Here is a 115,343-nt window from a genome sequence, read left to right on the forward strand (position 1 = left end):
AAATTGTAGACAGGTTAATCCAAGGAATTAAGAAAGTAGATGAAGGAGAAGGCGTATTAATGCTTGTGGACATGGGCTCGCTTGCCATGTTAGAAAGCAAGTTGGAACAAAAAACAGGGACTAAAATTAAAACCATCAGCAATGTGACGACGTCTATGGTGTTAGACACCGTTAGAAAAGTAAATTATTTAGATTTAAATTTATATGCCATATTTGATTCGGTGCAAAAAGACTTTATGGAATTTATAGATAAGCAGCAGCACGTGTTTGGAAAAAAGAAAGCACTTGTTTCTATTTGTACAACAGGAAGCGGTACAGCAAAACAATTAGAAAAAATCTTAACGATTATTTCACGCAAAGTATCTCAAGAACCTATTAAAATTCTAACCGTTTCTTCTATTAAATTAGCAGCAAACATTCGAGAAATTCAAAAAGAATATGAAATTGTTGCAACAGCAGGTACTAAAAATCCAAGGATTGATGCGCCTCATGTATCATTAGAAGTCCTCATTGAAGGGCAGGGAGAGCGAATACTTCAACAGGCAATTACAAAAGAAACGATACGCTATGATGACGAGAAAACCGAAGCGAATATTGTGGTGCGCGAACTTTGCGAAGAAAACTTGCGAAAGTACCTTCTATTTATTAATCCGTACCTCATAAGTGAGATTCTGTTAGAGTGGTTAAGTCATGTACAAGATGAGTTAGAAATGGAATTAAGCAACACTGTTATGATTCGAATTGTGATGCATACAGCCTTTGCTTTAGAAAGAATGATAAAAAATGAACCTCTTACTTTTCCAGAGGATGAAGAAATCACTCATCAGTTAGAAAATATTTATCAAAAAACGGAAAAAACATTACAAGCCGTCGAAAAAAAGCTGAAACTTACCTTAACAAGAGATGAAAAATTATTTATTGCCACCATTTTTGCGGATGAAATGTAAAAATCATATTATAATTCTGAGAAACTAGTTTGATTTATATGCCACTAGTTTCTTTTTTTATCCCACTTTTTAAATAACAGAAAAACCTGTATTAAAACGCATGACGTTTTGATACAGGTTTGTTTATTTTAAGAAACCTGTATCAACAACACAGAAAAAGGTATTGAAAAATAAATGAAAGCGCTTAATACTCTTTGTTGGCACGATACTTGCAATAAATAAGTGTAGAACGTAAAAGAGAGGAGCAAGTGTACATGATTTCAGTCATTATTAGTGGACATGGTGATTTCGCGCCAGCGTTAGAGGGGTCTTCCAAAATGATATTTGGTGAAGAGAATCACGTAGTAGCCGTACCTTTTCTAAAAGGAGAGGGTATCCAAACCCTTGAAGAAAAATATAAACAGGCACTAGAGGAAATGCCCTTAGAAAATGAAGTGCTTTTTTTAGTCGATATTTTCGGAGGTACACCCTACAATGCGGCTACTCCATATATCCTTAAAAATAAAACAGCGGATATGGTATCCGGAGTTAACTTGCCTATGCTATTAGAAGTGTTAGCCATGAGGGAACACGTTACATTAAAAGAGATGCTAGGAAGATTAAAGCAAGTGAATGAAGAAAGTTTTCAAGTGTGCAGTGAACATTTGGAGAAAATCCAGCAAGCAAACCAAATCGGAGAGGATGGATTATTATGAAAATCGTTTTAGCAAGAATTGATGACCGCTTTATTCACGGGCAGGTATTAACAAGATGGATCAAAACAAATGCAGCAGATCGAATTATCATTGTTTCAGATGAGGTGGCAGCGGATGAAATGCGAAAAACGCTTATTCTTTCTGTGGCCCCTTCGAATGTAAAAGCGAGCGCTGTCTCGATTTCTAAAATGACAAAAGCATTTCACAGCCCTCGTTATCAGGATACAACAGCCATGCTGCTGTTTGAAAATCCCGCAGACATTGTCGCTCTTGTTCAAGCGGGCGTACCTATTGAGACAGTAAACGTAGGCGGCATGCGTTTTGCTAATGACCGAAAACAAATCACTAAATCTGTAAGCGTTACCGAAAAAGATATCGATGCTTTTGAGAAACTGCAGGAACTAGGCGTAAAGCTTGAGCTGCGCCAATTACCTTCAGATTCTAGTGAAAATTTTATTCAACTACTGAGAAATGAAACAAAAATCAAATAAGGAGATGAGTTTATGTCTTCCATACAAATTATTTTATTATTAGTCATTGCAGCGGTAACTGGCATCGCAAGCGTGTTGGACGAAGGGCAATCCCATCGTCCTCTCATTGCCTGCACATTAGTAGGCTTGGTGCTTGGAGATTTAAAAACCGGCATTATTTTAGGTGGAACACTGGAATTAATGGCTCTTGGATGGATGAATGTTGGATTGGCGATGGCACCTGATACGGCTGTTGCTTCTGTTATTTCAACTATTTTAGTTATCACAGCTGGTCAGGGTATTGGTGAAGGCATTGCGGTAGCCATAGCTTTAGCAGCTGCAGGGCAAGTGCTCACCATTTTTGTTCGTACCATTACAGTATTTTTAATTCATCGAGCTGATAAGTATGCGGAAGAAGGAAATTTTAAAGGAATTGAAATTATGCATATTACTGCTATGGGTTTTCAAGCTCTCCGCGTTATGATTCCAACTTTAATTGTTACATTAATCAGCGTAAGCGCCGTGCAAACTTTCCTCGGAAATATTCCGGAAGTTATTACAAAAGGCCTGCAAATTGGAGGAGGAATTATCGTGGTCGTAGGATACGCCATGGTTATCAATATGATGAACATTCCTCATTTAAAGCCCTTTTTCTATATCGGGTTCTTATTGGCGGCATTTACAGGGTTTAACCTGGTAGGATTTGGAGCGCTGGGTCTTTGTTTAGCACTTCTTTATCAGCAAGTAATGCAGCAGCGAAATCAAATGCAGCCGGCAGGCGTTCCCGCAGCTACAGGGAGCGAACAAGTATATGATGATGACGATGATTTAGATGCCTAAACGGCGAACTTAAGGGAGGGATAGAGATGGAAAATGAAAAAAGATTAACGAAAAAAGATATCTTTAGCATGTTCATTCGTTCGAATTTTTTACTCGGTTCATTTAACTTTGAGCGTGTTCAAGCAATGGGCTACTGTTATGTTATGATTCCAGCAATCAAGCGCTTATATGGACCAGGAGCTCAGCGAAATGCAGCATTAAAACGTCATTTAGAATGGTTCAATACACACCCATGGATTTCCGCACCTATATTCGGCGTCACGGCAGCAATGGAAGAAGAAATGGCAAACAAAAAAGATTTTGATGAAAAAGCTATCAGCGGAATGAAAATTGGATTAATGGGCCCGCTTGCTGGTGTAGGAGACCCTATTTTCTGGGGAACGCTTCGACCAGTTCTCGCAGCCCTAGGCGCATCGCTTGCGTTAGGAGGGAATATTGCCGGGCCACTGCTGTTTTTCATCTTAATTAATGCAATTCGATTAAGTACAAAATATTATGGATTAAAATATGGCTACTTAAAAGGAACAGAAATTTTAAAAGATTTAGTAGGCAATCGAATTCAAAAACTGACAGAAGGTGCATCCATTTTAGGACTCTTCGTAATGGGAGCGTTGGTTTCGAAATGGACCACTATTAATATACCAGTGGTTGTTTCTAGGATCAAAGATGATTCTGGTAAAGTTGTGGTAAAAACCGTGCAAGACGTACTTGATAGTATTCTACCGGGGCTACTTCCTTTAGCGCTAACTTTATTAGTAGCATGGATGCTTCGAAAAGGTACAAATCCGCTGCTTATTATTTTCGGTATTTTCTTAATTGGTATAGGAGGTTATTGGATAGGCTTTTTAGGTTGATAAATAAGAGGAGTCATCTATTCTTCTAACATCTGCTGGTGAAAATGTTTTATATAACCAGTATGCAAATAAAGGAGGAAAGGAAGATGAAAAGAACCGTTAAAAAGTTATTGATGATTGGAGTCGCTTGTTCTATAAGCTTGTTTTCTGCATACCCTGTATTAGCTGATAATACAGGGTATTATCAAGAAAAATACCGGAATCAATTTCATTTTTCTCCAGAAGCGAACTGGATGAACGATCCAAATGGAATGGTTTATTATAACGGAGAGTATCACCTTTTTTATCAGTATTATCCTTACGGTACCACTTGGGGACCTATGCACTGGGGGCATGCGGTTAGTACAGACTTGGTGAAATGGAAACACCTGCCGATTGCTCTTTCTCCAGACGAGAACGGAGAGATCTTTTCAGGAAGTGCCGTTATCGATTGGAATAATACCGCAGGGTTTGGAAAAGAAGCAATGGTAGCTATCTTTACACACTCGGGCAATAAAGGACAAGTGCAAAGTCTAGTATACAGCACGGACAGCGGAAGAACGTGGACCAAATATGAAGGAAATCCTGTTATGCCGAATCCCCCAGTTCCTGACTGGCGCGACCCAAAAGTGTTTTGGCACGACCAAACCAAGCAGTGGGTGATGTCTTTAGCTGCTAAAGATAAAATTATGTTTTATACATCACCTGACTTGAAAAATTGGAAATACGCAAGTGAGTTTGGACCTGATGGAGGCATCCAAGCAAACGGTCAAAGTAGTGCCTACTCATATACTTTATCCGAACAAAAAGGTCAATCCTTTACTCTAGAGGGAGAAATTACGCTTGTAGAAAAGAATGGACGCGCAGGCGCAGGCGGTCTTGTTTTTCGTTCTAATAAAGACGCAACAAACGCATATACCGTCAATTTAGATGCTGAAAAGAACCTCTTAACACTTAACAAAGTAGAGAAAGGAAACGTAACAACCGTTGTTTCAAAGTCGATGAGGCTTGATACATCACAAGCATATCATGTAAAAGTAGAAGCAAACAGTCACTACTTTAAGGTATTGCTAAACGGCAAACAGGTTCTAGAAGGCAGTGATGCATCTTTTGAAAATGGTCAGTTTGGATTAACAGCATGGAATTCCACAGCTGTCTTTCGTCATGTTAAATTTACGAATCAATCTAATTTTATAACCAATCTATCTAACTGGAAACCTATTACTGGAACGTGGAATGATACTGCTGCTGGAAAACTTGGTAAATCTGACAGCGATGGATATATCATAAGTGAAGAACAGGGAGATCAGTTCATTTTCAAGTCAAATATGACATTTTTAGATGCAAATGGTTCAGGTGCACTACTCTTTCGAGCAGACGCGGAAGCCAAAAACGGATATATAGCTAGCGTGGATGCTTCTAAAGATACAGTCAAACTAGTAAAGCTTCAAAATGGCATTTCAACTGTCCTTGCCGAAACAAACGAAAAAATTGATACGAGCAAATCACATCAAGTAAAAGTAACTGCATCGGGAAATAAACTTGATTTGCATATAGACGATAACTTCACCCTTACTGCAAAAGATGAAACTTTTTCAAAAGGATTGTTTGGACTACACGTTAATCAATCTTCAGTCCAGTTTCAAGACGTTAATATGACTAAGTTTATTGATACGGATGAAAAAGAAATTAAAAATAAAAGTTTTGAAACAGGAGATCTCACCGGCTGGAAAACGATAAAGGGAAATGCATTCACAAACGATCATGTAACGGATGCAACCGCAAATTGGAGCGGTCTTTTTGAACAAAAAGGAAAGTATCATTTATGGGGTTTTTCTGATAAGCAAGATGGCGATAATGCCACTGGAGAATTACATTCGTCTTATTTTAAATTGAGCGGCTCAGGTGAAATCAATTTGTTAATGGGAGGCGGAAACGACTCCACAAACCGCTATGTCTCCTTAGTCAGAGCATCTGACGATAAAGAATTGATTCGTCAAGCGAATACAAAGTTTGCAGATGAAAAGTATCAGCCCTACGTGTGGGATGCTTCTAAGTATATAGGAGAAGTACTGTACATTAAAGCCGTTGATCAAGCTGTAGGCGGATGGGGGCATATTAATCTAGATGATGTTAATGTATTTAATACAGAAAAAATGCCGGATAAAGTAGACAGTGTAGCAAAAGAACCGGAGGAAGTTAAACAAAGGGAAGGCGGAGAGCTTTCAGATTGGAATACTGTGTCAGGAGAATGGGTGAAATCAACTCATGGAAGCAACGGAGGGATTTGGGAGTGTCCTACTTTACTTGAACTGCCGGTTGATGGAGACAGCACAAAGAAAAAATGGGTGCTGCAGGTCAGCATCAATGATGGAGCGTCAGCTGGAGGTTCAGGTATGCAGTACTTTGTTGGTGATTTTGACGGAAAAACATTTAAAAATGAAAACCCGCCAGAGGAAGTGCTTTGGACAGATTATGGTGCCGACTTTTATGCTGCTGTAGATTGGAGCGGAGTTGAAGGAGATAACGGAGAAAAGTATTGGCTAGGCTGGATGAGCAACTGGCAATATGCCAACAATACCCCAACTACTACTTGGAGAAGCTCTATGTCAATCCCAAGAAAAATAGAACTCACCAACACAGCAAAAGGGCTTCGTTTAAAACAAATACCTGTTTCAATTGATTCAATTCGCAATAAGCAAGAAAAAAAGGTGTTGAAGAATCTGATGGTTACTGAAAACAAAAATCTTCTTTCAGGCATACAGGAAAACAAATATGAAATCATTGCAGAATTCGATGTTTCAAATACAGATGCACAAGAATTTGGTTTTCAAATTCAAAAAGAAGGCAGTGAAAATACAAAAGTCAGCTATAACGTAAACAAGCAGCGATTATTTGTTGACCGAACAAACTCTGGAAGTTTTGATTTTGGTGAAAATGTGAAAGACAAACACTCTGTTTCCATGCTTCCAAAAGACGGAAAGGTTAAGCTTCATATGTTTGTAGACCAGTCATCTGTAGAAGTATTTGGTAATGACGGCACTGAAGTAATAACAGATCAGCTCTTTCCAAAGCTTTCAAGCAATAAAATAAGGCTTTATAGCAAAGGAGGAGGTGTAAAATTGAATTCTCTAAAGATGTATCCATTAAAATCTATTTGGAATAAAAGTCCTGTTGATACAAACTTATCAGGGTGGAAAAGCATTAGCGGACTATGGGCCGATACGATTAATGGAAAACAAGGACGAAGCAAAGAAGATGCCTTTGCTTTATCATCAGAAAAAGCAAAGAATTTTATATATGAGGCAAAGATAAAGGTGTTAGCCGATTCTGTTTCAAATTCTACAGGAGCAGGAGCGCTAGTATTCCGTTCGGATGAACAGGCAAATAACGCTTATGCTGCGAATGTAGATGTGCTTAATAATCAAGTAAAACTCATTGCGTTTAGAGACGGAATAGGCAAGGATCTCATTATTTACGATGATGGGGGAAAGTTGGATTTAAAGACAAATACGGATTATCGCTTGAAAGTAACGGCTGAAGGAGAACACATTCAAGTTTATCTCGATGATAAGCTTGTGATTGATGCAGTGGACCATACCTTTTCAGAAGGCTATGCGGGGTTGAATGTGTGGAATTCTACTAGTTTGTTTAATGAAGTGAAGCTTGAAATAGTGGATTAAGGGATTGTGAAAGCTGCCGTTTACTAAGGCAGCTTTCTTGATCAGTTTATAGTAATTTTTCTAGGGGGCCTAAGAAGCTGAACGCACTTCTTCTCTTAATTCATAATAACTAAGCTTTTTCTCAATGACTACAAACAGCCTTTCAAAGAAAAAGCAAAGAATCCAGTAAATAAGTGAAGCGACCAGATACATTTCTAAATATCTATACCCATCATTGGCGATGACCTTAGATATCGCCATAATTTCAACTACTTTTACCGCAAAAGCAAGAGAAGTGGCTTTAATTAAACTAATAAAAATGTTTCCAAGGTTAGGAATAGCGGCTACTAAAGATTGGGGGAAGATAATTCTTTTAATAGCTTGAAAAGTAGTCATTCCTATTGAATATGCAGCTTCAAATTGACCACGGTCAATGGTTTGAATAGAAGAACGGAATACCTCTGATTGATAAGCAGAGGTATTTAATGTGTACGCAATTAAAGCATAAATTAAAGGTGAAATAGTATCCCCACCTAAGTGCCATCCTTGAGTCTCGTTTAGAAATTCTATAAAAATAGGGATTCCGTAGAAAAATACATAGAGCTGTACGAGCAATGGAGTGCCTCTCATAAATGAGACGTATATAACAGCTATTTGCTTTAACAGTGGAATTTTATATATTCTGCATCCCGCAATGAAAAGACCAAAAATACTTCCTAACGCCATTGAAATGATCGATATTGTTAGTGTTAAAGGCACACCTTTTAAGACTTCAGGAGTTTGCTCCAAAGCAAATCGCAAATCAATAATAGGCAATCATGTTCACTCCTTTACTAGTGCAGGTTATTTAGAGATGCTGACCCTGCCTTTTTTAAGATGTTTCTCTAAATAACTGACTATGATTTCAATTACGATACACATGCTCCAATAAACAAGTGAAATCGTAACATAAATTTCAAACATTCCTATTCCATAGTTGTTGCCCAAAATAAGGCGAACTTGCCCCATAATATCAATAATCCCAATGCTAAAAGCAAGTGCAGTATCTTTTAATAATGAAATCGTAGCATTTCCTAAATTAGGTAGTGCTGCTACAAACGCTTGAGGAAGGATAATTCTTCTTAAGGATTGAAAATAGTTCATGCCTATACTATACGCTGCTTCGAACTGCCCTTTATCAATCGAGAGATATGCTGAACGAATAACTTCTGATAAAGGAGCGGCAGTATGTAAGGAAAAAGCAATCACCAAGAAAGTGATGCGACTCCAGCTGTTAATGTCGATATGGACAAGGAGCAGCAGCTGAGGAAGGCCAAAGTATACAAGAAACAGCTGAACAAGCAGCGGTGTACAGCGCATAAAAGATAAATAGATGGTAGCCATTTTAGAAAGAACAGGCTTTTTTTGAATGCGTATCAGGGCAATCACGAAACCTAAAAGCAACGAAAAAAGTAGAGAAAGGCCTAACATAAATAGTGTTAAAGGAAGTTTATCTACCACTTGCCACAATAGTTTTAACCAATCATGAAAATCAGTACTAATCATATCTCACCCCGCCTTAATGATGAATTCTTATACTCATTTAATCTTGGAAATTGAAGTTTTGCTGATTAATATACTTTAAGTCTTTAAAGAAATTTACTTTAAACCATTTTTCAGCCAAGTTTTCTAGCGTCCCGTCATTTTTTAATTTGACTGTCGCTTTATCAATTTCATCAGCAAGTTTTTGATTATTTTTATTAAAGACTAACCAAGTTGGTTCTTTTGATACAATGCCTCCTACTTTTAAATTTAATTTGAGCTGTTTTTGTACTTCGTTAAATGTTGTTACGTTTAAAAAAATAGCATCCGCTTTACCTTTATCCACTAACTTTAAGTTTTCTGCCGTAGAAGGGTTATCAATGCTTTCTAATGTTAAAGGCTTAGTGGCATGTTCTTTGTTATAAGCATTCAAAATAGCGCGCAATCCACCTGTAGCAGATACGGGTGGAAACTTTTTATCTACCATATCGTCAAGTGTTTTGATATCATTCCGTGATTTTTGTGTCACTAAGGCCGTTAAAGAATAACCATATTCATGTGCAGGATAAAGAAACTTTTCTTCACGTTCAGGGTTTTTAAAGAACCAATTGATGGCGAAATCATATTTTCCTGTCGAGACACCTACCAAATTTGTTTCTTCTTCCCCAAGCGTATATTCAAATTTGTATTCCGGAAGCTTTTTTTCAAGCTGTTTTAAATAATCCATATCATATCCAACAGGCTCATTCTGGTCGTTCGTAAATAGAAAAGGCGGATTTACTTCATCACTCAAAGCAACTTTGACTACTTTTTTATCGCTATTTTCTGAGCTAGAGCTTTGAGAGCATCCTCCTAAAGCCATAATAAGTCCAATTGCAAAAGCTAAAGTAAAGTATAATTTTTTCATCGTTTTATTCCTCCCGATACTAATTTCTGTGTGACGAATAATAAAAAAGCACCGAAAAAGCTGCTAAAAAGCTTTTTCGGTGCCATTGGTGATCCAGTAGGCAGTGAACATATACTTACTACTACAATAGAGGAAGTATATTCTAACAGTAAAAAATTTTTAAATAAGATTTGGAATTCCACAAACTATATATTACCGATAGAATTAATATGAATTATATCGATGTATTCCTGTTTTTGTCAATGTCATAAATGCAAAGAAAAGTATTCTTGCTTAAGTAATAGAAAGCTATTCACTATATAAGAATAAGAAAAGAGAAATCATAAGTTATACAAATCATCTTTTAATTGAGTTTTCTTATATAAATCTTTTATTATTCCTATACTGAAAATTATATTAAAAATAAACATTGACAATTTTCGGATAATAAAGTTAAATTAATGTAAATAAAACTTTATAAAAACAACTCTTATCAAGAGCGGTGGAGGGACTGGCCCTTTGAAGCCCGGCAACCCAACAATACACGTATTGTTTTGGTGCTAAATCCAGCAATGTGCATATTATGTGCATTGGAAGATAAGAGAACCGATCGTAAACTATCGCTTCTCTTAATCTTTAAGGGAGGCGTTTTTTTATGGAGAAAATAAAGGAGAGAATAAAAACATGAAAAAAGTAACAAAAGCAATTGGACTTACTTTAGTGGCAGCATCGCTGTTGGTGTCAGCAGCCTGCAGTAAAACAGAAGCACAAGCATTAGATTCGAAAAAGATTACAATCGGTGTAACGGGTGGACCTCACCAGCAAATTGCAGATCAGGTGAAAAAATTAGCCAAGAAAGATGGTATTGATATTACGGTAAAAGTCTTTAATGACTATAACACTCCTAATACAGCATTAGATCAACATGATTTAGATAGTAATAACTATCAAACCCTGCCTTTTCTAAAGCAGCAAGTGGAAGATAAAAATTATAAGATTACAGATGTGTTCAAAACAGTAGCATTCCCGATGGGTATTTATGCAAATAGCTTAAAAAATGTTAGTGAGCTCAAAAAAGGAGACAAAATTGCAGTACCAAACGACCCAAGCAACGAATACCGCGCGCTCAAACTATTTGAATCTGCAGGAGTTATTAAATTAAAAGATGGTGTGAAAACAACGGCTACTAAAAAAGATGTTGCTGAAAATAAGCTTGATCTTCAAATCGTAGAACTAGAGGCGTCTCAACTTCCTTCTCAGTTGGATGAGGTAGCTGCAGCAGCCATTAATACAAACTTTGCAATGGGAGCGGGTTTATCGATTAATGATGATGCAATCTATCATGAAAAAATAAAAAATAATCCATATCCAAACTATTTTGTTGTCCGTACAGAGAATAAACAAGATAAAATTATTGATAAACTAGAAAAATATTATCATTCAGATACAATTCGTACATACATAGAAAAAGAATTTAAAGGTTCTGTTGTACCGGCATTTTAAGGAGGGGCTAGAATGATTGAACTGAAGAAAACTTCTAAAACCTATAAAGTGAACGGAAAAGCGGTAGAAGCTGTTAAAGATGTTTCGTTAACGATTAATAAAGGTGAAGTATTCGGTGTTATTGGATATAGCGGAGCTGGAAAGAGCACATTAATTCGCTGCATTAATTTATTGGAAAAACCGACTTCTGGAGAGGTCATCATTGATGGAAAAAATCTATCAAAGCTAAGTAAGCAAGAGCTGCAGAAAACGAGAAGGAAAATCGGCATGATTTTTCAAGGCTACAATTTATTAAAAACGGCAACAGTTTACGACAACATAGCGATTCCATTAAAGCTAGAAGGCGTAAACAAAAAATTAATTCAGGAGCGCGTAGAAAAATATTTATCAATCGTAGGACTTTTAGATAAACAAAATCATTATCCTTCACAACTTTCCGGCGGACAGAAGCAGCGTGTTGCTATTGCTCGTGCGCTAGCGCATGAACCTGAGATTTTATTAAGCGATGAAGCAACTAGTGCACTTGATCCCGAAACGACCGAAGCCATTTTGAGCTTACTGTTAAAGATTAATAAAGAGCTTGGATTAACAATCTTTTTAATCACGCATGAGTTAAAGGTGGTACAACGCATTTGTGACCGAATTGCAGTTATGGAAAATGGATACGTCGTAGAACAAGGTACAGTCGTTTCCCTTTTTACTAACCCTAAGCATCCGACAACAAAGCGCTTTGTAGAATCTGAAAATACTTTCACTATTCCGTCTGAAATAATGGCGTCTTATCGCAGTACCGGTAAGCTGGTTTCTTTGCACTTTGTTGGAAATGAGCTTTCAGAAGAACCAGCTTTAGCTTTAGTTTCTCGGAAATTTAATGTATTGCCAAGCATATTAGCAGGGGGAATTGAACAGCTAAAAAACCACACTCTTGGTAAGTTACTCGTTCATTTACGTGGTGAAAAGGAAGAATATGAACAAGCGATTACATACTTAACAAATCAAGGCGTAATTGTAGAGGAGGTAAACTAAATGGCTGCTTTCTTTAATGAGTGGGGAAGTGTAATTTGGGAAGGTTTATTACAAACCGCTACGATGACCATTATCTCGTTAATTATTGCCATCATCATTGGTTTACCAATGGGAATTTTTTTAGTAATGACAAGACCAGGTGGGCAAGCTGAAAATGTGTGGGTATATCGAACGTGCAACTGGATTATTAATATTATTCGATCCATTCCTTTTATCATTTTATTATTTTTCATCCTTCCATTCACTAAACTAGTTGCAGGTACTACAATTGGCGTACAAGGTGTTATTGTCCCTTTAGTTGTGTATACAGCCCCTTATATAGCTAGGTTAATGGAATCTGCATTACTTGAAGTAGATAAAGGTATTATAGAAGCTTATCAATCAATGGGAATCTCAACACTAAAAATTATTTGGTATGTTGTTGTTAGAGAAGCACGTTCAGGTATTATTCTTGGGCTGACAATAGCTACTATTGGTCTTATTGGGGCGACGGCGATGGCAGGGCTTGTTGGAGCAGGAGGGCTTGGAGACATTGCTTTTCAATACGGACACTTACGTTTTGAGCCCACTGTTATGTATACAACCATTTTAATTTTGATTGTTATTGTTCAGTTGATACAGTCCTTGGGGAATTATTCAGCAAGGAAATTAAAAAAAGACAGCTGACTATAAAAATAAGAAGCTCACGCATTCTAGGTGCGTGAGCTTCTTATTTAAATGGAACAAATCTTTAGTTCTTCTATAACTAACGGGTGAATGACAGATAATTGTTCATCACTATTTCCGTTGAGTGCTGAATGGTTCTAATGGATTTATAGCAGAAGCTTTAGAATTTCCTTTTCTTACTTTAAACCACGAGTAAATTAAACTGACTATACATACTGCTAATATTGCCCAAGGAAAGTAACCCGTTGGGAGCGGCTGACCAGGTTGAACCATAGCCCAAATAGGAAGGCTAATACTTACTAATCCTAAAATTGGAAAGATAAATTTACGATGAAATGGCCATCTTTCTTTTTTATTAAATATAACAGCTAAGTTAAGCATTAAATAAATTAGTAGAATAGGGATGGTACCTAGCGTGCTTACGTAACCAAATCCAACGACCCAATTTTCACTGAATATACCGAAGAGGATTGCTAGCACTAAACCTATTCCCATAATTAATGTTAAAGTTCCAATCGGCGTTCCCCATTTAGATACCTTTGAAAATTTGGTAGAAATTAACCCTTCTTTAGAAGAATTAAAAGCAATTCTTGAAAAGGCATTTAAGCAAGTAATGGACATCCCCACAATGCTAGTAAACCCAGCGATAATCGCAAAGATAGCAAGTTCATTTAAATACCTGTTTGCCAATTCCATAAATGGATTTGAACTTTTGCTTAGAGCAGAAGCACTATTAGAAAACCCTTGAATCACACAATATGTGACAAATATATAGAAGATAGCCATAATTGCAATACTGGCTAAAACAGCTCGAGATGTATTACGTTCTGGATTTTCTGTTTCTTCTGCCAGTGCTACAGAGTTTTCGAATCCAATAAATAGATAAACAGCTAAAGGGAAACCTAAACCAATTCCCGCGAGTCCACCTTTAATAGAAGATAAATGAAATGGTTCTAAAGATAGTGGTTCAGGAGGATAGAATAAAATCAAGATAGAAACAACTAATAGAACAATAACTTCTATTATTAATGCTACAGAAGCAATTTTTGTAGAACGATCTATTCCGACTATTGTCAATCCCCATATGAATAAAGTTAAAAGAATCGTAGGAATAATCCAGTGAATATGAATTCCGTATAGCGCTAGCGAATCGGCTGTCCAACCACCTAATTCAATAAATGCTGAAGCGGCAAGAAAAAATGTTCCAACTATAAATATGATTGCTGAGGCAGTTCCAACTACGCTGCCAAACGTCATACCAATATATTTTACAAGTGACCCGCTCGAGGGATACTTCTTAGAGAAGTTCGTTAGACTTAACCCGACCATTGCTACTGCTAATGCGGCAATTAATAATGTGAGGGGAGAGCCGGTACCTGTCGCTAGAAAAATAACTGGTAATCCATAATAAATGGCTGCTGCTGGAGCAATTTGAGCCAATGTAGAGTTTACTGCATCAAATAATGTTAGTCTTTTTTTCGGAGCTAATTGTGACGTTATCTTAGTACTCATATTTTTCCTCCACCGTATAATAAAAAGGATTTATCTACAATAAGAGGCTCTTTCTCAATGAATAAGAGAGTAGGAGCCTCAGGTTGACCATTTAGCCAATATTTTAAGTCTGAATTTTTTATGTTTTAGACGTAGCGGTTTCCTTTGAAAAGTAATGATGATACTGACGTCCCGGGTGATGATCCGGCAGCTGATCGTATCCGAATAAATTTTTCCGAAAAGAACCTGATTCATATTCTTTCCGTACAAGGCCGCGTTCTTGCAGTAGAGGAACAACATATTCAACAAAGTCTTCAAACGTACCAGGAGATACAGCATAAGCAATGTTAAACCCATCTACATCCGTTTCATCAATCCACTTTTCCATCTCGTCTGCAATTTGAGCCGGTGTTCCAACGGCTACTGGACCAAGGCCGCCTATTCCTACGAAATCAGCCACTTCCCGTATGGTCCACTGCTTGTTTGGATCAATTTTTGTAAAGGTCTCAATAACAGATTGAATTGCATCGCTTTGTATATACTCTATTTTTTCATCAGGAGCATACTCGTCAAAATTGATGCCAGTCCATCCTCCTAAAAGTGCCAAACTGCCTTCATAGCTAGTATGCTGTACGTAATCATGGAATTTGGCTTTTGCTGCTTCTTCAGTTAGCCCAATAATGGGTGTAAATACAGAAAGGACTTTAACTGTCTCAGGGTCCCGCCCGCTGATTTTGGCTTCTTCACGTATTTTTCGAACATAGTTTTTTGCAATCGAAGCTGTCGGCACGCTAATAAACATGAGTTCAGCGTGTTTCAAAGCAAATGCTCGCCCTTTTTTAGAAGCGCCCGCTTGAAAAAGAACAGGGGTTCTTTGCGGAGATGGTTCGCATAAATGAGCTCCTGGAACTTTATAATATAAACCATTATGTTGAATATCATGAACTTTATTAGGATCTGTATATACCTTGTTAATTTTGTCTACAGATACAGCATCGTCTTCCCAACTTCCTTCCCATAGCTTATATACCACTTCTAAATATTCATCCGCTATTTCATAGCGTTCATCATGGCTTGTTTGTTGATTCAATCCAGTGTTAACAGCGGCACTGTTTAGATAAGAAGTAACAATGTTCCATCCTATACGTCCTTTTGTTAAATGATCCAAAGTAGACATACGTCGTGCAAATATATAAGGATGTTCATAACTTGTGGACACTGTTAACCCGAAACCTAGATGTTTTGTTGCTTGTGCCATAATGGGAATTAAAAATGCAGGGTCATTAACTGGAAGTTGTGCTCCCTGGCGTACAGCAGGATCGCGTGAACCTTGATACACATCATAGGTTCCTAACACATCAGCAAGAAAAATGGCATCAAAGTGTCCTTTTTCTAATACTTTAGCTAAATGCGTCCAATATTCAGCATCTTTATAAGTAGAGGATCTATCATCAGGATGTGTCCATAGTCCAGGAGAATAATGTCCGGCGCAATTCATTTCAAAAGCATTAAGGTATATTCGTTTTTTAGTCATATCCATTTCTCCTTATTGTTTTTGTCTTTTAAAATTTATAGAGTTATTAAGAATAATCAGTAGGTGTCGGGTATTCTCCTGTTAACACCCAACGTCCAATGTTCTTTCTTTTATACTCAATTGGATTATGGAGAGAATGAGTACGTACATTACGCCAAAACCTGTCAAAATTATTTTTTCTTGTAGCCGAGCGGGCACCCATTACCTCGAACATACTGCTTGTAACGTGTAAAGCAACCTTTGTTCCGAATACATTTGCTGCCCCTGTAGCAAGAACCACTTCTCCACGCTCTTCTGCAGATACGGCTTTGTCTTTGGCCCAAGCTTCATCCAGTTTTTCTCCTGCTCTTTCTACCAAGGTGACAGCAGCTTGAATATCAACCCAAAAATCACCATAGCGACGCTGAATAAAAGGATCTTCAACAGCTTGTTCATAATCACTCAAATACCAGGGACGAGACTTTTCTCGTGTATAACGACGGGCTTCTTCCAATGCCCCTTCAGCACTTCCAACAAAAACATTTGCTAATACAATTTGAGATATAATAGCGTCAAATGTAGAGAATGCAGTCCGTTCTGAATCTGTTAAGTTGATAATTTCTTCAGCATGTATGATTACATTTTTAAAAGTAACTGAGCCGCTATCTGTTTGTCTTTGACCCATACCGTCCCAGTCGTCGTTTATCGTTATGCCTGAACGTTTAGTTGGAACTATACCTACGTATGGTTGACCATTCTCTTCCCATAGAATTAACAGACGGTCAGAATCTTGGGACCCTGTACTAAAGGTATTACGTCCGTTTAAAATGACTGTATCTCCTTCTGTTTTTCCTTGCAAAGTAGGTTCAATTGGATTAAATGAATTTCCCCAAAACCAATTATGGGCAGCAGATTCTGTATAATAATAATTCTTTTGCTCATGAGATCCGCAAAAGTGAGGAGTTGTTAAGTGAAGAAAGTGATACCCATATAAATGTGCTAATGCAGCATCGGTTTTGGCTAGTTCCCGAACAATGCGAAGCACAACAGACCAGCTTTGACCTTCGCCTCCGTATTTAATAGGAATTAAAACCTTAAGTAAGCCGCTGTTACGAATGGCATCTTTTTGTGCTTTTGCCGTTCCGCCTGCTTTATCGCGTTCAGCGGCATCTTTAGCAAACCCTTCAGCGAGTAAAGAAGCTTTTTTTATGTAGTAAGAAGATTCTTGTACAGTTGCATTTGTCATTTGTTTTCCTCATTTCATTTTTAAAATTTTAATACTTGTCTACAAAACAAAAGAGGCTCCTCAAACGCTATGGATACGTTTGAAGAGCCTCCGGTTGACCAGACGGCCTGATTAATATGAAGTCTATATTAAGTTAATTATTCCTATTTGTAAAGTCAGTTTTTTGGGTAACATAAACATTTTGGTTAGGTTTTTTAGACTTTCTATCTAATGCTCGATTGAGGCACTCAAGTACAGCCAGCACAAATAAAATATGTAATCTCAAGGTTTAAAAATACTAAATTGACAGTCAAAAAGATGTTTGGTATATTTTTCAAAAGATTTAAAATTCTTATTGGAATTATCGGATTTAAAAATGTTTGTTAAACCTATAGCGGAAATAGAACAGTCGACCAGACGAATGGAGACAAAAATGACGGGGATTACCTCAGATTTTTTGTCTTTTTTAGTGGCCGCAGATTAACGCCATATGTTTAATACATCACAAATGATGGAGGTAGAGAGAGAAATGAAGAAATTTGTATGGCTTTTTGCATTATTAGCAGTGATTACTGTTGTGGGAGGGTGTGGAAATAAAGAAAAAGCATCTGGCCAAAATAGTGACAAGAAAGAAGATATAGTTCTTAAAGTGGGAGCAGCTTCCACGCCGCATGCCGAAATTTTAAAGTATGTGGAACCCGATTTGAAAAAAGAAGGTATAAAGTTGGACATTGTAAATATTAAAGACGGCATACAGACAAATGAACAAACAGCAAATGGAGAATTAGATGCCAACTATTTTCAGCATACGCCATACTTAAAGCAAACGAATAAAGACAGTGGATTAAATCTTGTCAACGTGACAAACGTTCATATTGAACCGTTTGGAGTGTATTCTAAAAAAATAAAATCAATTGATGATTTATCCAAAGGAGCAAAGGTTGCTGTTCCTAATGACCCGGTGAATTTTTCACGTGCACTAGAGCTATTCCAGGCTAATGGAATCATTGAATTAAACAAGAAACCTAGTGGTAGTTCTTATACGGTTGAAGATATTTCAAAGAATAAAAAGAAGCTAGACTTTGTTGCAGTAGATGGTCCGCTCCTTGTCCGCTCTCTTGATGATGTAGAAGCTTCAGCTATCAATACGAATTACGCTCTTGAAGGCGGATTTAAACCAACTAAAGATGCGTTAATTATTGAAAAGAAAGAGTCTCCTTACGTGAATATTTTAGTGACTACGAAAGAGAAAAAAGATGATAAAAATATTCAACGTTTAGCAAAAGCACTTACGACAGACAAGGTTAAAAAGTTTATTAATGACAAATATGATGGCGCAGTCGTTCCAGCTTTCTAAGTATAGGAGTAAAAGAGAAATAGGAATGACAGTTTGAAAGAAAAGGAGGGGTTCTTTTGATAAAGTTTCAACGTGTTTCAAAAATATTTGAGAGTGGTTCAAAGAAAGTTGAAGCCCTCAAAGACATTGAATTAACGATACAAAAAGGAGACATATTTGGGGTAATTGGATTAAGCGGGGCGGGGAAGAGCACACTGCTTCGAACGATTAATCTGCTGGAGTACCCGACGTCAGGTGAAGTGATCGTAGATGGAGAAAACTTAGCAACGTTGTCTGAAACGGAGCTAAGAAAAAACAAAAAAAGAATCGGCATGATCTTTCAACACTTTAATCTATTAAATTCAAAAACAGTGTTTGAAAATATAGCAATGCCCCTTATATTAAGTGGAAAACCAAAAAAAGACATAAAGCTACGTGTAGAAGAACTTCTTCATTTTGTAGGTTTAGAAGACAAAGCTGGTGTATATCCTGATCATCTATCAGGAGGTCAAAAACAGAGAGTGGGCATTGCGCGTGCATTAGCAACGAACCCTTCTATTTTATTATGTGATGAAGCAACTTCGGCATTAGATCCGCATACAACAGAATCTATTTTGAAATTACTGAAAAGAGTTAATGAAGAATATCAAATTACGATAGTAATAATTACACACGAAATGGAAGTCATTAAGCAAATTTGTAATCGTGTCGCTGTGATGAAGGACGGGAAGATTATTGAAACAGGAAATGTATTTGATATTTTTTCAAGTCCACGTACTGAAATTGCTAAAAATTTTGTCCAGTCGGTTGTTCGAGATGACATTCCACAAAACGTGTATGAATTAGTTCAAACTACAAATTCAAATCAGAAGATTTTTAAGATTAACTTTCTCGGCAGTAATTCGGGTCAATCTGTAATTTCAACTTTATCTAAGCGCTTTAATGTACAGGTGAATATTTTACTTGGAAATATTACAGAGTTACAGGGGATTCCATTTGGTCATTTAATTATTGAATTAATTGGCACACAAGAAGAAATAGATCGAGCTGAACTATATGCACTGCAGCAAAATATAAAAATAGAAGAGGTGGTTGAGAATGTTAGAAGTAAGCCAAGAGTTGATATTAGCGGCTTTGTGGGAAACACTGTACATGGTTAGTGCTTCCCTGCTTTTCGGGGCTTTAATTGGAATTCCTTTAGGAATTCTACTTGTTGTAACACGCAAGGGTCATATTCTTGAAAATCGAGTTATTTTTTCAATTTTAAATCCTATTGTAAATATTCTTCGTTCGATTCCGTTCATTATTTTACTTGTAGCGATCATCCCATTTACAAGGTTCATCGTCGGAACGACTATCGGTACAACGGCGGCTATTGTTCCGCTTGTTTTACATATTGGACCTTATATGGCTAGACTCGTTGAAAATTCTTTGCTTGAAGTAAATGAAGGTATTATTGAAGCAGCGCAAGCGATGGGTGCTTCTAAAACTCAAATTGTATTCCGTTTTTTAATTCCAGAGGCCTTTCCCTCTCTTATTTTAAGCTTAACAACTGTCACAATTGGGTTAATTGGAGCAACGGCAATGGCCGGTGCTATCGGAGGCGGAGGGCTTGGCGATTTAGCTATTACTTACGGCTATCAGCGCTTCAGCACGATTACTATTGTAGTCACCGTCGTGCTTCTTATCATTATTGTTCAAGGTATTCAATCTTTAGGGAACATCATAGAACGCAAGATTAGAAGAGTGTAAAAACGTATTAGAAGCAAGCTTTTTAAAAGGGGAGTTATAAATGAAAAAACCGATATTTCTGCTTCTGCTGTTGTTCATCCTCGTCATAACAGGATGTTCTAATTCCTCATCCAGTGCCAATAGTAAAGAAGCTAAAATTAAAGTAGGCATTCGAAGTTCTGAACTTAGGACGTGGGAATTTATAAAAGAGAAAGCAAAAAAACAAGGCCTGGATATAGAACTTGTGAATTTTTCTTCAGCTTACGATCCTAATCAAGCCTTAGCTGAAGGAGAAATAGATGTAAATGCGTTTCAGCACGTTGCTTATTTAGACTCATTTAATCAAAAGAACGGAACGGATATTGTGCCAATTGGAACGACCATCATTGCCCCTCTAGGTCTTTATTCTGAAAAATATAAATCATTAAAAGACATTCCAAACGGTGCTCAAATTGCTGTTCCAAATGATCCTTCCAACTGGGGAAGAGCACTAGTTTTACTGCAAGAAGCGGATTTAATTACAGTGGTCGAAGGCTTTGACGGTAACGGAGGAGAGGATAAAATTAAAAGCAACCCTAAAAATTTAAAGATTGTTCCCGTCGATTCTGCAAGCACTCCCCGCGTTATGCAAGATACGGCGGCTTCCATTATTAACAACGGTGTAGCTGTGGAAGCGGGTCTAAGTTTAAAGGACGCACTCATTCATGAAAATAAAACAGCGAAGCCCTATATTAATGTCATCGCTGCAAGAAAAAAAGATCAGGATAAAGTGTATTTAAAGAAGCTAGTAAAAGTGTATCAATCCAAAAGTACGGCTGCCTTTATTAAAAAAACATACAAAGGAAATTATATTCCGACGTTTATTAGTTTGAAAGAATTGAATGCGTACAAAGACACGTATAAAACAAAATAAGTACAAAATAGGAGTGGGAAAATGGCCAAGGAACGAAAAATGAAACTTGCAGCATATTTGATTGGCACAGGTATGCATGTAGCTTCATGGCGTCATCCTGATTCAAAGCCTGACGCAAGCATCGATGTTTCTGTGTATCAAAAGCTTGCACAAACCGCTGAAAGAGGAAAATTTGATATCGCCTTTATTGCCGACAGTTTAGCAGTAAATGCAGAGTCGCACCCTCAGATTTTAAATCGATTTGACCCTATTGTAATCATTACAGCAATGGCAGCAGCTACTGAAAAAATTGGCATTGTTGCCACATCTTCAACTACTTACAATGAACCTTATACACTAGCGCGTCAGTTCGCCTCTGTCGATCATGTAAGTGGAGGAAGGGCGGGCTGGAATGTTGTGACGACAGCAGATGCAACAGGTGAAACGGCGTTAAACTTTAACCGTGATACTCATTGGGAACACGATCACCGTTATGAACGTGCGGAAGAATTTATTGATGTTGTTCAAGGGTTATGGGATTCGTGGGAAGATGCTGCCTTTTTATATGATAAAGAAAACGGAGCGTTTTTTGATGCTAAAAAGGTACATGAACTTAACTATAAAGGTAAGTATTTTTCTGTAAAAGGGCCGTTAAATATCGCTCGTTCCGTCCAAGGACAGCCCGTTATCGTTCAGGCCGGTTCTTCTGAGCCGGGACAGCGCTTAGCGGCAAGAACGGCAGAAGTGGTATTTGCTCACCTAGATAACATAGAAGAAGCCAAAAGCTTTTATAAATCCCTTAAATCAAGGCTTTCTGAATACAATAGAACAGAAGCGGATTTACATATTCTTCACGGTATTTCCCCTATTGTAGGAGGAACAGAAGAAGAAGCGGTTCAAAAATACAGCGATTTACAAAAGCTAGTGAATCCATATGAAGGATTAAAGTTCGTTTCTGGGTATATGGGGAACGTGGATTTTACCAAGTATGCCCTAAATACTCCTGCATCAGAGGTGGAATTTCCAGTCGTGAATGGCATTCAAAGTCAGTTTGATGAGATGCTAAGAATTATAGCAAGGGAAAAACTTACGGTAGGAGATCTTTATACGCGATTTTTCGGTGCTGCAAGGAAAGATAACTTTGTAGGAACCCCCATTCAAATTGCGGACGAAATGGAAAGATGGTTTCAGGAAAAAGCAGCGGACGGATTTATGCTGCAGTTTCCTTTGCTTCCATCTGGCTTAGATGATTTTGTAAATCTTGTTGTACCAATCTTACAAGAGAGAGGTTTGTTTCGGTTAGACTATGAAGGAAGCACATTAAGAGACCATTTGGAGCTTAAAAAACCTGGAAATAAGTTTGTTGATGAAGGTGTAAGGCCGATCATGTAGAAAGAAGCAAAATTATTTTGTTTAAAGGTAAATCCGAACGATTAATAAATTTTATTAATCGTTCGGATTTTTTGTTGTTGTGGTGAACGCAGGTTTCATGTATGTAGGTGCTTCTAGCTGTTGATTGGAGGGCAAGGCTCATCGGCTGCCCGCGGAAAGCGAAGTCTTGCACGGAAATCCACAGCGGTGTAACAAGCGGTTCAGCTCATGTATCCAATTTGTCCGTCTTTAGATTCGTTTGATTTAGGTATGTCTCAACCTCTTTTTTTGTGGATTTAATTGGTTAAGAAACAAAAGTTTAGCATATGATAAATATCTTACTAGTCTAATTAATCGTACATTTTAGTTCTTAAAAGGTCTTTTGAAAAATCCTCATAAAAATATGATAAAATCGGATAGGATATATATTTCGAGGAAGGAAAGTGTTTTTTATGATTATTGGTAACGAACAAGATTTAGAAAGTTTACGCAAAATTGGACGCATTGTTGCACTTGCGCGCGAAGAGATGAAAAACCAAGCAAAAGCAGGCATGACAACAAAAGAGCTTGATATGATCGGTAAAAAAATATTGGATGAACACGGTGCTATTTCTGCACCTGAAAAAGAATATAATTTCCCAGGTGTAACGTGCATTAGTGTAAACGAAGAAGTGGCTCACGGTATTCCCGGAGACCGAGTATTAAAAGATGGCGATTTAGTCAATGTGGATGTATCTGCCGTACTTGATGGCTATTATTCAGATACGGGTATTTCATTTGTTATTGGGCAAGACGAAGAAAAAGAAAAGTTGTGCCAAGCTGCAGTAGATGCATTTTGGGCAGCCATGAAAAAAGTAAAAGCTGGTTCAAAACAAAACCAAATTGGTCGTGCTGTATCTAACTTTGCACATCAAAACGGATATGCTGTTATTGAAAACTTAACGGGTCACGGTGTGGGCCGCAGCTTGCATGACGCTCCTAACCATATTTTAAACTATTATGATCCAATGGATAAAGCCCTTTTGAAAAAAGGCCTTGTTATTGCTGTAGAGCCGTTTATCTCTATGAAAGCTGATCATATCATTGAACGCGGAGACGACGGCTGGACGTTTGTTACACCTGATAATAGTCTTGTAGCACAATGTGAACATACGATTGTTGTAACAAACGGTGAACCGATTATTTTAACTGAACTATGAGGGTGCAGCATATTACCCCACGCACCTGCTAATTTCTAAAGATTTTATTAGCAAAAGCTACCTCACTGCAATGATCGTTCATTGCAGTGAGGTGGCTTTTTTCAGGAAAACTTAAAATGTAACTTCTTATTCAAGTGGTCTGCTCCGCATCAAGTAGACACTAGTAAAAAACTACACAGATATTTCGATGTTCATTAATCAATAAAACTCCCTTCGTTCGAATAATAGACAGATATTATATACTTTGTTCTCGGAACCTGTGTTTACACGTTACCTGTTAAATAACGATGGATAGAAGTAAACACTTTTTCTCTTATCAGCTCTTTTTCATTAAATAAATGATGTTTTCCATTCTCTATAAGTTCAATATCTATATTTGGAAACTTCTTCAGTAAGAAACCAACATTATACCTCCAATCCACTGTTGTATCTTTTTTTCCTTGAAGGATGAGAATAGGAATAGGACTAGGGCTCCCTTCCTTAATTAATTCATTCCATCTTATCAAGGCTTCTACCCAACCGAGGGGGAGCTGATCATACTGTAACGGATCATTCTTCACAAAATGCAAAAACTTTGAATCTGATGAATTGTTTCGAATTATCCTTTTCAAATTCGTGGTGAACACTTTTAAGAACTTTATACAAATGGTGATTGCATTCCAGTGATAAGGACGAACGAGGGGACAGACAAGGACCGCCTTTCGAACCTGAGATGCTTCATGGTTATTCAGTATATAATCGACTGCAGCAGCAGCGCCAGTACTATGAGCTACAATATAGATAGGTAGAGAGCTTGAAGACAGGTGTCTACGCATGACTTCTCGAATACTTTCTACATAGAGAGAAAACTCCGATACGGCTCCTCGTTCTCCTGTTGACAATCCATGTCCTGGTAAATCAAATGTCAACACATGAAACCCTTTTTGAATCAAAAAACGAATAACCGTACTTAGTACTCCAGCATGATCATAATAGCCATGAAGAAGGAGTATATGAGCTTTTATCTGTAAGGGACGAAAAGATTGGATAAACAACCGTTCATGAGCAACCGTTTCAAATCCGTAGCGATACATTAGCCCCTCTGTTGGAAGATTGTAAAACTCACTGTAACGTTTCATATTTTCAGCCATGGGGCGTGAATCGTATGTAAAAGGAAAATGCTGATCGTTTTGAATATTTTTAATAACTTGTTTCATATTCCACCTCTGTATCTCAGTAATTTATCTCATCGAATAATATTATATTCCCCATTTAATAACAGAAAATGAAGAACCAAATGATTGTATTAGAGAATAAAAAGTTTAAGTAAGTTTGAAAAGCCCCTAGATTTAACAAAAATCTAGGGGCTTTTATTTTTTGTAATCAGCATGGTGAACTATTAATACAGATGTACATTAAATATATTGTTCCCATAATTAAACTGATCGTTAGTCTTTAATTTATATATCGTAGAGAAAGTATGCGTGTCTATTATTGGTTAGATAAACCGTTTTTCATTTGGCTTCTACTCTTCATTGTTTGCATGGTTGGAGATGCGATTTTGTTCCCCGTCCCTCTTATTAGCCAAATGGCCAAAGTCCCAATTCCTACACCTAAAAGTGAAAGTAGTATGACTCTGTTATTATTTCTCTTTCCAAACATTCCATTAAAATTAAATAAAGAAGTTAGCCCCTGTAAGTTGTTCATTATGCAAATCCCTCTTTGATAGTTGTTTGAAAGAAACCGTTCTTCCAACGGCTTTATTTTTTGACGATGTTACTTATATATACGCGGAAAATGATACTATCCCTATTTGGGATTTTAAATTATTACCTGTAATTATTAAAAGAATAATGTGGATCTTAATAGATATACGACTACTGTAAGGGGTGAAGAATAAGTGAAGAAAAGAAAATATTTATTTGGTCTCCTATCAACCATTTTATCAGTAGGGTTTCTTTTTGGTTGTAATGATAAAAAGGATGAAGCTGAACCTGATCCAACTTTATTAATACGTTGATTAAATGTTTTTATTTTAAGCCTCGTCCATTTATGGAGCGCCGTGTCGGTATACTCATTCCTTCAAAGATGGATTCTTCATTCTTAAGTAAACATACGTTGCTTGCTTTTGCTGTATCCACTTCTATCTTTCTCCATAAACGTATTCTTGGGTCAGTTATGTTGGGATTGTCCTTGTTAACGGGATTCTCAAGGATTTGGCTAGGACATCATTATCCTTCTGATAGTCTTCATTGGTAGCTTGACAAGCACTATCGTTGACAAATTCCCAGGTGCTTTAAAGGTAATGAAACGAAAAATAAAAGTATCATCATGTTCCAATATATAAATGAAGCGTTTTGAATATCTAATTGTGGTAGACTCGGTTCTGGATTAGCTTTATAAGTCACATTGTTTATCCTTTTAGTGATTATTATATAGTTGTTATGGTGGAGACTTTTGTGGATAGTGATGATAATAAGCTAAAGCAGCTAAGGGATTTTCCGAAGCGTCTTATTTTTAATTGTGAAATATATATTCAGACTGATGAGCTGAGCAACCTTATCAGTCTTCGTAGTTTATCATCCGTTCTTATACATATGGGATTTTAGGATTCTTCATTTTTCAAGTGCCTTTTAGCTTTATAAACTGGATTTATTTAAGACAAACCCTGTAATTAGTTCATTAAACTGAATCCCTTTTTTTGTAGGCAGTTGGTGACCCTGCTGTGTAAAAATAAAGAATTCAGCATGTTTACATTTATTTTTATACTCTTTCATATAGCGGATAGTCCAATCCTTTTTTCCACCATACATAAACAACAAAGGTACTGTTAAACGATGAAGTTTGTCTAAACAGTTATATTGTAATGAATGATTATAATACTGATACCATGATTCTTGATCGGCTTTTTTCATATAATTAACTAGGTTTCTTCTTAGTGTCTTGTCTCTGGTATGACTTCTAGCAATGCTTGTTATTAATATATTTAGGTGTTCTCTTACCATATATAATCCTATTTTATGTAATAATTGTCCAGGCATATCTCTTACTATAGGATATGCTCCTGAGAAAATTAATAATTCTATTCTATCGGAATGATAAATAGCAAGCTCTTGAGCAATTAGACAGCCAGCAGAATAGCCACATATAATGGCCTTGTTTAAATGTAATGCATCCATAAAGCGTAATATTTCGTTTGCGTAGAAGGGAATTGATACAGTTTGTGCAGCTTTTGGGCTTTGTCCATGACCACTTAAATCAGGAAAGATGACTCTCATATGCTTGGATAAATCGTATTGATAGTAAAACACTTTATTTCCCATCCCAGGTGGATGAATAAAGATGATAGGTATACCCTGTCCATACTCTTCATAGTACAAATATTGATTAGTGTCTATTTCAACAAAAGGCATGCTTATTTCTCACTCCAAAATCGATTAATAACTACTTTTTAGTTAAAGTTAATTCGGTTGATGAAAACTGAAATTTTTCTTCATCTTACATTTAACTTAATACAATTAACTATTTGTTCTGTATTGTTTAATCTCAAATAACTTCTTTTAGTATTTAGTATGGGATTAGTATAGTGGCACTATACACACTAAAAAAGATTTAGATTTAACAATTACTAATAAGATTTCCTATAATGTCCATTATACAGATTGGAAATAAATACTTTATACAGGCTAAAAATAGAAAAAACTGCTCTTATCTAAGCTTTACTATCTATATAATTTGTAACGAAAAAACATACAAACAGAGTTAAGTTTAAATAATCAATGAAATTTTTAACTAGATATAATAATTTTGGAAAATACAACAAAAGATAAGGATAGGTTTCATTACGCTTTTCTATGCAACCTTACATAAAAGGAAGGAGCTGTCTATGTTGTTTCGAAAGGTTCGAAGAAGATTCCATAAGCTAAAACAACTCTATACGGATCAACAGATTAACGAGCAACAAGTACTGCTTTCTTTAGACTTAGATGAAAACCTACAGGTTCTTCGCTCCATCTATCAGGACTGTTTTGATGTAGTCTTTCGGACGTTTTTAATAGGTGGACAAACAAAAGCCGTCCTTATCTATATAGAGGGTTTATCTAATATTGAGGAGATTGATGAGAATGTTCTCGCCCCACTTACGTCAGAAACAGAAGAAAGGGTTCGTAGTTTACGTGAAATGTTAAAGAAAAAGATACACATTTCAAAGATGAAAGAAGTTAAGACGTTCGCAGATTGTATAGAGAATATCTCCATCGGGAACCCTGTGCTTTTCGTACAACATGAAGCATCTGGACTTGCCTTGGGGTTGGCAAAGTGGGAAAAGAGATCGATTGAAGAACCAACCGCAGAAAGTGTTGTACGGGGACCAAGGGAAGGTTTTGTGGAAACATTAGGAGTCAGTACTTCCCTCCTCCGACGGAAGATCAAAAGTCCTCACCTCAAAATGAAATCGATGAAAATCGGGAGTTATACTAACACCGATGTTGTAATTGCCTACATAGAAGGACTTGCGGATCACACCCTTATTGAGGAAGTCGAAAATCGATTGCAGCGCATCGAAATAGATAGTGTATTGGAAAGTGGATATATTGAAGAACTGATTGAAGACAATTCCTATTCTCCTTTTCCTCAACTTGTCAATACAGAACGGCCGGATGTAGCTGCTGCTAATCTCTTAGAGGGGCGTGTGGTGATTCTAGTGGATGGTACTCCTTTTGTCTTAATTGCGCCTATTAGTTTTTTTTCCCTACTTCAGTCGCCTGAAGACTATTACCAACGCTACATGATTAGTTCAATTATCCGCATTTTACGCTTTGTATTTATGGTACTTTCTCTTCTTTTACCTTCGCTCTATGTAGCAGTCCTTACCTACCATCAAGAGATGGTGCCGACGGCCTTGCTGATTAGCGTGGCATCTTCACGGGAAAGTGTTCCCTTTCCAGCACTTGTTGAAGCATTAATGATGGAGGTTACATTTGAAGCACTACGTGAAGCAGGAGTCAGACTTCCAAAACAGGTCGGTGCCGCTGTTAGTATTGTCGGCGCTTTGGTCATCGGTCAAGCTGCAGTTCAGGCCGGTCTGGTTTCTGCTCCAATGGTCATTGTTGTTGCGATTACAGGAGTTTCGTCCTTTATGGTGCCACACTATACGCAAGGAATTGCGTTAAGAATGCTACGCTTTCCTATCATTCTGCTTGCTGGAACGTTGGGTTTGCTTGGAGTTATGCTTGGGGTGATTACAATCGTCGTTCACCTATGTACGTTGCGTTCTTTTGGGATTCCATACTTGACACCAATCGCTCCGGTGAAGGGGCGTGAGTTGAAAGATGCCTTGATTCGAGCTCCATGGTGGAAAATGGACACACGCCCCCATTTAACCGGGGAGTTCAACTCATACCGACAGTCCCCTAGCCAAAAACCAAATTCCAGTAAAGGAGACGAATAGTAGAGTAAATACATGATGAGAAGGATGTGAACAAGAATGAATCTCTTTCTATCTCGAAACGTCATAAAAACGTTGACCATTCTTCTCTTTTTTTTGGCTAGCTTTCTACTGAGCGGTTGCTGGGACAGAAGGGAAGTAAATGACACAGCGCTTGTGTTAGGGGCTGCTATTGATAAAGAAAAAGGGGGGGGAATTAGGCTTACTGTTCAAATTTTGATTCCTAAGGCTGTGAATGGTCAGCAGCAGGGAGGAGGAGCATCAGGAACAGGCTCCGAGAGTTTGGTGAGATCGGCAATTGGAGAAAATATAGCAGATGCTATGTCAAAGGTGCAGACAAAAATCCCTCGTAAAATCTTCTGGGGTCACTGCAAAGCGTATATTATCGGTGAGAAGTTTGCTAGAAATGGTGGTATTCATAAGCAAATTGACTATTTACTTCGCCATCCAGAACCTCGGGAACGTGCTCATTTGTTTGTCAGTTATGGAGAGGCAGCCGATGTTCTAGCATTACAGCCACCTTTAGAATCATACGAGGGAGAAGTGCTGCGAAAGTTATCTGAGATGAAGATTGGTATGGATGTTACAGTGAAAGATTTTGAACAGATGTTAACAGGGGATTCTGGAGTGGCTCTCCTACCTTTAATTAAAAAGTTACCGCCGTTTCTTGGGAGGAAACCACAGGAAACGATTGCTTATATAATGGGGACTGCTATTTTTAAGAAAGATAAAATGATCGGTCAAGTTGATATTAAGGCTACCAGAGGACTTTTATGGTTACGAAATGAAATCGAAGTGACTTCGGTTACAGTAAATCCTAAAAAAGGAGAATCCATCTCGCTAGACCCTATTCGACAAACGACGAAACTCATCCCTACCCTTAAGAATGGAAAATGGAAGATCCTAGCGAAGATTACATCGGAAGGGACAATTGTGCAAAATGGCAGTGATCTTGATGTTATGAGTCCACAAATTACGAAGAGAGTGGAGAAAGACGTAGAAAAAGATATCAAAAAACGCATTAACCAGTCTCTTAAACAGGTGAAGAAAGGGATGAATGTGGACGCATTTGGTTTCGCAGATGCGTTTCATCGAAAATACCCTAAAGAATGGTCGAAAGTCAAAGATCATTGGGATACAATCCTTCCGGATGTGGAAGTGAAAATAGATATTAAAACGCGTGTACGCCGACCTGGTTTATCTACTACGCCGGCGGGCTTGAAAGAAAAAGAGGTAGAAAAGAAATGAAGTGGATAACGGTAATAGGAATAACCGTATGCGTGGTTCTTATCTTTTTGTATGAATGGCCAAAAATGGATCGAAATCAGAAAAAGGAGAAAGCAGCCTTTGTGATCTTAACAACGATGGGATGGCTGCTTGCCATCCTCCTTCTGTTCTTTCCGGATATGCCAGGTCCTACACAGATGATTGACATGCTTTTCAAACCACTTGGTAAGATGTTGGAGAAATAGCAGGGGCATAGAAGTTACGGAAAAAGAAGGAGAAAAGAGAATGATCGAAAAAGGGAAAATTTCTTCATTTCAGATGGCGCTTATGATCGTACCAACGATAGTAGCAACCGCTATTCTTACCATCCCAGCCATTACGGGCAAGTATGCAGGGCGTGATATGTGGATTTCGCCAATTTTAGGTTCACTCAATGGATTTTTTACGGCGTTTATTGTGTATCAATTACATAAACTCTATCCGAAGGAATCGATCATCCAATACAGTAGACATATTATTGGTCGGATTCCAGGAAAAGTGCTTGGGTTTGTCTACTTGTTCTTTTTTTTGCATATATGTGGCACCATATCCAGGCAGTATATAGATTTTATTATTAATGCTTTTTTGCCTAAAACCCCGATGATTGTAGTTATTGGGAGCATGGTTCTTGTATGTGCTTTCGCTGTACGAGGCGGCGTGGAAGTATTGGGAAGATCTGCCCAACTGTTCGTTCCAATCTTTATACTTCTTCCACTGTTACTATTTATACTACTCATACCTCAATTCAAACCAGAGAATATGTTTCCAATTATGGAGCATGGTATGATGCCTTCGATCCTTGGAGCAGCTGTACCACAGTCTTGGTTTAGCGAAATGTTTCTTATCTCCATGCTTCTTCCTTTTTTGACAGATCATAAAAAAGGAAAGAAGTGGAGTATGATCTCGGTGGTTATCACTATGTTAGTCATGGTTTACACCAATATAGTGAACATATTCTTATTTGGAGAATCAGCAACCAGTTATATCTATCCGGTGTTTACTGCTTTCCGATACATTAGTGTTGCTACTTTTTTTGAACATCTTGAAGCCTTTGTAATTACTATTTGGGTAATGGGAATATTTATTAAACTTTCAGTATTTTACTATGCACTTGTCTTAGGAACGGCCCAATGGCTACATCTATCTGACTACCGCCCCCTTGTATTTCCACTTGGTTTTCTGGTGATTATATTCGGTATATGGGTAACTCCTAGCATGTATGAATTAACTCGATTTTTAGGTAATATATTTCCTTTTTACGGAACATTCATTATGACGTTCATTCCGGTTTTACTACTACTCATCGCTACTATCCGGAAAAAATAATTAGAAAGGAAAATGTAATCATATGCCTATAAATCAATAACATACACAATATTTTGTCGATTTAAATATTTGTAAAAGATAATAAAAAAATAGAATGGGGTAAAAAGAAATGATTGAAAAAGGGAAAATATCATCTCTTCAGATGGCGATGTTACTATACTTTATTGTATTAGCTACAGCTATTCTGACTCTTCCATCAGTCGCCGGAAAAGATGCGAAGCAAGATCTTTGGCTATCACCAATATGGGCCTCCCTCATTGGTTTTCTGACATTAGGTATTTTTTTAAAATTAAACAAGTTTTATCCTAATGAAAATATTATTCAGTACAGTGAGCGTATTATTGGAAAGCTTGCCGGAAAGACTCTTGGATTTATATATTTGTTTTTTCATCTTTATTTGAATGGTATTGTTCTACGACAGTACGCGGAGTTCATTGCAAACTTTCTTCCGAAAACCCCTATACCTGTAGTAATAGCCAGTATGGTGTTAGTTTGCATGTTTGTTGTATACGGAGGAGTAGAGGTGCTAGCACGTGCCACACAAGTTTTTCTTCCATTATTTATTCTTCCTCTTCTTCTGATGGTACTTCTACTGCTACCTGATATAGAAATTGATAATATATTTCCTATCATGGGGAATGGTATTTTACCCTCTCTACAAGGAGCTACTTCTATTCAGTCATGGTTTAACGATTTTTTTTATATTTCTTTTTTTCTTCCTTTTTTGAAAGATCGAAGTAAGGCAAGAAAATTGGGTGTGATTTCTATTGTAGCTGTTGTACTAACTATGGTGATTACAAATTTAATTACCATTCTTGTATTAGGCAGCACTACTCAAGAATACATTTATCCCGTAATAAGTGTTTCAAGGTATATCAGCATAGCTAATTTTTTTGAACATGTCGAATCAATGGTGATGGCAGTCTGGGTTACAGGTATTTTTGTTAAAGTTTCAGCCATTTATTATGTACTTACACTTGGGACAGCGCAGTGTCTAAACGTACGTGATTATAAGCCATTTGTGCTTCCATTTGGTTTTCTCCAAGTTATAGTTGCTTTGTGGATATCTTCCAATTTCCAACAACTTGTTTCCTTTTTGTCTACAAGTGGCATTGTTTTCTTTTTTTCTCTAGAAATTGTAATTCCACTTTTTCTCCTCCTTATTGCTTTTATAAAAAAAGGGAGAAATGGGGGGCTTAATAGCAATGGAACTAAAAATCAAAAGAATCATTAGCGAAGATTTGGTAAAGCAGCTGCTTTCTGCAGAAACCCGGCGCTTTGCTTCTACACGTTATAAAAGAATTGAAAAATAGAAAGACCAGAAAAATCCATGAAAAAGTTATGCGGAAAAAATGGTCAAGAGACGTGAACTACGTGCTTCTACTTCCTCGATTCTCCAATCCTTGTGTTTCCACGCAATTCCGTAATCCTCTTCATGTAAACAGATTGCATCAGAAATCGTTTTTATAGTGCCTTTACTACCTGGCATCTTAGTGTCGAAATAGCGAATTCCCTCTAGACAGCCACAGCCAAGCATTAAAGAATCAGCTACTTGCTCATCTTAATTTTTTAACTCTTTATAAAACCTTAAAAGTTAATAATAGGGTCATTTTGCTTGATATTTGTTTTATACATTTAATGAAATTGATTCTTACTTTACACTAGATAAGAAGAAAATTTATTCTAAACAAGGTTAGTATATTTATTTGCTGAGAAACGGAGGGAGTTAGATGGCAAATGTTCTTTTTTTTAACTTTCCCGGTGAAGGGCACGTTAATCCTACCATTGCATTAGTAGAAGAGCTTGTGAAAAAGGGAGAAGAGTTGGTCTATTACTGCATAGAAGAATATAGAAACAAGATTGAAAAAACAGGCGCTTTATTTCGTCCTTATGAAAACTTTCTACTCCATATAAATACAGAAAAAGGATGGCAGAGAAAATAGATCCTCTTGAAATGCTTTTGCATATGGGAAGGGCTATGGATAAGATTATAGAAGAGGTTTTAAAAGAAATAAGAGCGGAAAAGTACGATTATGTTATTTATGATAATAATTTCGCTGCCGGATGGATTATAGCTGATATATTACGAATACCCAAAGTATGTTCTTGTACAACTTTTGCAATTAATAGCCAAATTTTTTCTATGTTTATGAAGAACAGGGGAGAAATAGATAAGGAATCTCCAAGATACATGGAAATTGAACAAATTTCAAAAAAGTGGAAAGATCAATATGGAGTTATTCTTACTGATAGAAAAATACCATGACGTGTCCTGGAGATATAACGATTGTATTTACCTCCAAGCTATATCAACCCATGGCCGAAGAATTTGACGACTCTTTCATATTTGTTGGCCCTTCTATTGCGCTACGTAAAGATGTCGAAGCTTTTACGTTGGAGAACATTCGACAAAACAAACTCATCTTTATTTCGATGGGAACGGTATTTAATCATCAGCCTGAATTTTATACTACTTGCTTTGAAGCATTTGGAGATACTCAGGTCACAGTCATTCTATCTGTAGGAAGGCAGACAGATATTTGCCAATTTAATAATATTCCCCTTAATTTTATAGTGCGTAATTATGTACCCCAATTAGAAATTCTACAACAGGCAGATGTTTTCATTACCACGGCGGAATGAACAGCTCCAGTGAAGGACTCTATTTTGGTATTCCTCTTGTTGTCATTCCTGTCATGGCTGATCAACCAATAGTAGCCAAGAAAATTGAAAATTTAGGAGCTGGATTACAGCTTAATCGTAAAAAGTTAGACGCTGCTACATTACGAAATACAACAGAAAAAGTGTTACTAAATCCATCATTTAAAGAAAGCAGCTGCAAAATTGGAGAATCTTTAAAAGAGGCTGGAGGATATAAAAAAGCAGTAGAAACAATTTTAAAATTCAAGAAGGGCATTAACAAAAACACCTCTAGTTAACGAAATAAAGTGTATTAATTTATTTTTTTATATCAATTATCAATTATAAACAAATGTGCATTTTGAATGAAGAATCCTTTGGTAATAACGTTTTTTTCCTAAATTAATATAATATTATTAAAACGAGGAATAGCAAAAGTTTTAAAAAACTTAAAATCGCTTGTAATGGGTTATCCTGCTGTTCCCACAGAGTATGGTCTTTATTTATATGTGAAAACGAAAGTTTAATAACGATGAGAGTTATTATAAAGCGTTAATCCGTCATATTAATAAATAGCCTGTTTTGATCAATTTTTTCAAAGCAGGCTTTTCTATTTGTTCTTTTATCAAGTATGAGTAAGATAACGAAATTTTTCTTTAAATTAGAGAAAAATAAAAAGGTCTTTGTATTACATTTTTTGTAGTCAAATGCAAAAAATAAGTATATAATCAATATTAAATTTGTACCTATAAATTTAATATATTGGAATGAATTTAAAAAGTCAGTATAAAAATAAGGAGTGCTATAATGAAATTCGCAAAGGATTTTTTATTTGGAGCTGCATCAGCTTCTTATCAAATAGAAGGAGCTTGGAATGAAGATGGTAAAGGCGAAACAAACTGGGATGTTTTTTCAAAGATTCCTGGAAAAACATATAAAGGCACAAATGGAGATGTAGCTATTGATCATTACCATCGCTACAAAGAAGATATTAAGTTAATGGCAGAGATGGGACTAGAATCGTACCGCTTTTCTATTTCATGGGCACGTATCTTGCCAACTGGCGATGGAGAAGTGAATGAAAAAGGCTTGGAATTTTATAATCAAGTGATTAATGAATGCTTAAAGTATGGAATTGTTCCATTTGTAACGCTGTATCACTGGGATCTGCCTTTGACGCTTGAAGAAGACGGCGGATGGACGAATAAACGAACAGCGGATGCTTTCGTTAAGTATGCAGAGGTTTGTTTTAAGGCATTTGGAGACCGTGTTAAACATTGGATTACGTTCAATGAAACCGTTATGTTTTGCGGATTAGGCTATTTAAAAGGAGCACATCCGCCTGGTATCCAAAACGATGAAAAAAAGTACTTTCAAGCTACACATTATGTGTTTTATGCACATGCAAAAGCCGTAGAGATCTATAAGCAGCTGGAGCAGTATGGAGAAATTGGTATTACACATGTCTTCTTACCGGCTTACAGTGTTGATGATAAAAAGGAAAATATCTTAGCTGCTAGACACGCGAATGAATACGAAACGTTTTGGTATTATGATCCGATTTTAAAAGGCGAATATCCATCTTACGTCGTACAGCAATTAAAAGAAAACGGATGGACCCCAAGCTGGACGAAAGAAGAGCTAGATACATTAAAAAGAAATGCCGAAAACAATGATTTCATTGGTCTTAATTATTATCAACCGATTCGAGTAGAGAAAAATCAAGAAGCTGTTTCGTCTATGGAGCACTCGAGGGAAACATCTACTTTAGCTCCTGGAAATCCATCGTTTGACGGCTTTTATCGCACAGTAAAGATGACAGATAAAACCTATACAAAATGGGGATGGGAAATTTCACCTCAAGGATTTTTAGACGGGCTGCATATGTTAAAAGAGCGTTATGGTGATATTAAAATGTACGTAACAGAAAATGGTCTTGGTGATGAAGATCCGATTATTGATGGTGAAATTGTAGACGTTCCCCGTATTAAATATATTGAAGAACATTTAAAAGTGATTAAGCGCGCAATAAAAGAAGGCATTCATCTAAAAGGATATTACGCTTGGTCTGTTATTGATTTATTAAGCTGGTTAAATGGTTATAAAAAACAATACGGATTCATTTACGTAGATCACGACGATAACTTAAATCGAAAGAAAAAACTGTCGTTTCATTGGTACAAGCATATTATTGAAACGAGAGGAGAAGAGCTATAAGTAAAAAGAAAACCTCTTGATTTTGATCAAGAGGTTTTGTGTATAATAGAAGCAGTAAATGATTGAGAATGTAAACTAGGGAGATTATATGGCTATAAAATATAAAGAAATTGCAGATCGTTTAGAAAGGGAAATTCGAGAAGGGACGTTTGATCAAACAAAAAAGCTACCGACGGAAGAAGAATTGATAAAAAAATTTGAAGTGAGCCGTAATACAATTCGAAAAGCAGTGACTCAGCTCGTCAATCGCGGCTATATCTATCAAGTCCAAGGAAGCGGCATGTTTTTGCGTGAGGAATCAGTCACAGATTATATTAATTTAGGCAGTCTTAGAGGATTAACGAAAGACTTAACGTCGAAAACAATTGAGACAAAAATTCTTTCTTTGCACGTGGTAGAAGCTGATGAATTAACCGCAAAAGGTTTACGGTGTGAAGGCGGAACCAAGCTATATTATGTGAAGCGGCTGCGAATTGTAGATGAAGAACCTTTTTCTATTGAAATCAGTTACTTTAAAAAAGATGTGGTACCTTATCTAAATGAAGATATTGCATCAAATTCTATTTATAGTTACCTGATAGATCACTTAAAATTAAACATTGGGTTTGCTGACAAAGTCATCAACTGCGAAAAAATTGATGAAGAAAGTGCTGAACTCCTTCATATCGACCCATTCGACCCAGCACTGATTATCGAAAATACGGTGTGCTTAACGAACGGAACGATCTTTGAGTTGTCAAAATCTATCTTTCACTTTCAAAAAGCAAAAATCTTAAATCGTATCAATTTTAAATAACATCAGCATTAACCGGTTAAGTTTATTTTTCTTAACCGGTTTTTGATTGTTTAAGAATGAAATGAGGTCGTGGATATGAGGGTCTTTTCTATGATAACTAATTGGAGATACGAAAGAGAAAAATGATTTTTCTTTACAACAAGGTAAGAGGAGGTAGATTAAATTTCTTTATATCAAATGACAAGCCGTAACTTCTTTAATGCCGATACAGGGGAAATTTCACATAATGAATGGTTTGAAATATAGTGTAATTGAATATGCTCAAGGGAATGCTAAACATAAATCAAAATGAAAAGGGGTATAAAATGTGGAATATGTAAAAAGAGAAACGGCTATAAGTGAACTGACTCATCATATGGATGACATTTTACACAAATATAACCTTCAAGGCGTCTCCGTATATGAGGAAGAAGGAGAAGGTGATCACTATTATCTTGGCTACACAGTAAAAAAGGATAATCATGTGTTTATGCTTAACAGACCTTATATAAAAGATAAAGACGGGAAACTAGCAGTAGAAAAGCAAGAATGGACCGTTCAAGGTAACGAAGGAGAAACAAATGGATATACTTCACTTGAAGATGCATTTCAAAAAATTGATGAAATCATACATTAAATAAATTTGATGAATTTCACTGCGGATGCTTTTCTTTGAACGCTTGAGTACGAACAGTAGAGGAGCTAATAGGTGACGGGTGTCTTTCATCTATACTATCTAAATTTTCTTTGCTTTGAAGTCTAGAAAATTATATAATAAAAAATTGTTTTTTAAGGTTTTACTATATAAATACGGGGTACACATATAGTACAGCAGCTATCATGCAAATGGTTGTTGTGAAAGGTTAAATACTTAGTGTATGAAGGGACTGATTAGTTTTGAAAGGCTTAACAGCGACTTCAGCAAATGTATTACCGCAAATTGAAAGTAGATATTCGTATCTCACGCAAGGCACTTTGGTTATGAACCGATATACGTAACGAAAGGGCCTGACTAGGCAAACAAAGGAAAGACTGAATCAACGAGAAGAAGCCTGCATCTAAAAATGTAGGCTTCTTCTTTTTTACAGATGAAACTAAGATGATGGATGAGTACATAGCGGATATAAATTGAAAAGATTCACATTCAATCAATTTTCCGTGCACGTTTTTCTTGAAAAAAGGTCATAAGTTGAAGATACTGTATATAACTATGTAAAAGAATTTTTGAATACAAAATAGTAAATCTGCTTGAGGTGAAAATGATGAGAAAAGCAAATAAAAGTGAATTTCTGTGGAATACGTTAGACGGCTGGCTTTTTATCCCTAGGAACATTCCTTTACTATTTCTTTTTGTATTTCTCTTAGGGGTTTCTTACCTAGGTTGGGTTAAGCTGTTTCATAAATTCGTTTAGATACACCAATGAGCTGAAACAAAAAACTGTTTCAGCTTGTTGGCGTGCTGATTTATTTATTTTATGTATAGATGTACCGTAATTTACCTAAATTATTCATTCCATCCTTTGCAGACATCAACCCACTTTAAGCATTTCGAAAATTCTTCTAGTTCAGGTATTGTTAATTCGATTGCACTATTTCCACTTCCACAGGCAGGGAAAACGGTGACGAAACGTTTCAGAGATTCATCTAGATACACGTGAACACCTTCATTAACGGCAAAAGGGCATACTCCGCCTACAGCATGACCAATCAGCGTTTCTACTTCACTTGCTCCAAGCATTTTTGCTTTGGTTCCGAACTCTTCTTTATATTTTCGGTTATCAATTTTTGCATCTCCTGCTGCCACAATCAATAGAACAGTTCCTTCGGCGTTAAAAGAAAGACTTTTTGCGATCCGTTTCGGCTCGCATTTCAAAGCTTGCGCTGCCAGTTCTACAGTAGCACTGGACTCATCCATTTCGATAATTCGATTCTCCATACCATATTGTTTAAAATATGCTTTTACTTTTTCAATCGCCATTTTTTATATCCATTCCTTTCGTTAACTCTTGCAAATATGTATGATTGCCTTAAAGAGAATGTGCAGTTGTTCTTTATAGTGAAAAAATCTTATTATTTTAATATACAGAAATTATACACAACTTTGAAGTTAAAAGCACATATTCGTTTTAACTAAAAAAGTTACGTAGGTAAAGTATTTTTAACTGATTAAAGCAGGATTACGGAACCCTTTGACGAATGTAACTATGTCGGCTGCGAAAACATAGGCATTAGAACGAAAGATAAATGATGAAATTGAAAAGGCGCAAACGTTCTAGTGAAATGAGGAGAAGTAATGCCAAATTTACACACTGTCGTCAGTTTTTTTAGCAGTACATGTATGGCAACGATGAGTATGATTTATTTGTTTTCCCTTGTGCCGCGCGCATGGTCTTTTAAATTTCGATTTGGAGCCATGATTATAGGAATCCCAGTCGGCATTATAATGGGACAGGTTGCTATGCTGATCGGCTGGCACCATCATTAAAACTTTGAACTTTTTAACAAAAAAGGAGACGTGTAAAATGAATATTGTTACATTAAACAACGGTTTAAAAATGCCTCAGCTTGGATTTGGCGTATGGCAAGTAGAAGATAACCAAGCAGCATCTGCAGTGTCAAAAGCAATTGAAGTTGGGTATACCTCTATTGACACAGCCATGATTTATAAAAATGAAGAAGGGGTAGGTCAAGCGATTAAAGAATCTTCTGTTCCTCGAGAACAGCTGTTTATTACAACAAAAGTTTGGAACAGCGATCAAGGCTATGAAAATGCATTACGTGCATTTGACGAAAGCTTAGAACGATTAGGACTTGATTATGTCGATTTATATTTGATTCACTGGCCTACGCCTCAATATGATGAGTATGTGGAGACGTATAAAGCATTAGAAAAGCTTTATCACGATGGAAAAGTAAAAGCAATTGGCGTCTGTAACTTTGAAATTGAGCATTTAGAGCGCTTGTTAAACGAATGTGATGTAACACCTGTTTTAAACCAAATTGAGTGCCATCCGTATCTAGCTCAAAATGAATTAAAAGAGTTTTGTGCCAAACATAATATTTTTGTGGAAGCATGGAGCCCCCTTGATCAAGGAGGAGAAGTGTTACAAGACGAAGTCATTCAAAAAATTGCTGAAGTACATAGCAAAACTCCGGCTCAAGTTGTATTGCGCTGGCACTTACAGAACAACACAATTGTCATCCCTAAATCAGTTACACCGTCTAGAATAGAAGAAAACTTTAACGTGTTTGATTTTGAACTCACTGCCGATGATATGGCAGAGATTAATGAGTTAAACAGCAATCGCCGCAAAGGTCCGCACCCAAGTGACATGAACGTCCGATAACGTTTAAAGAAATAAGAATGTGCAGCCGTGAATCATCGCTGCTATAAGAAATAACGATTTTATTTCAGATTATTTAAAATTTTCTTAAAAAATAATTGACAAATGATTAATTCAGCGTAATACTTAGTGTAGGTACCCTAGTTGCTTTAAGTTGTACAGCTTAAAGTGTATAGTGATTTAGTCATTTAGCGATTGTTTGTATGTATAAGGTGAAGTGCTGATTATTAATAAAAGCCCATAGTGTAAGTAGGTTAGTTTATAGGGGGCTATATCAAAAGGAGCTTGTTTCCTCTTTGATATAGCCCCTTTTTGTGTTCAAAAAGAAAAGGTAGTCTACAGTTTAACAAGGGAGCGGGTATGATGTTTATTCAAATCGATGGAAATTCACTGACGTTCGACCAAATCTACAAAGTTATTTACCAAGGATACTCCGTGAAAATTAGCGATCACGCAGTTGAACATATACAAAAAAGCAGAACGTTGGTTGAAGAGAGTATTACGAACAACAACGTAATTTACGGAGTAAATACTGGATTCGGAAAGTTTAGCGATACGGTTATTTCAAAAACGGACTTAGCTGATCTGCAGATTAACTTAATTCGCAGTCATGCCTGCGGACTAGGAGAACCATTTTCTTTAGAAGTAAGCAGAGTCATGCTGCTGTTACGAGCGAATGCATTGGCTAAAGGGTATTCCGGCATACGACTGGAAACCTTGCAGCTGCTTATCGATTGCTTAAACCAAAATATAGTGCCGGTTATCCCAAGTCAAGGTTCACTTGGAGCTAGCGGTGACTTAGCTCCATTATCACATCTAGCGCTGCTGTTAGTTGGAGAAGGAGAAGCTGTATATAATGATCAGCGAATGCAAGGAGAAGAAGCTTTAAAGCTAGCTGGGCTTAAACCTATCCAATTACAAGCGAAAGAAGGGCTAGCTTTAATTAACGGCACTCAGGCAATGACAGCTGTAGGAGTAGTTTCGTACCTTGAAGCTCAAAAGCTAGCAGATCTTGCTGACGGGATTGCAGCACTGACGTTAGAAGGTCTGCAAGGCATTTTAGATGCATTCATGCCCGAGTCTCATGCGGTAAGACCTTATCCGGAACAACAGCAGGTAGCTGCCCGAATTCTTTCGTATTTAGAAGGCAGTCAATTAACTACTTCTCAAGGTCAAATAAGAGTGCAAGATGCGTATTCACTGCGCTGCATTCCTCAAGTTCATGGTGCTATTTATCAAGTTTTAAATTATGTAAAAGAAAAGCTGTTAATTGAAATTAATTCAGCAACCGATAACCCGCTCATCTTTGCCGACAGCGGCAAAGTAATTTCTGGAGGGAACTTTCACGGGCAGCCCATTGCGTTTGCTATGGATTTTCTAGGAATTGCAATGGCGGAGCTTGGGAATATTTCTGAACGGCGCATCGAACGAATAGTAAACCCTCAGCTTAGCGGGCTGCCAGCATTTTTAAGTGCAGATCCTGGTTTAGAGTCTGGACTCATGATTACTCAATATGCTGCTGCTTCATTAGTTTCCGAAAATAAAGTATTAGCGCATCCATCAAGTGTCGATTCCATCCCATCTTCAGCGAATCAAGAAGATCATGTCAGCATGGGAACGACTGCTGCACGTCACGCTTATCAAATTATCCAAAATACACGAAGAGTTTTATCAATTGAAGCAATTTGTGCGGCTCAAGCGGCCGATATTCAAGGAGTGGATAAACTTGCTTCAGAAACAAGAAAAATTTACTCAAGAATTAGAAAAACCGTACCAACCATTATTAAAGACCGAATTTTCTCACGCGATATTGAGGCGTTAGCAGCTGATTTCAAAACCTTTGTGCAAGATACTAATTATGAACTAGCGCTGTAATAAAAATGTTAGTTTAACAGTTTTTCATTTTTATAGAGGAGGAAAACAAAATGGAGACAAAACAAAGTGGAATGAAAGCACCCCGTGGAACAGAACTAACGACCAAAGGCTGGGTGCAAGAAGCTGCTCTTCGCATGCTTCTAAACAATTTAGATTCCGAAGTAGCGGAGCATCCGGAAAAGTTAGTCGTATACGGAGGAATCGGAAAAGCAGCCCGTAACTGGGAGGCGTTCGATCGTATTGTCGCAGCGTTAAAAGAGTTAGAAGAAGATGAAACGCTTCTTATACAGTCCGGCAAGCCAGTTGCGGTTTTTAAAACCCACAGTGATGCACCGCGTGTTTTATTAGCGAATTCAAATCTTGTTCCTGCTTTTGCAAATTGGGAGACGTTCCATGAGCTTGATAAAAAAGGGTTAATGATGTACGGACAGATGACTGCAGGAAGCTGGATTTATATTGGAAGCCAAGGCATTGTTCAAGGAACGTATGAAACATTTGCTGAGTGTGCCAACCAGCATTTTAACGGAACTTTGAAAGGAACGATTACGCTAACAGCTGGATTAGGAGGAATGGGAGGCGCACAGCCACTAGCTGTTACGATGGCAGGCGGGGTTGTAATTGGAATTGATGTTGATCGCACGCGTATTGAAAAACGTATCGAAACAAAATATTGCGATACGGTAGTCGAAAGCGTAGCTGATGCGATCACGTTAGCTGAAGATGCAAAAAGATTGGGCAAAGCGCTTTCCATTGGATTAGTTGGAAATGCAGCCGAGATTCTTCCTGAGATGATAGAGCGAGGATTTATCCCAGATATTGTGACGGATCAAACATCGGCACATGATCCACTTAACGGATATTTGCCGATTGGAGTCAGCTTAGCAGAAGGAGAAAGATTGCGGAATACAAATCCAAATGAATATATAAAACAATCAAAAGCAAGTATGGCTATTCACGTTCAAGCCATGTTAGAGATGCAAAGAAAAGGCGCGGTTGCTTTTGACTATGGCAATAATATTCGCCAAGTGGCGTTGGATGAAGGTGTCACGAATGCATTTGATTTCCCGGGATTTGTCCCAGCGTACATCCGTCCGCAGTTCTGTGAAGGAAAAGGACCGTTTCGATGGGTCGCTTTGTCAGGAAACCCAGAGGATATTTATAAAACAGATGAAGTCATTTTACGTGAGTTTTCGGATAATACGCATCTTTGCAACTGGATTAGAATGGCGAGAGAAAAAATTGAGTTTCAAGGATTGCCGGCTCGTATTTGCTGGCTAGGCTACGGAGAAAGAGCGCGTTTTGGAAAAATTATTAATGATATGGTGGCGTCCGGAGAGCTGTCAGCGCCTATCGTTATTGGCAGAGACCATCTAGATGCCGGTTCTGTGGCTTCGCCAAATCGGGAAACTGAAGCGATGAAAGACGGCAGTGATGCAGTAGCAGACTGGCCGATTTTGAATGCATTAGTAAATACGGCAGCAGGCGCAAGCTGGGTATCTGTTCACCACGGAGGAGGAGTAGGTATGGGGTATTCTCTTCACGCTGGAATGGTTGTAGTAGCAGACGGGACGGAAGAAGCCGCCAAACGTCTAGAACGTGTTTTAACAACAGACCCAGGCATGGGTGTTGTTCGTCATGTAGACGCCGGCTATGATAAGGCGATTCAAACTGCAAAAGAAAAAGGAATACAAATTCCGGCGTTAAATGAATAAAAAAGGAGGGATACGTATGACTATTACGTATATCAAATGCGCTGCACAAGTCATTACGGTTAAAGGAGGAAGTCAGCCTAGACGAGCGGAGGAAATGTCAGATCTAGGAATCATTGAAAATGGCAGCGTACTCGTGAAAAATGGAAGAATTGTATTTGTTGGGCCTGACGTCAAAGCGCAGGAATACCTTGAGCATATCCATGAACCTATTAATATAATTGATGCCGAAGGAAAAATCGTAACGCCTGGGTTGATTGATCCCCACACTCACCTTGTGTTTGGCGGCAGTCGTGAAAAAGAATTAGAAATGCGCTTAAACGGGGCAAAGTATATTGATATTTTAAAAGCGGGAGGAGGAATTTTACAAACAACCGTTAGTACACGACAAGCAACAGAAGAGGAGCTAATCAAGCAATCTACAAAACGTTTAAATAAATTTCTGCAGTACGGAGTTACAACTGTTGAAGCCAAAAGCGGGTACGGTTTAAATCTTAAAGATGAAATCAAACAATTAAAAGTAGCGAAGAAACTGAATGAACAGCATCCAGTAGATGTTGTTTCAACCTTTATGGGAGCTCATGCGGTGCCAGTCGAGTACAAAGGAAATGAAGATGAGTTTGTTCGTTTCGTTATCGAAGAAATGATACCAATCGTTGCAAAAGAAGAGCTAGCGGAGTTTTGTGATGTATTTTGTGAAGAAGGCGTGTTTACAGTTGAACAGTCAGATCGTATTTTACAAGCTGGAAAAGCATACGGACTAAAACCTAAAATCCACGCCGATGAAATTGTGTCTTTTGGCGGGGCAGAATTAGCGGCTAAAGTGGGAGCTGTGTCTGCGGATCATTTGTTAAAAGCATCGGATCAAGGAATTAAGCAAATGGCTGAAAGCGGAGTTATAGCCGTTCTATTGCCGGGTACTGCATTCTTTTTAATGGAAGAGCCGGCGCGTGCTAGAGAAATGATCGAAGCAGGAGTGCCGGTTGCTTTGTCTACAGATCGAAACCCAGGATCTTCTCCTACGGAATCGCTGCCGTTTATTATGAATTTAGCTTGTTTAACGATGAAGATGACGCCAGCAGAAGTTTTAACGGCCTGTACGATCAACGCGGCTCATGCCATTTGCAAAGGGAATCAAATCGGAAGTATTGAAGTAGGTAAAAAAGCCGATTTAGTGCTATTTGACGCTCCCAATTACCAAACGCTGCAGTATAACTATGCCGTAAACCTTGTAGACACGGTATTAAAAGATGGAAAAGTTGTGGTTGAAGGCGGTGTTTTGCATGAACTATCCGTACCCACAGCTTGATCGACCGCCTTTTTGCTGGCAGCGTCAAAGTACTCCTGACCCAAAAGTAAGTGATTGGATTCAGACAGTTGAAGATGGAAGCAGCGTCGACTTTACATCGATAGATATTACGGTCTTGGGCGTGCCTCTTTCAAGATCTTCCATTAGCGCTTCTGGAGCCAGTGAGACGCCAATGGCCATGAGGAAGCTCTGGAAATCCTTTAACCCGTATCATATTGAGTATGATACGGATTTGACTTCCTTGTCAGTGTTGGATTTAGGAGACGTCAAACAGCACGTAACGGATATAGGGAAGTCTCATCAGTATATAAAAGAAGCGATGATGTCTATGCGGAAATGTCATCCGCATGCGCTACCTATTATGCTTGGAGGCGATCATTCTATTACAGCTATGTTAGTAAAAGGGTGGAAAGAGTCACATCCCGAACAGAAAATAGGGATTTTACAGTTTGATACGCACTTTGACTTACGCAGCTTAGAAGATAACGGTCCTTCTAACGGAACCCCTATACGAAATTTAATCGAAAGCAATACTATTGATGCAGCTCATGTATGGAATATCGGACTTCACGGGTTTTATAATTCAAAATCGTTAAAGGAATATGCAGATAGCAAAGGCGTTCATTATGTAACGTTACTGCAAGCAAGAAAAGCAGGAATAAATCATACCGTGAAAGAAGCATTAAAACAGCTGAGCAAAGAGGTAGACATGATCTATTTAACAGTTGATATGGACGTGTTAGATATCGCTTACGCACCGGGAGTTCCAGCAGGAACGACAGGCGGAATGAGGACAGATGAGTTGTTTGAAGCAGTATACACCGCCGGGAGTCATCCACTTGTTCAAGCAATGGATATTGTATGTCTAGATCCGCTGCGTGATGTAGGAGAAATTACCGTGAAAGCAGGCGTACACGTGTTTTTGAATTTTTTAACGGGCGTTGCAAACAGAAAGTAAGGAAGTGTGCTTCCTTACTTTTTTATATGGCTATTTTTATAAGATTAATAAACGATTGTTGAGAGTGGGATAAAATAACTTTAGAAGTGTGTATGGATTTTAGTAAATATATTTTTACTAAAATAAACAATTTTTATTGTTTTTATTCGAATTTAGTAATAATATATTTACTAAAGAAGGTGGACATCTTATGAAGGGAAATCTGGCTAAGGAATATATCGCTTTAATACCGGTTTTATTTGAAAACTTCAAGAACTTAAACAGGAATGAAGTGAAATTAACACATTTACAAAATCACGTAGTTGAATTTATGTATATGAAAAAAAGAGATTTGAATATTAAGGAAATTAGTAATGGATTAAATATTGCCAAACAACAGTTAACGAATGTTATAAGTGAATTAGAAAATGAAGGATATTTAATCAAAATGCCTGATCCGCGAGATAAGCGTGCAGTTTTAGTCTCATTAACGTCTAAAGGAAAAAGTATTCAAGAAGAAAAATGGAGAGGGATTTATAGTAACTTTCATACAAATCTTGCGAAGTTAAATGAAGAAGAGCAATTAGACCTGCACTTCGCTCTTCATAAATTAAATGTTTTATTAAAAAAGATGGAGGGATAAATCATGAATCAAAGAGAGCGAATTTCACTTATTAGTGTAGGCGTTATAGGCGGGACAGTAATGGGAGTAATTTATAAAGATCTATCCAACTGTTTAATTACAGGTGTTATTGTTGCTTCAATCATTACGGTAATGCTCAATCAAAAAGCGAAAAGAACAGCTAGATAGTATGAATAAACGTAAGACAGCACCAGCAAGTCACCAACTCAGCTATGGTGCTGCCTCTCGTTTATAAAGTTTATTTTCTAAATGAACATTACGAAGCTGAATATGATTTAAGAGCTTCAAGCATCAGATCCCAAAATCCATCCACATCAAGGGTTAAACCAAACTTCGCATTTGCTTTCCTTCCTGTAACTCCAAGCAAATCAACTGAAGTCGTTCCAGCCGTGTATTCTCCGCGTGTTTCTACCACAATATTAACTTCCTTTAGCGTAAATAGTTCTGGAGCTATGCAATAAGCAACGGTTAATACATCGTGAACAGGAGGACCATCAAAGCCAAACGTTTCTTTATAAGTAGATTTAAAAAATGCTAATAATTCACCCACCTTTTTTGCTACGTTATTATCAATGTTCATCACTTGGTTAATAACATTATCTGTTGCAACGGCTTGATGCGTAATATCTAACCCCATTACTATCAGTGGAATGCCGCTATCAAACACTTTTTTAGCCGCTTCTGGATCTGCCCAAATATTAAACTCAGCTGTTGGCGTCCAGTTCCCGAAGGTTCCGCCGCCCATAAGGATAATCTCTTCAATATTTTCTTTAATTTCTGGAGCTTTTATTAAAGCTAAAGCAATGTTCGTTAATGGACCGGTAGGCAAAAGCGTAACGGGATCTTCTGACTCTTTGACCATTCGTATAATAGTATCTACTCCGTGTTCTTCGCTCCAGCTGCGAGAGAGAGCCGGGAACTCAGGGCCGTCTAATCCTGAATCACCGTGTATACTAGGCGCGTTTTCACGTCTGCGCATCATTGGTTCGCTTGCTCCTTTTGAAACACTCACGTTATGTAACGATACTAAATCACACACCTTCAAAGCATTCAGCGTCGTTTTTTCTATTTCTGCGTTTCCTGAAACAGTTGTAATCCCTAAAATATCTAATCCTGGTTGTGCAACAGCTAAAATAATTGCAATGGCATCATCATGACCTGGGTCACAGTCCATAATAATCTTTCTTTTTTTCATTATTGTCACCTCTATAGAATGGATAAATTAATGTTATTTTTGCAGGGAATTTACTCTATCTAAAATAGCTTCTGTAAAATCCGACGTAGAGGCATGTCCGCCTAAATCTTTTGTTTTCACTTCATCTTGGAGCGTTTGATAAAGAGCGCAGTCTACTGTAGCAGCCACTTCTGGAAGTTTGTGATCCGTATGTTTTTCAGCCAGCCATCTCAGTAGCATAATCCCCGAAGAAATAATACCGGTTGGGTTTGCTATGTTCAAACCTGCGATATCTGGCGCAGAACCATGAGCTGCTTGTGCCATAGCCATATGTTCATTTGCATTAAGAGAAGGGGCTAATTCTAAGCTCCCTACAAGCTCGCCGGCTAAATCTGAAAGAATATCACCGTATATGTTTTCGGTTACAATGACATCAAAATCGGCTGCACGGCGTACTAGATGAGCAGCCATAGCATCAATATGATAGTCGTCCACTTTTACTTCAGGATATTGCTCAGCTACTTCTCGACAAACGTTTAGAAATAGTCCGGTACTTAATCTTAAAACATTTGCTTTATGTACGATTGTTACTTTTTTACGACGCTGCATAGCCAATGCAAAAGCTTCATGCGCAATTCTTTCTACGGCTTTTCGCGTAAATACGCCCGATGTCACCACAACGTCTTTTGTGATTTGCCATTCCCCGTGTCCAGAAAACATATTACGATCGGCACAAAATCCTTCTGTATTTTGCCGGCCAATACCCCTATACGATAAACAGTCATTGATTTGAACACCCTTTCATTATGCGCAATGCTTTTATAAATAGATTGAAGTTTTATAGTATTAATCTACTTAAAGGAAAGACAATAATAAAATCGTATTTTTTATGTTTATAGATTAAATTCTTTTATCTTTCTTTTTGCTGCTTTTTTTAAAAAGAACTAGCTAATGCTTCGTGCTCCAGATTTTCTATTAAACAGCTTCTTAATTGGTGATATTAAATTTAAAAAAACACCCAATTACCACCTAAAACATGATTTAATTATATCATAATTCAGAAAATTAAACGGTTATCCGTTGGCACGAAAATTGCTTGTACTGTATATGAGGAATACAAAAGAAAGGAGCAATATGTAGTTGCAGATAAGGAAGCTGCTTTTAAAGAACGAGAAGTCTGTTTAAAGTTATTATTTCACAATGAAGGGGAGAAGAAGAATGAGTGAACCGCAAAAAGAAATGAGTTCATTAAATCAGGTAAGGAAAAAAGAGAGGAAAATAAACGTTTTTGCTTTATTGTTAGGCTTTCTTGTGATTGCTACTATTTTAACGTATATCTTGCCAGCCGGAGAATACGCACGTGTAGAAGTAGACGGACGAACAACGGTAGATCCTCAGTCGTTTAAATGGATTGATTCTACGCCAGTTGGATTCTTTGATATGGTCAAAGCGATACATACAGGAATGGTAGAAGGAGCCGACATTATCTTTTTTGTATTAATTATTGGCGGTTTCTTTGGTGTACTAAGTGCTACGGGTACAGTAGATGTATTAATTACAACGATGGCTAAAAAGCTTGCTACCCGAGAAAAGTTATTAATTCCTGTTATGATGCTATTTTTTGCGGTAGGAGGATCTTTAATGGGAATGGCGGAAGAAACGCTAGCCTATATTCCTCTTTTAATTCCGCTGGCACTTGCTCTTGGGTTCGACGCATTAACGGGAACTGCCATTGTTTTAATTGGAGCATCAGCTGGTTTTACTACGGCCGTTATGAATCCGTTTACAGTGGGTGTTGCACAAGGAGTAGCAGAGCTTCCTATGTTTTCTGGAATGGGCTTTCGCCTTATCTTATTCGTAGTTGTTTACGCTGTTTCAGTATGGTTTGTCTACCGATATGCAATGAAAGTTAAAAAAAGTCCTTCGATTGGAACATACGGAAAATACAGCATAACTAATGCAAATAAACTCTTAAACTCAGATGCAAAGTTAACTAGAAAGCATAAATGGATTATGGCAGCATTTCTTGTTAACTATGTAATTCTTGCTTTTGGGGTTATTAAGTATAAGTGGTACATTACCGAAATTGCCTCTCTGTTTGTCATTTTGACTATTGTGATTGGGGTTATTGGGAGACTGTCTGTTGAAAATACAGTTAAGTCGTTTACAAACGGGGCAGCAGCATTAGTTGGAGGAGCGCTAGTTATCGGAGTTTCTCGTGCTGTTCTTGTTGTTTTGAATGAAGGTCATATTGTAGATCCTATGCTTCATCAAGTATCTGGAGCCATTCAACATATTCCGGGATATTTAAGCGTCATTGGAATCTACAACTTCCAAGCGCTGATTCACCTTATTTTAGCATCTGGAACAGGTCATGCGATGCTGACAATGCCAATCATGACACCGCTTGCAGATTTGCTTGATATTACAAGACAAACAGCAGTATTATCTTTTTCTTTTGCAGACGGCATCGGAAACATTATTTTCCCGACGGCTGGAACATTAATGGCTGGCTTAGCGATTGCGGGAATTTCATGGACAAAGTGGGCAAAATGGGTGCTGCCGTTAGTCCTTATTCAATATGTGATTGGTCTAATAGCCGTTGTGATTGCTTATTTTATCAATTACGGACCATTTTAAGCATTAAAATTATATAGAAAAATATTATTCGCAAGTCGAGCTTACTAGTAGGAGGAATAGAAGTTGTTAACCTTAATCAAAAACGCAGAAGTATATGCACCACAGCCTTTAGGAAAAAAAGACGTATTACTTGCAGACAGCAAAATCATCCTTATAAAAGATTATATTGAGCATTTAAATACGTCCATTCCTATTGATGTTGTAGACGCCGCTAATCACATTATAGCTCCAGGCTTCATTGACTCACATGTTCATATTATTGGTGGAGGAGGAGAAGGTGGATATAAAACACGCACTCCTGAACTAATGTTAACCGATGCAACGACTGCCGGTGTTACAACTATTGTAGGTGTACTTGGAACAGACGGTACAACAAGAAGAATGGAAAATCTTCTGGCCAAAGCAAGAGGATTAGAAGAAGAAGGGATTAGCTGTTTCATTCACACAGGTTCCTATCAAATACCGGTAAAAACGTTAACCAGCAGCATCGAGGAAGATCTTATTTTAATTGATAAAATTATTGGAGTAGGTGAAATTGCGATCTCTGACCACCGTTCCTCTGAACCGACATTTGAAGAACTGGTAAAGGTGGCTTCCGCTGCCCGCAATGGAGGGATTTTATCAGGAAAAGCTGGAATATTAGAAGTTCACGTAGGAGATGGAGAACGAAAATTATCTTTATTAAATCAAATTGCAGATAAAACAGACCTGCCAATTCGTCAATTTCATCCTACACACATTAATCGAAATGAAGAGCTGTTTAAAGAAGGAATTCAATTTGCAAAACGAGGCGGATATGTAGATTTGACGACTAGCACCATTCCCCATTTTTTAGAAGAAGGGGAAGTGAAGTGCAGCAAAGGGTTACGCATCATGCTTGAAGAAGAAGTTCCGATCTCAAGTATTACGTTTTCATCCGATGGAAACGCGAGCCTGCCGTTTTTTGATGATAACGGAGATTATAAAGGTCTTCAAGTTGGAAAAGTGTCTTCTTTATTTCAAGAAGTACGAGATGCAGTATTAGAGGAATCAGTACCTTTAGAAACAGCTCTTCAAGTTATTACCTCTAACCCTGCTAAAGTATTAAAATTGTACAATAAAGGGCATATTCAACCTGGAAAAGATGCAGATTTAGTCCTTTTAGATAAAGAGACGCTAACGATTAAAACAGTTTTTGCTCAAGGTAAGATGATGCTAAAAGATGGTGTTCCTCTTGTGAAAGGAACGTTTGAATAACAGATTTTAGGATCTAAGCAGCGAAGCATCATTTAACGAACGTATTGTGGAAAGGATATGAGCTAATTAGAAAGAGCTATTGAAATTTGCGTGAAAAGGGGCATTCCAATGAAAAAGAAACTTGTTTCATGTCTGATCAGCTTTACATTACTTTCTTCTTTGAGTACACCGCTGCTTGCAAAAGCACAAGACAATACTCAGGACATTAAAGGCAACCTTGTTATTGCAGGCGGAGGTGTAGGAACATCTAATCACGACATATATGAAAAATTCCTCTCGCTTGCTGGAGGAAAAGAAAAAGCCAAAATAGGGATTATTCCAGCTGCTAGCACAACGCTGCAGTCTTCTGAAAAGTTTAAGAAAGATCTCGTGAAATACGGAGTAAACTCAGATTCTATTCAGATACTTCCCGTTTCAAATCACGATTTTTCTGACACACAAAGGGATGAATCAACTTGGAAGAGCCAAGTAAACGATAAGAAGTTATCCGGTACAATTAAAGGACTAACGGCAGTTTGGTTTGTTGGAGGAGACCAAACAAAAATTGTAGATTCCCTTCGGCAAAATAATGGAAGCGATTCCGAAGCGTTAAAAGCTATTTGGGATATTTATCGTAAAGGAGCAGTAATTGGAGGTACAAGTGCAGGAGCTGCAATTATGAGTGACGTCATGATTACGGGGGGAGACAGTCTAGGAGCTTTAAAAGAAAGTATAGGAAACAAGGCAAATAAGCATGTAAATGAAGGGGAAGACGGTAAAAAAGAGTACGAGCCTTTATCAGTTCAAAAGGGGCTGGGTTTTTTCCAACATGGCATAATCGATCAGCATATGGATGAACGAGCACGACTTGGGCGACTTGCAGTAGCTGCGTATAATTCTGAACGCGACAAAGAACAAAACTTTGCATACGGTGTGGACGAAGATACGGCTATGGTCGTTAATAATAAAGATCAAAAAATTGAAGTCGTTGGACGAAGCGGAGTAGCTGTATTAGACATGAGCAAGGCTAAGCTAAAATCAGCTTCGAGCTTTGTATCTAAGCAAAAAGCGCGTTCAGGTTTAGAGAACATAAAAGTTAGTTACTTATCTCCTGGAGATAAAATTAACTATCATTTAAAGTCATTTGAATTTCCAAAAGATAAAGTAGAAACGAAGGGATTTGAATATTATTCCTTTAACGCACTGCCTGCTACGGGTGTTTTTACGCCATATGGAAGATTAAAGGCTTATTTATCCTATTCTCTTGTTGACAATGAATCGATGAAATCTGCCAACAGCTATGTTTATGACAGTCAAGGGTGGGGATATGAAATTGCTTTTCGAAAGAATAGTGATACAAACGGCTACTGGAGATATACTGACGGACAAAAAGATGATTATTCCATCGTAAATGTAGGAATGGATATTACGCCCAAAACCGTTAAATTCCAGCCGGATAAAGAAACTAGTTTAACTTATAAAAAATCTACCTTTTCTCCATCTGAAAGTCCTGTATACGATTCGATTAAAGGTAATCTCTTAATTGCAGGAGGAGCACTTGGCAGCAGCAATTCAAGCGTGTATAACAAGTTTATTAATCTTGCAGGAGGAAAACAGGCCAAAATAGGAATTGTGCCTGCAGCGAGTACTAAGTTTGATTCCTCTAGTCATTTTAAAGAAGATTTAATTAAGTACGGAATGAAGGCAGAAAATATAGAAGTTTTACCTATTTCAAACCATGACTTTAAAGGAACTTCTGAAAATGAGTCGAATTGGAAAGCAAATATGAATAGTGATAAACTAGCGCAAAAAGTTAAAGGGCTAACAGGCATTTGGTTTGTAGGAGGAGATCAAACCTTGATTACGGGCTCGCTGCGTAATGAAAATGGTTCGGACTCAAAAGTTTTACAAGCCATATGGCATACGTACAAAAATGGAGCAGTACTTGGCGGTACGAGCGCCGGCGCGGCGATTATGAGTAATACTATGCTCGCAGGCGGAGATAGCTACGGAGCGCTTTCATACGGATTTACAGACACATACGATGATATGACTCAGCAAGAAGGCGGGCCTGCTTATTTGGAAAAAGGTCTTGGCTTTTTCCAATACGGTCTTGTAGATCAGCATTTTGACAACAAAGCAAGACTCGGACGTCTTATTGCAACAGCATATGAAAAAGGAAATAAAAATCAGCTTTCTTACGGAATTGATGAAGATACTGCTATGGTAGTAAATAATAAAGAAAAACAAATAGAAGTTGTGGGAAGAGGCGGCATTACGCTAGTTGACTTAGCGAAGGTACAGGCAAATGACAAATTTCCGAGTGATTACAAAAATATTCTTATCTCTTGTATTACGCCAGGCGACAAAGTAAATATGACAACAAAAGAGATCGTAATAAACCCAGCTAAAACATCTACTAGAAAAAATGAATACTACAGTGAAAAGATTGGGCCGAACACGGGTCTTTTCTCTCCGCACGGTGTATTAAGAAAATTTTTGGCTTACGATCTTATTGATAATGCCCAGAGTAAAGAAATAAAGAGCTATGCGTTTAACCAAAACAAAGGTTTTGAGCTTACCTTCCGAAAAAGCGCTGAAAGCAATGGTTATTGGGCTTATACAGACGGTCAAAAAGACGATTATTCCATTGTGAAAGTTACGTTAGATATCAAACCAATAAAAGTAGCTATTAAATAAAAAGAAAACAGAAAGTAATTAAATGCATGTAGAGCTTTGACATAGCGTGCCTCCATCTATTGAAGTGGAGGTTCTTTTTTCTACTTGTTTTATTTGTAATAGGGACAAACGTCCGCTAGATGAAATGCGCAGCAAAGTATAAAATGATAGGTATATATTCCATAAACTAATCTCTGAAGGCAAGTCAAGTTAAAGGCCTGTAGAAAGGTGTCCATACAATGAAAAAGAAATTAGTTTTAATAACAGGAAGCAAGCAAACTAGAATCATTTTACATAATCAATTAAAAGAGTTGTTAGGAGATTACATTTCTATTGAATGCTTTGCGATTGATGAAGAATTACCCGGAAAAATTGATGGCGATGTTGTCCTTTATTCATCGGAGAGTATAAAGCACGAAATGAAGGACAGATTAGACGTTCAGCATGCACATGAAATTGTAGGAAATAGAACGATTCACCATAAACATATAAATGAATTGCTGAAAATCCCTGCCCATACAAAGGTGTTAATTGTAAACGATGATGATAAAGAAACTCTTAAGTTAATAGAGTCTCTCTATCAAGTAGGGATTAATCATGTTCAGTTTATTCCTTTTAAAAAGCAAAAGACCTATTACGAAGGGGTTGAAATTGCTGTTTCTCCAGGTGAGGTTCACTTGTGCCCGCCATATGTAAAACATGTAATTGATATAGGCGTTAGGCTTTTTGACATGGCTACCATTTTTGAACTTATAAAATCATTTGGTTTTAATCAGTCTAATCATTCAATTATTTGGGATCGCTATTTGCGAAACATCATTGTGCTGCAAAAAAAACTAATAGAAGCAGAGGGGCAAATGAAAGAACTTCACCTGCATGTAAAAAGTGTTGTAAATGTAGTTGAAGATGGTATTCTTGCCGTGGATTTCAATAAAAGAATTACGTTATTTAATAAAAGGTTAGAATCATTGTTTCAGCTATCTTCTTCTGATGTTGTAGATCATGAAATTCAAAATGTAATTTTCGACGAAGGCCTTGTGGAGTTTATTACTTTGTCGGACGAGAAAAGTCAGTACTTTAACATAAACGGATACGAAATGGTTATCTATAAGTCAATGATTCACGAAAGCAATACTACTGTAGCAACGTTTAAAAGTGTTAATCAAGCTGTTGAAATAGAAGGGAAAGCGCAGTCAGAACTTAGAAAAAACGGTTTTTCTGCTAAGTATAACTATCAAGATATTATAGGAGAACACCCAGCTTTGCTTAAAACGATTGGAATTTCCCGAAAAATGGCGGTTACTGAGTATCCTATTTTAATTCAAGGAGAAACCGGTACAGGGAAAGAGCTGTTTGCTCAGGCTATCCACAATTATTCTACACGTAAAAATGGACCGTTTCTTGCCGTTAACTGCAGTGCCATGACTGATACGCTGCTAGAAAGCGAGCTGTTTGGGTACGAAGAAGCCAGCTTTACAGGAGCGCAAAAAGGCGGTAAAAAAGGGCTGTTCGAGAGCGCTGATAAAGGCACGATCTTTCTAGATGAAATTGGTGATATCAGTCCGCGTTTGCAGACCCAGCTTTTAAGAGTGCTTCAAGAAAAAGAAATTAGGCGGGTAGGAGGCACAAGAGTAATTCCTATCAATGTAAGGATAATAGCAGCCACTCACAACAATTTAATACATAAAATGAAAGAAGGTGTGTTTCGAGAAGATTTATACTATCGTTTACATGTATTATCTTTAACCATTCCTCCTTTAAGATATAGAAGAACCGATATTCCTTTACTCATTCATCATTTTATTTCTAAATCGAAAACGTGGACGCATATCCATCCAGAAGCGATGAAGCTGCTTATCGAATATGAATGGTTAGGAAATATAAGAGAATTAAAAGGAGTCATTGAGTATTTGCTTACCGTCTGTGATGAAAACGAAGTGAAAGCAAAAGACGTAGAATATAGGCTTAGTAGTCAAAAAGAGGATCATTCTTTGTATGAAATTGAAAATGAATCGTTGGACTTGATTGAACTTCAAGAAAATCATGCTCTGTTAGAAACGATAAAACAGTGTAATGATACAGGAAAAGCAGCAAGCAGAAAGTGGATTACACAGCATTTAAAAGGCTTTATTCTTACAGAACAGCAGGTGAGAAATCGTTTAGATGTACTAGAAGAAAAAGAGTATATTATAAAGCGCAGAGGCAGAGCAGGAACAAAAATAACAGAAAAAGGACTGCATTATCTATATCATTTAAAAACAAAACAGCACTTGATTCATCCTTGATATACAGGGGAAAGGGAAACTTAACTAATTAAGCTTCCCTTTTTTTATAAAATAATGTAGTCATAAACTCGGCGTTTACGTTTAAAGTATAAGCTAATCCTCCAGAACCTGTCCAAGTGGAAAGATTAAAAGTGCTGCCATTAAATAGTTTATAGATAGAAATATTATTAAACGTCAGAGGCTGACCGCTTATACAAGTAGTAGGCACCTTATTTGTTTTACCCAGATAAACAGCAGCATTTGTAGAGCCTGGCTGTGTTGCTACTTTAGCTGAACCATCTTTTTCTACCAACAGTGCTGACTGTTCATTAACAGCAATTCCTTTTGCGCTTGTTCCAGTTTCTTCTCCGTCTTGGATATTACGTGCAAGAAATGTTAAAAAGCGCCCCATTCTATCTTGTTGTTCAAAGTGAGTGTCTGTTTGACTGTTGTTATTATGCGGTGTTTGAATCAAATAATCTGTAAAAGAAATAAGAGAACTATACGGGTTGTTTAGCGCTGTTTCGAATCTAAAGTTGTAGAGCCTGCTGAGATAGAATAATAAATGTGATCACCTTGAATCATGGTGCCGGCACTCGTTCCTCCAAAAGGAATGCCCTGCGTAATACGGTTATTTAATGCTGTAAGAGCCGGGGAGCCTTCTAAGAAATCTACGTAATCAGCTTGATTGCCTCCAGCAAAAAAAAATACCTTCTGCTTTGTTAATTTTATCAATCAAAGAAGAGTCTGAGCCTGCTCTTATTAAATCATCAACGACAATTGTGCTAACAGAGTTAAGGGGCTTATCTATACTTTTTGCTAGGTCATAGATATATGAATTATAGGCGTCAGTACCCGTCGCTCTTATAACCAAAAAATCTCCGCCGTTTGCCTTTTGAATCATCCATTTGAACGCTTCATCTACATCGGTGCTTCCTCCCATATAGACTTGTCCAAAGCTTGTACTAGTCGCTTTGTCTGCGGTACTTCCGACTTGATAAAACGTGTAAGGTGCAGAAGCAGCGGAAGTGGAGATTGGAAGTAAAAGAGATGCCGCGAGAACAGCACAAGTAATGACCTGCTTTTTAATGTTTTTTTACGTTCAGCTTTTTTCATAAAGTTCTCCTCCTTTAATAGGAGTTCATAGATAAACATGCAAGTTTTATACCAACTTATTGAACACCGGCAAAACAGTGAAAGAAGAATTTTTTTTAAAGCTCTATGTGTAATATAGGTTATTTATGAGTCATTATTAAGGTTTTTTACACCCGAAAAATGGCGAGAACGACTCTAACTCGGATGCCTAATAGTGAAAATAAAATTGCAAAAGGTATACAAGATTACATCCCTCATTGAAAAATAACGTTTAAAAACTTAAAATTATGATAGAAAGGAAAAACAAGGATAAAAAGAAGATCTGGCCGCAATAGCGCCTTATTTATCAAACAGACCTTCATTCTATCAATATCTTCATCTCTTAAACGTTTTATACCAGCATTTCTACGCAGAAAAAATTATACATGAGAGGATCTGTCAAAATGAACAAACAGGAAAGTAGTTACAGATGGGTTGTTTTTGGAACCGCTTTATTAGCATATTATTTGATTGTCAGTCAACGAACAGCCCCTGGACTTATTACAGAACAGTTAATGAAAGATTTTCACGTTTCAGCATCTGTGATAGGGTTAATGACTAGTATACAATTTTTAGCATATGCAGGCCTTCAGATTCCTATTGGTTTACTTTCTGACCGATACGGTCCCAATCGATTTTTGATTATAGGGTCGCTTTTAACTGGAATAGGAAGTCTTATCTACAGCACGGCTCCTAACGAATATGTGTTAATTTTCTCTCGTTTACTAGTCGGTACGGGAGACTCAATGATTTTTGTCAATTTAGTGTTAATTTTAAGTCAGTGGTTTAAGGGAAATGAGTTTGTAAAGCTATTAGGTTTAATTGGGCTGGTAGGAAGTGTAGGTTCATTATCAGCTACCGTGCCTTTGTCTATGTGGATTTCATTTTCAGGCTGGAGAGTTCCTTTTCTTAGCATAGGTCTAGTTTTAATGGCGGTATCCTACCTGCTTTATGTCGTTTTAGTGATAAAACCTAAACGATTATTTCAAGAGGATGCTAAAGCAAATAAATCCTCTGTTAAGACTCCGGAAAGCGTATGGGGGATCCTAAGGAGAGTGATGACGACTCGCCAAGCCTGGGCAACATTTCTTTGTCATTTTGGCGTAGTCGGTACATATATCGGTTTTATTGGTTCTTGGGGAGTTCCTTATGGAATGAATGTGTTCCATTTATCCCGCGCTGATGCAAGTCAGCTTATTATGTATGGTCTGTTTGGCGCTATGATTGGTGGCCCTTTAATCAGCTGGATAACAAGCAGGTTAAATTCCATTAAAAAAATCTATTCACTTATTCACCTTATTGTGGTGCTTAGCTGGACTGGATTATTACTATCCGGCGTGAAACCTTCATTCATGCTAGTCGTTATTTTGCTTTTTATCATCGGCTTTGGAAACGGCGCAAGCGCTTTGACATTTGCCATAGTACGTCAATCCTTCTCCGTAAAAGAAGTAGGGGTTGTATCAGGCTTTGCCAATATGGGAGGCTTTTTAAGCGCCGTATTATTACCTAGTATTTTCGGAAATGTTCTGGATTTATTTCCCGAACGCTCGCTGCACATCGGGTATCATTATGCTTTTATGATTCCCATTTTGTTTTCAATGATGGGGTTGTTAGGTGTCTTACTAATTAAAGAAAAAGGAAAAAAGGAGCAGAGCGTGCTGAATGCTTCTTAATTCACAATGACTGTCTCATTTACAGTGCAGAAAAATTCGTATCTTTATTATAAGGTTCATTTTTATACTTTCAAGCAGGCAGAAGATAATCGCTTTTATAAGTGGTTATCTTTTTTAGTCTATCCCATTTTTTAGAGTCATATAGAGCTATACTTCTAAAAAGAATAGTATAACTGAGCATTCTACTCCAAATAGATTTTACTCATATCAGTAATACAAAAATTTTTATAAGACAGCACGCTATTAGAATTTACTACTTAAATAAAGAGCCACATCGCGAATTGCTTTATCAGTTTCACTTTCTATTAACTCTCTGTCCTTTGTATACGAATAAACAGTATCACCGTGAAGAAGGAGATCTGATAAATTTAATAAGCCGACAGCGCGCTTGTTGAATTTATGAGCAATGGCTAAAGTGGTAGCTGTTTCCATATCCACCCCGAGAAAATCTGCAAGCGACCATTCTTTTACCATGTCATGCGTCTCGATCCGCATGGCACCCATACTGACCACATGTCCTTTTATATAGCTGTAGCCTTTTTGTTCACAATACCTACAGGCGGCTTCCACTAACTCTTTGTTAGCTTCTACAAGCGTTTGTTCTGGTAAATACCAGTGTGATACGCCATCTTGCATTTTTGCTGCAGATACAATTAAAATATCGCCATATTGTATAGTAGAAGATAAACTTCCAAAATATCCCGTTTGAATAAATAAGTCGGTTCCGCTGCCAGCAAATTGATGTACAATGTTTGACGCCATCGGACTGCCGTATACATTCGCAAATCCTATATTTCTGTTATTGAACTTACCTATTACCGTGTTCCATTTAGGCGTATGAATATCAGTAGATAAGATCTCTTTCCATAAATTTATATTATCTTGGAATTCCCACTCACCATGAATAATAAATGCATTAGGCAGCTCTTTTTCTGATAGCTTTAATACGTTTAGCCAATCTTTTTTTTCAAAATCGCCATATAGTTTCATATCGTTCTCCTTATTCTTTTCATTTAGACTAGTTGGAGAAGAATTCTTCATTACTAGCTTTTATTCCTTTAATTTTTAAAACGAACAACACAAAATAAATGACGGTTCTGATTTGGAAATGAAGTTATGTGTGCTTTTTTTCTTGTTTTTGACAAATATTTATGACTAAAAAAGGAATTCACCAATAATAAAAGAAATTCCTTACTAACGCTTATTTAAATTAGATAAAGCTGTGAGAAAAGCTCCGTTTAGTTAATGAATGAATAAGAGGAGGGAAGGTACAGGTGTCAAATTATTTTCCCATAATTAAAACAAAAAGGCTTATCCTAAGGGAAATTGTAGCAGAAGACGCAGGCAATATTTTAAAATACCTATCCGATAAAGAAGTAATGAAACACTACGGTCTAGAGCCTTTTACAACGGTTGAGGATGCTTCAAATGAGATTGCGTGGTATAAATCGATCTTAAACGAAAAATCTGGAATAAGATGGGGTATTACTCTTAAAGAACAAGACGACATTATTGGCAGCTGCGGGTTTCTTAATAGAGTTCATAACCATTGCCGTGCAGAAATTGGATATGAGCTAAGCAAAGATTACTGGGGGAATGGGATTGCTAATGCTGCTTCACAAAAATTAATAAAAAAGAATGGCTTTATAAAAGAAGGTCTATTAAGAAGCTATGAATTTACGTGTGGAAAATTTGATGATTTGTACATGTATTCTTTATTAAAACAAGATGTCGACAGGCTTCAACCACATGAAGGGAATATCTAGACATCGTTATTAAGAATACGTATAGCATAATGACAGATAAGGGGAAAATGTATGGCCCATTTTAATGTTGATATTGTTCACTATCATCCTCAATTTGCTGAGCAAACGGTAAAAATGTGGAGAGATAGTAAAGAAAAAGCTATTGAACAAAAGGAAATGCACAGTTTTGACCGTCATGTCTATTTTTTAAATCATATATTGTCAGCACACTATAAAATTGAATTAGCGTTAATGGATGAACAAATAGTAGGAATGATTGCTTATCATGCTGACGAAATTAGCCAACTGTACGTTCATGTAGATTATCAAGGAGGAGGAATCGGACAGCGTTTACTCGAAAGAGCCAAGACAGAATCAAATGGAAAATTAATATTAAGTACATTTGAACGAAATAAAAATGCCCAGAGGTTTTACGAGAAACACGGCTTCAGTATTATAAAAAGAGGATGTGAAAACGAAGAGAAACTACCCGATATTACATATGAATGGACAAACAAATGAAGCATACGTAATTTTAATAAAGGAGCGCTTAGTGTGAATACGTTAGCACATGAAACATAACAACGCTGTCTATATGTCCGTGGTCCGCCTTTTACTAGTTTAGGATAGATGATTAATGCTAGCTATAAAAAGGAGGAGTTTAATATGATAACGGACAAACATTTTTTAAACGCTGTAAACAATACAAATGTTGATTTTACTGGATGGGATTTTTCTATTATTACTCGTACTGGTCGTATGGATAGCGACATGCTTTCGTGGTCATACGGAAGTGAAGCTTTTCGTCTTATTCAAGACTCTAATGCCGCTTTAGATATGGGAACGAACAGGAGGAGGAGAATTTTTATCGTTGTTACAGCCTTTTCCTCACGTTATGTATGCTACAGAAGGATATAAACCTAACGTTCCAATCGCTAAAAAACGTTTAGAACCGCTTGGTGTCAAAGATGTTGAACGAACTGAAGACGAAAATTTACCGTTTAAAGATGATACATTTGATTTGATTTTGAACCAGCACGAATCTTTTTGTGCTTCGGAAGTACACCGAATTTTATCAACCCAAGGCACGTTCTTCACTCAGCAAGTAGGCGGGTTAGACTGTTCACGAATCAATGAATGTATAGGGGCTCCAATAAATAAAGAGTTTTCCAAATGGAATTTAAAGAAAGCAATAGAAGAGCTTAAACAAAGTGCTTTTAACATCGTCTTTTACAAAGAAGAGTTTCCTGTGCAGAGATTTTATGATATTGGGGCGCTAGTTTTTTATCTAAAAGCAATTCCTTGGCAAGTTCCTAATTTTGATATAGAAACACATATTGGCGGATTGTATAATATCCATCAAATTATACAGTCTCAAGGTTTTTTCGACGTAAAACAGCATCGTTTTATTATTAAAGCAGAGGCAAAAAAATAGGGTGATCACACACAGGAGGCGGATCTCTAACTGGAGGTCCGCTTTTTGTGTATCAATAATTATTGTACATAAAAATCATGATATAGACAGAATTAGTTATGTAATGGAACGTTTATGATCTTTAATATGATTTTTTGATGTATGAGATGTTGGTAATATGAAATTTACTGCTTTTTGAGTAATAGGCATAAAGAAATTAAGCAGCATACCGCCTAAAAACACGGTTAATAACGTTCCAACACCAATCGGTCCGTTTAAAAGCATTGCAGCTAGTAAGAATGTGAGGTAAATAAATGTTCTTGAAAGAAATAAATTTGTTTTAGTTAGTTTTTGTATGATTAAAGTTAAGCGGTCAATTGGAATGGGTGCAAAATTTGTATGTAAATAGGCTGAGGTTCCCACACCTATAATGATTAAGCCAATTCCAAAACAACATAATTTGCTGTACCACATTTCAAAGGGAGCCCAATTCTGTAATAAAAAAAGCCATAAATCAATACCAAGACCCGTTATGAATGCTGTTAACAGTCCCAGTACTTCCGGCTTTTGTTTGCTTAAAAGGGCATTACCACAAATTAAAACACAGGCAAGTATAATTTCCCAGCTTCCAACGCTAAGACCTACGTTTAGGGATAGTCCAACTAAAAGCGCATCAAAAGGTGAAGCTCCTAGGTTGGATTGGATCGTCAAAGCAATTCCCAGAGTTAATAGTAAAATTCCTCCTACATAAACAGCATATTTCACTGTAATCAGCCCCTTTACTCATTTTTTTGTTGCAAATGCAACTATTTTGAGGTACATTAAATTTATATTATTTTTATTGTATTTGCAACAAAAATATGTACAAAGGAGATATTTATGAGTGAAATTCTGCGTGAAATTGGAATGATAGCAAGAGCATTGGATTCGATTAGTAATATAGAATTTAAAGAGTATGACCTGACTAAGGGGCAGTATTTGTATTTAGTGCGAATATGTGAAAATCCCGGAATCATTCAAGAAAAGTTAGCTGAGATGATAAAAGTAGATCGAACAACAGCGGCTCGGGCTATAAAAAAGCTTGAAATGAATGGTTTTATTGAGAAGAAAGACGATCTCCACAATAAAAAAAATAAAAACCTTTTTCCCACTGAAAAAGGGAAGAACGTATATCCGTTTATAAAAAGAGAAAATGATTATTCGGATAAAGTGGCATTAGAAGGTTTTACCCAGGAAGAAGCAGATACCATTCTTAAGCTGGTTCAAAGAGTAAGAAAAAATATAGAAACAGATTGGGAGTATGTCAAAAAAGGAAACAAGAGAAATTATTGATGATATAAAGGAGAGGCGCATGTCAGTGATGATGGATATAAAAAAATGTACTCTTGAAGATGTAAATCACCTTCAAAATATTAGCTGCAAAACATTTAATGAAACGTTTAAAGATCAAAATTCACCTGAAAACATGAAAGCTTATTTAGAAAAAGCATTTACAGTCGAACAGTTAGAAAAAGAACTATCAAATACGTCCTCGCAATTCTTTTTTATGTATGTTAATCATGAAATTGCAGGTTATTTAAAGGTTAATACGGATGATGCTCAATCTGAAGAGATGGGGGAAGAAGCGCTTGAAATTGAAAGAATTTATATAGGTAACAGCTTTCAAAAACGAGGGCTTGGTAAACATTTATTTAATAAAGCAGTAGAGATAGCAACGACACTTAATAAAAAGAAAATTTGGTTAGGCGTGTGGGAAAAAAATAAAAATGCGATTGCTTTTTACAAGAAACAGGGATTTGTTCAAACTGGATCTCACTCGTTTTATATGGGAGACGAAGAACAAATAGACTTTATTATGGTTAAAACACTTTTATAGTTTTTTAAAAGATAAATAAAGTATGATAAGGATTATTCACTAATTTAACTGGTAGGGGATAATCCTTATTGCATACAGAGGTTTTATGAATTTTTTCAAAGCAGATGCTTTTAGGGTAAGCAGTAAGCAAACTAATATGGCTGCTGTGCCAGCACATAGGAGAATGAAATTAATGTCACATGCTTACCAAAACATTGGCTTTTTTTCATTTTGGAAATTACATTTTTACTTTAATTCTATTTGAAATAACACATGTTAATTAGATACATATCGAATTAGAAAGCTTAAAAAATGAACGTTTTTACGTCCATTTTAAAAGATAACGGGCCACATCTCTTTCGGATTTAACTCGTATTCTCCATTTTGCCTATACATAAAATGCTGCATAATTAACTCCCTGCGAATCGTCGCATAATCTTCATGATATTTTTTAATATGTTCATTTAATTCTTTTTCTTGATACGTTTTTCCGTGCTGTAAATCACGTATTAAATAGGCTAATATCACGTTCTTTTTCTTTCTTTGACTTGGAATGATTTTTAAAGTACCGTCACTATTTATAAAGTTTTTAACAATAGATAATTTGTCTTTATCCTGTAAATGGTTTTCTTGATTTTCCATCGAATCCTCTCCAATACTCAAAATAGCCTTCGAGTTATATTCAAGTCTTTCAAGGTCTAGATAAAAATAAATAATATTCCCTTGTCTTCTTTGATAAATAATTCCTACATTTCTTAGTTTTGAAATGTGATGAGTAATAGTTGAAGGCTGTAACCCCAGCTTATAAGCAATTGCTTGCCCGTGAAGAGGCCCTTTTTTTAATAGTGAAACAATTCTAATCCTAGTAGGATCACCAACGGCTTTATGATAATTCACCAACTTATCTAATTGCATAGGTTACTACCTTCTTCCTTTAATTCGATATACATCTAATTAGATATTAATCGAATTAGATGTATATGTCAAAAAAATGAAAATATTTAAAGTGAAGAATTGTCACACTGTATATAAAAAATCTGCCCTGTATAATCTTTAAACTATAAAAAAGCACCTATTTCTTCGTATAATTTAACCATTATTTTTACCTGTTCTTTTTACTATTAAGAAAAAGTTACCATGTTTTCATCAAATAATACCGGAGAACATATTCAAAGAGATAAATGAATTATTAAAGATACATGTATGTAAATAATAAATGAAAAAGGAATGAGTAAATCATGACAGGAAATTCAAAAATTTTAATGGTTGTTACAAATGGACATACAATGGAAAACGGAGAGCTTGCTGGTATTTGGCTTACGGAATTTTCTGAAGCATATTTAGAATTTAAAAAAGAAGGATACGAAGTAGTCGTAGCAAGTCCAAAAGGCGGAACATCGCCTGTGGATCCTAACAGCTTAACAGATGATGTAACGGACGAAGACAAAGAAGCAGGAAAGCTTTTAGAGAATACAAAATCATTAGCTGATATAAGTTCACAAGAATTTGCAGGTATGTTTGTACCTGGAGGGCACGGAACAATGTTTGACTTTCCAGACGATACGCACTTACATCGTTTGCTAACAGAATTTGCTGAAGACGACAAGCTAATTGCAGCGGTATGCCACGGACCGGCAGCTCTTGTAGGCGGAAAGCTTAAAAACGGTGAGCCGATTGTAAAAGGAAAACGTATTACATCGTTTACTGATTCAGAAGAGAAAGATACAACGTTAGATAAATACATGCCGTTTCTTCTTGAAACAAAGCTTCGTGAGCTAGGCGCTGAGTTTATTGCAAAAGATAATTGGAGCGATCATATTGAAGTAGATGGAAAGCTTTTAACAGGACAAAATCCACAGTCTACAATCAGCCTCGCAAAAGAATTTGTACGTGCTTTAAACGCGTAAAAGTATGTATAACCTTAATGGGGATGTCTCATGAGTGTTTGAGACATCCCCATTTCTTTAGGGTGAAATAAAATGAGAATTAAGGAAAACAAAAAGGGCGGCTATCTAAATAGCTGCCCTTTTATTTATTAGAAGATTTATTTCTGAAAATGTATGTAGTAATTCCTGTCACAATGATAACAGCCACAATACAAATGATCAGACGAACAATCTGTGTCACAAAGATATTATCTGCAATACTCATGTGTTTCGTTAGAATTAACGTTCCATAAGCAGCTAGAACAGATAAAAACATATTGACGATTCGTTGAGCCATGTTGTCGTTACTCCTTTCGCTTCACTACTTTACACTTTAACATATGTGCTCACTGTAAAAAATATCGAATTACAAGTATGTCAGAAAATCAGCACTACAGGAAAAGAATCTACTTGTAAGGAAGTAGCTGATATTATATTAGTTATGGCGACTAAACGCAGTTCAGAGAAGGAAATGAGATTCCTTTAGTCGAATTTAACATGCTTATATTCTTTTTTTAGATAGGTGGGAAAAGCTTGTTTGATAAATTGAAAAAGCTATTTATGGATAAACAGGATCAGGAAGCAGATGACAAATACATTTTAGTCCCTGAGAGTGAAATAAATGAGACTTTAAAAAGAGATATAGTGAAGTTGGAAGAAGTAGGAGAGGCATACTGCAAAAGTCTTCAGCACAAATATAGAAGTAAATTTGAACGTGATGGTAAGCAGAACTTAAAAATATGGGTGTGCCGAGATATTGATGGCGACCAACTGCCAAATCTAAGTTCGAAGCAGTGTTTAGAAAAAGAATATCGTTCCCAGATTGCAATAAACTTTGATGGATTTACAGATGAAGAAGATGCATACGTTTATTACATCGAGTTGTGGTATTACTTTGGTGGGTATTTTAAAGGGTCAGGCACTTTGTATGATTTGTCAAAAAATTATTTAGACGCTGATATTGAAGAGAAGATAGAAGAAATACTGAAACAACTATAACCTTTTAGCATAGAGATTATGTGTTAGTACACAGGGGGAAATAAGATGAGGGGATGACCAGCGCTGGAAATAGAAAGTGAAAAAGTTTATAAAACGAAAAAAAAACCTAACGGAACATTTATAGCGCGAATTATTCAAGTGCCTAAGGAAGAAAATATGTTAGATTTTATGCTGGAAATCAAACACTTAAGGAAAAAGGAACTTTCTTATAGAAATCTATTAGTAACGACTGAAAACTGGTATGATTCTTTTCGTCTTGCTAGAGGAGATCTGAAATGGGTATCTTTGCATACAGTAGCGGTGTGGGACCGGTTAGGACATAAATTAGTTGAGGTAGCGGCTCCAACCGGTAAGGAAAATTATCGTATTTCTAATGAACACTGTTCAGCTTACCGAGAAGAGTAATAATGACGATATAGTAAGGAGAAAACGAATGAAAAAGCATTGCTGCGATTATATGAATTATCATGCGAACTTTACGTGTGATATTCATAGTGATCCGTTTGATTGTCCAGATAATCTTATCTTATTTGATAAAACAAATAAGGAATACGGTTTAATTATCCATGATGGTGGTTCATCCATTATTGGAATTTCATTTTGTCCATGGTGTGGTGCAAAGCTATGAATTAAGAAATGAAGAGGTATCTTTTGCTTAAGAGATCCTCTTCACTCTTGGAATAGGGGGATAAAATCACGAACATAAATCAAAACAGTTTTACTATTGTATTGAATAAGCCTGAGAAAACCTTAGCAAGTAGCCATCTGGGTCTTGAACTATAAATTCTTTCTGAGTAAAGCCACTATAGTTATTTATCATAGTGTCTCTAAAAAGTGAAATATTATGGTTCTTTAAGTTTTGTAAAATAACCTCTATATTTTCTACTTCAATTTGAAAATTAATCCCTCGGCCATATGGGTATTCAAGTTCAGCAGTTTCCCAATGACCATTACATTGCTCAATCATCATTTGTGCTCCGTTTAGTGAAATAAATGCAAATTGGTCCTCTGTACGTTCATAGTTAAGTTTAAATCCAAGTATCTCTAAATAAAACTTTTTTGATTTGTGAATATCTTTTACTGATAGTTCTGGTATTAACTTATTAAATTTCATGTAATTGCTCCTTTATTTACAGGGTTGCTGTTTGTTTTAATAATGCCGTATAGATATAAGCTGTATACGCCTTCTTCTTTGTTATGTAGAAGTAAAGCCAGAATTTCTTTTACGTTGACAAAAGGTGTATACGATATTCATAGTAGTTTAAAGCCATAGTATTATAGATATAAAATACCGAAGTGGGGGATTAGGCTTGATCTTACGTTATCTAGCTATGTTATCAGGATTGGGAATAGCTTTATTAAACCTTTTTGCTCCTATACAACAAGGGATTACGCGCTGGTTAATGGTTATCTGTGGCTTGTTAATTTTTATTAGCCATTTAAAATTCATCGTAGATAAGAAGTCAAAAAGAATAGATAATCAAAATAAGACCTACTGATAAGATTTTTTTTTGATTTAGTCCTGTTGATAAACGGTGTTATGTAAACGAAAAAATTTTTGAATATGTAGAGAAATAAAAGAGAGAATTATATGTTATAATAATCATAAATATCCAAATAAAGGAATTATTTATTATGATCAATCGTAAGTTTAATTTTCTATTTATAATCTATCCTATCGTTTTCTTTGTAGTTCGTACTGTTTTTTCGATTATGAAAAATAGCGCTGGGGAATCTGTTTATGAGACGTTGGCGATACTTGCCATGTATTACTTTGCAGTAAGTGTTTTCTATTCGATTGACTTATATATGCAAAAGAAAAATAGTTAATAAATTAGAAAGTGCTGAGAGCCAGAGTAAAAACAAACGATATAAAGGAGTCTAACAGTGCGCATTAAGAATTATTTTGTGTTTATTTTTCTACTCGTTTTACTATTAGTAGCTAGCTGTGATCCATCTTCTACACCTAAAGAAAAATACTATTCAAGCACCAAAAGCACAAACCTTCAATCAGAAAACGTTAAGTCAGTATCAATAGGAAGTTCTAAATATGACATAGCAATTGGTTTGAAGAAGAAACCAAAATTTATAGAGGTTACAGAACAACCTCCGTATACTACCTACATTTACGGAAAAAGTAAAGAAAAGTATGACGCTGAATTTAAAATTGCAGATAATAAAGTCAGCAGATATTATTTGCTTAGTGACAAGTATGCTACAGAGAAGGGAATACATACTGGTGACAGCAAACAAGATGTCAGTAAGGTATACGGAGAAAATTATTACGAAAGAGAAGATACCGGAGCCACAATAATAGGTTATTTTGATAAAAACCATAAACTCAATATTGAGTTTTCTTTAGATGATAAGGATAAAGTTGGCGGCATTTTGGTTCAAAAAATAAATAATTAAGATGAGTAATAATCATTTATTTGCAAAATGAAATATATTGACTAGTAAATTTCAAATAATAGTAATAGAGGAGAATATACTGATGCTTGGGGAATCATTTACACTATTAAGGCCTATTTATTACCTGATCGCAGCTTTTTCAGTATGCAATTTTGTGTATATAACTTTCTTGAAAAATAAGGTCAAAGCAAGTAATTACGTAATCTTAAATTCTTTTTTCTTTCTAATAATTGCAGCAGCCTTATTGTTTCAAGAAGGCATCATTGTAGATGAATTTAATCGTTCAGGAGATTCTGTAACCTTCTATTTAACGATATTGTTAGGGATTTTATTTATAGTTAGTTTCATTTTTCAACAGAATAAGACGAGGGGTAAGAATTGAAAAAAATACGTATAATCATTTACGCTGCAGTAGCAGGGTGCTTAATTATCGCTTTTACCATATGGCAATTATTTTTTAACCCTCGGCATTTACCTTCGGGTGATTATATCTCGCAGAGTACTTCCCCAAATGGAAAGTACACAGTGAAAATATATCAGTCAAACGGAGGGGCGACGACGGACTTTGCTATAAGAGGAGAAGTTACATACAATAACAAAACCTTTAATAAAACTAAAAATATTTATTGGAATTATCCTCAGGAAAAAGCCTCGGTAAAGTGGATCAACCAAGATACGGTCAACATTAGTGGCCATGTATTAAATGTAAAAAAAGACACGTTTGATTTTAGATCTGAGAATGAATAGAAAATTGTAAATAACCGAAAAAACATAAAAGTCTTTTTGAAGAGCTTTTATGTTTTTTATTATTGATAGTAAAGATTCTGTCAGAGCCAATGAATGTATTAGTTTAATAAACCCTAAAAAGGATCTTCCATTGAAAATTCTTTTTTACTTTTATTTATTTAACATGTCGTAGGTTAAATAAAAGCTTATATCATACACAAGAATAGAATCACAATGGCCTTTAAGTCTTAATCCTTTAATTAACATTTAAACCATAATATGTTATAATATTCTAAAAATGGTGGTGTGACAATGAGCGAAGGTAAAGAAACACCTGAAAGAAGAAGAGAGAGATTAAAACACGAAGAGGTAAAAAGAAATCCAACTGGGAATATGAACGATGCATTTAATAGAAATGAAGCTGGAAACTTATCTGGTTTAGCAGGCAGCTTAGGTTGGAAGGGCCTAGGAATACTTATTACTGTAATGATTATAGGTTTTATCGTGGCGTCACTATTTTTAAAATAATATCAGGTTTATAAATTAAGAGTACTGGAGGCGCTATTTTGAAAAATTATGCAGTGTTTATTGGTAGTTTTATAGTGTTACTGTTTGCTTTTCAAATTGTTTCTGGGCTATTTCTTACACTTACATATGTACCTGAGACTTCACAGCATTTGAGTAGCTCAACGGTCAGTATTTTTTCTTTTAATTATCCATTTTTAAGTTCTATTATAGCAGCGACTTTTTCATTTATTATTTCAAAGAAAGTATTTAAAGTTAAAAAGAGCACCTATAAATGATTAGGTGCTTTTTTGTGCTGAGAACATTCATTATGGTTTTTAACAACTGCAGGTTTTCCTTTTTATGGTATTATATATAAATACATATTTAATACTGCCGAAAGAGGGAGATACTTAATGTTGCAATCACTGATTTTTGATATGGATGGAACGCTGTTTCAAACAGATAAGATTTTAGAATTATCACTTGATGATACCTTTAACCATTTGCGTGCACTCAATCAATGGGATACTGGCACTCCTATTGATAAGTATCGTGAGATTATGGGTGTACCTTTACCAAAAGTATGGGAAGCTTTATTACCTATTCATTCAGATGAAATGAGAAAGTATACGGATGACTATTTTTTGAAAAGCTTAGTGGTGAATATAAGAAAAGGGAAGGGTGCTTTATATCCCAATGTAAAAGAGGTCTTTAGCTATTTAAAAGAAAATAATTGTTCCATTTACATAGCAAGTAACGGTTTAAGGGAATATTTAGAAGCGATTGTAGACCATTACGATTTGAATAATTGGGTGACAGAGACATTTAGTATTCAACAAATCCAAACTCTCGATAAAGGAGAGTTAGTCAAAACGATTATAAAGAAATACGATATCAAATACGCTGCAGTAGTAGGAGACCGCCTATCTGATATCAATGCTGCAAAGGATAATGGTTTAATGGCAGTGGGGTGCAATTTTGATTTTGCTCAAGAAGCTGAACTTGCGCAGGCTGATGTGGTAATAGATGATTTGAAGGAGTTAAAAACTATTGTATCTAACATAAATAGTAGCTTGTCAATCTAAGATCCTCGTACATAACCATTATAGATGGTTAATGTCTCAATTATAGACCTAAATCTACTGAAGTTGAAACATAAATAATGAGCGGTTCCCTTGCAATTTAAAATGTTTACATAATCTTTTCTTGTCATTAATAAATGGTTTACAATACTGAGCTATGCTTAGGTTAAGATTTCCAAAATAGTTTTATATTAAAAATAATTCTATGAGAAAGGAGATTTTTGATTATGACTTCGCATATGATTCGTAAATCTGATAGCGCTCACTTATGTATTAGAGGGTATAAGATAAAATTGACACTCAGCCAGTGGAAGCTTGTAAGCACTCGGAGATAATGGTTAACCCAACTATTAAAAGAGGAAAACCTCCATCTTAATTTAGATGGGGTTTTTTGCATTTCTTTTATTAACCTTTTAATTGGTTAACTATTTAGACTTTATAATAAAAAAGACTAATAAAAGTTAAAAAATGTAATAAAAAAGAGGAATATTATTTAAGTAAAATTAAAATAAAGCACAACTAAATATGCATTTTTTAAATGTTTTACCACTTTTTATTGACCATAAAAATTTAAAAGAATTAAAATAAATATAAAGTAAGTAATTACTTACATTTTAAAATTGTTTTGTAGGAGGATGAATATTTTTAATGTATAGTTTAAGTTTTCAAAAGGTGGACGAGGCGAATGAAAAAGTTGGAGCAAAAGCTTTAAACCTTATAAAAATGAAAAGAAAAAATTTACCGATTCCAGATGGGTTTATTATTCAAACGGAAGCTTTAAAGCGATATATCGAATGGAATGAGATTGATCGTCAAACAGATAATATACACGAGAGAATTTTGCACGGGGAAATTCCTATTGAAATTGAATCGGATCTCGTAGAGGCATTTCGAAACCTAAAGTGCTCTTATACGTCAGTAGCTGTTCGTTCATCATCCAGTGCTGAAGATTTAGAAGGCGCATCTTTTGCTGGCCAGTATGAAACCTATCTTAATGTGAAAAGTACCGAGGATTTTTTGAGTAAAGTGAAAGCGTGCTGGGCCTCATTTTTTACTGAAAGAGTCGAACAATATACTCAAAATATGTATGCTGATTTTGATGAAGTTTCAATGGCAGTTGTTGTTCAAGGGTTAATTGAGTCCGAAACATCGGGAGTCATATTCAGTCAAAACCCCGTCACTCATAATACAAAAGAAATGATGATTAATGCCAGCTATGGACTAGGAGAAGCAATCGTATCGGGCTTAGTAACACCTGATGTTTACCTGGTTAATAAACAAACCTTTGAGATAGAGAAAGAAAAAGGGCTAAAGGAAGTAAAAATAATTCCACTTGTTGAAGGCGTTGAAGAAATCGAAACAACGGAAGATGAGCAGCAAAAGTTTTGTTTAACAGACGAGAAAATCATTGAATTGGCCGAAATAACAAAAGAAGTAGAAGCTCTTTACCAACATCCCGTAGACATAGAGTTTGGTATTCAAGACAATCAAGTATATCTATTACAGGCAAGAGCGATTACCACGTTAACAGAGGCCAAAGAATTAACTCCTTTCCAAAAAGATATATCTTTAAATTTCGAGGATATGGAAGAGTTTTGGATTTTAAATGACACAAGTTTTTCTCATGCTGTTAGTCCTTTGTACGCTTCATTTATTATTCCGGCATTTTCTGAAGGAACAGCTTCTAGTTTTCAAAAGTTAAACTTTATATTTAATAGACTTAATTTAAAAGTGTATAAAGGGCATATCTACACAAGAACGGAGCCTTTTAAAGGAGATTCTGATAAGAGAAGCCAAGAACATAAAGAATTAATGGAAAGTATTTATCCAGTCTTAACAAAACGAATGAATCAAATTATTAAGGAGCAATTTTTACCTTACTATGACAAATTAGATAGCTCTACCTGGGAAAATCTAAACCTTCAGAGAGGAAAAGAGATTCTTCAAAGTTTGACTGATTTTTATAAAACGGCATATGATTTGCATTTTGACATTGTTATGCCTCAAATGTCTTTAAATACTATAGTTGAAGAATACTATAAAAACCTTACAAATAAAAAATCCGGACATGATGTTTATGAGCTATTAACCGGGAAAATGAACAAATCGTTGGAAACGGATCAACAGCTTTCTAGACTTGCTTTAATAGTTAAAGGCGATGCGGAACTTACTAAGATCTTTCAAGAAGAATGCACAGAAACTTTATTAAAGAAATTAGAGGAAAATAAAGCAGCAAAAAGCTTTATGGCTGAAGTAGATGCTTTTCTAAAACAGTATGGATATCGAAGCGTTGTAAGTCACGATTTTGTAGGAGAAACTTGGCTAGAGAATCCTCTTCACGCATTATCGATTATTCAAGGATATGTTAAGGACGGTTACAACTTTGATGAGAATTTCAAACAGACGGTCAAAAAACGTGAACAGAACTATAATGAATTGTTGATGCAGATAGAGGATAGCCAACATAAAGAAGAATTTAAAAAATATTATCATTGGGCATTAGATGCATCCGTTATAAGAGATGACCATCATTTTTATATCGATGCAATGTTGGATGCAAAAGCCCGTTTATTCCTACTCAAGCTAGGTAATTTACTAGTACATCATCATGTTTTTCTAGTGAAAGAAGATATTTTCTTCTTATATCTTGATGAGCTAGAGTCTCTTTTAGAAAATCCAGTAGACATGACAGAATTAATTGAGAAACGTAAAAAAGAACACGCAGAACATGAGAAAATGTCTAATTTGCCTAAATACTTCGGCGTCCCTGAACCAGCTCAGCTGAAAGAAGCTGAGAAATATATGGGAGCTATTGAGGAAAATGACGCTAACAGCGAACATTCTATTAAAGGGTTAGCCTCTTCCTCGGGAACATATACTGGAAAAGTAAAAGTCATTTCAAATACGAAGGAATTTTCCAAGCTGGAAAAAGGTGATGTTTTAGTATGTAAGACCACCACTCCACTTTGGACTACTTTATTTCAGACTGCGGGGGCTGTTATTACTGACGCTGGAGGTATTCTTTCTCATTCGGCAATAATTGCACGTGAATATGAAATTCCTGCAGTGGTTGGTACGAAAATAAGTACGGATAAGCTAAAGGATGGCGATATGGTTATGGTCGATGGTACGAATGGAATTGTCACGCTTTTAAATGAATAAATAATTCTCTTCGCTTCCATTTGACAACAGCTCTTTTTCCTTTATATACTGCCTAATGGAAAGTAAATACTTACATTCAGGAAGCATAAAGGATGATTAACATGAAAAAAGATGAAACAAAAAAGAAGATAACAAAAGCTATAATAGAACTGCTTAAAGAAAAAGGCTATAAAGGTACTACCACTAGAGAAATTGCAGAACAAGCTGGCGTTAATGAATTAACTGTTTTTCGCCACTTTGGCAATAAAGAAGGCATTATTCAAGCTATTGTCAAAACAACAAGCTTTTCGCTTGAGATTTTTGATAAATCAATTGAATGGGAGCTTGAAAAAGATTTGACGAATTTCGGTTACCTGTTACTAAAAGACTTTGATAATAACCGAGACATGATTTCAATTGCTTTAAAGGACCCTTTAATTTTCTCACAGGCGCACGAAGAAATTTTAAAAAAAATTAATGATACGAAAGAAATACTAAAAGAATACTTTGAAGAAATGCAAAAGAAAGGATATATCAAAGAATTAGATTGCTGTACACAAGCGGAGATTTTCCTAAGTACGTATTGGGGATATTTTATGTATAAACTAAATTTTGGAGACAAAGCCTTACATGCAGATTATCAAAATATGATAAAAAACAGTATAAAAACGTTTATAAAAGGAATTTCTCTCCATTAAAAGGAGGCAATAATGTTTGGGTAAACATAAAGAGCTTATCTTGATTATTTCATTACTAATTGGGACATTTCTTGTACCAATAAATTCGACAATGATTGCGATTGCTCTATCAACCATATCAGCTCATTTTAATGAACCACTTGCAAATATTTCGTGGGTAGTAACTATTTATTTAATTGTAATGGCTGTTACTCAGCCTATCGCTGGAAAGCTAGGAGATCTATATGGAAACAGAAATATCTATTTATGGGGCGTAGTGTTCTTTCTTATAGCATCTTTAGGCTGTATATTTTCAACTAATCTCATTTCCCTTATTATCTTTCGATCACTGCAGGCAGTAGGAGGAGCTTTACTTACTCCAAACACTATAGCAATCATTAGATATGTGGTGCCAAAAGAGAGGCTTCCTAAAATTTTAGGTGTATTTGGAATGGGAATGGGCTTGGGTGCTGCAATTGGACCATTGCTAGGGTCTGTACTGCTTGAAAACTTCAACTTGGAAGCTATATTCTGGGTGAATGTTCCTTTTCTTTTCTTAGCTTTAATCAGTGGAATAGTTATGATTCCTAAATTTAATGTTAAAAAGCAAACAAGCACTTTAGATATTCAAGGCTCCATTTATTTAGCAATTAGTATTTCTTTATTGATCTTGTTGACACACGGTATAGAATTTACTAAGGCTTTAATAATGGGAATAATATTTATTTTATCTACAATCTTGTTTATCAAAAGAGAAAATACGACAGAAAACCCGATTATCGATTTTTCTTTATTTAAAAATCCCACCTTTACAAGCGCTAATTTATCTATTATGCTTAGCAATTTTGTTATGTATGTGATTTTGTTAATTATGCCTCTGTTAATGAAGTCTCAATTTCATTTATCTACAGCGCAAACAGGGCTTGTTTTATCAGTTTTTTCGATTTCAATGTCTCTAAGCGGCTGGATAGGAGGATTATTAAACAATAAGTTTAGTTCTAAAAAAGTGATTGGATTTTCTTTTGCTATGATTATCGTCTCTAATATTCTTTTTTTATCTTTAGAGAATGTTGGATCTATTCTTTTTCTTATAGTGGCTTTAATTATTGGAGGTTTTTCTACAGGAATAGGTTTAACAAGCATGCAGGTGGCCTCGCTGGACTCCGTAAGTAAAGAGCAATCTGGTACAGCCTCTGGCATTTACTCAACGTTTCGTTATTTCGGAAGTATTGTTTCATCCACGCTTATTGCTCTCGTTACAAGCTATAACTACATCTTTATTATTTTAGGAGTATCGGGGATAGTAGGTATACTAGTAGCTAAAAACATTAAATCTGATAGCCAAGACATGATAAGCAGCAATAATTCCAGTGCAAAAGCATAGTTGTTTTTTGATAAAGCTTTTGGTTATATACACCAGTTACTAATCAATCAATAAAAAATAAGTACTGCTTCTAAAATAGGAGCAGTACTTATTTTTTTGCTTAAAAATCTTAGACAAAATGGCAGATGAATTCATCTGTTCCTTCAAAAATGACTTGTTTTAAATAAAAAAATTCTAATAATTCAATCTTGTTATTGACGAACTCGCATTTCAGATGTACACTTAAGTCACAAAGCTACTTAGTATACAAGTTACCTAAGTATACTAAATTATATTTTAATGAATATATCATTTAGAAAACAGCAAGTCATAAATTAATGAGGTGACTAAAATGAAAGAAATTAGTATTGAAGAATTAAAAGAAAAAGCCATTCAATTAAGAAAAACAGCTCTTACAATGATTTATGGAGCACAGTCTGGCCATCCAGGAGGTTCACTTTCTGCAGCAGATATTATGGCAGCGCTTTATTTTAAAGAAATGAATGTTGATCCGCACAACCCTAACTGGGAAGATCGTGATAGATTTGTACTTTCTAAAGGTCACGTTTGTCCCATTCAATATTCTGCTTTAGCTTTACGAGGATTCGTTCCCTATGAAACGATATACACGTTAAGAGAATACGGTTCTCCGTTTCAAGGGCATCCAGATATGAAAAAGTGCAAAGGTATTGATATTTCAACAGGCTCACTAGGACAAGGACTTTCGTGTAGCGTAGGTATGGCAATCGCAGGGAAACGAGATTTTAAAGACTATAGAGTTTTTTCTTTAGTAGGAGACGGAGAATGTCAAGAAGGACAAATTTGGGAAGCTGCTCAAACAGCAGTTAAGTACCAATTAGATAATTTAGTTGTATTTGTAGATAATAACAGACTTCAAATCGATGGATTTTGTGATGAAATTATGCCATTGCAAGATTTAGAGAAAAAATTTGATGCGTTTGGTTTTGAAACAAAGCGAATTAATGGACACTCCATGGAAGAGATTGTAGAAACATTGGATGAAGTAAGAGTAGCGAAGAATGGAAGACCAAAATGTATCATCTGTGACACGGTAAAAGGTAAAGGCGTTTCGTTCATGGAGGATGTGGCTGATTGGCACGGGGTTGCTCCTAATGAAGAACAATATCATCAAGCAATGGAAGAAGTAGCAGGAGGTTTAAGGTAATGAGCATACTAGAAAAAGATCTTACAGTAAAAAAAGCTACGAGAGAAGCCTTTGGAGATGAAATCGTAAAATTAGGGAAAGAAAATAAAAATATTTATGTCATTGATGTAGATATTGCAAAGTCGTGTAAAACAGTAAACTTTATCAAACAATTACCCGACCAGCATATTAATGTTGGTATTGCAGAGCAAAATGCAGCTGGGTTAGCAGCTGGACTTGCTACGACTGGTAAAATTCCTTTTGTAAGCACTTACGCGGTTTTTGGTTCGTTAAGAATGCTTGAACAAATTAGACAAGAAGTCTGCTATCCTAACTTAAATGTAAAGATTGCTTGTTCACACGGCGGTTTAACGCCAGCTAATGATGGCGGAAGTCACCAAGCTATAGAAGATATGGGAGTATTAAGATCGGTTCCAAATATGACCGTCATTATGGGAGCTGACTATTATTCTACTAGAAAACTAGTAGAACAAGCTGCTAAAGTGTACGGACCTGTATATCTTCGTTTTACTCGCGATACGGTTCCAATGATTTACGATGAAAATGAAGAGTTTACAATTGGAAAAGCCAAGAAAATTAAAGATGGAAGTGACATCGCTATTATTGCCAACGGTGATACAGTACGACTCGCTTTAGAGGCAACTAAAGAATTAGAGAAACAAGGCATATCTGTGAAATTACTAGACATGCATACTATTAAGCCTTTAGATCGAGAAGCAGTGGTTGACTGCTTAAATATCGGAAAAATCATTACGGTTGAAGATCACAATATTCTAAATGGCCTTGGCAGTGCCGTATGTGAAGTAGTTGCGGAAGAAGGAAAAGGTACAGTTCGAAGAATTGGTGTACAGGATCAATTTGGACAATCTGCGCCTTATGAAAAACTATTAGAGTTAAATGGAATTACTGTAGAAAATATTATTAAAACAGCTAAAGAACTGATTTAAGACTAACTAAATTAAATAGAAGAAGCTAACAAGATGGGGGAAATATAATATGTTTGATTTAAAAGAGAGAGTAGCAATTATTACTGGTAGCGGTTCCAAAAAAGGGATTGGACGTACAATCGCCCTGACACTTGCAGAGCAAGGAGCGGCTGTTGTTATAGCAGATATTAATTTTGATGGTGTTCAGGATACAGTAAATGAAATAAAAGAAGCGGGCGGCAAAGCCTTAGGAATAGAGTTAAATGTAACAAGTAAAGATTCTTGCGATGCGATGGTTAAAAAAACACTTGAAGAATTCGGTAGAATTGATATTTTAATTAATAATGCAGGGATTTCTCAAAAGGTTACCGTTCAAGATATGACGCTTGAAGACATTACGAGAGTGTTTAACGTCAATATGTTTGGGTTGTTTCTATGTACGCAAGCAGTATTAGAAACAATGAAAGATCAAAAGTACGGTCGAATTATAAGCCTGTCTTCTGTTTCGGCTAAAAGAGGTGGAGGCGTGTTTGGGGGGCCTCACTATTCGGCATCTAAGGCAGCAGTGCTAGGTTTTTCAAAGAACTTAGCGCGCGAGGTAGCCTTAGATGGCATTACGGTTAACTGTGTAGCTCCTGGATTGGTTAATACAGAAATTTGGAAGTCCCTTCCTGAAGAAGATGCAAAGTCTGTGATTGATAGTATTCCTATGGGTAGACCAGGTGAAGTGAAAGAAATCGCGGCTACAATTGCCTTTTTAGCTTCAAAAGAAGCTTCTTATATTACAGGAGAAGAAATTGATATAAACGGTGGCTCACATATGGATTAATATTCAGGTTCGTTATACAGGCATGCCATTATGGTATGCCTGTATAGCTGTTCATTGATAAAATCATTAGTAAAATGAGAAACTGACTACATAAATAAGGATTTTTTTGCTAGAAGATGCTAGGCTTGTTGCCCCTAAAAATAGAACAGTATATAATAATTATGTCTACTTAATTATGAATAAAATGAGTTAATAATTATAGAGAGAAGTGATTTCCATTAGTTTTAATCCAGTTTCCAATAATAAATTATATATTCAAATTTATAATCAAATTCTTTCTGAAATTCAATCTGGAGCGTTTCAAGTAGGAGATAAGCTCCCTGCTGAAAGGGAGTTGTGTGAACAATTTGGTGTAAGCCGAGTGCCTGTTAGACAAGCCCTTAGCGCCCTAGAATTGAACGGTTTTATTTATTCTCGTCAAGGAGAAGGTGTATACGTTAAAGAGTTTCAAACAGAAGCTGAAAATTCTCAATCAACACTTTTAACGGAATCTACCTCCCCTGAAGACATTGTAGAAGCAAGAATGAACATAGAGCCTCTTATTGTACGTTTTGCAGCTTTGAGAGCTACAGAAGAAGATATTAAGGACCTGCGCGCAACAATTGATAAGATGGAGGAAGAAACGAACGCAGGGGTGTATGTACCTGAAACAGATGAAGCCCTACATAACGGCATAGCGAAGGCTTCTCATAATGATTTATTTATTAGTATTATGGCAGCTATTAGCAATGCAATGAAACAGCAGGAAATGTGGAAGTTTATAAGAGATCGAACCGTCACTAGACCTGACTATCGAGAAGTTAATTTTAATGAACATAAATTACTTATTAATGCAATTGAACAACATAATGAAGAAGAAGCTGTGAGAATCATGAATTTTCACATGCGAAATTTGTATGATCGCTATTGGAAAGCTTAATTCCAACTAATTTTTTATTAAACTAATACCAAATATAGAGTCAAAAGGCAGCTAAAGTGTAGCTGTCTTTTTGCTGTTAAAAAGACAGCATAAAATGGGCAAGATTCAGTGTTTTCTTTCCAAACAAACTGTATATTTCTTTTCGTTTTTAATAAAATTCAGAAAATATTTAATCTAATAATTATATTGACAATTGATAGGTATGTAAGTACACTGTTTATGTAAGGTAACTTAGTATACAAGTAGCTAAATCTATAAAACGGAGGTAATGTAAATCTTAAAATTCATTATTCTTTACATTCTTTACAGCTCGATATTTTTTGAAGAGATTAGCAGAAGGGTTCGAAAATGTAAGCGTTTTTTACCGTTATTGTGCATTACAAATGTTTTGGATTATTAGGATAGAAATTAGAAAGTAGATTTATAGTGTTTTCATATCGCTAGTAAGGTTTTGGTGTATGATATTTTCTAATAGTTCTTACTTTTTTAAAGGATAAATAATACAGGGGGATACTTCGCTTTTCATTTTTTTATATTTCCATATGAAAGGGATTACAGAAGTAGGGACTAGATTTACTTAGACTTAGAAATAGATCAATCATCTTTTATATAAACTTTTAATTCTTTCTGTCAATTAGCCTAGAGCAAATACTCAGGTCAAAGACCGAAGAACATGAAGAGGAGAAAGATGGTAACCCAGGGAGGAATTATTTTGGATCCAATTAACTTAGAACGTTCAACTACTAAAAAAGTAACGTTAAGGCTCATTCCATTTCTATTTTTATGTTTTACCATATCTATACTTGATCGAGTAAATATTGGGTTTGCTGCATTACAAATGAATGAAGATTTAGGTTTTTCTAATGCTGTTTTTGGATTAGGGGCAGGGATTTTCTTTCTTGGCTATTTTCTTTTAGAGGTACCTGGCAGTGCTATGATGACGAAGGTTGGGGCTAGAAGATGGATTAGTAGAATCATGATTACATGGGCAGTAATTGCTATTTTGATGGCTTTTATCCAAACACCATGGCAGTTTTATACAGCAAGATTTCTTTTAGGAGTTGCTGAAGCTAGCTTTTATCCTTGTATGGTCTTTTATCTAAGTGGTTTTTATCAAACAAAACATCATGCAAAAGCAATTGCTGGATTTATGATTGCGATCCCTGGTGCTAATGCAATAGGGTCTCCTCTTTCTACTTATTTATTAGGTATTGACTGGTTAAACATGGCTGGATGGCAGTGGCTTTTCATTTTGGAAGCGATTCCAGCTTTAATCCTAGGTATTATATGTTTCTTCTATCTTGACGATAAGCTTGAGGATGTAAAATGGTTAACTAACGAGGAGAAGAAATGGTTAATCGACGTTACAACAAAAGAGAAGTTAGAAAAACAGGAAGCCAAACACTATACATTTGCTCAGGCCTTAAAAGATCGTGACGTATTAACTCTATCTTTAGGATACTTTTTCTGGATGGTTGGCTATTATGGCATCGTCATGTTTTTACCGACAATTTCAGAAGGGTTATCTAAAACTACTTCTCTTAGTACACATGCTATGGGGTGGATTTTAGGATTAATGTATGTTTGTGCAATGGTAACCATGATGTTGGTTAGTAACCACTCTGACAAGAAAAATGAAAGACGCTTTCACGTAGTTGCTTGTTTAGTAACAAGCGGCGTCGCATTGATTATTAGTAGCTACGTTGCAAGTACGAACATTGTTTTATCATTTGTATTCTTAACGATCAGTCTTTGCGGAGCGTTCGGAGCATATTCTCCGTTTTGGGCAATTCCACCGTCTTTCTTAACGGAAGCTGCTGCTGCAGGTGCCATCGCTCTTATCAATAGTATTGGTAATCTAGGCGGTTTCTTCGGACCATATATCGTGGGATACATCAAAGACCTAACAGGATCTTTTAATGCTAGTATGACATTTCTAGGTATTAGCATGTTCGTAGCGTCCTTTATCGTAGCTTTTTTATTAAAACAATCAGGAAGAGCTATTAAAAAAAATACAGTCGATCGATTAGAAAAAACTAGTTGATTCTTGTTTGAAAGAAATTTGTACTACTAGGAGGGGCCGACAATTAGTTTCTAGAGGCTGTCGGCCAACTTTCTTACATGGATAAGAATAACAGGGGTGTATGGCAATGATGAAGCTAGGAGTTTTAACAAGTGGCGGAGACGCTCCAGGAATGAATGCTGCTATTAGAGCAGTAGTAAAAACAGCTGATTATCATAACATAGAGGTAATGGGAATCGAGGGTGGTTACCAAGGTTTAATAGAAGGTAAACTTCATAGATTAACCTCTACGGATGTAGACTACATTGCGGATAAAGGAGGGACATTTTTAAAAACCTCCCGTTGCGCAGAATTTATGAAAGAGTCGGGCAGAATAAAAGCCTTAAGTATATTAAAGGATTATGGAATTAATCATTTAGTAGTAATCGGCGGTGAAGGCTCTTTTAAAGGGACACAGAAATTACACGAATTAGGTGTAAATGTCATTGGTATACCGGCAACGATTGATAATGATTTATCTTACACAGATTATTCACTTGGATTTGATACTACTTTAAATACGATATTAGAGTGCCTCGGTAAAATTAAGGATACAGATTTATCTCATGAAAAGACGACGATTGTGGAAGTAATGGGAAGATATTGCGGCGATTTAGCCCTGTACTCTGCTTTAGCAGGCGCAGGAGAAATTATCTCGACACCGGAAAGAAAATTAAGTTTTGAAGAGATATCTTCCAAACTGAACGAGAAAATTAAAAGTGGCAAAAAAGATAACCTAATCCTAATTACTGAAAAAATGTACGATATTCAAGACCTACAAAAATATGTTGAGGATCGATTAGATGTTAGCGTAAGGACAAGTATATTAGGTTTCATTCAAAGAGGAGGGCAGCCATCCGCATTTGATCGTATATTAGCAAGTAAAATGGGGATTACAGCAGTAGAATTATTACTAAAAGGGTATTCTGGTAGAGCCGTAGGAATTAAAGAAAATGACTTGATTAATGTAGATATTGAAAAAGTTCATTCGAAATTATCTAGTAATGATGATAAATACAGCTTACTGGATACCATTCTAGCTTAAGGATATCTTTTCTAACATACAATGATTTATCAAAATAGAGATAAAACGAATTTGTCTCTAAAGAAATGTATTTGAATACAAACGAATTTTTCTAATAAAAAGGAGGAAATAGACATGAATAAGCAGGTTAATGTAAAACAGGGAACTATCGTTTGTCAAGTATGTGGGAAAGTTATTGAGAATGTAGACAACTCTGAAGGGGTTAAAACATGGTACGGGAAGTGTTCTGAGGATTGTTCTAGGAAATAACGTATCGGTAAAAAGAGACTCCAAAAATCATTAGAATTTTAATTAAGACTATAGCTGAACGAGGAGAGTAATCTTATGAAAGTCATAATTGCTTCAGATCATGGCGGAATAAACATTCGTAAAGAGATTATAAATCTGCTAGGTGAAATGTCCATAATCTATGAAGATCTAGGCTGTGAATGCAGCAGTTCAGTCGATTATCCGGACTATGCGATTCCAGTTGCCAAAAGAGTAGCAAATGGAGAAGCCGATTTTGGAATTTTAATCTGCGGTACGGGAATTGGCATGAGTATTGCCGCTAACAAAGTAAAAGGAATTCGTTGCGCACTCGTTCATGACGTTTTTTCAGCTAAAATGACGCGTGAACATAACGATACGAACATTTTAGCTATGGGGGAACGAGTAATTGGACCAGGTTTAGCTCGCGAAATTACGAAGACTTGGTTAACAACCCAATTTGTCGGGGGCCGTCATGAAAATCGCATCTGTAAAATTACAGAATACGAAAATGTATCAGAATCTTCTCTTGAAAGAAAATAAAGACAGAAAAGGCAAGAATCAATTTGATTCTTGCCTCTTCCTATTATTTCACTTACTGATATGATGATTATATATCCTATCAGAATAGCGAAACTAACCATTCCAATTCTCATACCAGTTAACCTTCCGTAAAAGCAGCTTATTATGACAACACTGAGACTAATTATTTTTGCAATTAAAATAGATATAATAAAATATGCCTGATTTATTCTTGGGAGTTAAAGAAGTTTGTTTGCTGATGAAGAAATCTGTACGGTTAGTATCTATATATAGGAGGAAGCGAATATGCAGGATAAAACGATTATAACAAAAGTTATGGCTTACATAACTAGATTTAATGGTCATCATACAGAGTTATTAGTTTACAAACACAAAGATTATCGAGAAGCAGGAGTTCAAGTTCCAGCAGGTACTGTAGAACAGGGAGAAACAATTGAAGAAGCTTTATATAGGGAGGTCAAAGAAGAATCTGGATTAATGGAGTTTTTATCAGTAACAAAATTGACAACATATGTTTATCATCATGAAGGTAAAAGTCAGTATCATGAACGACATGTTTTTCATTTAGCAGTTAGCGAAGAAGTTCCGGAACACTGGGAACATGAGGTTAATTCTGAAGGTGAAGATGCAGGACTAATCTTTTCGTATTATTGGGTTCCTATTCAAGCTGTTCCCAAACTAGCTGTAAATCAAGATGATTGCATTAATCAGTTATTTTTATAGTTCTAAATTTATTAATAAGAGAAATATGCAGGTATCAAAGAGAATAAAAGTAATTTTATATTACATCAAACCGTCCAGATATATAGCAAAGGAGAATAGGAAACATGCTTAATCAATTAAAGCTGTGGGCTAAAAAGTTAAAAAAGCAGCTATTTATCTTATACTTAGCTTATAAAGATGAACGAGTATCTTGGTATACCAAAGTATTTACTGCTTGTGTTGTTGCATATGCCTTCAGTCCAATCGATTTAATTCCTGATTTTATACCGGTTTTAGGCTATATTGACGATATAATCATTGTTCCTTTAGGAATTATGCTTGCTTTGAAGATGCTACCTACAAGTATTATAGAGGACTGCGCAATAAAAGCAGAAGAGCTCATTCAAAATGAACGACCTAAAAATTGGGTTGCGGGTTCAATTATTATCATAGTATGGCTACTTATTTTTACGTGGAGCTGTTTTACTGTTTTTAAATTATTAAATTGAATGAACTCTTATCAAGAAAAAATATATTAGGTTTACTATCGATCGTTATGATACAAAATGGTAAATGATATATATAATTGAAAGGAGTACATTAGAGCAAATGCAGTAAATTGATATCCAAGAAAAAAAGATAGACAGAGCTCTCTTTCAATTTTTTTCCCTTTTTCCTTAAAGCAAGGAACAGAATCTACTATCTCCTCTTTTTTAAAAAAGAGCGGATTTAAGCTATTTCAGTTAAATCAACTAGAAGACGAATGTGCATATTACGGCGATTTTAAAGTCTCACATCGTGATATGGAGGCGTATTATTTGTCTTTCACTAATAAGATACTCTTTCCACATTCAGAAAAAGAAAAAGGCCTTCATAGATATTCAAAACCTTTAAATATAAGAGGTAAGTTAATTACAGATACAGAGTGCATTCCTTTTCAAATACACTCTGTTGATTTAACTACATGTCCTTATGAACTTGGGTTTTTAACCATTCGAACTGAGTTGAAACCCTTTACGTCTATGTCATTGTCTCATTCTTTAGAATTCGCAGATCGCTTTCGCGTATTAGAACCACGAACACGAAAAGATAGCAGTACAAAAATTGAATGCGATGGCAAGATATACAAGGGAGCAGGGGAATTTGTATTTAACAACCTCTTTGAGGGGCTCTCCCGCTTTTTTGAAGGTGATTCAAAGGAAAATTCTTATTTTGAAACCTTTTCTTTTTTTGAAGATGAAAGAATGTATGTCCAATCTTTAGTGGCATTAGAGAAAAATGAAAAAATCGATGTAGTTGATGTTTATCGAATGGGAAGTCTTTGCGGCTTAACTGTAGAGGGGAAGCCATATGTTCATGCTAATAACCTTCCTTACATTCAAGATTATTTACAAAAACATGCTTATCAGCGCTGGGCTCCTAGCACTTATTTTCTGATAGAAGAACATATTTTTACTTGTATAACGATTCAAGATGAACGTACAACTCCTGATCTAGCTAATCAGTTTTATGGAGAATTTTACTACGGGCTTGTATTAAATCTTTTTCACAAGATCGTTTTATTAAAATTAGCTAATACCTATACAGAGCTAAATATTGAAAAAGACGTGAAAGAAATGGAAAAATTAATTTATTCCATTAATTCGTTTACCGCCAATTATTTTTCGCTTGAAATAGTATCTCAGTCCCGAAGCCGTGATATTTTCTATCTTCTTAGGAAAAATTTCAATATTGAGTTGTTATATAAGGAAGCTAAACAATCTCTAGAGAGTTTATTTAGATACCAGGAAAACGTTAACGCGAAAAAAGACAGCCTGTTATTGCTGATTTTGACTCTTTATTCCGTAGTAGGTCAAATGCTTGGAATGGGGCTTGTAGTAAATGATTTTATCGGAAAAATCACATGGAGAAATATACTTGCGTACAATCCTGTAGAATATTTTGCATTAATCCTGGCAGCTAGCGGTGTCATAATTTCTCTGATACTAGGTATACAAAGTTTATATCAATGGATAATTGACCAAAGAAATCGAAAAAAATGGGTGAAACAAACTGTATTATCTTCAACAAAGGAATGAGAGCAGTCCTTTATTTCCTCCATATTTATCTTAAAACAGAAACAAAGATCGTATAGCCCATAATTGATAACCATAGGTATCAATTATGGGCTAATTTATCTCTATGCCTTTTTAAAAAATGTTCAGCTATATCGCTTTACAATTAAAAATAAATGTTGAAATTGAGCTAATTATCCGTTTTTTTAGTGTGTTTTTTTACTATCCATTTCTTATAGATGTAGTGTAAGAGGAAGCCTCTGTACTGATTTATAATATAGTAACTAACAATATAGAGTATACTTCCAAACAAAAAGCTATTAAGCAACATTCCCGTTAAAAAATTCTTTCCTACTTTCGCTCCTAGTTCTAGTCGATTGTCCAAATTTTCATCTGCACTTTGAAATAAAGTTTGATCAAGGTCGATTGGAAATATATATCCTCCCACTACTGTATTCAAGTAAAACATCAACGGAAAGGCCCACATAAAAAACATTCCACCAATGAGACCTGCTATGCTGTTTCCTTTACATAATTTAGCTAAACCTACGGATATTATAAGGCCCAATCCAAAGGTAGGAACAAAGTTCACAACAGAACCTAGACTAAAACCTAGCGCAACTTTATGTGAATGATCTTTTAATCTTAATAGTTTAATAAGTAAGTATTTAAACCGGCGCTTCAAAAATACTAATTTGCTCACATTATTCCTCCTATCTCTTCGCGCTGGCATCCTATCTTTCCTTTTGGTGTCCACCATTACAGAAAGGTGTTTTATTGTATTCAAGATTTAGCGTCACATAATTAAAAAGAAAAATGAGATTCAAGAACAACAGGTTTAACCATTATAAGTATATTTATACTTTATATGACAAAACAAATAATTACCTCCTAATAAATCAAGTGATTTTTGAAAATGTCACAAAAAATTCATAAATAGGTTGTTTCTTTTCTCTTTCTCCCTGCTAAAATTTTATAGTCAAGAACAAGAAAAATATAACATCGGGGGATATACTTAGTGAAAAAGATAATTTCTTCATTAGCTCTATGCTCGTCATTGATTGTTTTACCAACAATAAGCCAGGCAGCTTTAGGAGACAAGCTATTAAAAGAAGGTATGACAGATCCAGACGTAAAAGAATTACAGGATGTTTTAAGACAGAAGGGGATATTTTCAGCTACTTCGACTGGCTATTTTGGTTCAATTACAAAAGATTCAGTTTTAAGCTTTCAGCGTTCTCATAGTTTAACCGCTGATGGAATTGTAGGATCTAATACATATCAAGCGTTAATAGGTAATTCAACAAGTACGGTTACAAACGGTACACTTTTAAAATATGGAATGACTAGTAATGAAGTTGAAAAAGTACAGCAACTGTTAAAGGACAAAGGTTACTTTAACGCCACACCAACAGGATATTTTGGTACAGTTACTCAAACTGCGGTTATGAATTTCCAACGGGATCATGGCTTAGCCGTGGATGGAATAGTAGGTCCGGCTACTTTAAATGCCTTAAATAACGCATCTAGCAGCTCCACTGGTTCTTCAACTGTCAATAGTTCAACGCAAGCGACAGCTAGTGATATTGTTGCTTATTCCAAAAAATTCATAGGCGTACCATATGTTTGGGGAGGAACGTCTCCGAGTGGTTTCGATTGCAGTGGTTTCATTTATTATGTATTTAAAAATGGAGGTGGAGTAACTGTACCGCGAACAGTAGCTACCTTGTATCAGTCAGGAAAAAATACATCTACTCCAAATGTAGGAGATATTGTGTTCTTTGATACTACTGGAGGTCCTTCACATGCTGGAATTTATATTGGAAACGGGCAGTTTATTCATGCTGGAAGTTCAACTGGTGTAACTATTGCATCGTTAAGCAATTCTTACTGGGCACCTCGTTATTTAGGAAGTAAATCTGTCTTCTAATAAACTACAAAGCACTAGTTACCAAGAACGAGAAGGCTAAGATCAAGGTTAAGAATTAAAATTTTTTTGGAGATTACCTTTTTATTTTTATGAATATTGAGCTTTATGATACGATATGAAGTGAACTTTTTAAATGAGGGTCTATATGCAAAAAATTAAAGGTAAAAGGATAAAAATTAGTATATTTATGCTGGGATTAGGGATTATTTTTTTTCTGTTTGCCGGGAAAGAGCTTGTGGTAAACGAAAAACCGGTAAAATCTGATGTGATTATTGTGTTAAGTGGTGATAATGATCGACTGGAGAAAGGAATTGAATTATATAAAAAAGGCTATGCGGCTCATTTAATCCTTTCGAATGGTCAAGAGAATAATTTTTATCATCAAGCCAAGGAATCAGGGATACCTGAGGATTCAATTATATTAGAAAATCACGCTACAAGTACTACGGAAAACGCTAAATTCACAAAAAGGCTAATGATGAACTATCATTTTCAATCCGCTATCGTTGTTTCTTCCAACTATCATATGAAAAGGGCAGAAAAAAACTTTAATAAAGAATTTAAGGATACCCAAATACAATTAACCTATTGTTCTAGTGGAAGTCGCTATTATAATCCACAGAGGTGGTGGGAAACTGCTTTAAATAGAAAAGTTACCTACACAGAATACGTCAAGCTTATTGGCAATTATTTTGGTTTTAGCGGAAAGAAATCTAAAGAATTATTAAGAGAATTTATCTAACAAAATCGTATAAAAAGTCCATAGGGGATGCCTCTATGGACTTTTTGCTATTTAAAACTACGAGTAGTTGAACGTAATCTTGTAAGCTCATATGAAACGGAATGATAATGGATTACTTGTTTAACATAAAGGAAAGCACGGTGCCCCATATAAAGATTACTAAATAGAATAATCTTTGCAGCAGACCGGTAGGCATAGGAACAAAAAATACAAGCATGATGAGTATGAGGATGACTATTAAGGAGACTAAACAGCCATAAGTCCAATACTTGCCGCTGGTTAAAGAGGATGCATATATCCAAAGACCAGCTAAAACAGTGATCATGCCAAGTTGAGCGAATATTGAATGCCAAAATAAATTTATATCAGCCGGTATAAAGCCTGAAACAATGTTACCTAAAGCTAATATAAGAATAAAAGCTGTTGCTAGTTGGGTTATTTTTGTTTTCTTTAGGTTTTGTGAAATGTACAGAACACCAATTGAAAGTGTTAATCCGTTTATAATAAACAATACGTTCATCCAGAAATGGTCAGGAGAGCAAATTTCATGAGGTGCAATTGAATAGGTGTAGGTTCCACAAGAAGTTACGCCAAGATCACTCATTGCGTGATTTAAAACACTGTAGGGAGCAGTTGAAGTCAAAATAAAGAAAGGTTCAACTAAAAAATACAAGCAAGTAGCAAACCAGCTTAAAATGCCAACCTTTTTTGATATATACAGAATCATCACCTCTTAAAAAGCGTTATATACGAATTGTATATCCAAATAATGTTAAACAGAATGGTCTTGAAGCCTATTTTTATGTAGGGCTTGAGGTTGATGTGAGGAGGGAGGACAAAGTGTTTAAACTTAGAGGTGCTTATAGTAGGTTAAGAATAGAAGGACCTCTTTACTAATTTTTTGTAGGAGTAAAGAGGTCCAAAAGCGTCTTAATTAGAAATGAATAGATGCTGATTATGCACCCATACGTAAAGTTAATGTATTCTAAACGCGGTGAAATTCAGGACGTTTTCTCTAGAATTTTATAATCTGATGTTTTTTGAATATCTACATCATATTCATGTGCAAATCTTTCTAATTCCTTAAAAACATTTGGTGGATTAAATAATGCTATTCGCATATTCCACCCGTTTTCTACTTTTACTACTGCTAATTTTGTTTTCCAACTTAACCGTTTAAATACAATTTTTTTAATGTCCGTTGGTTTAACTGTTTTTGCATATACTTTAAACCATAATATATATGTTCTATAGGTTAAAGTATCTTTGTCTATCTGAAATTCATATCTGAGGAAAAGGGAAAGAAACGAACAAAGGATAGCAAAAAGAAGTAAAAAATCAAGTGCTTTATATTGAACTGCTTGAATGAGTAATAAATTATTTAAAAGTAATAAAGGAAAAACAATAGTTTTTTGAGCAGTAGCTTTAAATAACATAGAATCTCCTTTCTTTAGTAAATAAGCCAACTGGTTTTTTCTATGATATTATTTAAGTGTTAATTTAGATTAGATTTATATTAGGAGGTTTTTTACATGTATAACACCATTTCAGATTTTATCAAAGAATGGAACAGCGAAGCCACGCTAACTCAAAAAGTTTTGGATAGCTTGACAGATGATTCGTTGAAACAACAAGTTTACCCTGAAGGACGTACGTTAGGAAGAATCGCTTGGCATTTTACAACAAATATTCCAGATTACCTAACTGAGTTTGGATTAAGTATAGACAGGATAGAAAGTACAGCAAGCGTTCCATCTTCTGCCCAGGAAATCGCTATAACCTTCAAAAATGTAAGTTCTCACGCTGCTAAAATTATTGAACAGCAATGGACAGATGAATCTTTAGAACATACGCAAGAAGCGTTTGGTAGAAAGCAATCAAATGCGGCAATCTTAATGGGACTAATCAAGCATATTGTTCATCACCGAGGTCAAATTACAGTTCTTATGCGTCAAGCAGGCCTAAAACCTGCTGGAGTTTATGGACCTCCAAAAGAAGATTGGGTTCATTTAGGTGTGGAAAACCCACCGCTTTAATAATATCAGGTAAATAAAAAAGAGGCTGTCCACAGAAAATACTATAAAATTATTTTCCAGGCAGCCTTTACGTAAAACCTAATTAATCAGTTAGTACTTACTTTGAAAAAGCTTTTGAGTAATGCACAACACCTTGCATATTTTTTAATAATCCTCTGTTAACTCTAAGGCCATAAAGAATTCTTCAGGCACGTCAAAATGTTCTTTCTTATCGCTGTATTCTTCATTTAAAAAAGCGCTTTTCACAACTTCTTCAGTTTTATTATATTCTTCAGTGAGTTCTTGTTTAATTAAGATATCCATAATTAGTATGTATATATTTTATAGTGTTATATTTTATGAGTCCACCTTTAATACATAATATTTGTAAATTATTTATGGTAAAATATACTATATATGTTAAATTAGAGTGTGTAAAGAAGGGGTAATATCTGATGTTGCACGTATTATTTATATGTTTAGTAAGCTGCTTCATTATTTATATTGGGAAACGTGTATGGAAAAAAGGTAATACTAATTTCATTGCTGGGTATGGAAAGATATTTACACCTAAGGATGAAAAACAGCTCGCTAAAGGAATTGGCCTTATTATTATGTTATTTGGCTTTGAATCTATAATATTTTCTATTCTCTCTTTGTTTTTTGAAGGGCTTGGCTTTTATTATGGATTGCTGATTGCATTAAACTTCTTCTCTATATTTGGACTTATGATAAAGGATCAGGTGCAGGGAAAATCCTAAGGGGGAGAAAAAGATTAATAAAAATATTCGGCTTATGATTGGTTTAATCAGCACTATTATCCTGTGTTTTTATGGAGTAAGAGGTTTATTCATACATGAAACAATACCGTTTTCTTCTTATCTCTTTGCGGTAGGTGGAGCTATTTCCACCATTGCTCTTATCTGGGAATTAAAAAAGAAGGATGCAGCTTAAATTGAAAGGAGTCATGATGTGAAAAGACGATAATATGTTTAACACAAAGCTTTCAAGCGATACGTATGGAAATTATGAATGTACGGAGATGGTTGATCAAACAAAATATAATTCTAAGAAATATTTTAGAGCCTTCGGTAAAACACAAAATGGTGACTTTATTTATGCGATTAAAGGTGATGATAAGCATAAACAAGTTCTGCTAATTGAAAATACAGAGATGCCTATGTGGTTTTTATATTCTCGTCAATAAAGACGCTAAAGTGTCTACAAAATCCATTATGTTAATTAAAGAGGATGTATTATTTTTCTCTTGAAATATAGTTGGAATAAAGAAGGGGCTGCGTTATGAAAAAGTTCTCTCTTAGTTTATTTATTGCTTTTCTAGTATTTATAATTTCTGCTTGTTCAAATACAGAGTATGTAAACAATGTCGAGCACTTAAAATTACAAAAAACAGAGGTAAGGCTAACAGATGATAAAAAAATCGTTGGGGAGATGATAGTACCTGATAAAAAGAATAAAAGTAAACGTATCGTTCCAACCGAGTTATACTATACATTCACGATTGAAAACACGTCCAATAATATTATGGCTCTCTCTGATCTTGATAAAACAAAACTTCGCATAGAACCAGATAAGGAGTTAGTATCAGCTGTAAAAGAAGCAATTGGTTCAAATATTTATGATATGGATAACAGTAAGTTAGGGTTTGGTATGAGTATAGGAGAGATCCCATCTAAAGGAACCAGTAAATTTACTCTTAATTATACCTTAGGAGCAAAACAAAAAAATAATGAATTACCTCTTTTGCCAACTGAAGAAAAACTAAAAAAGTTACAAGCTAATGCGTTAAAGGGTACACTCATTATCTCCCAAGATGGAAAGGATATTGCCAAATTCAGATTAGATTCAAGTCAATAAACATGATTTTAAATTTAAATAGGCTAATAGCTCGCTAACTCTGACGATATACAGAGTTAGCGGACTATTGTTTTTATATTTAAGCGCTTGTAGGTGGATTTATTTTATATAGCCTTTTTAACCAAAAATAAAATTGATTAGCCTTACTTATTTAGTTATGATAAGCGCTCGAATAATTTCATTCCAATAGTATTTGAAGTTTTTTTCACTTGTATCTTTTTGTGTTAAACTGATTGATTCCTTTTTATTCTCTTTTCTTGTAGTCATTATGATTTCCCCTTATCTCTTTATATTTAGTATGTTGTGGTTTGATTTACCATATTTTATAATGAAATTAACAATCGTTACAGATGAACATTACGATTGAATCAATCGTAATATCCGATTACACAGAGGTGAGGACAATCGAAATAAAACAACTAATTACATTTAAAACAGCTGCAGAAAATTTAAATTTTACATATACAGCTAAAATTTTGAACTTTGCTCAATCAAGCGTTACCGCTCAAATAAAAGCTCTTGAGAATGAACTTGAAACGCCTTTATTTGAACGTTTAGGGAAGCGCTTGGTTTTAACAGAGGCAGGTAGAGAATTTAAAAGATACGCTGATAAAATGATTCAATTGACTAAGGAAGCAAAAAACGCTGTAAGTGGAGTGGAGGAGCCTGCGGGTACACTTATTATTGGATCTTCTGAAAGCCAGTGCACGTATAGGTTACCTCCAATATTAAAAGAGTTTAAGGATCAATTTCCAAAGGTTAAAATGATTTTTAAGCCCATTTACTCTCAAGCACAAACAAGAGCGCAGCTACTAGACGGCACTCTTGATATCGCCTTTACAATGGAGCCTATTCAGCATCATGATGCAAATCTACATACACAATGTCTTGTTGCAGAAGACTTAAAAATTATTGCTTCTCCTCAGCATCCTTTAGCTGATAAAGCGGATATCTACTTAGAAGAGCTTGAAAATGAGACTCTTTTGTATACTGAGTCGGGGTGTTCATACCGGGTAGTATTGGAAAACTTGTTTCGCGAGGCGGGTATTTGTACATCAACTAAATTTGAATTTGCAAGCGTGGAAGCTATTAAGCAATGCGTCATGCTAGATTTAGGTATTGCCATATTGCCCGAAGTAGTAGTAAAAGGAGAGCTTGAGAAAGGCATATTAAAAGAATTGGCTTGTACTAAAGTTGATACGCCTCTTTATACACAAATGTTTTGGCATAAAGATAAATTTATGTCTCTTCCTTTACAATCTTTTATTCAATTGGCTTGCAGTACTTTTGGTTTAAATTATATAGGTATCGAAAGTAAAAAACTCTAGGTGCATTATGCTGACTAAAGAATTAAACAGGATCCATAAAATAATCTAATATCTTTCCCAATAAGATAAGAGGTGAAGGAAATCTTCATTCCTTCACTAATATATAGATGAACCTTAATAAACTAGATTTTAATTGGTGAAATCTGAGTTAGGAGTTGATCTGATTTGGAAATGAGAGTAAATCAAATCGAACTAAATGGTTTAACATTTCAATATCGAGAGGCGGGTGAAGCTTCGGCACCCGCCATTATTGCACTTCACGCTTTGGGAATGAGTGCAGAGTCTTGGGATGAAGTAGCAGATGTATTAGGGAAGGAATATTGGTTTTTAGCTTTAGATCAGCGAGGACACGGTGGAAGTGAGAGAACCGGCACCTATACGTTTGAACTTATGTGCGATGACTTACTTCAGTTTGTAAATGCGATGAATTTGGAGAGCTTTACGTTGATTGGGCATTCTATGGGTGGTACGGTGTCCTATCTTTTTTCTGAAACATTTCCAGAAAGGGTAGATCAATTGATTGTTGAAGACACTCCTCCACCTTTTACAGGAGAAAAGTTTGAAACTCCTGCCAAACCGCCTGGTTCTTTACCGTTTGACTGGGAGGTTGTACCTTCAATTCTTCAACAGTTAAACAACCCCAATCCTAAATGGTGGGGAAGTCTTACAGAGATAATTGCACCTACTCTCATCATAGGAGGAGGATCCAGCCATATTCCTCAAGATAAATTGCAGGAAGTTTCTAAGCGCATTCCAAATTGTAAATTAGTAACGATAGAAGGGGCTGGACATGAGGTGCATGTAGGAAACTTATCCGCTTTTTTAACTGCTGTGAAAAGCTTCCTTGCTTCGTGACTTTCTGGATCTTTTATTTAATTTGAAAGACTGTTTAAGTAAATAGCATTTTTAAAAGTTATTAAACTTTTATAGAAAGGGAGACTATACGTTAGTCTCCCTTTTAATCTGTACATTTGTTAATATATATCTTATATGTAATAAAATTCATAATTAAATAATTTTTATGGAAGATAAATAAATGCCTTTTAATAGCTATAGGGAATGCTATAACTCATTAAATGAGCATTTTTGAAAGGAGAAGAGTTTCTTGTTGAAATTTATAGAAAAAGGTTTTTTCTATGGCCTTATTTTAGGAGGATCAATGGGTTTCTTTGTAATCCCATATAAAGAAGTTGAATCAGTCGGTGATGGTGCAACAGAAACAACTTATTTAAACCTTAGTGATTTTATTATTCATTTAATTCCTTTTAGTGTAGTTATAGCTGTAGTCGGAGCGGTAATAGGTTTCTTTCTTTATAGAAAAAAGAGTTTGGAGTGATTCATCCAAGCTCTTTTTCTACCGATGATTAAGTACATTATAGTAACTGATAACTAAATGGGCCATATAAACATGTACCTAGTTCAGTGAGGACCAAATTGGAAAAACGTTTTAGTCAATATTCACTGTGGTTATCGTTGCTTGGAATGGTTGTTGGTGTTGGACAATATTTCACACCCATACATAGATCCAAAATTTTGTATGTATTACTGTTTACTTAATAGGATTCTCATTTGGAATAATAGCTTTTGGAAAACAAGAAAAAGGGCTAATGAAATATTTTAGTTTAATCTCTTTTGTAGTAATTCCAATATTTATTATGGCGGGCTTTTTATTTTTTGCAATGAATTTTGGCGACAAATAAAAGAAGGTAGTGATATTAAATAGCTTTATGTTAAAATTTGTATATGAGATGTAAAAACACAATTCGGTTGGTAGTCCGGATGCATTAATATATTAATGTCAGTGACCTTCCCCTCCTCGGGATGTCCATCATTTCATAGTATGTTTAGAGGAGGGAATCGTTATGTCACTAACGATTTACCATGATGGTCAGTTTTGGATAGGAATTATTGAAGTTGTAGAAGGCGGTAAGTTAAAAGCATTTCGTTATGTATTTGGAGCAGAACCAAAAGATACAGAGATATTAGACTTTATTAATTACAGATTGCTAGAGGTGATCAATCAATCAGTTCATGCAGGTCTTGATGTAAAAATAAAATCTAATAAAAAGGTAAATCCAAAACGCTTACAGCGCCAAGTAGCAAAAGAGATAAATAATGTTGGTATTTCGACTAAAGCTCAAGAAGCCGTGAAGAAGGAGTACGAAGAAAAGAAAAAAAGTAGAAAAAAGAAAGCTAAACAATATCGTGAAGAGCTGAAGGAACAAAAGTATTTTATAAAAAAACAAAAGGCAAAAGCCAAGCACAAAGGCAAATAGAAAACAAATAAAGAGCCTTACATAAGGCTCTTTATTTGTTATTATTTTTTTATGATAGGAACATTCTTAAAGAATTGTTGTCGAATAGCTGCCGATTTAGCTGTTTTATTTATCTTTTCTTTATTATAATCTATAAATTGCTGTGCTTTTTCTTTATCAAATAACTTATTGCTATCAGGTAAAGTTTGAATGTTTTTGGAAATGAATTGTTTCATTTCTTGCCTAGATACTGAGAATTTCTGATCATCTATTTTAAAACTGTACCCTCCAGCATTAGGTATTAGTATCGTTAAATAAATAGCATTATCCAGTTTATTTTTAGGAGCTAATCCCTACAATTGATTGGATAATTTGTTCCCAGTCCTCGCTATGAACTTCATGTCCTGTACCTTCAAGAGCTATTAATTTAGCATGGGAAATAGCTTTTGCAAGAGCAAGCCCATGTTCATACGGCAGTGCGGGGTCTTTTGTTCCATGAATGATCAGCGTAGGTATGTTAATTTCACTCAGCCTGTCATAATATTGTCCGCCTCCTTGAAGCAAAGCATGATTAAATCTACTCGGCAGCTGTTTAGCACGGGCAGCTTCTCTTTCTGCTAGCTTATACATTCTTTCCTCTTCATAAGGTTTTGTCCCACTTAAAATTTCCCATCCACCTGCAAGGTAGGGAACGGTTTCCTCTTGATTTGACCAGTCTATGGAAGTGCTCTTTGTGTGGTAATCAAGTATCTGCTGATCCATTGGGGGCAATTTTTCCGCCTCCGTTCCAAATACGCTTGAAGCAATTAAAGTAAGGGAGTCTATGCGATCCGGATATCTAAGAGCAAGAATCTGACCTATCATTCCGCCCAAAGACATTCCAACAATATGAGCTTTTTCTATAGAGTAAGCGTCTAAAACACCAATTGCGTCATCAGCCATATCCGTTATTGTATAGTTAGAAGTACCGGGTGGATAAGTGGTAGATCGCCCTAAATCACGATGGTCGTAACGAATAACAAATCTCTCCCGTTCGGCAAGACGAAGACAGAAGTCTTCATCCCACCAATCTAACGAAGACATTGCTCCCATTATTAGCAGTACAGCCGGGTTGTTAGGGTTTCCAAAACTTTCTGTACAAATTTCCACGTTGTTAATTTTCAGTATCTGTTCATTCATTCGTGTACCTCCTTTTAAATGTTAGAGAAATGAAAAACAGCCCTTTATTAAGTTCTCTAAAATAAGGATATTTCCTTTTGAAATTTTATTTAGGAAATCCATTATTCTGTCTATCTCTTTACCTTTTTACTAAAAAGTAAAATATAACGTTCTTGAAAATGTAACTAAGAAAAGAGCCTAAACTTGTTGGAGACTAGGGGGGATACAGCTTTTACTGTCTGTAACATGTTGATAAGGCAGGAGAGTTGAATGCATGTATGGAAAAATACTTATGTGAGGTGAAATAAGAATGAATGATTAATATGGAGAAAATACCTTTTAAACTTTAATTACATTTTTTCATTTATTACAACTTGATAGATTAATATACATATACAGGATTGCTGAATTCGTGTGCTATTGGTGAGCATATGAATTCAACGTTCTCATGAGGAGATGCTTTATGAAGCGGTTAATAAATAAAATTGCGGTTGTTACTGGTGCTAGTCGGGCAAAAGGTATTGGTACTGAAATATGCAGGGAATTAGCTAGAGAAGGCGCAGATATTTTTTTCACTCATTGGTCAAAGTATGATCGTTTAATGGATTATTGCAATGAAGATGATTTTAAATGGTCGAAACATCTTATGGAAGAGATTCGCAGTCTGGGAGTGCGATGTGAATCAATGGAATTGGATTTATCGCAACCCGATGCACCAAGAAAGCTGCTTGATGAAGTTCAAAACAAACTAGGTTCTCCATCAATCCTTGTAAATAACGCAACACATTCTGTGGACGTAGATTTTCGTTCTATAGATGCTCATATTCTTAATGCTCATTATAACGTGAATGTTAGAGGTACGTGTCTTTTGACTGTTGAGTTTGCACGTCTAATAGAAGGTAAGCATGGCGGTCGAATTATTAATATGGTTTCAGGTCAAGATAAGTCACCTGAGCCTGGGAATTTGGCTTATGTTGCAACGAAAGGGGCTGTTTCTACGTTTACTAAATCAGTTGCTATTGAATTAGCACCTCTTAAAATTACTGTTAATGCTGTAGATCCTGGACCAACTAACACTGGCTGGATGAGCAGTGAGTTAAAGGAAGAGTTACTGCCAAAGTTCCCGATGGGGCGACTTGGTGAGCCCCGGGATGCCGCAAAATTAGTTATCTTTTTAGCAAGTGAAGAATCAGAATGGATTACCGGACAAATTATTCACTCAGATGGAGGCTTTTGGTGATTTAACATAGTAGCGGCCTTCCACTTTTTAGCGGATTTTTGTATGAAACAAGCAGTTAAAAGGATCTTCGAATGAAGATTCTTTTTTTATTATAATGTAACGTAACATGACGATAACTGAGTTTCTACAACTTATCAGTCAGTCCCAAAGGATTGTTGATGGGCTACAAAAGAAAAAGTACGGGCTTTTCTAAATCATCAGTAGTAAAATGAGATATTTCATTTATGACGAATGCTTTATCATTTTCACTTATTGACGACAAATAGGATATATTCAGGAGGAATGTTTATATGTCAAGCTTTGAGGACGAAGAAGTGCTAACAGGAGGGAATGTCTCTAACGTTTATCGCTCGGGAGATACTGTACGACGAGAATTAAAATCAGATAGTCATAAATTTCATAAGCTATTAAAGCATTTAGAGAACAAAGGTTTTAGTTATGCACCAAAATTTTTAGGCATTGATGAAAAAGGGAGAGAGGTCTTGTCATTTATTGAAGGTGAAGCTGGTAATTATCCCTTGAAGAAATATATGTGGTCTGACGATGTTTTAATAGAAATAGGAAAAATGCTCCGTCTTTATCATGATTCAGTGAGTGATTTTTCATTTGATGATAGCTGGAAAGCAATAGATAACACTCCTAAACCATTTGAGATACTATGTCATAATGATTTTGCCATATACAACATCATTTTCAAGCACGAAAGACCAGTAGGCATCATTGATTTTGATGTTGCTGGGCCCGGTCCAAGAATTTGGGACATTGCTTATACTCTTTATACGTGCGTCCCCTTAAGTCGATTTTATCTTTCTGAAACAGGTGGGAGGATCTATTATAATTCATTGCAGCATGCTCAACATATAAACCAAAGAGTGAAATTATTTCTTGAAGCTTACGGCGAAGAAGTACAAGAAGGTTATTTGGAAATGGTATTGCTGCGATTAGAAGGGTTATGTAAAACAATTACAAGAAAAGCCAGCGAAGGCGACAGTGCGTTCCAGAAAATGATAGACGAAGGGCACCTTGAACATTATCAAAATGATATTAAATTTATTCATGAACATAGGAAAGAATGGACTTGAGGATAGGTTTTAATTGAAGAGGCAACAAACTTTCCTTGAAAGGACGTCTATAACATCTTTATGTAATGTAAATCATGAGTTTTATTTTTGATAGAGGAGCATTTGTTATGCGGATTATTAATATTAGAGAACAGGTAGAGTACGCTGATGATTTATTCCTTATTTTCTTTTTATAGAATATTTTTAGTTGTTTCAACCAGTAAACAGGGGGTATAAGTTGATTATACAAGCGTAGTGCCCCCCAGGAACATGCATGTATATTTCTTTTTCTTACTTACCCTGTTTGAATCCTCTTTTTATGGAGGGTTCTTTTTTTGTGTTTAAAAGATATAACTTTTTAAATTATATATATCACACACTTTAATCATATATGTATTTTGTACTCAATGAATCAATGCAACAACAGTAATACAAGATGAAAGAGATTCAGTGTGTTTTTAAGATGCAGCAACAAAAACGATCGTTATGCACTAAGAGCTAGCTTTTTATATGTGTTCTAGAAAGAGGCATTATGTTGAGTAGGAATGAATGTAAGAGAAATTGCAGAAATGCTAAGGACAGGCATGACCAAATTTTCAATTTGTAAAATATTGTTTGTGCTTTTATGCGCTTTGCTTATGCCAATTTTCGTTTTTTTCATAGTATGTACTATAAATGTATAGAGAGGTAAAGTTATGCTAGGACGTTGTAGTGGAGATCGTCGTACATCTCAATCTCGTTCTATAGTAGATAGTTTTCGAAGAGGAGATAAAATTCAAGTTTTTTCTGCTGGAAGACAGCTTGATGGAAATGGTACGTTTATTCGAGCAGAAGGCGGATTTTTAGTATGGGAAGATAATTCAGGTAATAGAAATACGACTAGTTTAGAAAGTATCAGCGTTCGCAGATTAAGAAAACGTAGTTGCTAATAATTTGGACAGGCTCTGATTTTATATAAATAAAAAAACACCTTCAAGCTGATAACTGGGTATGGAGTACCGAGCAATCACTTGGAGGTGTTTTTTCTCATAAAAAACTGGTGATTCTGTTTTGAATGTATCCAGTAGGCAGCATTTTTAAAAATTAAATATTGATAGTTGCTGCCTCACTAGTGGTACATGAGCTAATTTATATAAAAGCGACATACTCAGTTCGTAAGGGGAAAAGTAACTTTAATCTCTGTTCCAGCATGTTCTTTGCTTTGTATATCAATTTCTCCTTTATGGAGGTTCACAATATTTTTAGCAATAGCTAATCCGAGTCCACTTCCTCCCGAATCCCGTTTGCGGGCTTTGTCTACTCGATAAAACCTTTCAAAAACATGAGATTGTTCTTCTTCTGGTATGCCAATGCCATAATCTTTTATTCGGAGAATTCCCTTATGCTGATCACTTTCCAAAAAGACCTCAATTACATCGGTACTATACTTTATGGCATTATCTAAAAAGATAATGAGCACTTGTTTCAGCTTCAATTCATCTCCCTTGATGAAAATGGAGTGGGAATTTTTATGCAGGATAATAGGTCGGTCATGAACTTGCATGAACTGAGTTACAAGGGCTGTACTGAGAGAGACAAGGTCAACTGATTTTATATCAACAGGTTCAGAGCCCTCTAATTCAGCTAAACTTAATAGTGTTTTAGTCAAATTTTTCATTCTATTTGTTTCTAAATAAATAGCCTCAATTGCTTCTTTTGCTATTGTTTCATCTTGTGTTCCATGCCTTCTAAGAATCGTAATAAAACTGCTAATAACAGTCACAGGTGTTTTTAACTCATGAGAGGCATCGGAAATAAATTGCCTTTGTTTATCTGAGTTTTCCTTCAGTTTACTAACCATACGGTTAAATGTAGCTGCCATTTTGTACACTTCATCTTTTGTTTCAGTTTGTATACCGATCTTTTTCAGCGTTCCACTTTGTTCAATATCCTCCATTGTAGAGATCATTGATACAATAGGCTTCATAATGATAGCTGATAACCATCTGCCAGCTAGAAAAGAGAGAAGAACAGAAACAACGGTAACAGTCCCCATTATAGACAAAATAACATCTTTGCGACTTTCTAGTCCTGATAACCGCTCACTTATTTCTAACGTACCTATTACTTTGTGATTCTGATGAATCGGTACGTGAACTACTAAATTTTGATGTTCTTGAAAAGGTCTAAGTTCAAAGTTCTTTTCTGTTGAAAAAGTAGGGGAGATTTTCTGAACAAGGACTTTGTCGTTAGTGACTTGATTAATAGTTGTAGAGTTCGGCCCAACGATTCGAATAAAAGAGTGACTAGGCATGTAAGAGTTTAAAAGGTTTTTGTCTAGTGTTAAGGATTCAGAAATGTGGTATTTTTTCAACATTTCATTCGCATTTTTGAAGACTAAGTGTGCTTCCATATTAACGGTCGTTTTCATAAATAAGAAAAATACAATCGTATTTACAATGAGCAAGCTGACTAACAGAGAAACTGTAATAAACAAGTTAACCTTGGTAGTAATTTTCATATGGTTCCTTTCTTATCACATATCCTACTCCTCTGACGGTGCGAATCAAGAGAGAGTTAATCTCTTCTTCTATTTTCTTTCTCAAATGTCCAATATACACATCTACTACGTTTGTTTCTCCTTCATAATCGTAGCCCCAAACGGTCAAAAGGATATTTTCTCTGCTCAGTACGATATTTTGATTTTTCAGTAAATAAACAAGCAAATCATATTCTTTCGGGGTTAGTATAATCATTTTGTTTTTTCTTATCACTTCTCTGGTCTCTAAATTTACAGATAAATCTTCTATTGATAAATGAACATCTTTTTTTTCAGTAGCTTCTTGAATGATAGTTCTATGACGAAGACTATTGCGCACTCTAGCTAATACCTCTTCTATTTCGAAGGGCTTGGTGATGTAATCATTTGCTCCATGATCTAGTCCCATCACTTTATCTAACGTGGTGTCACGGGCTGTCAAAAGAATAACAGGGAGGTAGGCGTTCTTTTTTCTGATTCTTCGAAGGACTTCGATACCGCTAAGTTCTGGAAGCATGACATCTAATAAAACTAGATCAATGCTATTATGTAAAGCAGCTTCAAGGCCGCTTTTTCCTTCGTGTTCTACGAATACTTGGTATCCTTCATGCTCAAGCTCAATTTGAAGAGCTCTCGCAATCATTTCTTCATCTTCAACGATTAAAATACGGTTTTGCATGCAGGTTCTCCTTTCGCATCGTTCAAAATATAATAAACGCCATTTGGACAAGATAAGTTCCTGTTTAGTTAGACCTTTCTTTTGAGTGAACCACTATAGATTAATACCTTTCATAAGACGGAAGGTTTCAAGAAGCAAAACGTTTAAACCTAGCCATACTCCTCCAAATACATATCCTGCTGCAATGTCGCTGGGATATTGGATACTCAGATACAAACGACTAATCGCAATAAGCAATAAAATAAGAATAGCCGCTATTGGTGCTAATGTAGGAATCCATAACCTTCTAGAGTGTCGAACCAGCATAAATACAGCAAATCCATAAATAACAAAAGCCATTAATGATTGCTCACTTGGAAAGGTGTATGAAAGCTGCTCTGTAAACGATTTTGTAATAGGGGAAAAATGATGAAATATTCGTCTCAGGCTTTCTTCGTACACCTCTCCGCCGCCTGCAATAACTACCAGAGATAAGAATTCGATTTTTTTATCCCTGCCTTTCCATAAAATCCATACAAGTGTAAAGAAAATTAATGCCACTAGCACTTGCCTGGATCCCAACATGAAAAATATCCGCATTGGTACATTCCAATCTTTATTAAAAAGGGCTGTTATTAATAGACTCGTTATTTTGTTAAAATCTCCAAACTCGTTTGCGATAAAGTCTTGCGTCATTCCAATCATAAGCAGAATAAATCCTAATGTAACTAATGCTGTAAATATAAAAACAAGACCTGCCCGTTTCCGCGTATGAAACACATTTACTATCCACTTGAGGCAATTAATTGCTATCTTTTTAATCGTTACTTTGAACTTTTTATAAATGTAAATAGCAACGAACAAACTTACAGCTACAATCATCCCAATGACAAAATACTTCTTAATAGAATGATGAAACTGTTCCCACTGAGGTCCTAATAACTTTCCTAGAGTAATAAATGTGGTGACCCAAAGAAATGATCCACTATAGGCGTACAGTGCATACGTACGAAAGGGAAGCCGAGTAATTCCTGAAAAATATCCTGTAATATGTCTAATAACTGGGAGGAAATAAGCAATAATCAACAGCTTGTTTCCATGTACACCAAACCATTTTGACATTCTTTCAATTCGCTCTGGTCCCATATGAAGGGTTTTTCCGTATTTATCAAAAAAAGGAGTCCCTAACTTATAGCCTACCCCGTAAGCTATGGTCATTCCAACCATACTCCCCATACCAGCCACCAGGATACTTCCCACCCAGCTTAAATGTCCTTGAAAAGCAAGAACCCCAGCGTAGCCCATGAGAAGCTCCCCTGGAAGAGGAAGTGCAAGAAGTTCCAGCATCAATGCTAGAAACAGCACGATATATCCGTATTGATTTATATAAGATGTGATAAAATCCATGGTTTGTCCTTCTTTCATAATATGTATTTGCCTAAAGCATAGTGAATAACTCAAATATGCTTGAATTTGATTGAAAATAAGAGGAGGAAAAAGGTTAATTTCACCTTTGCTTTTCTTTTAATGTAGCACTATTTATAAAAAAAACTTTCTTTTTCATTGATTTTTAATGTTATTTTTAGCCTATTTTTAATTACAAACCGTAGACTGAAAATGTGGTATTTGAAAGGTCAACATAAGAACGTTTATTTTTCTAATAAATAGTGTAAGGAGTTCCTAAACAATCTATGTAATGGAGGAGAAGAAAAGATAAATCTTACAAATTAATTGAAAAGGGTAACTACCCATTATTAATTTTTTATAATGCTTACTCTTTTCCAAGTAGAGTAATTCTTTAATCGTATAAACAAGAGAACAAAAAGGTGTGGGAAACAGCCCAGGCTTTACCACATAGCAAAAGCATACAAACTACAAGGAGGGAAAAGTCATGAACAATCGTGAGAAGGATAAATACCTCATTCTTTCCGCTACATTTGGAGAGGGGCATAAACAAGTGGCTAATGCGATAAGCGAGGCGGTAAATGATATGGTTGCTGATGCTGAGCCTATTACCATGGACATCATGGAATGGATTCATCCAAATCTTTATCCAATCAGCCATTATATTTACAAAAAAAGCATTAAGAAGTTTCCTCAAGTGTACAGCTTTTTGTATAAAAAAACTCGTGTAAAAAATTCGTTTTCCATCAAGTTAAATTCGATTTTTTTGTCGGGAATGCAAACCGTGCTTAAAATTATACAGGAAATAAAACCGAAAGTAGTGGTCAGTACCTACCCATTTGCCGCCGGGATTATATCAAAATTAAAAGAGCAAGGGTTAATTGATATTCCAGCAGTAACCATCATCACGGATTATACAGATCATTCTTATTGGATTCATCCCTATACAGATCAATATGTGGTAGGTTCTGCCCAACTGCGTGATCAATTAATTGCGTTAGGAGTAGAGGCAGACAAAATTAAAAACACTGGAATACCTGTACGGAAAAGATTTATGGATGTTCTTCCAAAAGACCTTCTCTTAGATAAATATATGATCAATCCAAATATGTTCACCCTGCTCATCATGGGAGGGGGCGACGGATTTTTTGGAAAAGGGATTTCAACCTTTAAGGCACTAGAATCCATTTCCACACCGATTCAACTTTTTATAGTATGTGGTAAAAATAAGAAATTAAAAACACAATTAGAGTGGGAATTAAAAGACTCGAAGCATGAAGTGAGAATTCTTGGATACTGTGAAAAGGTCGAGGAATTAATGGCTATTTCAGATTTAATGATCAGCAAGCCCGGGGGAGTAACAACCTCTGAGGCAACGGCGATGGATTTACCGATATTAATTTATCATTCGTTACCAGGACAGGAAGAAGACAACGCGGATTATTTATGTCGTTCAGGATTCGCACTTTCTGCACAGTCAGAAAAAGAGTTAATTGCGCAAGTTGAAAATCTTGTCTGCGATTCAGCACCTTTAAAATGGATGAAACAAAGAATGAGAAAATCTCAAACCAAAACATCATCCATAGACGCTCTCCATGTCATTGTCGGAGCAGCAAGAAGCGGTCCATTACGCAACGTAACAAGTAGTAAAACGATACAAAAGCAAAAGGAGATAGAGGTGAGTATATAATATGGGGTTCATAATTTCTGCTATTATTTTTTTAATTTTATTATACAGCGTTATTCCGTATGTCCTATCACGTGGTCTAGGAGTGAACGTAGTTAAAAGGGGAAGGGACTTATCCAAAATTGCTTTTACGTTTGATGATGGTCCGAATCCTGTTTATACGCCAATCCTTCTTGATTTACTGAAGGAAAATGAGGTAAAGGCCACCTTTTTCGTGGTAGGTACTAAAGCAGAGAAATATCCTGAACTGATTCAGCGCATGCATAATGAAGGCCACTTAATTGGAATTCATAATTACGTCCATCATTCTAATTGGTTTATGACGCCTTGGAAAGTTAGAAATGGACTTAAGAATACAGCCAAGGTGATTAAATCTATCACTGGAGTTACACCTATTTATTATCGCCCACCTTGGGGAATGCTCAACCTTTTCGATTTTATGAGAAGAGGTAAATATAAGATTATTCTATGGTCAATCATGGCGGAAGATTGGCGAACCTCTGGCGGAAGCGAAAAGATTAAACAACGCCTGGCCAACATAAAAGGCGGGGACGTCATTTTGCTGCACGACTGCGGAGATACGCTCGGGGCGGAATCCGACGCTCCAAGAAACACAATTAATGCGTTAAGAGATGTATTAAAAACAGTGAAAACAAAAGGATTCACTTGTGTCCGTGTTGATGAAGTTGATGAATTGGTAGAAAAGCTATAGGTAGTAAGAGGATTATCTTTATTAAAGCTTGCGAATGAAATTTTAATTCTTGTTATTACCGTAACTAAATATCTTGTCTGTTATAAAAAAAGAACCTCTATTTTAAAGAGGTTCTTTTTTATGTCCAGTAAAAATATATGGTAATATAATCATATATTGGTTATATTTATAATTTCGTGATTTTTAAAATCTGTGCTGAATCAGCAGTCAATCTAAACGACATCTATGAAAGTAGGGTAATTCTTGAAAATAGTTATTTTGAAATTCTTGGTATATTTTTTAATCTTCTTTGGAGGAAACTTAATGATTAATATTCTGTTTACCTCTAATTTTGATCTTTTACCAGCATTTTCAACCGCTTTTGGAGTTTCCTTTGGGATTGCTATCTTTGAGTATTATACACATAAAAAAGGCAAGGTAGCATAAGGTGCAGTGTTTTTCACCCAATACATAAAAGATTTTATTAGAAACTTAAATATCATAGTATTAAATTATAAAAATTTTGAGGTTTGAGATGGGAAATTCTTTAAATTACATTTATTTTTTTGTTGCTATTTTAGTTGGCTTGTACTTTTTTATCACCAATAAATACTCTAGAAAGCCACTATTCATGTTGTTACTATCGATGCTTTCATTTTATAGCAGCGCGTATTTTTTTTTACTATAAGACTTACCCAATTAACTTACTCAGTACATTATCCATACTTGTGTTTTGGTGGATCATTCTTTTATTACTAAGAGAGATTTATTCTAGAGAAGAAAATATTTTCTGGAATCTTTGTTTAATCTATGTAGCGCTATACCACTCTTTGCATTATGTTTTTGATTCATTGGCTCAAAAGAACTTTTTGTATGGATTTATCTTTTATGTTTATACAAATGTAGGATTACTTCTGCTTGGCTTGTACTATTTCTTAAGAGTCTATAAAAATAGAATCGTGCATTAGAATGAACAAAGTTCCTTGGAGATCAATGTCCACAATTCTTGTTGCGTTAAATTTTTATAACAGATTGCTTTGCAGAAAATCAATTATTTTTCATCATTTAATAAATATTATTAAATCTCATGGACGTCTTGTATATTTTTATATTATTTACCGCAATTTAAAAGAAAAAGGTGAGGCTGATATAATGGCTAAAATAATTCCATCCTTATGCATTTTGCTCGGGGCTTATGTTCTTATTGTATTCATCGACGTTTTTCAGGGAAACTATATGTTTCAATCGTTTTATAACCTAAAACAATATTTTGTAATTGCCCGTGGGGAAGATTATTTTTTGGTTATTTTATTTGCTTTAATATTCCTTGCTGTTAGCATTTTTCCTGCTTTAAAAAAACAATAGCCTCCCTTCTCATGAAAGGGTAGGCTTTATTTTTTGTTTTATATATGCTGTAATCAGCAATAGGATGGGAATTGCTATATGAAAAGGGAGGTGCAATAAATAAGGAACAATTTTGAGTCCTTCATTTATATGAGCTTGGTAACTAGGAGCAATCATCAGTGAGGAGAAAAAAATAACACCGCCAATTAAATAAATGTTTGTAACAGAAGGTTTCATTCGAAATAAATCAGCCGCGCCAATCACTGCACAAAAGAAATAGATAGTTATTTTGACAAAACCTAAAATGACCATGAGAATAAGAATAAAGGTATCCAGTCTTTGAATAAAACTAGCTATGTTAATGTAACTCACAGCTGTAAGAGCCGGGAAAGAGGATCTTAAAACAGTCTCTGGTCCGAGTACACACAAAAGAATAATTGAATTAATGGTTAAGACAATTCCTCCTATTATAATGGCGGACAAACCAATTGTTGCGGCCTGACCTTTTTTATTTAAATAAGGAAGAATCATAGTAAAGGTAATCAATTCCCCGAAAGGTACAGTAATGCCAAGAGGGACTAACTCTTTCCCTATGTTTCCCCATCCATTCGCTAATACGGGTTGAAGGTTCTCCACCTTGATGTAGCCTCCTACTATATACAAAACATTTAATATAAAAAGAGTCAGTAAAATAACAACAAAACATAAGCATGTAACTCGTGCGAATGCTTCTATTCCTAAGTGAATACTATAAATTAACACAAAGGTCATGCATATGCCCAGCGTAATAATCGATGTAACATAGTAAGAAGAGCTAATTAGTAATTCTTCAAAATCTCGTAGTACTCTGGAAGCAATATAAACAAAATAGATAATATAACAAAAGCTGATAGCACTGCCTACGTATTTACCCCAAATTTTAATGATATAGCCAGTCAAAGGCATATTGGGATATTTCTTATATAAGGAGATATAGACTAAATACAGTAAACAGCCAAAAATAGTAGCCAAAAGGGGGACTATCCATGCATCTTGCCTAGCAGCCTTTCCAATATCTAAAAGTAACGTACTGCCTAATATAAAGATAAACATCATACAAAATAATTGAAATCCATCGATTTTTATTTTAGTCAATGCTTTTTCAGCTCCTCATCTAATTTACCTCATAAGGATTTGTTCGCATGCCAGTATTTACAATACTAACGTTCACATTCATCGATATCTTAGCGCTTGAAAATAGATTCTCCCAGTTCTGTTTATGCTGACCCCAATAACTAGGATTGGTTCGAGATAAGCTATCACCAAAGCCGAATATGTCTGACTTTTCTTTTTGTGCGATGGTAATAGCCTTTGTAACTTCCTTTTGTAGTTCATTTTCTGCCTCTTTTTCCAACTCTTTTAATACTTTAGGGTTGCTTAAATCTTTCCGGCATGATGTTTCCGTAATTTCTCCCATGACGTTCAAATCTGTATGAATAACAGGTTGTCCATGGCGGATTTTTGTTTTTATTTTGCTTTTTATTCCGGTCGTTGTAAGTGTGCTATTTCCATTTATACTGCAAGGGAAAACAAGAGCCGTACCTTTCACTTTAGACGTAGCAAGCTGGATAGATCGAGCCTCTTCATCATCCAGCCACCTCACTAACTTTCCATTTCGAAATATAGCTAATCCTTTTACCTGCATCGCACTTGGGCTGGTACTTTCTAAATTTCCTGCTTCTTCGCCGTTCTGGGAGGGCTTGTTAATGCTGATTCCAGGAAGAGATAAATCTTTTCCCTCACTCACAAGCATAGAAATAACTTCATATGCTTGTACGTTGCTAACTATTCCGTACACTTTTTGAGCATTTTGACTTGTGCTTATGATGCTTTTAACTGGAGTAACCTCAAAAGGTTCAATCACACCAAGCAATTTTTCCGCAGTCCCATCACGTGCAATAAAAACTGGAATACTGGTACGGGCTTGTTTGCCTCGATCCAAAGCATCAAATAATGAGCTAAGGTCACTTCTTGCTAACTTTTCACCTACAACGATAAGCGAAAGATGTGAAGTAATATGTTCTCTTGGAATGACGACGGAAGCTTTTTTTAATGCCTCAACTAGCGTTTTAGCAGTTACTGTGTAGTTAATGATGGGAAGACCCTGTCCTCCTGACGAACTGCCTTGTGATAAACCACTTGGATTAATGACCTGATAGGTTACTTTATAAGGTTGTTCCGAATTCTTATTCTCATCAATTCCCAATCCTATAATGACTCCTATTTGGTTTAATTCTCGATAATTTGAACATCCTGAAATGCATAAACAAATGGCCGTGATCAAAAAAAGTGAAAGGTATGTTTTCATTTTTTATCCTCATTCATCTTTATATGACTTCTATTTATTTTGATGTTTTTTTAAAAGAGATGGCAAAGAGAATCGAACTAAAGTATCCTGTTGCTTTTTAAAATCCAAGGGAGCAAAAGGTGAAAAGTAGGGGATACCGAAAGACCTTAGGCTACTTATATGAAGCCATATACATAAGGTCATAAGCAAAATTCCATATAAGCCAATAAATGCTGAAATTAGAATCAAGATAAATCGAAAACCACGGGCCGCATTGACAATACTAGTAGATGGCAGTGTGAAATTGCTGATGGCAGAAATAGCAACAATGATCACAACAGCTGCTGATACGAAACCTGCTTCTACAGCTGCTTGTCCTAAAATCAGTGCTCCTACAATGGAGACTGCTGGTCCAATTGCTCTAGGCATTCGAATTCCTGCTTCTCGTAACATCTCAAAGGCTAGTTCCATCACTACTATTTCTACAATGGCAGGAAAAGGAACCCTTTCTCGTTGAGCCATTAAGCTGACCATTAATGTGTTTGGAATAAGTCCCTGATGATGCGTAATCAATGCTAAATAGATAGCAGAGGCATACATAGAAAGAAAAAAAGAACCAAATCTCAAGATCCTTAAAAAGGAAGAAATATAGTCATTTTGATAATAATCTTCGGGAGACTGGAAAAATTGAGAAAAAATAGCAGGCGCAATTAATACAAAAGGTGTTCCTTGTACAATAATAGCAATTCGGCCTTCTAATAAATTTCCTACAACGGCATCAGGTCGTTCCGTATTTAATAGAAGTGGAAAAATAGTGGTCCTATCATCCCGGATAAATTCCTCAATATAGTTCGACTCAAGGACCCCATCTACCTTAATCTCTTTTAAACGTTCTTTGATTTCCTCTACAATACGTTCATCTGCATTCCCTTGAATATACATGATCCCTATATCTGTTTGGGTTACGCTTCCAATTTTCATGCTGTCTAAACGTAAATTAGAATCCTGAATTCTAGCTCGTATTAAAGAAGTATTAGTTCTTAAATTCTCTGTAAAGCTATCTTTAGGTCCTCTAACAACAGTTTGACTGGTTGGTTCTGTTACTGCGCGGGACTGAAGTTTTTTTGTATTGCCAATAAAAATTTTAGAACTTCCATTCAGTAGTATGACCGTATCACCAGTTAAAACGGCTGACATAAATTCATGCCAATTCTCTTTTATAGTCAATTGAGATACAGTTAATATCTGGGATATTTGTTCTTCTATCTCTTTGACGGTTACTACTTGATTACTTTCCTTAAGCCACTGAATAAGAGGAGTCATGATATTCTCATTTATAATGTTTTCATCTGCTAATCCATCAAGGTGGACAACAGCTGCTTTTGCCGTTTTTTGGTATGGAGACTCCACTATTCGAAATGACACATCAGAACTATTTCCTAGTTCGTTCAATAACCGCTCTATATTTTTATTTACATCATCATATAGAGGAGTTACCGAATAATTTATTGTCTTTTTTTCCTTAGATTCTCTTAGAAGATGTCTTTGTCGCACTTTTTACCACCTTTTATATGAATGAATATTTGTGTATGCAATGAGCACTGTTATTGTCTCTATAATTTGTAAAAAATATGTACATGTAGGAACTTTAGTATCTTCTTTTTTCGCATTAGTTGGGTATCAAAGTAATGCTAAGGATCTTTTAGAGCGTTTAGGTGAAAGACAAAGCTAGTCAGCTAATATGACTTTATATTCAGTGACAAATCAGGAGGTATTTTAAAAAAAGTTAAGTAATTCGATATAAAAAGCAGCCCATATTGCTTTGTATACTTGGAGCTTTTTATATCGGTATTGTAAAGGAAGCAAATATCCACGTTGATGAATTTCAAAATTTCTAATGTGAAATAACAAAAAGCCCTATCCTAAATTTAATTGCTTAGAGATTGGGCTTTTGTATAGAAATATTTTTAATATGATAGATAAATTTCTATTTACATTACTTCTCTATTAAGAAAGGGTACTCTCTTTTATGCTTTAACGGTCTGTTTTTTCACAGGAATATAGATATCAATCTCTTTGTTTTCCGAACCATAGCATCTTTTGTCATACAATTCAAATTCCATTGATCCGTAGTGCTCATAACCTGATTCAGGGAACCATTCTGTAAAAACATAATTCCATGTGGACTGAATGGAAGAAGTAAAAGATTCTTCATTTGATTTTGGTGTAGTAAATACAGCATATTCTAGTTCAGGGAAGCTTCTGTAAACTGTTCCTTCAGGCGCTGGAGTGCCTTCCTCTACTTCCATGCCAATTACATAAACAAATTCACCCGTTTCAGGATTAAAATCAGTGCAAATGCCAAGCTCCGCGTTTTCGTTTAGGGGATTGGGGATTTTAGAGCCTAATCCATTTTGCATGTACTGTTGCCAAAATTCAGGAATGTCTTTATTATTCTGGCCACCTTCGTTTTTTGTTTTTAGCTCATATCCAATGACATAAAAAGCAGGTTTAGTGACTAGCTTTGGTTCCATCTTATTTCCTCCTGACAAAAGTGTGATAGTTAGGTAGGCTTTTCCCCGCAGCGGTCCAGATATTCTCCTTGCGTTACGGTATTGCTTCGGTGAAACATCATAAAACTTTTTGAACGCTCTGTTAAATGATTCTTGGTATTGGAAACCAACATCAAGTGCGATAT

107 protein-coding genes, 8 pseudogenes and 1 riboswitch (2 of these 116 running past the window's edge) are annotated in these 115,343 nt (G+C 35.8%); of the genes and pseudogenes, 82 read left to right on the plus strand and 33 right to left on the minus strand.

What is annotated here, in order from left to right:
• From MKY06_RS07970 to MKY06_RS07995, 6 genes are all read left to right on the plus strand, one after another.
• Positions 1-947, plus strand: partial view of a sigma 54-interacting transcriptional regulator gene (locus tag MKY06_RS07970; RefSeq protein ID WP_194757954.1) — the final stretch only. It extends 1,840 nt beyond the left edge of the window; 947 of the gene's 2,787 nt are visible here — the last part of the coding sequence; the start codon falls outside the window, past its left edge; it ends in the stop codon at positions 945-947.
• Between the two features lie 254 nt (positions 948-1,201).
• Positions 1,202-1,642 carry a mannose/fructose/sorbose PTS transporter subunit IIA gene (locus MKY06_RS07975; protein ID WP_014460796.1) on the plus strand — a complete coding sequence of 147 codons (441 nt, stop codon included), beginning with the start codon at positions 1,202-1,204 and terminating at the stop codon, positions 1,640-1,642.
• Positions 1,639-2,133 carry a PTS system mannose/fructose/N-acetylgalactosamine-transporter subunit IIB gene (locus tag MKY06_RS07980; RefSeq protein ID WP_013056296.1) on the plus strand — a complete coding sequence of 165 codons (495 nt, stop codon included), beginning with the start codon at positions 1,639-1,641 and terminating at the stop codon, positions 2,131-2,133. The genes MKY06_RS07975 and MKY06_RS07980 overlap by 4 nt, the downstream gene beginning before the upstream one ends.
• A 12-nt stretch (positions 2,134-2,145) precedes the next feature.
• The gene (locus MKY06_RS07985; RefSeq protein WP_098278445.1) at positions 2,146-2,952 is read left to right on the plus strand and encodes a PTS mannose/fructose/sorbose transporter subunit IIC; all 807 of its coding nucleotides are present in this window, start codon (positions 2,146-2,148) and stop codon (positions 2,950-2,952) included.
• A gap of 26 nt (positions 2,953-2,978) precedes the next feature.
• Positions 2,979-3,806, plus strand: a complete 828-nt coding sequence (locus MKY06_RS07990) for a mannose/fructose/sorbose PTS transporter subunit IID (protein WP_013056298.1) — start codon at positions 2,979-2,981, stop codon at positions 3,804-3,806.
• A gap of 86 nt (positions 3,807-3,892) precedes the next feature.
• Positions 3,893-7,468: a GH32 C-terminal domain-containing protein gene (locus MKY06_RS07995; RefSeq protein ID WP_340960541.1), complete on the plus strand. Its 3,576-nt coding sequence runs from the start codon at positions 3,893-3,895 to the stop codon at positions 7,466-7,468.
• A 69-nt stretch (positions 7,469-7,537) separates the two neighbouring features.
• Here MKY06_RS07995 and MKY06_RS08000 read toward each other — a convergent pair whose 3' ends face one another.
• Genes MKY06_RS08000 through MKY06_RS08010 form a run of 3 tightly spaced genes read right to left on the minus strand, consistent with a single transcriptional unit; the run spans position 7,538 to position 9,875 of the window.
• Positions 7,538-8,263 (minus strand): amino acid ABC transporter permease, encoded by a 726-nt coding sequence (locus MKY06_RS08000; protein ID WP_098757518.1) that lies wholly within the window; start codon positions 8,261-8,263, stop codon positions 7,538-7,540.
• A 27-nt stretch (positions 8,264-8,290) separates the two neighbouring features.
• Positions 8,291-8,992 (minus strand): amino acid ABC transporter permease, encoded by a 702-nt coding sequence (locus MKY06_RS08005; RefSeq protein WP_064471512.1) that lies wholly within the window; start codon positions 8,990-8,992, stop codon positions 8,291-8,293.
• Positions 8,993-9,029: 37 nt separating this feature from the next.
• Positions 9,030-9,875 (minus strand): transporter substrate-binding domain-containing protein, encoded by an 846-nt coding sequence (locus tag MKY06_RS08010; RefSeq protein WP_029324250.1) that lies wholly within the window; start codon positions 9,873-9,875, stop codon positions 9,030-9,032.
• A gap of 466 nt (positions 9,876-10,341) precedes the next feature.
• Positions 10,342-10,458: riboswitch (SAM riboswitch) on the plus strand.
• 80 nt (positions 10,459-10,538) lie between these two features.
• Here MKY06_RS08010 and MKY06_RS08015 point away from each other — a divergent pair.
• The 3 genes from MKY06_RS08015 to MKY06_RS08025 are packed head-to-tail and all read left to right on the plus strand — an operon-like array spanning position 10,539 to position 13,049.
• Positions 10,539-11,357 carry a MetQ/NlpA family ABC transporter substrate-binding protein gene (locus tag MKY06_RS08015; protein WP_063671118.1) on the plus strand — a complete coding sequence of 273 codons (819 nt, stop codon included), beginning with the start codon at positions 10,539-10,541 and terminating at the stop codon, positions 11,355-11,357.
• A 12-nt stretch (positions 11,358-11,369) separates the two neighbouring features.
• Entirely contained in the window at positions 11,370-12,383 is a 1,014-nt protein-coding gene (locus tag MKY06_RS08020; RefSeq protein WP_218812737.1) for a methionine ABC transporter ATP-binding protein, read from the plus strand.
• Positions 12,384-13,049, plus strand: coding sequence for a methionine ABC transporter permease (locus MKY06_RS08025; protein ID WP_057274649.1), 666 nt, complete (start codon positions 12,384-12,386; stop codon positions 13,047-13,049).
• A 111-nt stretch (positions 13,050-13,160) separates the two neighbouring features.
• Here MKY06_RS08025 and MKY06_RS08030 read toward each other — a convergent pair whose 3' ends face one another.
• The 3 genes from MKY06_RS08030 to MKY06_RS08040 all read right to left on the minus strand — a co-directional run bounded on the left by MKY06_RS08030 (position 13,161) and on the right by MKY06_RS08040 (position 17,299).
• The gene (locus MKY06_RS08030) at positions 13,161-14,561 is read right to left on the minus strand and encodes an APC family permease (RefSeq protein ID WP_098449072.1); all 1,401 of its coding nucleotides are present in this window, start codon (positions 14,559-14,561) and stop codon (positions 13,161-13,163) included.
• Positions 14,562-14,679: 118 nt separating this feature from the next.
• Complete coding sequence (locus MKY06_RS08035) at positions 14,680-16,074, minus strand: LLM class flavin-dependent oxidoreductase (protein ID WP_029324260.1); 1,395 nt, start codon at positions 16,072-16,074, stop codon at positions 14,680-14,682.
• A gap of 46 nt (positions 16,075-16,120) precedes the next feature.
• Positions 16,121-17,299, minus strand: coding sequence for an acyl-CoA dehydrogenase family protein (locus MKY06_RS08040; RefSeq protein WP_258303984.1), 1,179 nt, complete (start codon positions 17,297-17,299; stop codon positions 16,121-16,123).
• 508 nt (positions 17,300-17,807) lie between these two features.
• On the opposite strand from MKY06_RS08040, the gene MKY06_RS08045 reads away from it, so the two are divergent.
• From MKY06_RS08045 to map, 6 genes and pseudogenes are all read left to right on the plus strand, one after another.
• Positions 17,808-18,635, plus strand: a complete 828-nt coding sequence (locus MKY06_RS08045) for a MetQ/NlpA family ABC transporter substrate-binding protein (RefSeq protein WP_013056303.1) — start codon at positions 17,808-17,810, stop codon at positions 18,633-18,635.
• A gap of 56 nt (positions 18,636-18,691) precedes the next feature.
• Complete coding sequence (locus tag MKY06_RS08050; RefSeq protein WP_029324264.1) at positions 18,692-19,774, plus strand: methionine ABC transporter ATP-binding protein; 1,083 nt, start codon at positions 18,692-18,694, stop codon at positions 19,772-19,774.
• The gene (locus MKY06_RS08055; protein WP_098278448.1) at positions 19,713-20,366 is read left to right on the plus strand and encodes a methionine ABC transporter permease; all 654 of its coding nucleotides are present in this window, start codon (positions 19,713-19,715) and stop codon (positions 20,364-20,366) included. Before MKY06_RS08050 ends, MKY06_RS08055 begins: the two co-directional genes overlap by 62 nt.
• 40 nt (positions 20,367-20,406) lie before the next feature.
• Entirely contained in the window at positions 20,407-21,258 is an 852-nt protein-coding gene (locus MKY06_RS08060) for a MetQ/NlpA family ABC transporter substrate-binding protein (RefSeq protein WP_098278449.1), read from the plus strand.
• A gap of 21 nt (positions 21,259-21,279) precedes the next feature.
• Positions 21,280-22,629, plus strand: a complete 1,350-nt coding sequence (locus tag MKY06_RS08065) for an LLM class flavin-dependent oxidoreductase (RefSeq protein ID WP_098449074.1) — start codon at positions 21,280-21,282, stop codon at positions 22,627-22,629.
• Positions 22,630-23,011: 382 nt separating this feature from the next.
• Positions 23,012-23,807: pseudogene (gene map / locus MKY06_RS08070) on the plus strand (type I methionyl aminopeptidase).
• Positions 23,808-24,070: 263 nt separating this feature from the next.
• Here map and MKY06_RS08075 read toward each other — a convergent pair.
• Positions 24,071-25,003 carry an alpha/beta hydrolase gene (locus tag MKY06_RS08075; RefSeq protein WP_013056310.1) on the minus strand — a complete coding sequence of 311 codons (933 nt, stop codon included), beginning with the start codon at positions 25,001-25,003 and terminating at the stop codon, positions 24,071-24,073.
• A gap of 274 nt (positions 25,004-25,277) precedes the next feature.
• Positions 25,278-25,493: a hypothetical protein gene (locus MKY06_RS08080; protein ID WP_041816517.1), complete on the minus strand. Its 216-nt coding sequence runs from the start codon at positions 25,491-25,493 to the stop codon at positions 25,278-25,280.
• A 297-nt stretch (positions 25,494-25,790) separates the two neighbouring features.
• On the opposite strand from MKY06_RS08080, the pseudogene MKY06_RS08085 reads away from it, so the two are divergent.
• Positions 25,791-26,133, plus strand: a pseudogene (locus MKY06_RS08085) (phosphatase PAP2 family protein); the annotation flags it as partial.
• 292 nt (positions 26,134-26,425) lie between these two features.
• Here MKY06_RS08085 and MKY06_RS08090 read toward each other — a convergent pair.
• Positions 26,426-27,199 (minus strand): alpha/beta fold hydrolase, encoded by a 774-nt coding sequence (locus tag MKY06_RS08090; protein WP_013056312.1) that lies wholly within the window; start codon positions 27,197-27,199, stop codon positions 26,426-26,428.
• Between the two features lie 473 nt (positions 27,200-27,672).
• Here MKY06_RS08090 and MKY06_RS08095 point away from each other — a divergent pair, with 473 nt between their 5' ends.
• From MKY06_RS08095 to MKY06_RS08115, 5 genes are all read left to right on the plus strand, one after another.
• Positions 27,673-29,235 carry a spore germination protein gene (locus MKY06_RS08095; protein ID WP_029711256.1) on the plus strand — a complete coding sequence of 521 codons (1,563 nt, stop codon included), beginning with the start codon at positions 27,673-27,675 and terminating at the stop codon, positions 29,233-29,235.
• A gap of 36 nt (positions 29,236-29,271) precedes the next feature.
• Positions 29,272-30,480, plus strand: a complete 1,209-nt coding sequence (locus tag MKY06_RS08100; protein ID WP_098278451.1) for a Ger(x)C family spore germination protein — start codon at positions 29,272-29,274, stop codon at positions 30,478-30,480.
• Positions 30,477-30,704 (plus strand): hypothetical protein, encoded by a 228-nt coding sequence (locus MKY06_RS08105; RefSeq protein ID WP_057274661.1) that lies wholly within the window; start codon positions 30,477-30,479, stop codon positions 30,702-30,704. The genes MKY06_RS08100 and MKY06_RS08105 overlap by 4 nt, the downstream gene beginning before the upstream one ends.
• A gap of 40 nt (positions 30,705-30,744) precedes the next feature.
• Positions 30,745-31,824: a GerAB/ArcD/ProY family transporter gene (locus MKY06_RS08110; RefSeq protein WP_029711254.1), complete on the plus strand. Its 1,080-nt coding sequence runs from the start codon at positions 30,745-30,747 to the stop codon at positions 31,822-31,824.
• A 109-nt stretch (positions 31,825-31,933) separates the two neighbouring features.
• The gene (locus MKY06_RS08115) at positions 31,934-33,058 is read left to right on the plus strand and encodes a GerAB/ArcD/ProY family transporter (protein ID WP_025601825.1); all 1,125 of its coding nucleotides are present in this window, start codon (positions 31,934-31,936) and stop codon (positions 33,056-33,058) included.
• Between the two features lie 105 nt (positions 33,059-33,163).
• Here the strand turns inward: MKY06_RS08115 and MKY06_RS08120 are convergent.
• Positions 33,164-33,364: pseudogene (locus MKY06_RS08120) on the minus strand (copper amine oxidase); the annotation flags it as partial.
• 190 nt (positions 33,365-33,554) lie between these two features.
• Between MKY06_RS08120 and MKY06_RS08125 the strand changes: the two are divergent.
• From MKY06_RS08125 to MKY06_RS08140, 4 genes and pseudogenes are all read left to right on the plus strand, one after another.
• A pseudogene (locus MKY06_RS08125) lies at positions 33,555-34,763 on the plus strand (macrolide family glycosyltransferase).
• Between the two features lie 508 nt (positions 34,764-35,271).
• The gene (locus MKY06_RS08130) at positions 35,272-36,681 is read left to right on the plus strand and encodes a GH1 family beta-glucosidase (protein WP_013056314.1); all 1,410 of its coding nucleotides are present in this window, start codon (positions 35,272-35,274) and stop codon (positions 36,679-36,681) included.
• A gap of 88 nt (positions 36,682-36,769) precedes the next feature.
• Positions 36,770-37,477, plus strand: a complete 708-nt coding sequence (locus MKY06_RS08135) for a GntR family transcriptional regulator (protein ID WP_013056315.1) — start codon at positions 36,770-36,772, stop codon at positions 37,475-37,477.
• A 307-nt stretch (positions 37,478-37,784) separates the two neighbouring features.
• Positions 37,785-38,093 (plus strand): DUF5634 family protein, encoded by a 309-nt coding sequence (locus tag MKY06_RS08140; protein WP_098278453.1) that lies wholly within the window; start codon positions 37,785-37,787, stop codon positions 38,091-38,093.
• An 867-nt stretch (positions 38,094-38,960) separates the two neighbouring features.
• On the opposite strand, the gene MKY06_RS08145 is transcribed toward MKY06_RS08140, so the two are convergent.
• Positions 38,961-39,434, minus strand: a complete 474-nt coding sequence (locus tag MKY06_RS08145) for a YbaK/EbsC family protein (protein ID WP_013082511.1) — start codon at positions 39,432-39,434, stop codon at positions 38,961-38,963.
• A 315-nt stretch (positions 39,435-39,749) separates the two neighbouring features.
• On the opposite strand from MKY06_RS08145, the gene MKY06_RS08150 reads away from it, so the two are divergent.
• The 8 genes from MKY06_RS08150 (at position 39,750) to MKY06_RS08185 (ending at position 47,441) form a co-directional block, all read left to right on the plus strand.
• Positions 39,750-39,941, plus strand: a complete 192-nt coding sequence (locus tag MKY06_RS08150) for a hypothetical protein (protein WP_034275619.1) — start codon at positions 39,750-39,752, stop codon at positions 39,939-39,941.
• A 37-nt stretch (positions 39,942-39,978) separates the two neighbouring features.
• The gene (locus MKY06_RS08155; protein WP_013056320.1) at positions 39,979-40,803 is read left to right on the plus strand and encodes an aldo/keto reductase; all 825 of its coding nucleotides are present in this window, start codon (positions 39,979-39,981) and stop codon (positions 40,801-40,803) included.
• Between the two features lie 360 nt (positions 40,804-41,163).
• Complete coding sequence (hutH, locus tag MKY06_RS08160) at positions 41,164-42,675, plus strand: histidine ammonia-lyase (RefSeq protein ID WP_013056321.1); 1,512 nt, start codon at positions 41,164-41,166, stop codon at positions 42,673-42,675.
• Positions 42,676-42,725: 50 nt separating this feature from the next.
• Positions 42,726-44,387, plus strand: coding sequence for a urocanate hydratase (gene hutU, locus MKY06_RS08165; protein ID WP_029324272.1), 1,662 nt, complete (start codon positions 42,726-42,728; stop codon positions 44,385-44,387).
• 16 nt (positions 44,388-44,403) lie between these two features.
• Positions 44,404-45,693 (plus strand): imidazolonepropionase, encoded by a 1,290-nt coding sequence (gene hutI, locus MKY06_RS08170; protein ID WP_025601392.1) that lies wholly within the window; start codon positions 44,404-44,406, stop codon positions 45,691-45,693.
• A complete protein-coding gene (locus MKY06_RS08175; RefSeq protein ID WP_025601393.1) occupies positions 45,668-46,651 on the plus strand; it encodes an agmatinase family protein in 984 nt (327 codons plus the stop codon). The genes hutI and MKY06_RS08175 overlap by 26 nt, the downstream gene beginning before the upstream one ends.
• A 190-nt stretch (positions 46,652-46,841) precedes the next feature.
• The gene (locus MKY06_RS08180) at positions 46,842-47,273 is read left to right on the plus strand and encodes a MarR family winged helix-turn-helix transcriptional regulator (RefSeq protein ID WP_025601395.1); all 432 of its coding nucleotides are present in this window, start codon (positions 46,842-46,844) and stop codon (positions 47,271-47,273) included.
• 3 nt (positions 47,274-47,276) lie between these two features.
• Complete coding sequence (locus MKY06_RS08185; RefSeq protein ID WP_170959567.1) at positions 47,277-47,441, plus strand: hypothetical protein; 165 nt, start codon at positions 47,277-47,279, stop codon at positions 47,439-47,441.
• Positions 47,442-47,529: 88 nt separating this feature from the next.
• On the opposite strand, the gene MKY06_RS08190 is transcribed toward MKY06_RS08185, so the two are convergent.
• A complete protein-coding gene (locus MKY06_RS08190; protein WP_025601398.1) occupies positions 47,530-48,468 on the minus strand; it encodes a nucleoside hydrolase in 939 nt (312 codons plus the stop codon).
• 33 nt (positions 48,469-48,501) lie between these two features.
• Positions 48,502-49,209: pseudogene (locus MKY06_RS08195) on the minus strand (isocitrate/isopropylmalate family dehydrogenase); the annotation flags it as partial.
• A 456-nt stretch (positions 49,210-49,665) separates the two neighbouring features.
• Between MKY06_RS08195 and MKY06_RS08200 the strand changes: the two are divergent.
• The 4 genes from MKY06_RS08200 (at position 49,666) to MKY06_RS08215 (ending at position 57,266) form a co-directional block, all read left to right on the plus strand.
• Positions 49,666-51,087 (plus strand): YfcC family protein, encoded by a 1,422-nt coding sequence (locus MKY06_RS08200; protein ID WP_016763618.1) that lies wholly within the window; start codon positions 49,666-49,668, stop codon positions 51,085-51,087.
• A 63-nt stretch (positions 51,088-51,150) separates the two neighbouring features.
• Entirely contained in the window at positions 51,151-52,323 is a 1,173-nt protein-coding gene (gene iadA / locus MKY06_RS08205; RefSeq protein WP_013056329.1) for a beta-aspartyl-peptidase, read from the plus strand.
• Positions 52,324-52,431: 108 nt separating this feature from the next.
• Positions 52,432-55,002, plus strand: a complete 2,571-nt coding sequence (locus tag MKY06_RS08210; protein WP_025601402.1) for a cyanophycinase — start codon at positions 52,432-52,434, stop codon at positions 55,000-55,002.
• A gap of 218 nt (positions 55,003-55,220) precedes the next feature.
• On the plus strand, positions 55,221-57,266 hold the full coding sequence (locus tag MKY06_RS08215) for a sigma 54-interacting transcriptional regulator (RefSeq protein ID WP_029324278.1): 2,046 nt from the start codon (positions 55,221-55,223) through the stop codon (positions 57,264-57,266).
• Between the two features lie 28 nt (positions 57,267-57,294).
• On the opposite strand, the gene MKY06_RS08220 is transcribed toward MKY06_RS08215, so the two are convergent.
• The 3 genes from MKY06_RS08220 to MKY06_RS08230 all read right to left on the minus strand — a co-directional run bounded on the left by MKY06_RS08220 (position 57,295) and on the right by MKY06_RS08230 (position 58,361).
• Positions 57,295-57,720 (minus strand): hypothetical protein, encoded by a 426-nt coding sequence (locus MKY06_RS08220; RefSeq protein ID WP_225519245.1) that lies wholly within the window; start codon positions 57,718-57,720, stop codon positions 57,295-57,297.
• A 38-nt stretch (positions 57,721-57,758) separates the two neighbouring features.
• Positions 57,759-57,980, minus strand: a complete 222-nt coding sequence (locus MKY06_RS08225) for a Type 1 glutamine amidotransferase-like domain-containing protein (protein ID WP_223268923.1) — start codon at positions 57,978-57,980, stop codon at positions 57,759-57,761.
• A 186-nt stretch (positions 57,981-58,166) separates the two neighbouring features.
• Positions 58,167-58,361 (minus strand): hypothetical protein, encoded by a 195-nt coding sequence (locus MKY06_RS08230; RefSeq protein ID WP_223268922.1) that lies wholly within the window; start codon positions 58,359-58,361, stop codon positions 58,167-58,169.
• A 422-nt stretch (positions 58,362-58,783) separates the two neighbouring features.
• On the opposite strand from MKY06_RS08230, the gene MKY06_RS08235 reads away from it, so the two are divergent.
• Entirely contained in the window at positions 58,784-60,052 is a 1,269-nt protein-coding gene (locus tag MKY06_RS08235) for an MFS transporter (protein WP_098287221.1), read from the plus strand.
• Positions 60,053-60,295: 243 nt separating this feature from the next.
• Here MKY06_RS08235 and MKY06_RS08240 read toward each other — a convergent pair whose 3' ends face one another.
• The gene (locus tag MKY06_RS08240) at positions 60,296-61,042 is read right to left on the minus strand and encodes a phosphorylase family protein (RefSeq protein WP_289913104.1); all 747 of its coding nucleotides are present in this window, start codon (positions 61,040-61,042) and stop codon (positions 60,296-60,298) included.
• A 284-nt stretch (positions 61,043-61,326) separates the two neighbouring features.
• Between MKY06_RS08240 and MKY06_RS08245 the strand changes: the two genes are divergently transcribed.
• The 3 genes and pseudogenes from MKY06_RS08245 to MKY06_RS08255 all read left to right on the plus strand — a co-directional run bounded on the left by MKY06_RS08245 (position 61,327) and on the right by MKY06_RS08255 (position 63,232).
• The gene (locus tag MKY06_RS08245) at positions 61,327-61,818 is read left to right on the plus strand and encodes a GNAT family N-acetyltransferase (protein ID WP_098287219.1); all 492 of its coding nucleotides are present in this window, start codon (positions 61,327-61,329) and stop codon (positions 61,816-61,818) included.
• Positions 61,819-61,869: 51 nt separating this feature from the next.
• The gene (locus MKY06_RS08250; protein ID WP_029324286.1) at positions 61,870-62,319 is read left to right on the plus strand and encodes a GNAT family N-acetyltransferase; all 450 of its coding nucleotides are present in this window, start codon (positions 61,870-61,872) and stop codon (positions 62,317-62,319) included.
• Positions 62,320-62,463: 144 nt separating this feature from the next.
• Positions 62,464-63,232 (plus strand): annotated as a pseudogene (locus tag MKY06_RS08255) (methyltransferase domain-containing protein).
• 96 nt (positions 63,233-63,328) lie between these two features.
• Here MKY06_RS08255 and MKY06_RS08260 read toward each other — a convergent pair.
• Complete coding sequence (locus MKY06_RS08260; RefSeq protein ID WP_116299052.1) at positions 63,329-63,976, minus strand: YczE/YyaS/YitT family protein; 648 nt, start codon at positions 63,974-63,976, stop codon at positions 63,329-63,331.
• Positions 63,977-64,090: 114 nt separating this feature from the next.
• Here MKY06_RS08260 and MKY06_RS08265 point away from each other — a divergent pair, with 114 nt between their 5' ends.
• Entirely contained in the window at positions 64,091-64,543 is a 453-nt protein-coding gene (locus MKY06_RS08265) for a MarR family winged helix-turn-helix transcriptional regulator (RefSeq protein WP_029324290.1), read from the plus strand.
• A 19-nt stretch (positions 64,544-64,562) separates the two neighbouring features.
• Entirely contained in the window at positions 64,563-65,087 is a 525-nt protein-coding gene (locus MKY06_RS08270) for a GNAT family N-acetyltransferase (RefSeq protein ID WP_140457067.1), read from the plus strand.
• Between the two features lie 312 nt (positions 65,088-65,399).
• On the opposite strand, the gene MKY06_RS08275 is transcribed toward MKY06_RS08270, so the two are convergent.
• A complete protein-coding gene (locus tag MKY06_RS08275) occupies positions 65,400-65,981 on the minus strand; it encodes a DUF2087 domain-containing protein (RefSeq protein ID WP_025601882.1) in 582 nt (193 codons plus the stop codon).
• Positions 65,982-66,304: 323 nt separating this feature from the next.
• On the opposite strand from MKY06_RS08275, the gene MKY06_RS08280 reads away from it, so the two are divergent.
• The gene (locus tag MKY06_RS08280; RefSeq protein ID WP_025601779.1) at positions 66,305-66,973 is read left to right on the plus strand and encodes a type 1 glutamine amidotransferase domain-containing protein; all 669 of its coding nucleotides are present in this window, start codon (positions 66,305-66,307) and stop codon (positions 66,971-66,973) included.
• Positions 66,974-67,094: 121 nt separating this feature from the next.
• Here the strand turns inward: MKY06_RS08280 and MKY06_RS08285 are convergent, their stop codons facing one another.
• Positions 67,095-67,289: a hypothetical protein gene (locus MKY06_RS08285; RefSeq protein ID WP_013056341.1), complete on the minus strand. Its 195-nt coding sequence runs from the start codon at positions 67,287-67,289 to the stop codon at positions 67,095-67,097.
• A gap of 236 nt (positions 67,290-67,525) precedes the next feature.
• Between MKY06_RS08285 and MKY06_RS08290 the strand changes: the two genes are divergently transcribed.
• The 3 genes from MKY06_RS08290 to MKY06_RS08300 all read left to right on the plus strand — a co-directional run bounded on the left by MKY06_RS08290 (position 67,526) and on the right by MKY06_RS08300 (position 68,618).
• Complete coding sequence (locus MKY06_RS08290) at positions 67,526-67,990, plus strand: hypothetical protein (protein ID WP_340960553.1); 465 nt, start codon at positions 67,526-67,528, stop codon at positions 67,988-67,990.
• 63 nt (positions 67,991-68,053) lie between these two features.
• Positions 68,054-68,395 carry a hypothetical protein gene (locus tag MKY06_RS08295; RefSeq protein ID WP_289920573.1) on the plus strand — a complete coding sequence of 114 codons (342 nt, stop codon included), beginning with the start codon at positions 68,054-68,056 and terminating at the stop codon, positions 68,393-68,395.
• A 28-nt stretch (positions 68,396-68,423) separates the two neighbouring features.
• Positions 68,424-68,618 carry a DUF6980 family protein gene (locus MKY06_RS08300; protein ID WP_025601776.1) on the plus strand — a complete coding sequence of 65 codons (195 nt, stop codon included), beginning with the start codon at positions 68,424-68,426 and terminating at the stop codon, positions 68,616-68,618.
• A 93-nt stretch (positions 68,619-68,711) separates the two neighbouring features.
• Here MKY06_RS08300 and MKY06_RS08305 read toward each other — a convergent pair whose 3' ends face one another.
• Positions 68,712-69,104 (minus strand): bleomycin resistance protein, encoded by a 393-nt coding sequence (locus MKY06_RS08305; RefSeq protein ID WP_025601775.1) that lies wholly within the window; start codon positions 69,102-69,104, stop codon positions 68,712-68,714.
• A gap of 773 nt (positions 69,105-69,877) precedes the next feature.
• Here MKY06_RS08305 and MKY06_RS08310 point away from each other — a divergent pair.
• From MKY06_RS08310 to MKY06_RS08400, 19 genes and pseudogenes are all read left to right on the plus strand, one after another.
• Entirely contained in the window at positions 69,878-70,402 is a 525-nt protein-coding gene (locus tag MKY06_RS08310; protein ID WP_172738375.1) for a hypothetical protein, read from the plus strand.
• Positions 70,403-70,780: 378 nt separating this feature from the next.
• Positions 70,781-71,149 carry a DUF5412 family protein gene (locus MKY06_RS08315; RefSeq protein WP_140456717.1) on the plus strand — a complete coding sequence of 123 codons (369 nt, stop codon included), beginning with the start codon at positions 70,781-70,783 and terminating at the stop codon, positions 71,147-71,149.
• Positions 71,150-71,440: 291 nt separating this feature from the next.
• Positions 71,441-71,656 (plus strand): DUF6366 family protein, encoded by a 216-nt coding sequence (locus MKY06_RS08320; protein WP_098325678.1) that lies wholly within the window; start codon positions 71,441-71,443, stop codon positions 71,654-71,656.
• A gap of 38 nt (positions 71,657-71,694) precedes the next feature.
• The gene (locus MKY06_RS08325; protein ID WP_016763641.1) at positions 71,695-71,931 is read left to right on the plus strand and encodes a hypothetical protein; all 237 of its coding nucleotides are present in this window, start codon (positions 71,695-71,697) and stop codon (positions 71,929-71,931) included.
• Between the two features lie 117 nt (positions 71,932-72,048).
• The gene (locus MKY06_RS08330; protein WP_098526656.1) at positions 72,049-72,720 is read left to right on the plus strand and encodes an HAD family hydrolase; all 672 of its coding nucleotides are present in this window, start codon (positions 72,049-72,051) and stop codon (positions 72,718-72,720) included.
• Between the two features lie 645 nt (positions 72,721-73,365).
• Positions 73,366-75,879 carry a PEP/pyruvate-binding domain-containing protein gene (locus MKY06_RS08335; protein ID WP_098526657.1) on the plus strand — a complete coding sequence of 838 codons (2,514 nt, stop codon included), beginning with the start codon at positions 73,366-73,368 and terminating at the stop codon, positions 75,877-75,879.
• A 92-nt stretch (positions 75,880-75,971) separates the two neighbouring features.
• Entirely contained in the window at positions 75,972-76,556 is a 585-nt protein-coding gene (locus MKY06_RS08340; protein ID WP_098526658.1) for a TetR/AcrR family transcriptional regulator, read from the plus strand.
• A gap of 16 nt (positions 76,557-76,572) precedes the next feature.
• The gene (locus tag MKY06_RS08345; protein ID WP_098526659.1) at positions 76,573-77,919 is read left to right on the plus strand and encodes an MFS transporter; all 1,347 of its coding nucleotides are present in this window, start codon (positions 76,573-76,575) and stop codon (positions 77,917-77,919) included.
• Between the two features lie 313 nt (positions 77,920-78,232).
• Positions 78,233-79,084 (plus strand): transketolase, encoded by an 852-nt coding sequence (locus MKY06_RS08350; RefSeq protein WP_289920574.1) that lies wholly within the window; start codon positions 78,233-78,235, stop codon positions 79,082-79,084.
• Positions 79,084-80,031: a transketolase family protein gene (locus tag MKY06_RS08355; RefSeq protein WP_013056350.1), complete on the plus strand. Its 948-nt coding sequence runs from the start codon at positions 79,084-79,086 to the stop codon at positions 80,029-80,031. The genes MKY06_RS08350 and MKY06_RS08355 overlap by 1 nt, the downstream gene beginning before the upstream one ends.
• A gap of 49 nt (positions 80,032-80,080) precedes the next feature.
• A complete protein-coding gene (locus tag MKY06_RS08360) occupies positions 80,081-80,839 on the plus strand; it encodes an SDR family NAD(P)-dependent oxidoreductase (RefSeq protein WP_013056351.1) in 759 nt (252 codons plus the stop codon).
• A 208-nt stretch (positions 80,840-81,047) separates the two neighbouring features.
• The gene (locus tag MKY06_RS08365) at positions 81,048-81,758 is read left to right on the plus strand and encodes a FadR/GntR family transcriptional regulator (RefSeq protein WP_025749192.1); all 711 of its coding nucleotides are present in this window, start codon (positions 81,048-81,050) and stop codon (positions 81,756-81,758) included.
• A 712-nt stretch (positions 81,759-82,470) separates the two neighbouring features.
• Positions 82,471-83,802 (plus strand): MFS transporter, encoded by a 1,332-nt coding sequence (locus tag MKY06_RS08370; protein WP_025601763.1) that lies wholly within the window; start codon positions 82,471-82,473, stop codon positions 83,800-83,802.
• Positions 83,803-83,908: 106 nt separating this feature from the next.
• Positions 83,909-84,865 (plus strand): 6-phosphofructokinase, encoded by a 957-nt coding sequence (pfkA, locus tag MKY06_RS08375; RefSeq protein ID WP_289913154.1) that lies wholly within the window; start codon positions 83,909-83,911, stop codon positions 84,863-84,865.
• Positions 84,866-84,979: 114 nt separating this feature from the next.
• The gene (locus MKY06_RS08380; protein ID WP_107917869.1) at positions 84,980-85,114 is read left to right on the plus strand and encodes a GapA-binding peptide SR1P; all 135 of its coding nucleotides are present in this window, start codon (positions 84,980-84,982) and stop codon (positions 85,112-85,114) included.
• Between the two features lie 75 nt (positions 85,115-85,189).
• A complete protein-coding gene (gene rpiB, locus MKY06_RS08385; protein WP_013056355.1) occupies positions 85,190-85,654 on the plus strand; it encodes a ribose 5-phosphate isomerase B in 465 nt (154 codons plus the stop codon).
• A 285-nt stretch (positions 85,655-85,939) separates the two neighbouring features.
• Positions 85,940-86,377, plus strand: a complete 438-nt coding sequence (locus tag MKY06_RS08390) for an NUDIX hydrolase (RefSeq protein WP_078081669.1) — start codon at positions 85,940-85,942, stop codon at positions 86,375-86,377.
• A gap of 104 nt (positions 86,378-86,481) precedes the next feature.
• Entirely contained in the window at positions 86,482-86,865 is a 384-nt protein-coding gene (locus tag MKY06_RS08395) for a YkvA family protein (protein ID WP_013056357.1), read from the plus strand.
• A gap of 109 nt (positions 86,866-86,974) precedes the next feature.
• Positions 86,975-88,434, plus strand: a pseudogene (locus MKY06_RS08400) (hypothetical protein).
• 166 nt (positions 88,435-88,600) lie between these two features.
• On the opposite strand, the gene MKY06_RS08405 reads toward MKY06_RS08400, so the two are convergent.
• Positions 88,601-89,113 (minus strand): DUF2062 domain-containing protein, encoded by a 513-nt coding sequence (locus tag MKY06_RS08405; protein ID WP_013056359.1) that lies wholly within the window; start codon positions 89,111-89,113, stop codon positions 88,601-88,603.
• Between the two features lie 315 nt (positions 89,114-89,428).
• On the opposite strand from MKY06_RS08405, the gene MKY06_RS08410 reads away from it, so the two are divergent.
• Together MKY06_RS08410 and MKY06_RS08415 are read left to right on the plus strand one after the other, a co-directional pair.
• Positions 89,429-90,340: a C40 family peptidase gene (locus MKY06_RS08410; RefSeq protein WP_013056360.1), complete on the plus strand. Its 912-nt coding sequence runs from the start codon at positions 89,429-89,431 to the stop codon at positions 90,338-90,340.
• A 145-nt stretch (positions 90,341-90,485) separates the two neighbouring features.
• The gene (locus tag MKY06_RS08415; RefSeq protein WP_013056361.1) at positions 90,486-91,082 is read left to right on the plus strand and encodes a YdcF family protein; all 597 of its coding nucleotides are present in this window, start codon (positions 90,486-90,488) and stop codon (positions 91,080-91,082) included.
• A gap of 112 nt (positions 91,083-91,194) precedes the next feature.
• Here MKY06_RS08415 and MKY06_RS08420 read toward each other — a convergent pair whose 3' ends face one another.
• A complete protein-coding gene (locus MKY06_RS08420) occupies positions 91,195-91,809 on the minus strand; it encodes a DUF998 domain-containing protein (RefSeq protein WP_098322034.1) in 615 nt (204 codons plus the stop codon).
• A gap of 274 nt (positions 91,810-92,083) precedes the next feature.
• On the minus strand, positions 92,084-92,518 hold the full coding sequence (locus MKY06_RS08425; protein WP_029324321.1) for a hypothetical protein: 435 nt from the start codon (positions 92,516-92,518) through the stop codon (positions 92,084-92,086).
• A 96-nt stretch (positions 92,519-92,614) separates the two neighbouring features.
• Here MKY06_RS08425 and MKY06_RS08430 point away from each other — a divergent pair, with 96 nt between their 5' ends.
• Positions 92,615-93,118: a DinB family protein gene (locus tag MKY06_RS08430; protein ID WP_053487079.1), complete on the plus strand. Its 504-nt coding sequence runs from the start codon at positions 92,615-92,617 to the stop codon at positions 93,116-93,118.
• A gap of 198 nt (positions 93,119-93,316) precedes the next feature.
• On the opposite strand, the pseudogene MKY06_RS08435 reads toward MKY06_RS08430, so the two are convergent.
• Positions 93,317-93,421 (minus strand): annotated as a pseudogene (locus MKY06_RS08435) (GNAT family acetyltransferase); the annotation flags it as partial.
• Between the two features lie 131 nt (positions 93,422-93,552).
• Between MKY06_RS08435 and MKY06_RS08440 the strand changes: the two are divergent.
• The 7 genes from MKY06_RS08440 to MKY06_RS08470 all read left to right on the plus strand — a co-directional run bounded on the left by MKY06_RS08440 (position 93,553) and on the right by MKY06_RS08470 (position 98,579).
• Positions 93,553-93,858, plus strand: a complete 306-nt coding sequence (locus tag MKY06_RS08440) for a hypothetical protein (RefSeq protein ID WP_025601743.1) — start codon at positions 93,553-93,555, stop codon at positions 93,856-93,858.
• Positions 93,859-94,085: 227 nt separating this feature from the next.
• The gene (locus MKY06_RS08445; RefSeq protein WP_025601742.1) at positions 94,086-94,304 is read left to right on the plus strand and encodes a hypothetical protein; all 219 of its coding nucleotides are present in this window, start codon (positions 94,086-94,088) and stop codon (positions 94,302-94,304) included.
• A gap of 95 nt (positions 94,305-94,399) precedes the next feature.
• A complete protein-coding gene (locus MKY06_RS08450) occupies positions 94,400-94,975 on the plus strand; it encodes a hypothetical protein (RefSeq protein ID WP_025601741.1) in 576 nt (191 codons plus the stop codon).
• A 404-nt stretch (positions 94,976-95,379) separates the two neighbouring features.
• Positions 95,380-96,303, plus strand: a complete 924-nt coding sequence (locus MKY06_RS08455) for a LysR family transcriptional regulator (RefSeq protein WP_025601740.1) — start codon at positions 95,380-95,382, stop codon at positions 96,301-96,303.
• Positions 96,304-96,468: 165 nt separating this feature from the next.
• Positions 96,469-97,158, plus strand: coding sequence for an alpha/beta fold hydrolase (locus tag MKY06_RS08460; RefSeq protein WP_098322035.1), 690 nt, complete (start codon positions 96,469-96,471; stop codon positions 97,156-97,158).
• A 250-nt stretch (positions 97,159-97,408) separates the two neighbouring features.
• Entirely contained in the window at positions 97,409-97,639 is a 231-nt protein-coding gene (locus MKY06_RS08465; protein WP_063671160.1) for a hypothetical protein, read from the plus strand.
• Between the two features lie 526 nt (positions 97,640-98,165).
• Positions 98,166-98,579 (plus strand): YjdF family protein, encoded by a 414-nt coding sequence (locus MKY06_RS08470; RefSeq protein ID WP_098322036.1) that lies wholly within the window; start codon positions 98,166-98,168, stop codon positions 98,577-98,579.
• Between the two features lie 318 nt (positions 98,580-98,897).
• Here MKY06_RS08470 and MKY06_RS08475 read toward each other — a convergent pair whose 3' ends face one another.
• Positions 98,898-99,737 (minus strand): alpha/beta fold hydrolase, encoded by an 840-nt coding sequence (locus tag MKY06_RS08475; RefSeq protein WP_057274698.1) that lies wholly within the window; start codon positions 99,735-99,737, stop codon positions 98,898-98,900.
• Positions 99,738-100,179: 442 nt separating this feature from the next.
• Here MKY06_RS08475 and MKY06_RS08480 point away from each other — a divergent pair, with 442 nt between their 5' ends.
• The 3 genes from MKY06_RS08480 to MKY06_RS08490 all read left to right on the plus strand — a co-directional run bounded on the left by MKY06_RS08480 (position 100,180) and on the right by MKY06_RS08490 (position 102,946).
• Positions 100,180-100,956 carry an SDR family oxidoreductase gene (locus MKY06_RS08480; protein WP_029324332.1) on the plus strand — a complete coding sequence of 259 codons (777 nt, stop codon included), beginning with the start codon at positions 100,180-100,182 and terminating at the stop codon, positions 100,954-100,956.
• A 290-nt stretch (positions 100,957-101,246) separates the two neighbouring features.
• Positions 101,247-102,038 carry a phosphotransferase enzyme family protein gene (locus MKY06_RS08485; protein ID WP_029324334.1) on the plus strand — a complete coding sequence of 264 codons (792 nt, stop codon included), beginning with the start codon at positions 101,247-101,249 and terminating at the stop codon, positions 102,036-102,038.
• A gap of 674 nt (positions 102,039-102,712) precedes the next feature.
• Positions 102,713-102,946: a hypothetical protein gene (locus MKY06_RS08490; protein WP_029324336.1), complete on the plus strand. Its 234-nt coding sequence runs from the start codon at positions 102,713-102,715 to the stop codon at positions 102,944-102,946.
• Between the two features lie 218 nt (positions 102,947-103,164).
• Here MKY06_RS08490 and MKY06_RS08495 read toward each other — a convergent pair whose 3' ends face one another.
• The 3 genes from MKY06_RS08495 to MKY06_RS08505 all read right to left on the minus strand — a co-directional run bounded on the left by MKY06_RS08495 (position 103,165) and on the right by MKY06_RS08505 (position 106,600).
• The gene (locus MKY06_RS08495; RefSeq protein WP_029324339.1) at positions 103,165-104,517 is read right to left on the minus strand and encodes a sensor histidine kinase; all 1,353 of its coding nucleotides are present in this window, start codon (positions 104,515-104,517) and stop codon (positions 103,165-103,167) included.
• The gene (locus MKY06_RS08500) at positions 104,495-105,214 is read right to left on the minus strand and encodes a response regulator transcription factor (protein ID WP_029324341.1); all 720 of its coding nucleotides are present in this window, start codon (positions 105,212-105,214) and stop codon (positions 104,495-104,497) included. The genes MKY06_RS08495 and MKY06_RS08500 overlap by 23 nt, the downstream gene beginning before the upstream one ends.
• Before the next feature lie 93 nt (positions 105,215-105,307).
• Positions 105,308-106,600 (minus strand): VTT domain-containing protein, encoded by a 1,293-nt coding sequence (locus MKY06_RS08505; protein ID WP_029324343.1) that lies wholly within the window; start codon positions 106,598-106,600, stop codon positions 105,308-105,310.
• A 484-nt stretch (positions 106,601-107,084) separates the two neighbouring features.
• Between MKY06_RS08505 and MKY06_RS08510 the strand changes: the two genes are divergently transcribed.
• The 3 genes from MKY06_RS08510 to MKY06_RS08520 all read left to right on the plus strand — a co-directional run bounded on the left by MKY06_RS08510 (position 107,085) and on the right by MKY06_RS08520 (position 109,422).
• Positions 107,085-108,287, plus strand: coding sequence for an MGDG synthase family glycosyltransferase (locus tag MKY06_RS08510; protein ID WP_029324345.1), 1,203 nt, complete (start codon positions 107,085-107,087; stop codon positions 108,285-108,287).
• A gap of 1 nt (position 108,288) precedes the next feature.
• Complete coding sequence (locus tag MKY06_RS08515; protein WP_098322037.1) at positions 108,289-108,996, plus strand: polysaccharide deacetylase family protein; 708 nt, start codon at positions 108,289-108,291, stop codon at positions 108,994-108,996.
• Between the two features lie 303 nt (positions 108,997-109,299).
• The gene (locus MKY06_RS08520) at positions 109,300-109,422 is read left to right on the plus strand and encodes a hypothetical protein (protein WP_013056379.1); all 123 of its coding nucleotides are present in this window, start codon (positions 109,300-109,302) and stop codon (positions 109,420-109,422) included.
• 927 nt (positions 109,423-110,349) lie between these two features.
• On the opposite strand, the gene MKY06_RS08525 is transcribed toward MKY06_RS08520, so the two are convergent.
• The 4 genes from MKY06_RS08525 to MKY06_RS08540 all read right to left on the minus strand — a co-directional run.
• Positions 110,350-111,453, minus strand: coding sequence for a GerAB/ArcD/ProY family transporter (locus tag MKY06_RS08525; protein ID WP_029324350.1), 1,104 nt, complete (start codon positions 111,451-111,453; stop codon positions 110,350-110,352).
• A 19-nt stretch (positions 111,454-111,472) separates the two neighbouring features.
• Positions 111,473-112,666, minus strand: coding sequence for a Ger(x)C family spore germination protein (locus MKY06_RS08530; RefSeq protein ID WP_029324353.1), 1,194 nt, complete (start codon positions 112,664-112,666; stop codon positions 111,473-111,475).
• A gap of 30 nt (positions 112,667-112,696) precedes the next feature.
• The gene (locus tag MKY06_RS08535) at positions 112,697-114,199 is read right to left on the minus strand and encodes a spore germination protein (RefSeq protein ID WP_029324355.1); all 1,503 of its coding nucleotides are present in this window, start codon (positions 114,197-114,199) and stop codon (positions 112,697-112,699) included.
• Between the two features lie 473 nt (positions 114,200-114,672).
• Positions 114,673-115,343 carry the 3' portion of an AraC family transcriptional regulator gene (locus tag MKY06_RS08540; RefSeq protein ID WP_013056385.1) on the minus strand. Its footprint extends 223 nt past the window's final position, so 671 of the gene's 894 nt are visible here — the last part of the coding sequence; its start codon lies beyond the right edge, outside the window; its stop codon occupies positions 114,673-114,675.

Source organism: Priestia sp. FSL P4-0332 (assembly GCF_038005845.1).
Taxonomy (GTDB): Bacteria; Bacillota; Bacilli; order Bacillales; family Bacillaceae_H; genus Priestia.

Bases quoted from the DNA above. Each gene is read 5' to 3' on its own strand.
- MKY06_RS08500 (WP_029324341.1), bottom strand. From the start codon at position 105,214: ATGCAAAACCGTATTTTAATCGTTGAAGATGAAGAAATGATTGCGAGA.
- MKY06_RS08335 (WP_098526657.1), top strand. From the start codon at position 73,366: ATGTATAGTTTAAGTTTTCAAAAGGTGGACGAGGCGAATGAAAAAGTT.
- MKY06_RS08440 (WP_025601743.1), top strand. From the start codon at position 93,553: ATGTTGCACGTATTATTTATATGTTTAGTAAGCTGCTTCATTATTTAT.
- MKY06_RS08360 (WP_013056351.1), top strand. From the start codon at position 80,081: ATGTTTGATTTAAAAGAGAGAGTAGCAATTATTACTGGTAGCGGTTCC.
- MKY06_RS08305 (WP_025601775.1), bottom strand. From the start codon at position 69,104: ATGAAATTTAATAAGTTAATACCAGAACTATCAGTAAAAGATATTCAC.
- MKY06_RS08075 (WP_013056310.1), bottom strand. From the start codon at position 25,003: ATGAAACAAGTTATTAAAAATATTCAAAACGATCAGCATTTTCCTTTT.
- MKY06_RS08080 (WP_041816517.1), bottom strand. From the start codon at position 25,493: ATGAACAACTTACAGGGGCTAACTTCTTTATTTAATTTTAATGGAATG.
- pfkA (WP_289913154.1), top strand. From the start codon at position 83,909: ATGATGAAGCTAGGAGTTTTAACAAGTGGCGGAGACGCTCCAGGAATG.
- MKY06_RS08025 (WP_057274649.1), top strand. From the start codon at position 12,384: ATGGCTGCTTTCTTTAATGAGTGGGGAAGTGTAATTTGGGAAGGTTTA.
- MKY06_RS08520 (WP_013056379.1), top strand. From the start codon at position 109,300: ATGATTAATATTCTGTTTACCTCTAATTTTGATCTTTTACCAGCATTT.
- MKY06_RS08145 (WP_013082511.1), bottom strand. From the start codon at position 39,434: ATGGCGATTGAAAAAGTAAAAGCATATTTTAAACAATATGGTATGGAG.
- rpiB (WP_013056355.1), top strand. From the start codon at position 85,190: ATGAAAGTCATAATTGCTTCAGATCATGGCGGAATAAACATTCGTAAA.
- MKY06_RS08425 (WP_029324321.1), bottom strand. From the start codon at position 92,518: ATGTTATTTAAAGCTACTGCTCAAAAAACTATTGTTTTTCCTTTATTA.
- MKY06_RS08045 (WP_013056303.1), top strand. From the start codon at position 17,808: ATGAAGAAATTTGTATGGCTTTTTGCATTATTAGCAGTGATTACTGTT.
- MKY06_RS08180 (WP_025601395.1), top strand. From the start codon at position 46,842: ATGAAGGGAAATCTGGCTAAGGAATATATCGCTTTAATACCGGTTTTA.
- MKY06_RS08470 (WP_098322036.1), top strand. From the start codon at position 98,166: ATGTCACTAACGATTTACCATGATGGTCAGTTTTGGATAGGAATTATT.
- MKY06_RS08395 (WP_013056357.1), top strand. From the start codon at position 86,482: ATGCTTAATCAATTAAAGCTGTGGGCTAAAAAGTTAAAAAAGCAGCTA.
- MKY06_RS08030 (WP_098449072.1), bottom strand. From the start codon at position 14,561: ATGAGTACTAAGATAACGTCACAATTAGCTCCGAAAAAAAGACTAACA.
- MKY06_RS08135 (WP_013056315.1), top strand. From the start codon at position 36,770: ATGGCTATAAAATATAAAGAAATTGCAGATCGTTTAGAAAGGGAAATT.
- MKY06_RS08100 (WP_098278451.1), top strand. From the start codon at position 29,272: ATGAATCTCTTTCTATCTCGAAACGTCATAAAAACGTTGACCATTCTT.
- MKY06_RS08495 (WP_029324339.1), bottom strand. From the start codon at position 104,517: ATGAAAATTACTACCAAGGTTAACTTGTTTATTACAGTTTCTCTGTTA.
- MKY06_RS08035 (WP_029324260.1), bottom strand. From the start codon at position 16,074: ATGACTAAAAAACGAATATACCTTAATGCTTTTGAAATGAATTGCGCC.
- MKY06_RS07980 (WP_013056296.1), top strand. From the start codon at position 1,639: ATGAAAATCGTTTTAGCAAGAATTGATGACCGCTTTATTCACGGGCAG.
- MKY06_RS08480 (WP_029324332.1), top strand. From the start codon at position 100,180: ATGAAGCGGTTAATAAATAAAATTGCGGTTGTTACTGGTGCTAGTCGG.
- MKY06_RS08110 (WP_029711254.1), top strand. From the start codon at position 30,745: ATGATCGAAAAAGGGAAAATTTCTTCATTTCAGATGGCGCTTATGATC.
- MKY06_RS08285 (WP_013056341.1), bottom strand. From the start codon at position 67,289: ATGGCTCAACGAATCGTCAATATGTTTTTATCTGTTCTAGCTGCTTAT.
- MKY06_RS07995 (WP_340960541.1), top strand. From the start codon at position 3,893: ATGAAAAGAACCGTTAAAAAGTTATTGATGATTGGAGTCGCTTGTTCT.
- MKY06_RS08065 (WP_098449074.1), top strand. From the start codon at position 21,280: ATGGCCAAGGAACGAAAAATGAAACTTGCAGCATATTTGATTGGCACA.
- MKY06_RS08240 (WP_289913104.1), bottom strand. From the start codon at position 61,042: ATGAAACTATATGGCGATTTTGAAAAAAAAGATTGGCTAAACGTATTA.
- MKY06_RS08530 (WP_029324353.1), bottom strand. From the start codon at position 112,666: ATGAAAACATACCTTTCACTTTTTTTGATCACGGCCATTTGTTTATGC.
- MKY06_RS07985 (WP_098278445.1), top strand. From the start codon at position 2,146: ATGTCTTCCATACAAATTATTTTATTATTAGTCATTGCAGCGGTAACT.
- MKY06_RS08020 (WP_218812737.1), top strand. From the start codon at position 11,370: ATGATTGAACTGAAGAAAACTTCTAAAACCTATAAAGTGAACGGAAAA.
- MKY06_RS08105 (WP_057274661.1), top strand. From the start codon at position 30,477: ATGAAGTGGATAACGGTAATAGGAATAACCGTATGCGTGGTTCTTATC.
- MKY06_RS08300 (WP_025601776.1), top strand. From the start codon at position 68,424: ATGAAAAAGCATTGCTGCGATTATATGAATTATCATGCGAACTTTACG.
- MKY06_RS08250 (WP_029324286.1), top strand. From the start codon at position 61,870: ATGGCCCATTTTAATGTTGATATTGTTCACTATCATCCTCAATTTGCT.
- MKY06_RS08090 (WP_013056312.1), bottom strand. From the start codon at position 27,199: ATGCCTTTTGTTGAAATAGACACTAATCAATATTTGTACTATGAAGAG.
- hutH (WP_013056321.1), top strand. From the start codon at position 41,164: ATGTTTATTCAAATCGATGGAAATTCACTGACGTTCGACCAAATCTAC.
- MKY06_RS08055 (WP_098278448.1), top strand. From the start codon at position 19,713: ATGTTAGAAGTAAGCCAAGAGTTGATATTAGCGGCTTTGTGGGAAACA.
- MKY06_RS07975 (WP_014460796.1), top strand. From the start codon at position 1,202: ATGATTTCAGTCATTATTAGTGGACATGGTGATTTCGCGCCAGCGTTA.
- MKY06_RS08430 (WP_053487079.1), top strand. From the start codon at position 92,615: ATGTATAACACCATTTCAGATTTTATCAAAGAATGGAACAGCGAAGCC.
- MKY06_RS08040 (WP_258303984.1), bottom strand. From the start codon at position 17,299: ATGACAAATGCAACTGTACAAGAATCTTCTTACTACATAAAAAAAGCT.
- MKY06_RS08415 (WP_013056361.1), top strand. From the start codon at position 90,486: ATGCAAAAAATTAAAGGTAAAAGGATAAAAATTAGTATATTTATGCTG.
- MKY06_RS08215 (WP_029324278.1), top strand. From the start codon at position 55,221: ATGAAAAAGAAATTAGTTTTAATAACAGGAAGCAAGCAAACTAGAATC.
- MKY06_RS08340 (WP_098526658.1), top strand. From the start codon at position 75,972: ATGATTAACATGAAAAAAGATGAAACAAAAAAGAAGATAACAAAAGCT.
- MKY06_RS08475 (WP_057274698.1), bottom strand. From the start codon at position 99,737: ATGAATGAACAGATACTGAAAATTAACAACGTGGAAATTTGTACAGAA.
- MKY06_RS08230 (WP_223268922.1), bottom strand. From the start codon at position 58,361: ATGAAAAAAGCTGAACGTAAAAAAACATTAAAAAGCAGGTCATTACTT.
- MKY06_RS08010 (WP_029324250.1), bottom strand. From the start codon at position 9,875: ATGAAAAAATTATACTTTACTTTAGCTTTTGCAATTGGACTTATTATG.
- MKY06_RS08155 (WP_013056320.1), top strand. From the start codon at position 39,979: ATGAATATTGTTACATTAAACAACGGTTTAAAAATGCCTCAGCTTGGA.
- MKY06_RS08015 (WP_063671118.1), top strand. From the start codon at position 10,539: ATGAAAAAAGTAACAAAAGCAATTGGACTTACTTTAGTGGCAGCATCG.
- MKY06_RS08270 (WP_140457067.1), top strand. From the start codon at position 64,563: ATGTCAGTGATGATGGATATAAAAAAATGTACTCTTGAAGATGTAAAT.
- MKY06_RS08510 (WP_029324345.1), top strand. From the start codon at position 107,085: ATGAACAATCGTGAGAAGGATAAATACCTCATTCTTTCCGCTACATTT.
- MKY06_RS08390 (WP_078081669.1), top strand. From the start codon at position 85,940: ATGCAGGATAAAACGATTATAACAAAAGTTATGGCTTACATAACTAGA.
- MKY06_RS08095 (WP_029711256.1), top strand. From the start codon at position 27,673: ATGTTGTTTCGAAAGGTTCGAAGAAGATTCCATAAGCTAAAACAACTC.
- hutU (WP_029324272.1), top strand. From the start codon at position 42,726: ATGGAGACAAAACAAAGTGGAATGAAAGCACCCCGTGGAACAGAACTA.
- MKY06_RS08485 (WP_029324334.1), top strand. From the start codon at position 101,247: ATGTCAAGCTTTGAGGACGAAGAAGTGCTAACAGGAGGGAATGTCTCT.
- MKY06_RS08210 (WP_025601402.1), top strand. From the start codon at position 52,432: ATGAAAAAGAAACTTGTTTCATGTCTGATCAGCTTTACATTACTTTCT.
- MKY06_RS08150 (WP_034275619.1), top strand. From the start codon at position 39,750: ATGCCAAATTTACACACTGTCGTCAGTTTTTTTAGCAGTACATGTATG.
- MKY06_RS08445 (WP_025601742.1), top strand. From the start codon at position 94,086: ATGTTTAACACAAAGCTTTCAAGCGATACGTATGGAAATTATGAATGT.
- MKY06_RS08275 (WP_025601882.1), bottom strand. From the start codon at position 65,981: ATGCAATTAGATAAGTTGGTGAATTATCATAAAGCCGTTGGTGATCCT.
- MKY06_RS08420 (WP_098322034.1), bottom strand. From the start codon at position 91,809: ATGATTCTGTATATATCAAAAAAGGTTGGCATTTTAAGCTGGTTTGCT.
- MKY06_RS08505 (WP_029324343.1), bottom strand. From the start codon at position 106,600: ATGGATTTTATCACATCTTATATAAATCAATACGGATATATCGTGCTG.
- MKY06_RS08450 (WP_025601741.1), top strand. From the start codon at position 94,400: ATGAAAAAGTTCTCTCTTAGTTTATTTATTGCTTTTCTAGTATTTATA.
- MKY06_RS08490 (WP_029324336.1), top strand. From the start codon at position 102,713: ATGCTAGGACGTTGTAGTGGAGATCGTCGTACATCTCAATCTCGTTCT.
- MKY06_RS08265 (WP_029324290.1), top strand. From the start codon at position 64,091: ATGAGTGAAATTCTGCGTGAAATTGGAATGATAGCAAGAGCATTGGAT.
- MKY06_RS08185 (WP_170959567.1), top strand. From the start codon at position 47,277: ATGAATCAAAGAGAGCGAATTTCACTTATTAGTGTAGGCGTTATAGGC.
- MKY06_RS08005 (WP_064471512.1), bottom strand. From the start codon at position 8,992: ATGATTAGTACTGATTTTCATGATTGGTTAAAACTATTGTGGCAAGTG.
- MKY06_RS08235 (WP_098287221.1), top strand. From the start codon at position 58,784: ATGAACAAACAGGAAAGTAGTTACAGATGGGTTGTTTTTGGAACCGCT.
- MKY06_RS08190 (WP_025601398.1), bottom strand. From the start codon at position 48,468: ATGAAAAAAAGAAAGATTATTATGGACTGTGACCCAGGTCATGATGAT.
- MKY06_RS07990 (WP_013056298.1), top strand. From the start codon at position 2,979: ATGGAAAATGAAAAAAGATTAACGAAAAAAGATATCTTTAGCATGTTC.
- MKY06_RS08280 (WP_025601779.1), top strand. From the start codon at position 66,305: ATGACAGGAAATTCAAAAATTTTAATGGTTGTTACAAATGGACATACA.
- MKY06_RS08515 (WP_098322037.1), top strand. From the start codon at position 108,289: ATGGGGTTCATAATTTCTGCTATTATTTTTTTAATTTTATTATACAGC.
- MKY06_RS08130 (WP_013056314.1), top strand. From the start codon at position 35,272: ATGAAATTCGCAAAGGATTTTTTATTTGGAGCTGCATCAGCTTCTTAT.
- MKY06_RS08200 (WP_016763618.1), top strand. From the start codon at position 49,666: ATGAGTGAACCGCAAAAAGAAATGAGTTCATTAAATCAGGTAAGGAAA.
- hutI (WP_025601392.1), top strand. From the start codon at position 44,404: ATGACTATTACGTATATCAAATGCGCTGCACAAGTCATTACGGTTAAA.
- MKY06_RS08380 (WP_107917869.1), top strand. From the start codon at position 84,980: ATGAATAAGCAGGTTAATGTAAAACAGGGAACTATCGTTTGTCAAGTA.
- MKY06_RS08175 (WP_025601393.1), top strand. From the start codon at position 45,668: ATGAACTATCCGTACCCACAGCTTGATCGACCGCCTTTTTGCTGGCAG.
- MKY06_RS08320 (WP_098325678.1), top strand. From the start codon at position 71,441: ATGAGCGAAGGTAAAGAAACACCTGAAAGAAGAAGAGAGAGATTAAAA.
- MKY06_RS08330 (WP_098526656.1), top strand. From the start codon at position 72,049: ATGTTGCAATCACTGATTTTTGATATGGATGGAACGCTGTTTCAAACA.
- MKY06_RS08060 (WP_098278449.1), top strand. From the start codon at position 20,407: ATGAAAAAACCGATATTTCTGCTTCTGCTGTTGTTCATCCTCGTCATA.
- MKY06_RS08115 (WP_025601825.1), top strand. From the start codon at position 31,934: ATGATTGAAAAAGGGAAAATATCATCTCTTCAGATGGCGATGTTACTA.
- MKY06_RS08355 (WP_013056350.1), top strand. From the start codon at position 79,084: ATGAGCATACTAGAAAAAGATCTTACAGTAAAAAAAGCTACGAGAGAA.